We start from the raw sequence: 108,177 nt of genomic DNA on the forward strand, positions 1-108,177 counted from the left end.
GCCAATGGCCGAATCCGACGAGCGGCATGTTCCCTTCGAACCTGTACCATCAGTGCTGGATCGGCAACTGGGAGGGAGAAGACTCCCGCAGCTGCTGGATTCATGAGGATTTGGCGGACTTCAACACCGAATCGAAACCCGTGCAGGATTATCTGATCGACGCGTATAACCGCTTCATCGATATGGGCGTCGACGGCTTCCGGATCGACACGGCCGTCCACATTCCGCGGGTTACCTGGAACCGTCATTTCCTGCCTGCCGCGCAGGAGCACGCGGTGGCCAAGTTCGGCGACAAGGGCAAGAACTTCTTCATGTTCGGCGAGGTCGGCTCGTTCGTGAACGACAAGTGGAACCGGGGCTCGGTCAACCACTCCGCCCAGTTCTTCACGTGGAAGGAGCGGACGACGTACAGCGCCGACGACACGGCGGCGGCACTCGAGCAGTACAACTACGAGAACAACATGGGCACGGGCAACCAGCCGACGTCGACGAACGCTTTCCTAAGCGGCAATGCCTACCATCAGCCGGACCATTCCAAATTCTCGGGCATGAGCGTCATCGACATGCGGATGCACATGAACTTCGGCGACGCGGGCAACGCGTTCTGGAACGGCAAGGACTCGGACGACAGCTACAACGACGCCACGTATAACGTCGTCTACGTCGATAGCCACGATTACGGCCCGAACAAATCGTCTACCCGGTATGCGGGCGGGACGGCGGCGTGGGCGGAGAACATGAGCCTCATGTGGACGTTCCGCGGCATCCCGACGCTGTATTACGGCTCCGAGATCGAATTCCAGGCCGGCAAGCCGATCGACTGCGGCCCGACTTGCCCGCTCGCGACGACGGGGCGCGCTTATTTCGGCGACCACCTCGAAGGCTCTGTCGTGGCCGGCGGCTTCGGTCAAGTGGCTTCGGCTACCGGCACCGTCGCCCAGACGCTCCAGAAGCCGCTCGTGAAGCATCTGCAGCGGCTGAACCAAATTCGCCGCGCGATCCCGGCGCTTCAGAAAGGGCAATATTCAACGGAAAACGTCAGCGGCGGCATCGCTTACAAACGGCGGTACACCGACACCGCCAAAGGCATCGACAGCTTCGCGCTCGTCGCGGTCAGCTCCTCGGCTACGTTCAGCAATATCCCGAACGGCACGTACAAAGATGCCGTCACGGGCGACGTGCGCACCGTCACGAACGGCACGCTGAGCGTGAACGTCAGCGGCCAGGGCAACCTGCGCGTGTACGTACTCGACCTGGCGGGCAATCCGGCGCCGGGCAAGATCGGCGAGGATGGACCATTCTTGAAAGCGTAATCGAACAAAGCGAACAAAGAAACCCGCGCCCGGCGCGGGTTTTTGCCGTACTACGGGTTTACCGCTTAAACGGTGTCCCTGCCGAGCCCCGCAACACTCTTAAGGACCCGGATAAGCAAAGGAGGACGACAGCGCGTTTCAGATGGGGCTTTGTCAAGTTATCGACGACATTGCTATGGGCGGGATGCGAGCTTTTCGGTTGCCCGCAATCGGGACTTCAAGGTGAATTGAAAAGGCGGAACAGGTCGCCGCCTGTTCCGCCTTACCTTTGCCGCGAAAACCAGCTAGTCCCTTACACGATAATGTCGATATCCGGCACCGAAATGACCGGCGGCGTCGTAATCGTCGACGTCGTGTTCGAGAAGTCCGCGACTTCCAAGACGACAGGCGCGCCTACGGGGATGTCGATCGTGTTGATGACGAGCGAAGCGGTCGTCAGCGAAGAGAGGTTCGCTTCCTGCATCATGCCGTTGACGTAGACGTTCAAGTAGCCGTTGACGGGCGGCGCGGGCAAGTCGGTGATCGCATCGCCGTTGTCGTTGACGAAACCGGCGGCCGGTATCGTCGTCACGCCCCCGGCGATCATCGGCGCGGTCACCGTCGCGACGAACCGGAAGACGGCCGGCAGGACGCTGGTCGTCACCGCGCCGCCCGAGGCGACGGGCGCGGTCGCGCTGGCCGCGATGAACAATTTGATGAGCGAAGCTGGCATAACATTCACCCCCTTTCGTTCAGGCCATAATCCGGATCGACTGGACGATGATCGGCACGCCCTTCTGCGGGATATCCTCCGACAAGAAGCGAATCGAGCCCGCGCGGATCCGGTACATGTTGGCCGGCTGCAGCACCGCGTTCACGAACGTCTGGATCAGCGACATGTCGCGCGGGTTCGGAATGCGATTGGTCCGCCCGTAGCCGTCCACGCCGTCTTCGTCGCGATACTCCCGTTTGGCGCCGTCCGCGATGGCGTAGAAGAGGTATACTTTGGTTTGCAAAAGACGGCGCGTCCTGCCGCGGGTTGATTTGCGCTTCGTCTGCCGGGAAGCTCGTTTACGGGGCGATTGCCGGATGCTCACCTGGTCGTCACCTTCTTGGCCGAAAATGGGATTCCTTTACAGAATATGCGTTTGCGCTCGTGCCCGCGTAGCCGTTTGACCGCGGTGCGAATGACCAAAAATGTGATCTAGCCTACACTTTTCTATTGTTGGAGATCCGGTCGGGATGCTATCTTTAACTTAAAGGGCACTCCCACCATCTCGCTCCCAAGAGCGACTATATTCCGGCGATAGAAAGGGATGAGGACGATCGTCTTGCTTCGCTGCCTCTGTATTTGCATCATGATTATGCTTCTAGGAACGAGTCTGCCCCGCGGTCTGCGAGCCGAAGAGAGTATCCCGCAGCCGCCGGAGCTCCAGTCGGAGGCGGCGATTCTGATCGACGCCCGTTCTGGCGCCGTCCTGTTCGGGAAGAACGCGACGGAGCGCCTCTATCCAGCCAGCATTACGAAGATCGTCACCGGCATCATCGCGCTCGAATCGGCTGATCCGGAAGAGATCGTCACGGTCTCCAAGGAAGCGCGTTACGAGGACGGCACCCGCGTCTATTTGGCCGAAGGCGAGCAGGTCACGCTCGGCAATCTCGTTTACGCGCTCATGCTCAATTCCGGCAACGATGCGGCGACCGCGATCGCCGAGCATATTTCCGGTTCGAAGGCGCTGTTCGCCGACAAAATGAATGCGTTTGCGAAGGAGACGGTCGGGGTATTCGACACGCAGTTCACGAATCCGCACGGCTTGCCCGACCCGGCGCACTATACGACAGCCTCGGACATGGCCAAGATCGCCCAATATGCCATGCGCAACGAGCGGTTCCGGGAGATCGTCGCGACGGACAAAATGCCGTGGAACGGCAAGGAATGGCAGTCCCAGCTCGACAACCACAACAAGCTGCTCACGACGTACGAAGGCACGCTCGGCGTCAAGAACGGCTACACGCAGGCGGCGGGCAACACGCTCGTCATCGCGGCGCAGCGCGGCGGCATGGAGCTGATCGGCGTCATCCTTAAGGCGAGCACGAACAAAGCGATTTACGCCGAAATGACGAAGCTGCTGGATTACGGGTTCGCGGCATTCGAGCCGAGGCAGCTTTTCGCGGCGGGCGAAACGTACAAATACGGCACGGGCGCGGAAGGGGAGTCGCCTCGAATGTTCGTCGCCGAGGAGGAGCTGTGGACAGCGGCGCCGAAGCATGAAATCGCCGACATGCAGGTCGACGCGCTAGGTTCGGTCACGATGAGCACCCCTTCGCGCACGTGGACGGCCGGCATGCTGACGCTGCAGACGCCCCCTGCGGAGAGCGCGCAGGCGGTTGAGGCGGGAAGCGAGGCCGCCGGAGCGGCCGAAGACATCGAGGAAGAGAAGGCTGTCGCCGCATCGGGCTGGGAGCTGCCGATTGCCGGCGCCTGGCTGCTCATGAATATCATGCTCGGCGCGATCGCGTATATGAAGCTGCGCAAGCGCGCGATGCGGGGGGCATAGCGCCGCGATATCCGTGTTCGCCTCGGCTAATCGCGTATCGGGAACAAGGCGTCTCAACCGACCGGTTGAGACGCCTTTTTAGGCATGCAAGCGATTATTAGTTTCACGCTACTAAACTTCGTAACAAACGACATCATCTTCGTAACGATGCACATCGCCAAGCCGCACGTCCCTCACTATAATTCGAGGGTAGATGGAATCGGCCGCGTACCGGAGCGAACAGGCAGAGAATATGCCAGGCTGTCTTCTCAAGAGGACAGTCCCTACTTTAATATAGAGACAGACGAAGCCAAGGGGCCGGAGGGGAGCTAAGCTGAAAATCGGACTGACGAACCCGATCACCCAGCTCAACGTCAAGCAGCAGGTGATGCTGCTCTTTGCCGTCATGGTCATTCCGATTCTGCTGCTCAATTTCTATGGGAACGGCAAGGCGGAGCAGATTCTGAAAGGGCATGTGACGAACGCGTATTTGGAGCTGAACAAACAAAATCTCGACTTGATCAACCGGGACATCGATACCGTCAACAAGGTGACGACGACGGTCATCCAGAACCCGATCACCCAATCGCTCGTGCCGCGCGCAAATGAAACCGTTTACCAGCGGGTGCGGAAGTTCGCGGAGATGGACAAATTTCTGGCAAGCTATTCGGTCGGCGTCAAAGGCGGAGAGGCGGTCTACTACTCGCTGTACGTCTATGACCCGAACGACGACTACTCTTTCGCCCCTTACGATCCGCAGATCAAGAAAGCGGGCGTCTACTTCTTCTCGGACGACAGCAAACCGCTCTGGTTCGACGAGGCGGTGCGCAAACGCGGGGCTGGGTATCTCGCCATTATCGACGACCTTGGGACGCTGCCGAACAAGACGACGCTCGCCTATATCCGTTCCGTGACGAACATTTCGCTTGGCACCGGCGTAATCGGCGTGCTCGTCACGACGAATATGGACGAGAAAATATCGGAGTCGCTCCGTTCGGTCAGCCTGCCGGACGGCGGCATCTACTTGACCGATTGGCATAACCGGATTCTCGCGGCGGCGAACCGGCAGACCGGCGATCGGCTATCGCTCCCGGAGATGGGCGACGCGGAGCTCGCGGGGACGGGAAGGACGGATTTCATCGCGTCGGGATTCCTGCACGTCATGAGCTACAACGCCGGCTTGCAGCAGAAACTCGTGTACCAAATTCCGATCGCTTCGCTTCTGCAGAAGCAGAACGAGCTGAAGCACGTCATCCAGTTCATCTCGATCGTCTATACCGCGGTCGCGCTCGTCATGATGATCTACTTCTGGCGCTCGCTCATGACCCCGCTGCAGCGGCTGGCCGTCTTCGTGCGTTCGTACGAACCGGGACGGAAGCTGCCGGACGCCGCGGGCAAGCGCCGCAAGGACGAGGTCGGCGTCGTCGTCTCGTCGGTGTACGACATGGCGGGCAGGCTGAATACGCTGATCGAAGACCGCTACCAGATGCAGATCCGGGAGAAAGAAGCGCAGCTTCAAATTTTGTACCACCAGATCAATCCGCATCTGCTGTACAACACGCTGGAGAGTATCTATTGGAAGAGTTCGCTCGAAGGCAATTCCGAGTCGGCGGAGATGATCAAGGAGCTGTCGCGTCTGATGAAGATCAGCTTGAGCCGCGGCCGTGAGCTCATTACGATCAAAGAGGAGCTCGAGCACGCCGCCGCGTACATCGGGCTGCAAGAGAAGCGCTACCGGTACGGATTTCGCGTGGAATGGGACGTGGGTGCGGACATCGAGCCGTTCTTGATTCCGAAAATCACGCTCCAGCCACTGCTCGAGAACGCGATGATCCACGGCGTACGCAATATGGAGGACGACGGCGTCATCCGCATCCAAGGCGAACGCCGGGGAGACGAGGTCGTGCTGCGCGTGGAGGATAATGGCTACAAGGAGGTCGATTTCGCGTCCATCGACCGGCTGCTGCGCGAGGAACGACCGAACCCGTCGCTCGGGTACGGCATTCGCAACATCCACCAGCGCATCCGGCTTCATTTCGGGAGCGAATACGGTCTCGCCTACGGGCCGAAGGAAGGCGGCGGCACGGTCGTCACGATCGTGATGCCGATCCGGGCCGAGGAGCAGGGGCAGTCGGGTTCAGAATAGGCATGCGGGAAGAACGGAGTGAGAGAGATGCACAATATCCTGATCGTCGATGACGAGCCGCTCATCTGCATGGGCATCAGCAATTTGCTGGTTGGCGCGGGCCTCGGCATCGGCCAAATCTATATGGCGCATAACGCATACGAGGCGCTCGATTATTTGCGGATGGAAGATATCGATCTGCTCATCACGGATATCCAAATGGGCACGATGAGCGGCCTGGAACTCATGCAGCAGGCAAAGCTCATCAAGCCTTGGGTACAGACGATCGTCATCTCGGCGCACGAGACGTTCCAATATGCGCAGACGGCCATGCGCCTTGGGGCGAAGGACTATTTGATCAAACCGCTGAGCGGCGCGCAGGTCATGGATACGGTGAGGGACGTGCTGCTGCAGACCGGCAAGTCGGATCGTCCGGATGCGGTCTACTCCCCCAACGTGCAGGAGGACTTCCGGATGGAATCGCCGCTCGAGGAACGGATGGCGCTGTTGCGCGAGCTCATGGCCGGGGAGCGATTCCCGGAATCGAGAGAGCAGCTGGCGCTGCAGTACGGCATCGAGCTGCGGGGGCCGTATTTCGCCGTGATCACCGCCGAGCTGCGGCTATCGGACGATCTCGGGGAGCGGGACCGGAGTTTGCTGCGGTACGCGGCGCTGAATATCGCGGGCGAGCTGACGGGCCAAGGCTGCGCGGCGCTAGGATTCTATATGGGTCCGGCGAGCATCGGGCTGCTGCTTCAGTGGGATGAAGCGCAGTACGCCGCGCTTGGGCCGAACAAGATCAACGGCATCGACATGACGGGGCGAAGCTTGCATTTTACGATCAAGCGGGTATTGAAATTGGACAGTATCGTCGGCATCAGCCAGATCCTGCGCGGAGAGGCGTTCGTGCCGGAGTTGTATGAACAAGCGCGGAAGGCGGCCCGGTGGCATCAGGAACTGCCCGACCACGAGGTGTTCTATTACGGGGACTTCAAGTGGAGCCAGTCGTCGCAGGAGCCGACCGAAGAGGAGCTGGCGGCGCAGAACAACATGACGGTCGAACTCGCCGTGCAATATATCCACAAGCATTACAGCCAGAAGGGGCTTAGCCTGCACGAGGTTGCGCAAGGGACGTACGTCAGCCCGAACTATTTGAGCTATTTGTTCAAGAAGAGCACCGGCACGAACCTGTGGGAATACGTAACGAAGCTGCGCATGGAGGAAGGGCGGCGGCTTCTGCTGGAGACCAGACTGCGGCGCTACGAAATCGCGGAGCGGGTCGGTTACGATTCGCCGGAGCATTTCGGCAAAATATTCAAGAAATATTATGGCATCAGCCCGAGCGAGCTGAAGAAATAACGTCAGGAGCAAGGAGGGGCAACCGATGCGCAAAATCGCGACCGCGTTAATCGCGCTGTGCATGGCCGTCGGAACCGCAGGCTGCATCGGCGCAAGCGGCGGGGATTCGGGTCAAGCGGCGCCGGAAGGCGGCAGAGCGGCCGCTTCGGATCCCGCCCGCGAACGGATCACCATCAGCATCTACTATCCGACCCCGGATTTGCCTGAGAACCGGGCGCACGAGGACGATAAGATCCGCCGGTTCACGGCGCGGTACCCGTACGTCGACATTATCAAGAGCAACTGGCAGTACAGTCCGAACGAGATCGGCATCAAGATGGCGTCCGGCGAAGCGCCGACGCTGTTCAACACGTTCGCCTCGGAGGGACGTTATCTCGCCGAGCGCGGGTGGGCGGCGGATATCACCGAGCTGTACGAGGCATACCCGCACAAGGAACAAATCAACCCGCTGCTGCAAGATCAATTTCGGATCGCGGGCCGCGTATATGGCCTGGCGGAACGGGGTTACGTGACCGGCGTCATCATCAACAAAAAGCTATTGGAGGATCGGGGCGTGCAGCCGCCTTCTTACGATTGGACGTGGGACGACCTGCTCGCCGTCGCGGGAGCGGCGTCGAACCCATTGAAGGGCATATCGGGCATCGCGCCGATGGGCAAAGGCAACGAAGCGGGCTGGAACTGGACGAATTTCCTGTTCGAAGCGGGCGGCGACATCCTGACCGTCGACGGCGGCAAGGTGCGTGCGGCTTTCCATGGGGAAGCCGGACTGCGCGCCCTAGAGCTGTACCGGAAGCTGGCCTGGGATGCGCGGGCGATCCCGAAGGATTGGGCGGTCGGCTGGAACGACGCGATCAGCATGTTCGTCCAGGGCAAGACGGCGATGATCATCTCCGGCCCGGACAGCCCGATCATCCAGGCGCTCAACCAGTGGGGCATGCCGCCGGAGGACGTGCTGTTCTACCCGATGCCGTCCGAGAAGCCGGGCGGGAAGCATACGGGCATCCTCGGCGGCGACTATCTCGTCATCAATCCGAACGCGACCCCGGAGGAGCAGGAGACGGCGTTCCGTTACGCCACGTTCGACATGTTTACGGAGCAGAGTTTGGAGGCGCTGGATGCCGAGATCGCCAAGCGCGAGCAGGATGGTCAATTTTACATTGCGCCTTTCATTCCGTACTATAAGGATGATTCCGAATACGGGCGGCGGGTAAAATCCATCTATGAGCGCCATGCCAACGTGTATGCGTACGACGACGAAGCGTCGCGGCTGTTCGACGGCAAAGTCGAAGTCCAGTACAACACGCAGCAATATTACGGGGCGGTCACGTCGATGGTGCAGGCGGTATTCGCCGATCCCGAAGCGAATCTGAACCAGCTGCTGCAAGAGACGGCGAAGACGGTGCAGAGCTTATATTTCGACCGGGTGAACGTGCCGGGCAGTCCGTAGCGGTTTGTAGATGAGGGCGCGCGCTTCCGATCTATTCGGCGGCTCGCGCCCTTCCTTGCCATCCGGACGGTATGCCATCCGGGCAAATTGGCGAAGACTGGAACAGAAGGAGTGAAGGTTGGGATGGACGGGCAATTGTGGGTAGGCTTGCTGGAACTGATTCTGATCAATATCGTCTTGAGCGGCGATAACGCCGTCGTCATTGCGCTCGCGTGCCGCAATCTGCCGGCGGAGCAGCAGAAGAAGGCGATTTTCTGGGGCAGCATGGGCGCGGTGCTGCTGCGCGTCGTGCTGACGTTCGTCGCGGTCTGGTTGATGGAGGTGCCGCTCGTGCAGGTGGTCGGCAGCATCCTGCTGCTGTTCATCGCGATCAAGCTGCTGCGCGGCGACGAGGGCGAAGAGAACGTCGCTTCCAGCTCGAACATGAAGGACGCGATCAAGACGATCGTCGTCGCCGACCTCGTCATGAGCCTCGACAACGTGCTGGCCGTCGCCGGCGCGGCGAACGGCAATCTGCTGCTCGTCATTATCGGTCTGGCGATCTCGATTCCGCTGATCGTCTGGGCGAGCCAGCTGCTGATGGGGCTGATGAAGCGGTTCCCGATCATCGTCATCCTCGGCGCGGCGCTGCTCGGCTACACCGCCGGCGAGATGATTCTAAGCGACCGCATCGTCGGCGAGCACCTCGAATCGTGGGTGCCGCATATCCACTACGCGCTGCCGATCGCGCTGGCGGTATTCGTCGTGCTGACCGGCAAGCTCGGCGGACGCAAGGACCGGGAGGATGGGGAGCCGGTGACGGGGGAGCGTTAAATAGGTTGGACAAGCCGCTGCTTGATGCAGCGGTTTTTTTTATTAGGAAGCGATCATTGACACGGAAGCGGGCAGCATGTGACGATAGCGAGGACAAGTAGAGATAAGGAACGGGGCGACCGCAATGGACGACAAGCCGCCAAAAAGAAAGCTTTCGGCGGGAACATGGATCAACCTGCTATTCGGCGGTTTGCTGAATTGGACAGGATGGACGCTTCTGATCGGCGGGTTGATTTTGAATGCGCTGCTTATGCCGAATACGGATATGACCTTCATTCGCGCGGATCGTGAAACGGTAGAGGTCAAAGGGTTTGTGTTAGATGTGAACGTGTCTCACTACATGGGGAACAAGCGGAATAAAAAAGCGGTTTATGCAACGAAATGGTACACCGTCCTAGAAACGGGTAAGCGATTAGAGGGGACATCGTATGTGAAAGAGGAGCAGCTGCGACGCGGGGACGGCGTGCAGATCGTGCTTCCCGTAGGTCATGACGAAGCAGCCAAGATCAGGGGCAGTCTCGCGCGGCCTTTGCCGCCGAGTTGGCTTGGATTATTGCTTATACCGCTTTCGGGAGGAACTCTGGCGTTAGTCCGGCTGGGACATTCGTGCCGCAAGGCATCACTGCTGTCGCGGGGGGCGCTTGCGCACGGATCGTTAGTATCGAAGACGCGCACGAACGTAGAGGTTAATGAATCTCCTGTTTATTCTCTGACTTACAGGTATTCGACAAGGAGCGGAGAGGCATTCGAACTAACCGTACGAACGAGCGATTCGGCTCGGTACGAAGGTGAGCATGCCGTGATAATTGCATACGATCACAGGCGGCCATCAAGGGGAGTATTCTTGCACGCTTTGCCCGGCATGACGAGAATTGAAGCGGATCGGGTACGGACGGAGGTCGATAGTTCGACGATGGCGTTCGCTTGCTTTTTCGGCATGTTGCTGTTCGGTTTGATCGCTTCTTGCTTATATGCGACTTTGATGTTTCAAGCCAGGCCGTTTTGGTGACATGGACGGCTGAGGCGACTCAAGAGTAACGTGGGTTATAATACAGGAATTCGTCCGCCGAATTATCGGCGGTTTTTTTATTTTCCGCGGAGCAATCGCAACTTCCGGCTGTCGCTGACGTCTAATTGGTGTTGGAATAAGGGATATCTGGAATGTTTTTGAAAATCGATTTGAATCGAAGGAGCATGAACATGGCGAAACTTCGCGCGATCCGTTCCGTGATCGATCCGGTCAGTTTGCAGGCATGCCTGCAAGCGGACTATGACTTGGGAATCTGGCAAGAATGCATATTGTGGCTGCGGGGCCTTAATGATACGTACCGCGTCCGGACGGAGCGAGGAGCGTATGTGCTGCGGCTGTATCGACCCGAGGTTGGCGAAGCTGACGTGCGCTATGAGATAGAACTGTTGAATGGTTTGACCGATGAGCTGGCCAATAGCGATACGCGGGTGGCCGCGCCGACCGCAAGACGGGACCGGAGCTTCCATGCGGTGCTCGAGGCGCCGGAGGGCGAAAGGATTGCCGTGCTGTTCCCGTTCTTGGAAGGAGCCGAGAACGCGCTTGCCGACGAAGCCGCGTGCTTTGCTTTCGGCCGTTCGGCGGCAGAACTTCACGCGGCGATGGATCGCGTGGCGCCCGTTATGCCAAGGCGACCGCTTGACGTTGGTTTTCTCGTGGAGTCGTCGCTTGAGCGAATAGTGGGTTATATCGGCGAGCGCCACGCAATCGCGCCATATTTGCGGGCTTATGCCGAGGCGCTTGTCTCGCGGATCGAAACGGCGGTTACGGACGGTTTGGATTTCGGCATCTGTCACGGGGACATGCACGGCAACAACAACGCGTTCGAGTCCGGCGGCTGCTATACGCATTATGATTTCGAGTGGGCAGCGCCCGGTTGGCGGGCGTACGACTTGGCGCAAGTGCGCGCGAGGAAGCGGCAATCGCCGGAGACGAAGGACAAGCTGTGGGCTCAGGTACTCGCCGGCTACCGCTCGGTACGGGCTTTTGATAAGCGTGATGAGGAAGCGGTCGAACTGTTCGTCCTGGCGCGGCGGTTCTGGGTCATGAGCTTGGACGTCATGTTTATCCCGTCCGATATGGGCGCGCTCGATTACGGCGACGAGTGGCTGGAGAGCTTTGTGAAGGAGTTTAAGGAAGCGGGACTGGTGGCGGAGGCGGCGTTGTAGGTTTAGGTCTAACGAGAAAGAAGGATTGAACGGTGAAGAAGTCGGTCGGCATCGCGATCTGGCGGCTCGTTTGGCTGCCTTGCGCGGCGGCATTGGCGCTGTGGGTGCTATTGTTCGCCGTGTATTATGGACATGCAGCCTATCAAAAGGTGCAAGCGGTGCGGCATACGTCCGCCTTCCTGCACGAGCTGAAGCAAGAGGAATTCCGGCAGGCGGTCACGCATTACGGCGAACCCTTGGATGGAGAAGGATTGCGACTTCTCCACGAGCGAGAGGCGTTCAAGTTAGCGGATTACGGCCACGTCAGAGCGGAGTTCGACGACGGTTGCGTCTGCGTGGTCCATGCGGAGCTCACGTTCGAGACCAAGGCGAAGATGGTGGAGACGGATGCGATTATTACGCTGAGAAAGGGAAAGAAGCCCGGACAAGTATGCGCCATCACGCCATCGGGGGTAGAGCGAGGCGAGATTCCTGAACTTGATGCGTGGAATCGGATTGTCTGCGGGCACGATGATCTTTGATGTACGGTTAGGACTAAATATTTACGTCAAAAAGGGAGGACGCGCCCAGGCTTCCTCCCTTTCGTTGCGTCCGCTATTCCACCGGCTTCCGCGACGCGACCAGCAGGAACATCGGCCGGCGGAATTCGTCCTTCCATGCGGCGAGCAGCTCCGGCGTCGGCGGCAGCTCGGACAGCTCCGTGATCGCGAAGCCCGCCGCGAGCAGCGCGTTCAGCTGCGTGGACACGGTCCGATGATATTTGACGACGTCGTTGTCCAGGAACCGCGCCTGACGCGCGCCTTCCTCGTGGTAGTCGTCCAGCGGCCAATGGAGCCGCTCGCCATCTGCCCCGTAATGCCAGTCCTGCGCCGCGCGAGCGGTGAACACCGGATGCTCGACGGAGAAGACGAACGCGCCGCCTGGCGCGAGATAACGATAGGCGCGGCGGCAAATGTCCGCGAAGTCCTCAATATAGTGAAAGGCGAGCGAGCTCAGAACAACGTCGAACTCGCCATCGGCAAAATCGATATCCTCCATCGCGAGCTGCCGGTATTCGATGGCCGGATCAATCGTCATCGCCCGGGCACGCTCCAGCATGTTGGCGGATATATCGACGCCGACGACCGAGCTTGCTCCGTGCTCGCGCGCGTACCGGCAGTGCCAGCCGAAGCCGCATCCGAGGTCCAGTACGCGTTTGCCGGTTAGTTCCGGGAGCATCGCGCGAAATTCGCGCCATTCGCCAGCTGCATCCAGCCCGCCAATCGAACGGGGCATTTGACTGTAGTTGGCGAAAAAGCCATCTTCGTCATATTTGTTTTGTTTCATAGTAAGCTAGCCTCCTTCTGGCGGTCAATCCTAGTCTTTTACTGGTCCAGAGTATCGGATCAATGAACCCGCTCCGCTGCGCGGCAAGCAGCGTCTCGTACATATTCAATCGGTCGACGGGATTATCCGTGTGCAAATAAATTCGGCGCGCGTGCAGACTATGTTCGCAAAAATACTTCACGAAATCGTAGCCGCTCGGCAGTTCGTTCCCGCGCTCATCCTCACCTAAGTCGTGATCCAGCGACAAAATGCCTACGTCGTACGATTGGAAAAAGCGTATAGCTTCTTCCACCGATCGAGCAAGCACGAAGCCGGACGGACAATCTCGCAAGTCGTCCAGATACAAATGAATCGCATTCTTCTCCATCTCCGCCTCACTCCTTCAAGAACCGCTGGCGGTACTGCCGCGGCGACAACCCCTCATACTTCGTGAACCGCGACGTGAAGTACGCCGCTTGGTGAAAGCCGACTTCCTCCGCGATCCGCGCGATCGTAAAATCCGTCCGCAGCAGCAGCAGTTTCGCCTGCTCGATTCGGTAGCGGAGCAAGTATTCGATCGGCGAGCAGCCGAATTCGGCCTGCATGCAGCGGGCGATGTAGATCGGATGGAAGCGAAGCTGCTCGCCGAGCTGCTCGGCTTTGACGTCTTCCTTGTAATGCCGGCGCAGATACATGGCGGCTTGCTGCGCGCAGGCGGCGCGCGGCGAACTCGCTTGCTTGCGGATCGTGGCGGCGAGCTGCTGAAGCACCTGCTGGAACATCGCGTCGATCTGCCAGCGGGTAATGCCGAGATAGGACGTTTCGTTCAGCGCGATGAGCCGGTCCAACAGCTCGTACATATGGCTCGCCTGGGGAAGCGTGGCGAACTGCGGCAGCTGAAGGCGATACGGCATCGGATCGAACGCGTGCAGCATGCGCGGCGCGCCTTCTTCCGGGGACGCAACCGGCGCATCCGTCCCTGCGCCATCCTCGGCGCTCCATTCCCCCGAGGTTTGAAAATGGATCCAATAATGCTCGGTCCGCTCCCGGCAATCCTCGTAGCCGTAGTGGTAAGCGTCCGGACGCAATAGAAGCGCGCTGCCCGGCGTCAAAGCAAACCGTCGTTCGTCCTCGCCTACGAACAAGCAGCCTTTGCGGACGATTAGCAGATCGAACACGCCGATGCCCTGTCGGCTCAAATGACGGTCGCCCGGCGCGAAGTCGGACAGCCCGCCGAGAATATAAAACGGCAGCGGCGGCGCGCGAAAGTTCAATACATTGGTCACGCTATCATTTCCACCACTTTCGCGTTCAGGTTGGAATCGTGAAACTTTCCGTTCGAATCCTGATACATGAACTTCAGTATACCACGTATAATGTGTTCAGAATAGTTCGCTCATGATCGTCATCAAGGGAGAGACACGAAGAGGCTGGAGGTTGGAATGATGAAGGGAATCGATCGGAAATTTACGCTGTGGGCGCTGGCGTGGCCGATTTTCATTGAAGTGTTTTTGCAGACGCTGCTCGGGACGGTGGATACGCTGATGGTCAGCGAAGTATCCGATGACGCCGTGGCGGTCGTCGGTTTCTCGAACCAGTTGTTTAACGCGCTCATGACGTTGTTCATTACGGTCGCCAGCGGAGCGGGCATCCTGATCGCCCAGCGGATCGGCGCGAAACGGGAGGAGGATGCCCGGACGATCGCGATTATGTCGGTCACGGTCAGCGGTGCGATTGGACTTGGAATTAGCGCGATCTTGTACTTGTGGCCGCAAGCGATCGCGCGCGTGCTCCAAATGCCGGATAATCTTATGCCGCTGGCGGATACGTATATCTCCATCGCGGGCGGCGGGATGGTGTTGACCGCGGTCATGGCGGCCTTCAGCACGGCAATTCGCAATACCGGCAATACGAAAGGACCGATGTACGTCATTATCGGCGTCAACATCGTGCACGTCGTCATGAACTACGGGTTCATCTACGGCGAGCTCGGCTTCCCGCAATGGGGTCTGACCGGCGTCGCGGTATCCACGTTGGCCAGCCGCGTCATCGCGTCGGCGGTGCTGCTCGTCATGTTCCTGCACGCCTTCGGCCGCAAAATCACGCTGCCCGAGTTTCTCCGCTTCGATCGGAAGCTGTTCGGAGAGGTGATGCGCATCGGCTGGCCGCTCGGCGTGAATATGTCCTGCTGGGTGTTCACGCAGCTGCTCATCTACACGTTCATCGCGATGCTCGGCGCGGCGGAGCTGGCGGCGCGCACGTATATGAATACGCTCGAATCGTTCTGCTTCATGTTGGGCTATTCGTTCGCGCTCGCGCTGCAAATCCAAGTGGCGCATCTATTCGGCGCATCCCGGACGAGAGACGCTTATCAGGCGACGTTCCGCGCGATGTGGATCGGCCTTGCGGTCGTCACCGTCAACGCGCTCGTCATCTACTTGATGGGCAGCTGGCTGCTGGGCCAATTCACCGACGATGCCGAAATCATCGCGATCGGCGTCACGCTGCTCGGAATGAACCTGCTGCTGCAGCCGGGCAAAATGATCAACATGGCGCTCGGCAACGCGCTGAACGCGGTCGGCGATACCCGCTTCGTCATGTTTATCTCGCTTGGTTCGATGTGGGCGATCGCTGCCGGCTGCTCTTACATTACCGGCATTTCGCTCGGCTGGGGGCTGGTCGGCATCTACGGCTGCATGATCGCGGACGAATATTTGCGCGGATTTCTCTCCTGGCGCCGCTGGCGCAGCCGGATATGGATGACGCGGCAGTCGAACGTTCCCGCGGATGGCGGGACGGCGGCGAGCGGAGCCATTCAGGCGTAGTCGCGGTATTACGAAAATCTCTTGCTCGATACGCGTCGATTCGAGGCGGCATCGTTCCGGCAAGAGGTTTTTTTGGCGTTCAGACGAAAGCTAACGACCCGAGGGAGAGGTCCCCTGCGCAGGAGAGATAGACGTAACCGTGGTACAAGTCCACAGCTTTCTGGGTAATAGTCAGGTACAGGTTGAGCGGAAAGCGATAAGGAGGCGTAACTATGGATACGATCAAAATCGGTATTGTCGGCGGAGGCTTCATCGGTCCAGCTCATGTCGAAGCGGTGCGAAGGCTGGGGTTCGTCGAAGTGAAGGCGATTGCGGGATCATGCGAGGAACGCGCGGAGCAGAAGGCGGCGGAGCTCGGCATTCCGGATTATTACGGCGATTACCGGGAGCTCCTGCGCGATCCCGAGATCGTGGCGGTGCATAACTGCACGCCGAACGATTTGCATTTCGAAATTAACCGGGCGATCATGCTCGCCGGCAAGCATGTTCTCTCGGAGAAACCGCTCGCGCTGAACAGCCGGGAATCGGGCGAGCTGCTGCGTCTGGCACGATCGAGCGGCATTGTGCACGGCGTCAATTTTAACTACAGACAGTTCCCGATCCTGCAGCAACTGTCGGCGATGGTCGAACGAGGCGAATTGGGCGATATTCATCTCATCCAAGGCAGCTATTTGCAGGACTGGCTCTTGTACGACACCGATTACAGCTGGCGGCTCGATCCCAAGATCGGCGGCGCGACGCGGGCGGTGGCGGACATCGGCTCGCACTGGTGCGACACGGTGCAGTATGTGAGCGGCAAACGGATCAGCGAGGTATGCGCCGATTTCTCGACCGTCATCCCGGTTCGCCGCAAGGCGCTGCAGCGAGTGACGACGTTCGAGACCTCCGCCGCGGAGGTCGCCGCCGGTTCCGAGACGGATGCGTACGAGGATTACGAGGTAGAGACGGAAGATACGGCGTCGGTGCTCATCCGCTTCGAAGACGGGAGCAAAGGCAGTTTCACGGTGTCCCAGGTAAGCGCCGGACGCAAAAACAAGCTCAGCTTCGAACTCAGCGGCAGCCGCCAGTCCGCCTTCTGGAACCAGGAGGAGCCGCAGAAATTGTGGATCGGGCACCGGGACAAGCCGAATGAGGTTTTGCTGGCGGACCCGTCATTATTCGCGGAAGAGGCGCGCGGTTCTATTCATCTCCCTGGCGGACATAACGAAGGCTGGCCGGACGCGCTCAAGAACAACATGCTGCAGTTCTACACGTTCATCCGGGAAGGACGCGATCCCGCATCGGACGCCATGCCGTTCGCCACGTTCGAGGACGGTCACCGGTCGATGCGCATCGTCGACGCGATTCTGTCCAGCCACCAAGAAGGCCGATGGGTGAAAGTGTCCGAGCTGTTGTGACGTTTAGAAGGCATTGAAAGTTCCAGCTGCCGACGCAAAGAGAGCCGCCCGAAGTGATTTCGGGCGGCTCTTGTTACGCTTGGATGACTGGATCATCTGGCCGGCCGGCAGCTGACGTCGTAGTACCATTTCGGATAGGCGGTCACAATATAGGCCAGCGCATGCAGCTCTGCAGAGACAGACGGCGAACAATTTCAGTGTGGCTTATTGACATCGACCGACAAAACGACAAAACAACCCCGGAATCTCGTCAGCGGAGATCCCGGAGTTGTTCTAAATCGGCGGTTGCCGGCATTTGAAAATGCATAGCCCTCGAGTTGAGCCGCGCCTTGCGGCTGTTCTGTCAGCGTTGAACGCAAACCAATCAATCATCGCTCGTTTTTTTAATCTTGGGCGGCGGTTACGTTCCGTTCTCCGTCCTTGATTTATAGTTCGCAAAGCATGCCTTGCATATGCATCGCTGTCCGCGAAGTTCGGCCGGAATCCTCTCCAGCAGCTCTTTCGGAAAGTGCTCTGCGAAACACCAGCAGGACGGATGTTGTTTATCAGCTTCGTACCCGCAGTCGCTATCGCGGCCGCATAACGGGCAATTCATGGCTTCTCAGCTCCTTGGGAGCCGGCCGCTATCGCCGCATCATCGCTTTAAGGTTCGTCGAGGGCATCGGGCGTCGTGTCGTTGTCATCATCGCCCGGATAGCCGCGGTTCATGCCATTGTGCAGCTCGCGGTTCTCGTAATCGAACCGGTTCGCCGGACGCTGGTCCACGCGCCAAGGCTTGCTCTTGCCCAGCTGCTCCGACATGACGGAGGAGCCGTACGGTCCTTCCGGGAACTCTTCGAACGTCAAGTCGTTACGCTGGGACTCCACCGTGGATAGATCGGTATACGGCCGGCGGTCTTCGTCAATAAAACGGCTCACGCGCATCACTCCTGTATACGGTAGTGGCATTACCGTTACAGTGTACCCAGCTTAGTCGGTAAAATTCACCGTGCCGACGATCAAATAAAGAAATTGGCTTAGCTCCGCCGCTTCTTCTTCGCTTATTTTGAAGGTGTATTCCAGGTAACCTTCTTCCTCTAAATCGTCAGGGCCGATGATCGCCGTCTTGCCGCTCTGCAGATCGGTCACGAGCTTCTTCCCGTAGAACCGGTTGGTCGACGTAACGGCTAGATCGAAACGCTTAAGGCTTGGCGTAATAAAAGTCGTGAAACGCGTCGACGTTTCTTCCGTCATGTCGGACATAAAATCATAATCGGGCAGCATGGATAAGTCCTCCTTCAGTATTGGCCTTTCGTTTCCTAACCATATGCCAAGTATCATAGCATTCGCCCATGGAAGCGGCAATAAGGAGCGGGACTTAAGGCTGTGTTCCCCTTGTCAGTCTTTGTCAGCTTGTGCTATGATGATCCCAATCAAAGACTGTACGCGGGGAAGCACCTCTCATTGTCCGATAATCGGACACGGGAGGTGCTTTTTTGCGTTGTCCGCAACTTTCCCGCGCGCAGAGCTTGAGGCCGAATATACCTATGGAGGTCGTTTATATGCAGGTTGTATTTATGAACACGTTCGAGAAGTCGTCGGAACTCGCGCAGGGGGAGCAAGCGCAACTCTCGATTTGCGAGCAGCAGGGAAGCTGGTCGGTGCTTTGGTCCGGGGATGCTGCTGCCGGTGAGGGGCAATCGGTATGGTTCGAAGGAAGTTCGTGGGAGGAGATGATCGCCTCCTTCCGGCATGGCGTCGCCGTGAAGATGGGGGAAGGCTACGTGCCGGTCATCGACGGCATGCTCGAAGAGCGCAAGCCGCTTGCCGCCGCGACCAGCGCCTATGCGATGCTGCAGTGCTACGGCGAGACGAATGCCAACGCTTCGTTGTTCGACGCGCTTCGCGATTGGCGCCGGGCCAAGGCGGCAGCCGAGAAGAAGTCGGCCTATATGGTCGCGAATAACCGCATGCTGCTCATGATAAGCGCATACGTGCCGCATCTGCCCGAGGAGCTCGCACAGATCCCGGGATGGGGCGATGCGAAGCTGGCCGCTTACGGCGAGGACATATTGAAGATTACGGCCGCCTTCGAGCAGTCTCATCCGTTCCCGCTCGATTGGGTGACGGAAGCGCTCGATCCGAAGCTGTTCACGTCGTGGATTTACAAGCAGAAGGAGAATAAGTATAAGGCGATGCTCGATCGTCAAACCGAGAAGAAACGTTTGCTCGCCGCCATTGCGGAAGGCAAATCGATCGTGCAAATGCAAACGGTGCTGGAGATGCCCAGACGCGATCTTATGGAGAAGATCGAGCGACTGGAATTGGAGGGGTACGATCTGGAGCCGTTCATCGAGCGCGAGCTCGCGGATATGCCAAGCGTCGAGCAGGAGCAAGTGTGGGAAGCGATGACGATCATCGGCGACCGCTATTTGAAGCCGGTGCTGCACCAGGTTTACGGCGAGGAGCTGCCGTCAGGTCAACCGGTCGACATGCTCTATGACCGGCTTCGCCTCATTCGTCTTCGGTTCCGCAGACACGATAAGGCGGATGCCGTATAAAAGCCAAGATGGGCAGGATGAACTACGCGGCATGCCAAATGAAGGAAACAGCCGGATCCGGGCGTATACGTATAAACAAACCTAAATCCTTTTCCGATATATCCATTATCCCGAACATAGTTCGACAAAATCAGGGTCGTTCCGATTTTCCCGGAAAAGGTATAGTATACTTGACCTAAGTTATCTAGTATAATACGAGATAGCTAGGTAGATGGGGAACTCGAAACGAGTCGAAAAAGGAGCGTTTCCTCGAGATGAAGGCTGAATATATTAATCCATTCTTGGAGTCTGCTAAAATAGTCATCGAACAGGTGGCTCAAGTCCGGCCGGCTACAGGAACATTAGGCGTGAAAGACGTGAAGTTCGTCGAGAACTATATTTGGATCCAAATCGGTCTGAACGGCCAATTGAACGGCGATATCGTCCTTGGCTTGAGCGAAGAAGTTGCCATCAAAATGGTCTCGGCCATGATGGGCGGCTTCGCGATTTCCGAAATGGACGAAATGGGCAAGAGCGCGATTTCCGAGCTGGGCAACATGATCAGCGGCAACGCGAGCACCATGCTGTTCAACCAAGGCGTCCGCGTGGATATCACGCCGCCGAAGGTGCTTCATTCCGCCCAGTCTGCCGGCTTCGAAACGAAGAAAGCACTGACGATCCCGCTGATCATGGATGGCATCGGCGAGTTGGATATTCAAGTTCTTATTGCTTCTTAAATAAATACTGCACCACCACCGGCTCCCGCAAGGGAGCTTTTTTACATTTCGGATAGTATGCGTTTCACGCTTAAACTCGCTGAATGCTGCATTCCCAATCTTCGGATTGGGAATGCAAACCAATCATACTTTCGCATTGCCTCCCGCTCTGTTAAAGTAGAGCAAGAGCGGCCATAATTGGAATGAAAGATGGGAATGCGCGTGAAACAGCTAAGTCAGTTGCGGAATCGAATCGTCGTCATCACCGGCGCTACGAGCGGCATTGGCGCGGTAACGGCCGCGAAGCTCGCCGAAGCGGGCGCCGTGCCGATCATCACCGGACGCAGCGCAAGCAAGCTTGCGGCGATGCGCGGCCGAGTGTCCGGCCGGTGCGGGTTTTACGAGCTCGACGTAACGGATAACGCCGACGTCCAGCGGGTCGTCGACAGGATCGCGACGGATTTCGGACGGATCGACGTGCTGGTCAACAATGCGGGCTTCGGACTGTTCGAGCGGTTTGAAGACGCGCCGCTCGAACATTTTGCCAAGATGATGGATACGAACTATATGGGCACCGTCCGCTGCGCGAAAGCGGTGCTTCCTTATATGAAGAGTCAAGGCAACGGGCATATCGTCAACATCGCGTCGATGGCGGGCAAGCTGAGCACGGCCAAGGCCTCGGGCTATGCGGCGACCAAACATGCGGTACTCGGGCTAACGAATGCGCTGCGAGCCGAACTCGCCCCGGACGGGATCGCGGTATCGGCCGTCAATCCCGGTCCGATCGACACGCCGTTCCTCGAGACGGCCGACCCTGGCGGGGGATACGCCGCGAGCGTCAAGGGGTATTTACTTAAGCCGGCGCAAGTCGCGGATACAATCGTGCGCGTCATCGCGAAGCGGACGCCGGAGGTGGATCTCCCGCTATCCGCGGGTATCGGCATCCGTCTATATGGACTAGCCCCCCGATTCGCCGACAAGACGCTCGGCAAACTACTGAATCGCAAATAGAGCGAAAGTTAAAGGAGCAAGACTGGAAATGAGCGTAATATGGGAAACGATGGGCATAAAGGCCGAATTGGCCGCCAAATTGAGAGACAACGGCATCGATCAGCCGACCCCTGTGCAGTCGGCGGCAATCCCCGAGCTGCTCGCCGGGCAAGACGTAACCGCGAGGTCGCAGACCGGAACAGGCAAGACGCTAGCGTTTATCCTGCCCGCGCTCCAGCGGATCGAAGCGGATAGCGATGCGCTTCAGGCGATGGTACTGGCGCCGACGCAAGAGCTCGCGATGCAAATTTACCGGGTCGCGGAGCTGTACGGCGAAGAGTTGTCCATCCGCGTCCAGCAGCTGATCGGCGGCGCGTCGATGCAGCGGCAGGTCGAGAAGCTGAGACAGAAACCTCATCTCGTCGTCGGAACGCCGGGCCGTATCCATGAGCTCGTGCAGGCGGGCAAGCTGAAGCTGCATCAGATCAAGCTGCTCGTTATCGACGAGGCAGACCAAGTGTTCGATCTCGGTTCGACGAAGGAAGTAGATACGCTGCTGACCCGGATGGACCGGCAGCGCCAGCTTGCCTTCTTCTCCGCCACGCGCCCGCAAACGATGGAAGCGTTCGAGGGGAAGTGGATGCGAGAGCCGAAGACGATCGACGTGACGACCGATCAGAAGCTGCCGCAACAGATGGAACATTATTATCTGGTGTGCGACAAGCGCGACAAGGCGGATACCGCCAGACGGCTCATCCGCATGCTGAATCCTCGTTCGGCGCTTCTATTTATTAACGATACGGACGAAATCGCCAACTACGAAGCCAAATTCAGCTATGAAGGTTTTGCCGTCGAGACGCTCTACGGCGATGCGGACAAACAGCGCCGCGCCGCGACGCTGGGCCGGTTCCGCGATGGCCGCTGCCAAGTGCTCATCGCGACGGACGTCGCCGCGCGCGGGCTCGATATCGCCGGGCTGCCGCTTGTCGTTCAGCTCGATCCGGCTACCGACGCGGAGCATTACGTTCACCGGGCCGGCCGGACCGGCCGGATGGGACGCGAAGGCACGGTCGTCACGATCATTACGCCGCAGCAGCGGTTCATCATGAGCAAATTCGCCAAACAGCTGGGGATCGTGCTGCAAGAAAAGCAGATGTATCGCGGCCGACTGTGGGATGCCGATGAACAGCCAACATCCTACCAAAGCGGTCCGCAGCGCGAGGGAAGAGGACGCGAGGGCGCCTGGCGGTCCGGCGCCGATACGGGCGGAAGCCGCGCGCCAGGCGGCAAGCAGGCCGCGTTCGGGCAGCATCGTCAGAGCGCCGGCTTCGACCGGGAGACGAACGGGACTAGCTCCCCGGATCGCGGCGAACGCCGCTCTGCCGGCGAACGTCCGGGTCAAGCGAATCGCCCGGACGCCGTCCGCTACTCGCGTACGGAAGAGGGCATCGTTCGCCAGAAGAGCGGACCGGCTTCCGACGCGCCCAAATCCACATCCCTGTCTTCGTCCAAACCGGCCCCGAAAGCAGTCCGCGAGCGCGACCGCAAAGATAAAGGCGCGCCGAAATGGCTGAAGGCGAAACGGGACTCGAAATAGACTCGAAATCGAACAAGACAACCGGAATCGAACGTTGGCCTGGGACGGAAGATTTTGCGACAAGCGGATCTACATCTCCGGCCTAAACACGGACCGGTCAACATAGCGAACGTAAGCGAGGATGTCGCATTAGAGGCGTTTCGGGAGGAGAAACGGATACATGCAGCCCTACTATTTGTTTTGCCTTCCTCATGCGGGCGGATCGGCGATGATCTACGCGCGCTGGCTGGAGACCGTGGATCCGGCGATCAAGCTGGTCCCGCTCGAGCTCCCGGGAAGAGGCACGCGGTTCAAGGATCGGCCCTACGCGTCGATCGGCCCGCTCGTGGAGGAGCTGCACCGCAAGGTGAGTACGTATGTCGCGGGCGGCTCCGATTACGCCTTGTTCGGGCATAGCATGGGAGCGCTTTTGACGTATGAGCTTGCGCGCCGTATTGCAGCCGGCGGGGAACGGATGCCGCGCCATTTAATCGTCTCCGGCTTGAAAGCGCCGCAGCTGATTAACCGTGCATGGGAGCCGCTCAGCCACTTGCCCGATGACGAGTTGAAAGCGCGGTTGGCCGAGATGGGCGGAACGCCCCAAGCGGTGATGGATAACGAGGAACTCATGCAGCTGTTTCTGCCCGTTATCCGCGCCGATTTTCGGCTGCTGGACGAATATGCGCATGAACCGAAGGAGAAACTCGCGGTGCCGGTGACCGTGCTCACCGGGAATCAAGACCGGATGACGGAAGCGGAGATGCTGGCTTGGCGGGAACTGACGAGCGGGAGGTTCGGGCTGCATACGTTCCCGGGCGGACATTTCTATCTCGCCGATCAGACTCGCGAAGTATCGGAGCGCATCAACGAGGCGCTGCTGGGCGGCCGCCTGCAGCAGTGGTTGTGGCGTTGATCGGCACGACGTACCAGACCGGTCATACCGGTCGGAAAGTAAGGGGTTCGTGAGGAGGAATGGCGATGAAGCCGCGAATTACGGTCATCACGCTAGGCGTGGACGACTTGGAGCGATCGCTCGCATTCTACCGGGAAGGTCTCGGCTTTGCGACCGAGGGGATCATCGGCCAGGAATTCGAGCACGGCGCGGTCGTCTTTATCGACCTGCTGGACGGGTTGAAGCTTGCGCTATGGGAACGGCGCAATATCGCTCATGACGCGAAGGTGCCATTATCGCCGCCGAGTCCGACGGAGATGACGATCGGGCACAACGTGGGCAGCAAGGCGGACGTCGACGAGATTATGGCGCTTGCCGGACGAGCCGGCGCGGTAATCGCGGTCCCGCCGCACGATACGTTCTGGGGCGGGTATTCGGGCTATTTTCAAGACCCTGACGGTCATCTGTGGGAAGTGGTATGGAACCCGCAGTGGGAGTCGGAGTAAGATAAGGGGACAGACAGCCTTCGGTTGAATGGGGATCGAGGGCTGTTTTTGCGAAGGACCCTCAATTGGTTGTTCGCGATCGTTCGAAAATAATTGGTGCGCAAGTTCGTTCGAAGGGAGAGCGCATATGTCTTACGTGATCTGGGCGATCGCTGTCGCCATCATGGCTTATTCGGGATGGAATGTCTATCGACAACGCAATCGTTCGGGGGTCCCTGGCATGGATTCAATCGAAACGGTTCAAGTCGCGGACATGCTTCAGCGCGTTGGCCTGTCCGAGCTGGAGCTCAGCGAAGAACCGGATATTCCGCATCCGTTCGGGTACAAGTGCCAGTGGTACGCGGTGCGGACGGACCGGCTCACGGAGCTTGTCGACCATTTCGGTCTGACCGGCTGCCGCGCGGCCAACTGGGCGAGCGGACTTGACGGCGCTTATGGCGGCTACTATTTCGTCAGTCCTCCCGTTGCGGGGTGGACGCTCGTCGTGAACGCGTTTATGCCGGATTTCGCCGAAGCGGGAGACCGCCATCCGGTTCAAATGACGCGCGAGCTTAGCGCCCGCTTCGGCGAGGCTTGCTATTTCGGCACGCACCGAGTCGTCGAATACCACGCCTGGGTGAAGGCGGTCAATGGCCAAGTCGTGCGCGCGTATGGTTACGTGGGCGAACAAGGAGAGACGATAGCGGATATCGGGGAGCCTACTTCCGAAGAACGGGAGCTCGGGTTAGCGTTCACCAGCTTGGACGAGGAAGACGCGCATTGGCCGAGCGAGGACGATGTGCTCGAGATGGCGGCGGCGTGGACGATCGATCCGCAAATGGGCGATCAAAGCGACCTGGGGCCGGGCGTGGGTATCATCGGCGATAGGCGCGGCAACGATAACTAAGTCATGGTTCGCGAAATCAGCTCCATGCGATTCGGCGTATATTAAGGAAGAGACAGCACGGATTTTCCCGTCTGTCTCTTTTTTGCTTGTTCATTGGGCCGCCAACTTTCAAAAAAGTTTTCGCCCCGACCCCCTCAAACCGAAAAGGCCCGGACGAATAGTATGGGCGAAAGCAAATCGCGGCACGGACCGCAGCTAAATGGGAGAGTGGCAATTGATGAACAAGGCAATGTTGAAAAAGACGGCAGTGGCATCGATGGCGGTACTGACGCTGGCAGGCGGCGCGACGAGCGCGTTCGCGGACGGCAAAGGCAAAGGCAACGACCATAAGGACAACGATGACCGCAAATCCGGATACAGCCAAAAGAAAGACAAAGACGAGTACAACATTAACGTCAATTTCAAAGACGAAGAAGAATTGAAATGGGCGCTTGAATATATCGTTCGCTTGGCATCGAAAGGCGTCTTCACCGGTTACGAGGACGGCACGTTCAAGCCGAACAAAGTGATCACGCGCATCGAGGCGATCACGGCGGCCGTTCGTTTGATGGGACTGAAGGAGCAGGCGGAATCCGCCGAGGAGATGGCGACCGACCTGAACTTCAAGGACGCGGCCGAACTGAAGAAGAAATATCCGTGGGCGGTCGGCTACGTCGCCGTCGCGCTCGAGAAAGACCTGTTCGCCGAGACCGACACGAGCATCCAAGCCGAGAAGCCGGCAACTCGCCTGTTCGCGGCGACGCTGCTCATCAAGGCGCTTGGTCTCGAAGCCGAGGCGAAAGCGAAGGTCAACACGTCGCTGAACTTCCGCGACGCGAAGAACATTCCGGCCGCATCGGTCGGCTACGTGGCGCTCGCGGTGGAGAAAGGCCTTATCACCGGCTACAACGACAACACGTTCCGTCCGAACCAGCCGGTCACGCGCGCGGAGCTCGCGGCGCTGCTCGATCGCACCGACGAGCAAATGCCGGATGACGACCAGGACGCGCAAGCGATCAGCGGCAAGCTGAAAGCAGCTGCGGCCGACGGCAAAATCACGATTGTGAAATCGGACAACTCCGAGACGACGGTTGCGCTCGCGTCCAACGTGTTCATTTTCCGCAACAACGTGAAAGCTAGCGTCTCCTCGCTCGCGGCGGGCGACGAGATCATCGTGCGCACGTACGGCGGCAGCGCGGTGTTCATCGAAGTGACGAAATCGGCCGAAAGCACGGTCGCGGACGCTTCTTACGCGGGCAAGCTGAAAGCCGACGTTTCGAACAAATCGATTACGCTCGTTAAAGCCGACAACTCGGAGATTGTCATTCCGCTGGCTTCGAACGCGTACATTTTCCGCAATAACGTGAAGGTGGCGGCTTCCGCGCTGGTAGCCGGCGACGAAATCGTCGTGCAAGCGTCCGGCGGCCAGGCCGTGTTCATCGAAGTGACGAAGACGGCGGTACAGCAGCCAGCCGACAAAACGTACAACGGCACGCTGAAGGCGACGGTATCGGGCGACTCCCTGACGCTCGTGAAGGCGGACAAATCCGAAATCGCGATCCCGATCGACGCCAATGCGTACATTTTCCGCAACAACGCGAAGGTCGCGGCATCGGCGCTCGTGGCCGGCGATCAGATCACGGTCAGCGTGGCGAACGGCAAAGCGGTATTCGTCGAAGTGACGAAAACGTTCGAGCAGCAACCGGTCGAAGCGACATATACGGGCAAGCTGAAAGCGGCCGTGTCGAACAATTCGATTACGGTGATCAAAGCGGACAACACGGAAGTGGCAATTCCGCTTTCCTCGAACGCGTACATCTTCCGCAATAACGTGAAGGTGGCGGCATCCGCCCTCGTAGCCGGCGACGAACTCCTCGTTCGCACGTACCAAGGCAAAGCCGTCTTCGTGGAAGTAACGAAGATTTATGCGCCGCAAGTCGTAACGCAAACGGGCAAGCTGAACAGCGTGACGCTTGGCTCGGACGGCAAAATCAAAACGATCTCCATCACGCAGGAAATTTCCGGCGGCACCCAGGCGCTCGTTCTGAACGTGGCTTCCAACGTAGCGATCATCGGCGATTCCGCCAAGCTCGTGGCCGGCGCAACGGTCGAGCTGAAGGTAACGGACAGCGCGGTAACGTCCATCGAAGTAAAGGCCTAATCGACTCATTATCCGAAATGATCAACAAGAACCCCCGTCTACCGGCGGCGCTCCCCAGCGCAGTCGGCGGACGGGGGTTTTTCGTCGCTGAATGCTGCATTCCCAATCTTGGGATTGTGAACGCAAACCAATCAGCTGCTTTCTCGCTGAATGCTGCATTCCCAATCTCCGATTGTGAACGCAAACCAATCAGCTGATTTCTCGCTGAATGCTGCATTCCCAATCTCCGATTGTGAACGCAAACCAATCAGCTGATTCGGAACGAAACAGGTCGCACCGCATTGACGGCGTGACTCGTTTCGCCTTGAAATACAAGCATTCATATGTTTCACGAATATAAATCATCTTGTATTTCTCCGGAACGAAACAGGTCGCACCGCATTGACGGCGTGACTCGTTTCGCCTTGAAATACAAGCATTCATATGTTTCACGAATATAAATCATCTTGTATTTCTCCGGAACGAAACGGGTCACGCCCCATAAGACGGCGCGACTCGTTTCGCCTTGAAATACAAGCATTCATATGTTTCACGAATATAAATCATCTTGTATTTCTCCGGAACGAAACGGGTCACACCCCTTAAGAAGGCGTGACTCGTTTCGCCTTGAAATACAAGCATTCATATGTTTCACGTATATAAATCATCTTGTATTTCTCCGGAACGAAACAGGTCGCGCCGCAATGACGGCGCGACCCGTTTCGCCTTGAGCCGCTAATTTCGGTATAATGTGGACAGTGAGGTGAGCTGGATGAATCCGGTATTGGAAGTCCGCCAGTTGACTGGCGGTTATAGTCCGCGCAAGCCGGTGCTGCACGACCTCTCGTTCCAGGTGAATCCTGGCGAGATGATCGGCCTGATCGGCTTGAACGGCGCGGGCAAAAGCACGGCGATCAAACATATTCTCGGTCTGATGCATCCGCACAAAGGCGACGTGCGCATTCAAGGGCAGACGCTCGCGGACAATCCTGAGCAGTATCGCTCGGCGCTGGCCTATGTGCCGGAGACGCCGCTTCTATTCGACGAGTTGACCGTTGAGGAGCATCTTCGGCTGACGGGCATGGCGTATGACGTGGAGGAGCGGGACTACGAGGCGCTGTCCGCCTCGCTGCTCGGCGAATTCCACATGAAGCCGAAGACGAAGGCGTTCGCGGCCCATCTTTCCAAAGGGATGCGGCAGAAAGTGATGATCATGAACGCGCTGCTTGCGCGGCCGCCGTTGTACATCATCGACGAGCCGTTCCTCGGGCTGGATCCGCTCGGCATCCGCTCCCTGCTGGATAAGCTGGTCGAGGTGAAGCAAGGCGGTGCGGCGATATTCATGAGCTCGCATATTCTGTCGACCGTGGAATCGTACTGCGATCGCTTCATCGTGCTGCATCACGGGCGCATGATCGCGTACGGCACGCTATCGGACGTGTGCGAGGCGGCGGGCATGCGGAGCGGGGAGCGGTCGCTGGAGGAAGCGTTCTACCGCCTGACGATGGCGCCAGGAGGCCCGGATGGAACGAACCTCGATTGAGACGATTTGGTCCAAACGGTCGTCTGCGTTCTGGAAAAGCTCCATGCCGTATATCATCGATATGGCCAGAAGCGGCGTGCCGTTCGTGACGGCGATGGTGCTGCTGACGGCGTTGGCCTCGTATACGTCGCTGCTGCGCGCGATGCCGCCCGATTTTCCGTTCACCCTGGTCGGCATGGCTGCGTTGACCCCGGTCATCGCGTATAGTCCGCTGCGGACGTGGCTCAGAGAGGCGGATATCGTGTTTCTGCTGCCGCGCGAAGGCGAGATGCACCGATACATAAGACGTTCGTTCCGGTACAACGGTATGCCGAGCTTGCTCGCCGCGTTTATCGTCAGCCTAATCTATCTGCCAATCTATTCGCGCGGTCCAGGGGAGACGGCGACGCTCCTGTTGCTTACCGCCGTGCTCGCAATGAAGAGCCTCAGCATCGCCGCCGCGTGGCAGGAACGAAGACTGGTGTGGCGGAACGGCAGAAGGTGGATGCGAATCGCCAGGTGGCTCGTGACGGCCGTGTGCACCGCAGCTTTCGTGCAGACCAACCCGTTGGTCGCGATCGCCATCGCGGCGGCGGGCATCCTGCTGCTGGCGCTGCTGTACAGGAGCTTGCCGAAATACCGCATCCCCTGGCAGACGCTGATCGCCGAGGAGAAGCGAACGCAGCGGCGGTACGCCGTGTTCTTCAGCGCGTTCGCCGACGTGCCGGCGGAGACCGCGCAAGTGGCTCGCCGCGGGTACTTAAGCTGGCTCGGACGTCGCATTCGCTATTCGAGCGAGAATGCCTTTACCTATCTGTATGCACATACGCTAATTCGAACGGAACTCGGCGGCATTGCGATCCGGCTGACGCTGCTCGGCATGCTCTCGGGCTGGCTCGCGGCGGATGCCGGCTTGTGGAACGGTTGGGGAGCGGCGGGCGTGTACGTGCTGTTCATATGGCTCGTCGGCCTGCAGCTGTCGGCGCTCACGCAATCGCACCGCCATTCCGTCTGGCGCCACGTATATCCGCTGCCGGAGTCGCAGCGGGTGTCGGCCGTCGTCCGGGTGGATCGGTTCGCGTTCATGATCGCCGCCGCGCTGCTATTCGTGCCGCATGCGATCGGGCTGCCCGCGCAAGGTCAGACGGCGCAAGCACTGGTAGCGTTGGCTGTAGGATTGGCATTTATTTTGCTCGTGCGGCCGGCAAGAATCAAGCGCAAGATGAAAACCGATTGGGAAGAAGAAGACGAGTAGATTAGAGCATAAGGGGAGGCAAACAACATGGCGGATCCACGCGTAGGCGAGCTGGCGAAGGTGCTGGTAGGCCATTCCATTAAAGTGAAAGCGGGCGAACGCGTCCTCATCATCGGGGAAGCGGAGACGGCGCCGCTCATTCGGGCCGTGTACAAGGAAGTGCTGCGGGCAGGCGGTCATCCGGTCACGCAGGTGACGCTGCCGGAGATCGAACGTATTTTCATCCAGGAAGGTACCGATGCGCAGCTGGACGACATCCAAGTCATGAAATGGCTGTACGAGCAATCGGACGCGGTCATTCGTATTCTGGGCGAGGCGAACAACAAGGAGCTGACGAACGTCGACCCGCTTCGCATCCAGCGTAGGCGGAAGGCGACGGCGGAGCTGTCCCAGTATCTGATGAAGGGCGGCGCCCGATGGGTGCTGACGATGTTCCCGACCCAAGCGCAGGCGATGGACGCAGGCATGTCGCTCGAGGAATACGAGGATTTCGTGTACAGCGCGGTAAACGTGGATTACGAGGCGATGCTGCAATCGATGCTGGCCGCTTCCGAGAAGTTCAACGCGGCCTCCAAAGTGCGCATCGTCGCGAAGGAAACGGACCTGACGGTCGATATCGCAGGGCGCAAGGCGGTCATGTGCGCCGGCTACCGTAACGTGCCCGACGGCGAATTCTATTTCTCGCCGAACCACCTGCTAACCGAAGGTCATATCTATTACGAATGGCCGACGATCTTCAACGGCCAAGAGATCGCGGGCATCCGGCTGCGCTTCGAGCAGGGGCGCGTCGTCGAATGCTCCGCCGAGAAGGGCGAGGCGGCGTTGATCGCCGCGCTGGATACCGACGCCGGCGCGCGATTCCTAGGCGAGCTGGGCATCGGCTGCAACTTCGGGATCGAGCGGCCGACGAAGGAGATTTTGTTCGACGAGAAGATCGGCGGATCGGTCCATCTGGCGCTCGGTCGTGCGTACGAAGCGGGTGGCCCCGGCAACGAATCGCTCATCCACTGGGACATGATTCGGAGCTTGAAGGACGGCGGCGAGATTTATCTCGACGGCGAACTTGTGCAGAAAGACGGTAAGTGGCTGTTCTAAGTTATTAAATAAGCAGGCTCTCACTCGCGGAACGAGGTTTCCGGATGGAGAGCCTTTTTGGCGTACGCGAAATAAGGAGGTGGCTATGCGACTCTATCAAAATTTGACAAATAAAACGAGGGTGGTAAAATCTAGGAGATTAAAATAATAGGAGGTAACGAATGAAAGTTTTGAAATGGTCCTTGCCGGCAGTCTTGTCGCTGTCGCTGCTCGTTACGGGCTGCGCGGGCGGGAATGACTCCGCCTTCTCGATGGACGAGGAGGAAGCCGGGACGTTGAAAGTGATGGCGCATGACGAATCGTGGTTTTTCCAGCAATACGGCAATTTGTTCAACACGAAGTTCCCGAACGTCGAGATTGAAGTGCTAAGCATGCGTTCGCTCTACGGCGAAGGCGTGACGGATTACGAGAAGGCGTTCGCGGATTTCATCGAGAAAGAGCAGCCGGACGTCCTTATGCTCAGCATGGATCAATACGTGAAGTTCGCCGAAGAAAACAAGCTGACCGAGCTGGACGCGATGCTCGAGGAAGAGGATTTCAAGAGCGCCGATCTGCTGCCTTCCGCGGTGGAGCGGATGAAGGAGAAGGGCGGCGGCAAGCTGTATGGACTGTCCCCTTTCTTCTACAGCCAAGCGCTATTCTACAATAAGGACTTATTCGATAAGTACGGCGTTCCGCTTCCGGACAAGAGCTTAAGCTGGCAGGAGGTGTTCGAGCTGGCGAAGCGATTCCCGACGGGTGGCGATCAGAAAGATCGCGTGTACGGGTTCTCGTATGGGTACGGGAATTTGACGAACATGGGCATGATGATCGGCAGTACGGAGGGACTCCGCTACATCGATCCTGCCGCGACGAAAATTTCGATAAACACGGACGGCTGGAAGCGCGTGTACGAGACGACCTTGGCCGCCGTCAAATCCGGCGCGATCTATTCGCCGGAGATGGTGAGCAGCGGGGCGGGGGACGGCAGTTATTCGGATTACATGGAACGGGACAAGTTCCTGTCCGGCAAAGCCGCGATGACGATGAATGGCTCCTATTACATGGACGAGCTCAGCCGCGCCGGCGACTTCAACAAGGACTATAAGCCGTTCGCGTGGGGATTGCTGACGGAACCGATCGATCCGGCCAATCCGGGCACGGGGACGACGCTCGATCTGTCGGAGATCTATGCGGTCAACGCCATGGCGGCGAATCCGAAGGCGGCCTGGCAGCTCGTCAAGTATATTAACGGCGACCAGGCGGCGAAGCTGCTCTCGCGGACGCAGAGCGGCAGCTTGCTGACGCGCACGCAGTATAACAAGAACAAGGTGAAGGGCGATGTGAACTTGGAGCCGTTCTACGCGCTGAAGCCTCGAGAATCCAACGATTATAACACGAACATTCCGGGAGACTTCTATACGCCGTTCTTCGATAACGCGGAGAAGGAGCTGAAGGCGGTGCAGTCGGGCAGCCAAAGCTTGGACGAAGCGCTGCAGGCAATCGAGGCGAAAGGGCAGCAGGAGCTGGATAAGGCGCGCAAAGCCCAGGAAGCCGAGAAGGCGAAGAAAGCGGCCGAGAGCGGCAGCGACGGGGCGGAGTCCTCCGGCGGAGGCGCGGAAAGCGTTCGGGAGGCGGAGACGACGGAGAGCGCATCAGCGGAGTCTGCAGCGGAGCCGGCGTCATAGTAACGCGCGGAATGGAAATGTCATAACTTAATGAAGTAAAGCCGCTGTCCGAGTACCGGATCAGCGGCTTTACTTTATTGCGTATTATTTGCTCGCGACCGTCACGTCTTGTACGGCCTTGTAGATCGTGTCGTACAGCTCTTCGAGGTACGGCTCCTCGATACAGGAGAACGCGACGCGCAGATCGGTTTCGCCCAGGGCGATCGTGCCGATGCCGTATTCGTCCAGCAGCCGCTGGCGGACCGTCTCGGCCGGGACGTCCTTGAGCTTCAAGCACATGAAGTAGCCGGAGTTGAACGGATAGTAGCCCCATACGTCGCCGTAGCGCCCGCTGTCGAGCAGTTCCTTGACGCGGTTGGCGCGGCCTTTCATAATGTTGAACTTCTCGGCTTTCTGCGCTCCGAATTCCGGCGCTTGGAGCGCGTGAAGGACGAATGTTTGGGAAGGATGCGCGCCGCTTGAGATCGTGGCGCGGATAATGCCGAGCGTCTTCTGCTCGAGCGCCGCCAGCAGTGATTCCGAAGGGCTCGCGAACGTGATGAAGCCGACGCGGAAGCCCCAGACGTATTCTTCCTTGGTCGCGCCGTCTACCTTGATCGCCAGCACGCGCTCATGAAGGTCGGCCAGCTTGCCGAACAGCGACTCTTGCAGCGAATCTTCGAAGAAGAGGCCGAAGTACGCATCGTCCGTCACGACGACGACGTTCACGCCGGCTTCCGCGGCATCGCGGATCGCGGCGACGATCTCTTCGCCTTCCTTCGCATTCGGCGTGTAGCCGGTCGGATTGTTCGGGAAGTTCAGCACGACGATCGCTTTGCCTTTGCTCTTCTGCGCGAGCAGCGCTTCGCGGAGACCGGCGCTATTGAAGCGCTCTTCTTCGTTATACAGCGGATATTCGACGATCTCGGCGCCGCGGCGGACGCCGAAGGTCAGCTCGTAGTTCTCCCAGTTCTTGTTCGGAATGACCACGGCGTCGCCGGCGTCCGCGAACAGGTCGGCCACGATGCTCAGGCCGTGCGTGAGCGCGTTCGTGACGACCGGATTGCCGAAGCTTTTGCCCGCGAGCGAAGGATTCTCCTTGATCATCTTCTCGCGCCACGCGGCACGCAGCTCAGGCTTACCCGCAGGAGGCGCGTATTCGTAAATGTCCTTCGGATTGTACGCGGACAACGTATCTTGAATGACCTTCAGGTGCATCGGTTGACCGCCCTCGGTCGCGATGCCGATCGTGGCGTTGAACTTCTTCGCTTTCGATTTCGCTTCCGCGGATTGGCTTAAAATGCCGACTTTCGGAAAATAAATCGCTTTGCCAAGGGACGACAACATCGCGTAAATGTGCGGATTTTCACGTTCGATCGTCGCGTTCAGCTGCTGGGCAAGTGGGTTCATTGCACTCATTCCATCCTTCCACAAATTGGTTCGTAGGTTTGGGTTCCCGTGTTGAAAACCGTTTAGGTGATATTATATCACTATTTTAAGGCGGAAGCGCGTTAAAGAAGGATGAAAATTGATAAATATTTAACATTTCAAAGCATTTTGTTCACGAATGTTCGCTTTGCGAACTATTTCGAGAAAATGCTGCATCGGAAGCATAAGCTTAGCCATTTTTCATGGAATGTTCGCTTTGCGATCATAAACGAAAAATTGCGGGCTTCGTAAGCACATGCTTTGCATTTTCGTATTAAATGTTCGCTTTGCGAACGAATTCGAGAAAATGCTGCATCGGAAGCATAAGCTTAGCCATTATTCACGAAACGTTCGTCGTCCCTATCCTATGATAGCGCCCTTCGGCTTGCGCCTGCAGAAGCGGCGATGCCGATCTCTTGCGAATCGCGGCGGCCCAGTGTAGAATGACATCGACATTACCGGACGGATGGGAGGAATTTTCGCGGTGCTACATCTTCCGCCATCAAGTTATATCTTGAAATCCGCCTTTGCTAAAATCGTATGCGAGCCCGGCTGGAAGTGGCAAAAACGCGAAAAGCCGATGGCCAATTACGACCTGTTCTACGTCTGGAGCGGGGAAGGCGAAGTCATTCTCAACGATGAACCGTTCCAGGTCGGAAAGGGCAGCTGCTTCCTCTTCCGGCCCGGCGACCATACAAGCGCGACGCATAATCCCCAGAAACCGCTCATTCTGACGTATATTCACTTCGACGTGAGCGAACCGGCGGCGCTCGTGCCCGAGCCGTACCGCGTCTTGGCCGAGACGATCGATTTCGAGCATTTGCTCTCCCGTTACGTCCGGCTGTTCCTCGTGAACACGTACGCGGCCGAGGAAGAAGCGAAACTCATCTTGAAGCAGCTGATGATCCTGCTCCTTCGCGACGATATAATGGGCACCGGACCGGTGGAACGCAAAGCGAGCAACCAGCTGACCGAGGCGATCCACGAGATCGCGAACTTCATCCGGCAGCATCCCGGCGCGGCGCATCGGGTGGAGGACTTGGCTCTTCGCGCGCAGTTGTCGCCGCGTTATTTCTCGATTAAATTCAAAGAGATCGTCGGCGTCTCGGTGCAGACGTACATGATCCGCACGCGGATCGAACGCGCGCAGCATCTGCTCATGCATGCGGGGATGAACGTGACCGAGGTGGCGGATGCGCTCGGGTATCGAGATATCTTCTTCTTCAGCCGCCAATTCAAGCAATATACCGGCAAAAGCCCGTCCGAGGTCAGATAAACCTTGGCGGGCTTTTCGTCATTCGCCAAACGGAATTAGTCAAACGGCTGTTGGTGGGCCGGACAGTAGCGGCGCATGAGCTCCAACGTCTCCGCGTCATACTCGCCGCCGCGTTCGAGCAGTCCGCCTTCGACGGCGTGACGCGGCTTCTCCTTCAAGTTTTGGCCGAACTTGAACTTGCCGATAACGTTGATCGGGTCAATCCGAACAACCGCAACGCCCTTCAGGCGCGGCGCGTAGTCCGGGTCGTCGGCATCGATCGTTTTGTAGCCGCCTTCCGGCTGGAGCTTGCGCATGAGCGCTTCGAGCGCGAGCGCCTTCTCGCGCGGGTCGTCGACGATGACGGCCTCGCCGTCGATCCGGACGGATTTGAAGTAGCTCGTCGCCGGACAAGCCATGAGCGGATCGGAGAAATAGGAGGGGATGATCGCATATTCCTTGGCGACGGCGAAGGTCACCTTCGATCCCGCGCGCAGCGCCGTCATTTTCTCGCCGATCCGGCTGCCATGAAAATACAGTTTGCCATCGGCATAGGCGTAGTTAAGCGGCGTGACGATCGGAGCGCCGTCCTCGTCCACCAAACCCAGAAAGCCGAAGCTCATCTCCTCGAGAAACGCCTTCGTGTCTTCCTCTTGTTCGTCGTGCATCTGAAATTCTTGTCTGCGCATGGCCCCGTCATCCTCTCTAGATTCATTTAGTAGCCATCTTAATGCGAATATTGACATTTAAAAAGATCCAATCTAGAGTGATTTTAATGTACCAGTTAGGAATAGGGTCGGTGTGCCATGAATGTTCGAACGGGATATGAACGTTATTACGCGGCTTACGGGCGCAAGACGGAGGCGCTGTACCAGGCGATGCGGGACGCGATCGTCAGCGGCCTCGCGCAGGAAGGAACGCGGCTGCCCTCCAGCCGGGCGGTCGCGGCCGAGTACGGGCTGTCGCGGGGAGCGGTGAATCAGGCGTACGATATGCTGTATGCCGACGGCTACGTTCGGACGGAGGCGGGGAGCGGAACGTTCGTCGCCTACCGTCCGGTTGGCGCACGCGTTACGCGCGCGAAGGATCCGGAAGAGGTCAGATCGGCGGCCATTCGACTATCGGCATGGGGCGAGCGTCTGCAGGCGATCGGCTATGCGGAGCAAGCAGGCAAGGAGCCGCGGCCGCGCATTGATTTCGAGACGAACGTTCACGCGCGCGAGCTATTTCCCGAAGCGGAATGGAAAAAAGCCATGTATGCGGAAGTTAGAGGCGCGGGCGGCAAACAGAATGCGTTGCCGGGCGAAGGCTATTATCCGCTGCGGGAAGCCATTGCCGTCCACTTGAGGCGCGAACGCGGCATTCGAGCCGACGCGTCGCGGATCATGCTGACCAACGGTTCGATGCAGGCGATCGGCTTGCTGTCCATGCTGCTCGTGACTCCTGGCGACGCGGTCGTCATCGAGAATCCGACTTATGCCGGCATCGTCCGCGCGGTTCAAGCGGCGGGCGGCACGCTCCTGCCTGCTCGCGTGGATCGGGAAGGCATCGTGCCGGAGGAGTGGGACGCGCGTCTGCTGTTCGTAACGCCGACGCGCCATTTTCCGACCGGGGCGGTGCTGTCTTCGGAGCGTCGAATGGCGCTGCTGGACTGGGCTTCCCGCCAAGGAGCCGTCGTCATCGAGGACGATTACGATAGCACGTTCCGCTGGAGCGGCCGGCCGAACGAGCCGCTCAAGGCGTTGGACCGCGAGGACCGCGTCGTCTATATCGGCACGTTCTCCCGCACGATGCTCGGCGAGCAACGGATCGGATACGCGCTTCTGCCGGAGCTGCTCGTGGAGCCGTTTCGTCGGGCGAAGATGCTGTTCGAGCCTTCGTCCAGCGCGCCTGAAGCCCAGCGGGCTTTGGCCGCGTTCATCGCCAGCGGCGCTTACGACCGCCATATCCGGAACATCCGGCGGGTGAGCGGGCGGCGATTGCACCGGCTTCGTCGCGAGATGAGCAAGCGGCTTGCCCGCTGGTTCGCGTTCGTGGATACGGACGCCGGGCTGCATTTGTTTGCCTATTGGACCGGATTGCCGGGGGATTACGATCGACTGCGGGAGGCGTGCGGGAAGATAGGCATTCGGTGGGCGGACGGCTCGCGGTTCTGGGTCGAGCACATGCTGGCAGGTGCGCCGGGTCGGACACCCGTTGAGCGGGAGGATGGCGGGCAGGAAGGTCCGGACACACGGTGCGCGCTGTTCGGCTTTGCGCATTTGAGCGAAGATCTGATCGCGGAAGGCGTCGCCGGCATCGAAGCTGCCGCGATTGCGTTATTCGGCGGCAGCGGCCGCGAATAAGAAAGCCGCCTGAACGGCGAGCAACCCGGGACAACCGGGTTATCTGCGTTCAGGCGGCTTTTTGCGTGCAACGTAGGAATAAGGGATGGGGGCTTGCTTAATTGTCGACCAGTACGCCGAGCCGTTCGCCCATCCGTACTTTCAGCCCGACCTTCAAATCCTCGCGCGGGATGAAACTGTCGTCCTCGGCGAGGAGCACGACGGTGGAGCCGAATTCGAAGTAGGCAAGCTCGTCGCCTTTCTCGACCTGGTCGCGGCGCGGTTCGACGTATTTGATGCTGCTGACGTTCATGGCGCCAACCTTGACGACGGCCATCTCGCCCGCGGAGGTGCGAATATACGTAATGAGTCGCTCGTTGCGGCTGAGTACGCGTTTCATGTGGCGAAGGCCGAACTCGTTAACCGGGTAAACCTTGCCCGGTACGTGCTCGCGCTCGACGATGGCGCCGGTCACGGGCGTATGGATGCGATGATAATCCGTCGGGCTCAAGTAGAGCACGAGATAATAGCCATGCTTGTAGTTCTCGGTCCGAGGCGAACGGTTGAGCAGCTCGTCCACCGTGTAATCTTGGCCTTTCACGTTCAGTATGGTGCCGGCTTCGATCGGTCCCGCTCCCGTAATAAGCGCATCTACGGGACTAGCGACCGCTTCGGCCGCGGCGTCGATGATGCGCATGCCGGGCTTCAGCCTACGGGTGAAAAATTCGTTCAGCGAGCTATATTCATGCATTGCCTTCTCGGCTTCTTCCACGCGGATGCCGTACATGGCAGCGAATTTCGGTATAAAGCGCCGGCTGGCAGACGATTGCGCGAATCGTCCGGTTATTTGCGAGATCCATTTGCGGGAGCTAAGCTCGGTCATGGATCGGAGCAGCCATTTGGTCATGCCCGTCATTCACGTCCTTCCTATGTTCAAACGCTGATGCTTGTCGTACTTCGACTAGTTTGACATATCGCGAATGTTTAATCAATACATTCTGGGACTTGATCGCGCCCGGAATGGGTAATCCAATGTTTGGATGTATACGGAATTAATGGTCGATGACGCGTCTTCCATGCGATGTCCAGCCGTTATGGCGACCGGTAGGTTTAGCGCATATAGCCGTCGTGCTCCCCTCGAACGTAACGAAGGTTTGTACCGCAATGCTTTTGCCTATGCTGGCTGGTAGAGGTGATCGGCATGGAATGGCTGGTTGTGATCGGCACCGTGATCGGCGGGGCCTTGGTTTGGTTATTGCGAAAGCTGGGCGGAACGTGGCGGTTGGGCGCTAATCTCGCGGCGCTGCTCGCCTATGTGGCCGTCGTGGCGATCGGCGGCGGCAAGGTGATCGAAATCATCGTGGACGACGAGGTGCTGATGACCACGGTGCACGAAATTTTTCTGAACGAGTTATTTCTGGCGGGGGCGGGTTATTTGGCGTTATTCGGACTTAGCCGGCTGCTGGAGTCGATGGGCAAACGAGCGAGATAGACGCGCGGGCCGGTCGGCGGGTTTGATAGATCTGGAGGGAGAATCGGGATAAAAGCCGAACTCTGCCGGCCTATAGGGAGCCGCCGTTTCCATATGATGGACAGCTTCGTAAGCTAAACTAGCTAGCTATGCGAGAAGGAGCTGATCCCGACATGACACGTCCTCGCATCGCATTTGTCACGCCAGGCGCTTTTCCGCTGCCTTCGCCGAACGGCGGTTCGGTGGAGCGCGTCGTGGAGAAGCTCGTGCCGCGGCTGGTGCCGACGATTGATGCGACCATCTACGGCCGTACCGGCAGGTCGCTGTCCCGGAGCGGGATGCTGAATGGGGCGCGCTGCATCCGTTATCCGGCGGCCGATAAGCGCAAATACACAGCGCATGTGCAAGCGGCCCTTAAGCGTCTGGAGCCGGACATAATCGAGGTGGAGAACCGGCCGATGTACGTGCTGCGACTGAAGCGAAAGCGTCCGAAAAGCCGGATTTGGCTGCATCTGCACTCTTCTACCTTTATTACTGGCAAAGCCATTACCCGTTCCAACCTGGAACGAAGCTTCACCCTTGCCGAGCGGATTATCGTCAACAGCGAGTTTCTTCGCGAAGACGTCATACGCAGGGTGCCAGGTGCAGCCGGCAAAGTCAGCGTCGTCCACCCCGGCGTGGACATCGAACGATTCCCGTCTCAGTATACGCCGGAAGGGGCGGCAAGGCGCCAAGCGCTTCGAGCGGCGAGAGGCTGGGAAGGGCGCAGCGTCGTCATGTTTCTCGGCCGGCTTATTCCCATTAAAGGCGTGCATCACATTCTTCGCATCCTGCCCCGGCTGATCGAGCAGCATCCTTCCGTGCTGCTGGTCATCGTGGGCGGCGCCTTCTACGGTTCGAAGCGCACGACGGCATACACGCGAAAGCTGCAACGAATGGGCGCCAAGTTTCGGAAACACGTCAGTTTCGTCCCTTATGTGCCGCATACGGAGGTGCCCGATTGGTTCATCGCCGCGGACATCGCGGTCGTGCCTTCCGCGAACCGGGAGGCGTTCGGACTCGTCAACGTCGAAGCGATGTCCTCCGGATTGCCCGTCGTCGCCACCCGCGCGGGCGGGATGAAGGAGATCATTGAAGACGGAGTGACCGGCTATCTCGTCTCGCCGGAGAACGTCGAAGATGAATTGGAGCAGCGACTGCTGGAGCTGATGCGAAGCGACGACCTGCGTCTGTTCATGGGATTGAAGAGCCGGGAACGGGTAGAGAACGCGTTTACGTGGGAGCATTCCGCCCAGCGCTGGTTGGCATTGCTGAGGGAGAGCGGATTCGGACACGTGTAGCTGTTATGCGATGTTAGAGAGACTCTCCTTAGCGTAATTATAGGCGGCGCTTGCATTTTGGGTCTTGCTTCCAGTAAGGTCGTACGTTATGATGAGAGGAACATAGGTATATCGTTATAGGACTACGGACAGGAAGCACCTGCTGATAGGCTCGTTTTGAGCGTATTGGCAGGTGTTTTTTTTGTCATTATATGTCGCTATAGGAAAGAAGTGGTGATAGAATGTGATGGAGGATTTTGAAAGAGATTTGTATGGAATGAATGGATTTCGGGATCGGAAGCTATCGACGTTGGCGTATTTCGTAGTTGAAACCTTAGGTAGCGGTGGAAGGGGGATCCGAGTCAAGCAACGATGGCGGGCGGTCGTGCCGTGGATTCTCCTCGCGGCATCCATGGTGTTCATGGCCGGCGCGGAGGCTGCTCCGCGGTCGATCGCGTTGAACGTTGACGGGACGCATGTGCCTGCCAGCGCTGCAGCTGAAGCGCCGTACATCAACACGGATGGGCGTAATCTTGTTTCCTTGCGCCATATTCGCCAAGCGTTGGATGGGGTTCAAGTCAGCTATGACGAGAAGACGAAACGAGCTAAGTTAACTTCGACTACGAAGAAGATAGAAGTGCCGATCGGCCAGAAGCATTTGATGGTGGATGGGAAGAAAATGGTCATGGATACGGTCGCGTCCGCACGCAACGGCGTTACCTATTTGCCCGCTCGAGCGATCGGGGAGGCGTTGGGGTACAAGGTGCAGTGGTATGCGAGGACGGAGACCGTGTACTTTATTTCCGCGAAGGCAAATAACTATGCGCGCTATCGGCTGGTTCAGGCGAAGCCGCTGCCGGTCACGGTCGCATCCGGCGGGTTTAGCGCGACGGTGAGCAAGTTCGAGATTTACCCGATCGACTCGGCAGAAGCCAGGAACATGCAGAAGCACTATGAGCTTTCTTATTTCGGGACGCCCTATTATTTGGCTAACGTACATCTGACGTTGAGCAATGAGTCCGATAAGAGCATTGGGTTCGACTATCAGGACTTTACGCCGAAGTTTGCCTTTCTGATCAATAACGACAAGAGAGTCGCGCTTCCGGCCACTTCGGTCAAAAAGGAATACCTTCAGGCTTTGAATAGCCCTGATCTACTCATGGCATGGCGGCTGGAGGCAGGGAAGAGCCTGACAACCCATGCCGCTTTCGTTCTCACCCAAAAGAACATCGAGTCGATTGATTTTATGGTCGAGGCTAACAGTGGGAAGGCGTCGGCGTTATTAGCCCAACTAGGAAAATAGGCGTCGGTTAACTACATAACGGGGTTCTTCGGTATTAGAACCGCCAATTCGAGAGGATGAACGGTATGAAGAAATCATTGAAGGCAGTCACCGCGGCAGCTCTGCTTGCTGCGACAGTTGGGGCGATGGGGGCAGGTCAAGTTTCTGCTAAGACCACTATCGTGAGCTCCGATATGCCAGTAAAAGTTCTTTATAATGCTAGACAAATTTCAGGGGATGTGGATCTGAAAGTAGTTGATGGTGCTGTATTGGTTCCGATTCGTTTTATTAGTGAGAAGATCGGAGCAAAGATCACGCTAGAAGGGAAGGAAGTCACGATTTCTAACGGAAAGACAGTCGTGCAAGTCACCATCGGGTCGAGGACGGCAGTTGTAGGCGGGAAAAGTAAAGCGTTGAATGCGAAGGTTATTTCCGAGAATGGCCGTACTCTCGTTCCGCTGCAGGCCGTGGCTGGACTTGGAATTGCTGTCGAGTGGGACAGTATGACTAGATATGTGTGGGTAGGGCATAAGAACGTTCCAGAACTAAAAGATGAGGAACCTAAACCAACTGCACTCAAACCGTATCTAAACTATTACAAAAATGACGGATGGATGCTTAATTTAACAGAACCTGCAACAAATACGACCACCATTATCGATCAAACTTCATTTCCATTTAAGATTGGAAATCGTGTTTTTTATAGATTTGATTTGTCATTCAATGATAGAAATGAAACCTACATTAAAGCAACCACAACAGATAAAGGCATTATGGTAACACCTCTATATTTCTTGACAACTGATGGAAGGCTTCTGTTCCGGGACGCATTAGATAAACTTCGTGTTTCTAATGGGGATTTTCGGACACATTTTTACCCTATCATTTCGGAAAGAGATAAGTATCTTCTTAACAACGCTAATTATAAAAAATTTTCACTCAAGCAAGTAAGCTATATTCAATTATTTGCAACATATGATAGCTTTATTTTTTTGAAAAATCCTTGGAGGTAGGATAGCTTTTGATTATGATGCGGAGAAGGTACTCAATTTTTATTATTTGCATCCTGCTGACAGGATTATTTATCGAAGTGATTCCTGGAGTGAATTTTTTCGCTAAGGCTGCCTCCTCAATTGGCAACAATGCCATGGTTACTCCCGTATCGCTAATAGAAGCGCCTTATAACAGGCCTCCAACCTCGAGATACGCCGTCGGTTTTATGTCCTACGAGATTTGGAAAAACTCCGCTGGTGAGTGGGTTAGCAAGAAACCTGGAGACCAAGCTGAAATGAGCTATACCTATAGCTTCAGTTTTCCTGGTAGAACAGTTCGAGATGTAAAAATTAGGGCATTTTCACCAACATCAGATGGTTATGTTTTCACTAAATCTCGTGGAGAAGATTACAGATCTTACGCACAATATGTTGGCAGCTCATCAGAACCTAGTATCGTACAAAATAGTAAAACAAGTGAGGGCACAAGCAGTATATCATTTACAACACGTATTGATGGGGTATTAAACGCCAAGAACCCGGTCGATGCAATTGAAGGTGAACACGATAAGTTTGATCCGGATGTAGAAGCATGGAGGTATCTATATCCGGTTGTCTTCGAATTCACGCTCGACGGCTCTCTAGAAGTCCACCACTTCACAACGGACGGCGTCAATATCGACCACGTGTTCACCGGCCAACCGAACACCCAGACTAAGTCCATGGAGGTGAACAAGCCGTATTCCGCATCACCGGGAACAAACGCGAAGTATACATATACCGGGTATAAGGAGCAAAATGAAACCGCCCCTTCCGGCGGATCTATCAATCCCGGAACGCCAAGCTCATTTACCTACAACGGGTCGTACGACACGAAATACATCAATTTCTACTACGAAACCGGTGCCGCGGTAGACGTCAAGCACCTCACGACAACCGGCGCTAGTCTCGACCCGGTTCCATTCAAGAACCACGTCGATAAGTTAGCAGACGGCCAATCATATACGGCGACGATTCCGAATGCGAGCGGCTACCAATACGTTGGCTACCGCAAGACGACCACCGGTACGGAACCAAGCAAGACGGGCGCTTATACCAGCGGACCGTTCGGTACATTCACCTACCAATCCGGCGATTTTCAACGCATGCACTTGCAGCTTGTTTATGAGGTCGCCAGCGATGCGCAAGTCAGCGTTCGGCATATGGTGAGGGCCGGTCCGACTGGGTCGTACAAATTGGAGAAGGAAGACATCAGACCCATCACTTCGCTTCCCTATTCCGAACAATTTAAAGCCAATCCCGAGTACGGAACAATTAACGGTTCAAGCTTGTCTTACCTCCGTTACGATGACACTGTCGGCGCTGGAGACAAGATTAACATAAGCCTGAGTACGACACAGAAGAAAGCCTACGTCTCCTTTTATTACCAGGCGGCACAAAGTTTCACGGGCGACTTCGACGTCGTGCCGGAATCGATCGCGTATAAGGACTCGTTCAAGCTGCATCCGAAGGAATTTCAGCTGAATGGCTGCGCCTACATATCGCACGCGTTCAAAATCGAACGCAATGGCACGTGGATCGGCCCCGCTGTCGCCGGCCAAACGACGGACTCGACCTACTCGTTCGGCGATTACCCGTGGGTCATCGGAGTCGGCTATCATAGCATCTATATGAAGATCAAAACAAGCTGCGGCGAGAGCAATTGGATCGGACCGAAAGCCTTGGACGTAACCGGCCCGACCCAAAACAGCCCGCCAACCTTCAAGATCGGGTTCACTCGCCCCAATGATACGAAGACCGCGCTGAACGAAGTCATCGCAGGCACCGCGCTGGACCTCGTCTACCTTGAAGATCCAACCATACCGACGCCGAGCGATCCGGACGGCGACCTGATGTACTTCATGGGCTTCGACTTTGCAAAGGGGAATGCATTCATTCAATCCATCCCTTCGAAGAGCATCGAATACGTCAACGGTCAGCACGGCATCGCCATGGACGTCATCGGCTGGCATAACGTATGCGGCCAAATGCGCGACGAGTGGGGCGCGACGGCCACCGCTTGCACCTACATCAACGTCGTGCCGCCGAACCCGGTTCCGGTCATCGGCTGTCCGGCGACGGTCATCGAGAATCATCCGATCCCGGATGCCGCTTTCGACGCAAGCCGCAGCTACAGTCCCCTTGGCATCGCGATCGACCATAAGCGCGACGAATGGATCAATAAGAAGACCGAGGGGTATTACAACGGCACATCATCCAACATCGCCGTCACCGTCGGACTCCATGTGTACGACGCGAACGGCTTGAAGTCGCTCGAACCTGCCTATTGTACGATCATAGTCAAGCCGGACCTGCCGCCTGTGGCCAAGCTGGGCGTACCGCCGGTCGCGATTCGCGGCGAGTCGGCTGAAATTCTGAATCGGTCGACCAGCCCGGACGGGGATCCGATCACGCAGGCAACGTACAAATACAAGTACGATGCGAACAACAACGGTTTCGCCGACGACGCTTGGACCAACACAACTGGTACGCTCGCCAAAACGACCTTCACGCCGACGAAAGTCGGGAAGTATCTCTTCTATGTCAATATCACCGAGGCTTACGGGAAATCCGACGATACGGCGGGAGAGCTCGAATCGACCTTGACGCTCGACGTGGTGAACCAGGCGCCGGAAGTGAGTTTCGCGATGGAAGGCAAGAACCCGAATCCGGACTTGGACGGATACACGGAGCTAGCGCCGGACCAGATCATCAAGCAGCCGCTGTATGTCACGAACACGAACCAGCCGGTCAATAACGCCGCTAATCTGTGGGAAGTGGCGGGGAAAAAGCTTGTCGGTCTGGAAGGACGCAACTTCGGAGCGCAGGACGCGAAGCCTTATCGCATCAGCCGAACGATGTTTGGCGGCAACGGCAGAACGTACGATTCGTTCGAGACGTTAATCATGGCCGATAACGGCTACGGACCTAATCGCCTTTCGCCATGGCGTTCAGCTGTGGGGAATTCGGCGACATTCTCCTATCCTTTGGTCGATCCGGATACGAAGTCATTTTTCCGTTTCTCCGGCGGGGATATCGGCCGCGGCGGCGTGGGCGATCTCTACTCCAACAAAAAATACGTGTATTTCAGTACCTACAGTTCGAGCAGGGAACTGAACGGCGAGTATACCTATACGAACAAAATCTACGCGCTGGACCCCAAGAAGCTGAGTCCCGTACGTACGATTATCGGGGGATGGGGAACGTTTACGCGCGAGTATACCAACGGCAGCCCGTTTGCGTTCATCATCAGCAAGAATAATCCGTCCCACCGCCTCCTGACCTTTAAAGGATCAGACGGCATAGAGCGACAAATCTACATGTATCCCGGGGAATTCAACCAGTGGAAAGTGGTCGAAGGATACATCTATGCGACGCGAAACTGGGATGGACGCTATGATGGCCAGAGCTATTATAAAAGCGAAATCGTCATCTACGACGCGTTCACCGGGAAGCAGATACGCAGCTCTCTGGACATCCCCAATTATGATGCGCAGTTGAAAAAGATGCTGTCCGACCATGGACTGAATACAAGCGATGGGATCGGTTCATTCGTCAAAGGGATCAGATCCAGCATCATGGTGACGCATGGCGCGAGTTACGCGAAGGAATCGCAGATTTTTCAGTACAACTATAAAATCAACGCGGACCTCACCTTTACGTTTCTGCACGCGCAGAAAGCGCCTGCACCAAAGTCGGACTATGCGAAAAACAACTATGTCCCGAACAATTTACTGTACGGCGCGGCGAGCGATAAATTTTTCGATGCGGCGGGCAACTGGTATCAGTATGAATGCTACTACCCCTACGCGGGCGGCTGGCGGGGATATCCGGATTTAAACGTCGCCAAATACAACGCGGAAGGGAAGTTCATGTGGCGCGTCTATTTAACGCCATCCCATCAGTTAAACAGTAATTTACCCGGAACGACGCTGGATGCGACGTATCTAAGCGTCTATTACAACGCCATGGAGACGATAGCGTCCTTAGCTCTCGATCCCATCAGAGGGGAGCTGTACGCCAAGTATTACTATGACTACTATTCCAGCCAAGGCAATGTCATCCCCAATGCCATGACGGAGCTGAAGGTCATCAATGCGGCAACGGGGGCGGTCAAAAAGACGCTAAATGATCAGAGTTCCGCAGATGAGCTTCAACGGTACAATTACACCGGCGGTCCGAATATGCGTCTGGGGCCAAAGTTTTATATGGATTGGACGAACGGAAACACGGCAAACGGCGATAGCGCGACCGTCACCATCGAGGGTAATCGAACCAACCGAACGAATGTGTGCACGAATTACGATATCGGCGTTCAATTGGGCTATCACGATATTGTGGATAGAACAGGCAACAAAATCGGCCAAGCCGGCGCGCCATGCGGTTTTAGCCCGCAAGTGTTCGGGGAGTACGTCCAGGATGGGGTATTCGCATCCTTCAGCGGCGCCCAATGCGACGGGTGCTACAACCCGCAGGATGTCGTCCATCTCAATATTTCGATCGGCCAGCCGTCTACCTCGCCTGCCATGGTCAAATCGTTCACGAACGGTCAATTTTATTCGCCGACATCAACGATCCTGAAAGACTTTGAAGCGCGGTTTGCGTTTAACATTCGCGACATCGACTATGATCAAGAATGGTTCGGCTATTCCTTCCGGATGAGCGGCCCGACGCAGCGTTATGCGGTCGAGAGCGACGGTCGCACATTAGCGTTGGCGGTATACAAATCCGGCAGCCGGACGGTGCTGGACAGCGTATCGTATCCGTTCCAAAGCCAAAAGGATTACATGTTGAAAGTCCGGGCTGCCGGCGAGGAATTGGAAGTGCTCCTGAACAATACGCCGATACTGGCAGCCAAGGACGCGACGTATGACGAGGGGAAATTCGGCTATTTCAGCGATAAATCCTACGTCACCCTTGGCAGCATTTTCTACAAGTCGCTGTATCGCGGCTCGCCATGGTCCCATGCTTATGCCATCTGGGAGGAAGGGGCAGCCAAGGCGGACGTACAGTACAAGGATATCGTCTTCGCCGACCCGGAGAACGACCCGGCCGCGGGCGGTCAATTCGACTGGTCGGTGCGGCATACGGCGCGGTTTATCCATCATCAAGGCGTATCCAAGCTTCACGGCAAGACGTTCGCCGATGCTCAGCTTGCCTTTGACGCGGTCGGCGATTACGCGATCCAGCTACGGGCGAAAGATGATCCGAACCCCGGTTACTTGTTCCCTAGCACCGTCTTCGGGAGTTATCGAAAATCTTCGAATACGTTCGAACAGACGATAACCGTCCATCGGCGTCCGATCGCGGACTTCAGCGTAGCGCAAGGGGAGGAGGGCTTCATCGAGTGGACGGACCGCAGCCGCGATCCGGACCGCTATTGGAGCGCTTCGGACTATTCCTCGGAAAGTACGGGCATCGATTACAAGCTTAATCGCGGCATCGTGGAGAAGCGGTTTTATTACATTTCGCCAGGCGGCGGATATGCGGCCAAGAAGCTCACGACGCCCGCGGAGACGGGGACTTACGAGATCGGCATGGCCGTCAAAGACGAGTACGGGGCATGGAGCGAATACGATGTCGAATTCATCTCCATCGGCAGGCTGCCTGCTCCGGATGACCCGCCGGTCCCCGGATTCGCGGCGAATCCGATCGAGACGCACCGCGGCGCGGCCATTACGATCTCCTCCTCCGCATCGGATAAGGAAGATGGTAGCAGAGAAAACATAGCGCACGCCTATTATGTGTCGAAGCTAGGATCCGAAGAGAACGAGGCGCTGCAAAGCACGTCCCGCACGACATGGTCGAAGGCGTTCTCGACGCTCGGGATTTTCCGAATCCGTCAGGTGGTCGAGGATTCCGCCGGCCAAAGCGCGGAGCTGACTCGCCAGGTGACGATCGTGAATCGTTCGCCGTCCGCGCAGGTGACGAACCCGGCGAGCTCGAATCCGGCGGCGCCGACCGTGGTGAAGGAGCCGCGTCCGCGGTTCGAATGGACCTTCGGCGATCCGGACGCGGATGCGCAGTCGCAATTCCAGCTGCGCATTACGAGGCAGGACGGCAGCTTAGTTGCCGATACGGGCGTTCGCTCGGGCGTCCAGATGGAATTTGCGCCGACGGCGGATTTGCCGGAGAAAATATTGCTCAACGTGAACGTGCGGGTGTTCGACGGTTATGATTGGAGCGGCTGGAGCACGCCGAAATACTTCACGATCATTACGAACGATCCGCCGGAGGGCGACTTCGGCTGGACGCCAAGCCCCGTCTACGAAGGGGATGCGATTCAGTTGACGCATACGTTGGCCGATCCGGATGACGATCTCTTAACGCTGAGCTACCGCGTTACTGCGCCAGGCGGCCAATCGTCGACCTACGCCTTCGAGACGAGCCCGCCGTATACGGCGACCGGGCCCTCCTTCAAGGCCGTTCAGCCGGGGAATTACACGGTCGTGCTCTCCATCTCCGATGGCCAAGCGGCTCCCGTCCTGGTCGCGAAGACGATCGCCGTGCTTCCGCTCGGGCTGACGGGCGCGGTTCGGCACACGCCGGAGTGGGACAACCGTCGGCGGGCGTACAACCTGGAGAAGAGCGGCAGCGAGAACGAGCCGCGGGGAGCGCACGTGTTTTGGGCCGGCGAGAAGTTCGTGCTGCGCGCTCAAACGACGGCGACCGGGACGCTGACGACGGCCGTCCGGGTGGACGTGACGATGAACGGATCGACCGTCCGGTTGACGGCGGATAACCCGGCCAAGACCGCATGGAGCGGCGAGCTATGGGAGAGCGGATTCGAGGACTTGGCAGATGGTCCGCTCGCTTTTGTTTTCCGCGTCCAATACAGCAACGGGACGGTGAAGACGGTCTCCGTACCCGTGACGATCGCGGGCAATGTGAACCAAACGTACGGCGTTCATCGCAAGCAATAGGCAATTGCCACAGGAAGAAAAAGGGTTGACAGTATGAATTGGCACGGGGTATAGTCGTACCATGAAATCCACTAGGGGCGCCCATCCGGGCTGAGATAAGGCGAGCAACGCCTTGGTCCCTTCGAACCTGATCTGGGTTATGCCAGCGTAGGAAAGTGGGAATGTGCGTGCGAATCCGTCATGCCTGTCTGCAGCAGCGTCTATTGGGCGCGTTGCGCAGCGACCGGCATTGACTACTCCTGTTCGCGGCCGGGACGTGACGTCCGGGTTGCCCGCAGGTGAACCGCGTGAACAGACCGCTCCCTTCGCCGGAGCGGTTTTTTTGTTGCGGCAGGATTGTAACGGCTACGCCGAAGGCGGCCATTCGGCTTCGTTCGGAGCGAGTCTTCGTTACGGGCTTCGCTCGCATAGACGGCCATTCATGCCGGATACCGCATCGGTTGAAGCGAGATAATCGAGATATTATGCCGCGTTATCGCGTTACCGATTTCCTGCGTGCAAGCAGATCGGCAGCGGCGAAATTCGCCATCCTTGATTCGGATCTGATTTAACGGTTGGCATATTCGCGCCTGTCCGGCTTTTTCAATCGCTGATCATGCCTCCTAGGGGATTTCTCATCCACCCCTAGGAGGTTTTTTATTATGCCGATATTAACAACCCCGCTGCCAGGCAGCCGGAAAGTATACGTACAAGGAAGCCGCGCCGATCTTCGCGTGCCGATGCGCGAGATTGCGTTGTCGCCAAGTTCCGTGCGCGGTAACGAAGAAGCGAACGAACCGGTTCGCGTGTACGATGCGAGCGGTCCATACACGGATACGGATTACGAGGCGGATATCCGCCGCGGCTTGCCGGCCTCGCGGCGCGCGTGGATCGAGGAACGCGGCGACGTCGAAGCGTACGACGGACGCGAAGTGAAGCCGCTCGACAACGGCTTCCGCTCGGAGGAGACCGCCGTTAAGCGCGGCGCCGAGCTGTTCCCGGGTCTGGCCCGCCAGCCGCTGAAGGCCCGCGAAGGACGCAACGTGACCCAGCTTCATTACGCGCGCCAAGGCATCGTGACGCCGGAGATGGAGTATATCGCGATTCGCGAAGGCATGACGCCGGAGTTCGTCCGCAGCGAGATCGCGGCCGGCCGCGCGATTATTCCGGCCAATATCAACCATCCGGAGAGCGAACCGATGATCATCGGCCGTCAGTTCCACGTGAAGATCAACGCCAACATCGGCAACTCGGCGGTCGCTTCCTCGATCGAGGAGGAAGTCGAGAAGATGACGTGGGCGACCCGTTGGGGCGCGGACACGATCATGGATCTGTCGACGGGCAAAAACATTCACACGACGCGCGAATGGATCATCCGCAACTCGCCCGTGCCGGTGGGCACCGTGCCGATCTACCAGGCGCTCGAGAAGGTGGACGGCAAAGCCGAAGATCTCTCGTGGGAAGTGTTCCGCGACACGCTTATCGAGCAGGCGGAGCAGGGCGTCGATTATTTCACGATTCATGCCGGCGTACTGCTTCGTTACATTCCGCTCACGGCGAAACGGGTGACGGGAATCGTCTCGCGCGGCGGATCGATCATGGCGGCGTGGTGTCTGGCGCATCACAAGGAGAACTTCCTGTACACCCATTTCGAAGAAATTTGCGAAATCATGAAGCGCTATGACGTGTCTTTCTCGCTGGGCGACGGACTCCGTCCGGGCTCGATCGCCGACGCGAACGACGAGGCGCAGTTCGCGGAGCTGACGACGCTCGGCGAGCTGACGAAGATCGCCTGGAAGCACGACGTTCAGGTCATGATCGAAGGACCGGGGCACGTGCCGATGCATCTGATCAAGGAGAACATGGACCTCCAGCTGAAGCTGTGCGACGAGGCGCCGTTCTATACGCTCGGTCCGCTGACGACTGATATCGCGCCGGGGTATGACCACATCACGTCCGCGATCGGCGCGGCGATGATCGGCTGGTTCGGCACAGCGATGCTCTGCTACGTCACGCCGAAGGAGCACCTGGGCTTGCCGAACAAAGAGGACGTGAAGGAAGGCGTCATTACATACAAAATCGCCGCCCATGCGGCCGATCTGGCGAAAGGGCATCCGCGCGCGCAAATTCGGGACAACGCGCTGTCCAAAGCCCGCTTTGAATTCCGCTGGCGCGACCAGTTCCATCTGTCGCTCGATCCCGAGCGCGCGATGTCCTACCATGACGAGACGCTGCCGGCGGAAGCGGCCAAATCGGCGCACTTCTGCTCGATGTGCGGGCCGAAGTTCTGCAGCATGCGCATTACGCAGGATATCCGCGATTATGCCGAGGCGAACGGGATGCACACGGAAGAAGCCGTGGAGGCCGGCATGAAAGAGAAGTCCGACGCCTTCAAGGCGGCGGGCAGCTCGATCTATGCATAAGCCGGAAGAGCAGCCGCGCTGGCCGGACCGGTATTCCCGGCAGACGCGGTTCGCGCCGATCGGCGAAAGCGGGCAGCGGCTTCTTGAACAAGCGGGCGTGCTGATCGTCGGCTGCGGGGCGCTCGGCGCTTCGCTTGCCCAACACATGGCGCGAGCAGGCGTCGGACTCGTGCGGATCGTCGACCGCGACTACGTCGAGCCGAGCAATTTGCAGCGGCAGGTGTTGTTCGACGAGCGGGATGCGCTGGAATCGCTGCCGAAAGCCGTCGCGGCCGCCCGCAAGCTTCGCCGGATTAACGGCGAGATCGAAGTGGACGCGCGGGTGCTGGACGTGACGAAAGCGAACGTCGGCGAGTTGTTGGAGGGCATGGACGCCGTGCTGGACGGGACCGACAACGCGGCCGCGCGGCTGCTGCTGAGCGATCGTTGTTTCCGGCGGGGCATCCCGTTCTTCTACGGCGGGGTGGCCGGCTCCCAAGGAATGAGCGCGTCGCTCGTTCCGGGCGCCACCGCTTGCTTGCGCTGTCTGATCGGGGGCGGCGAGTCCGATTCGGAAGCGGACACCTGCGATACGATCGGCGTCATCGCGCCGGCCGTGGAATGGGTGGCCGCGCTGCAGGCGGCGGAAGCGCTGAAGTGGTTAAGCGGGCGCCGCGACGCGTTGCGGCGCACGTGGCTAACCGGGGATTTGTGGAACTTCCGGGTTAGGGAGTCGGCGCTCCCTTCCCCCTCGCGGGGGTGCGACATTTGCGGCGGCGCGCAAGCTGCGGAAGAGCGCGGAGACGAGGTGCCGACGTCTCGTGTTCTGGTCCGCGAAGCGATGGACGCGTCCGGCTCGCCGAAGATTTCATCGAGTCATGCTGCTGCTACCTTCAACCGAGTCGACGCGCAGGGCGATGGCGAATCCGGTCCTAACGGCGCTCGCCCGCAAACCGCGGTCTTATGCGGCCGGGATACCGTACAGGTAACAATGGGGGAAAGCGACGGGATAGATCTCGTCGAGGCGGAACGTTGGCTGGCTGCGCGCGGGTGCGAGGTGAGGAGTAATCCGTATTTGGTCAAGGCGGCATTGCCCGAAGGCGAGAAGCTGGTCTTGTTCCCGGACGGCCGAATACTGGTGCAGGGCACGCAAGACCCGGCGCGCGCGATATCGCTGTGCGGGGCGTATCTTACCGGCATGAGGGATGCTGCAATCCAGCGCTGATGGAGAGGAGGAGAAGAGCATGAAAAGCAAGACATTCGACTTCAGTCTGTATGTCATCACGGGCGAGAACTATCATCCGGGGCGCAAGCTGGAGCAAGTGATGGAGCAGGCGCTGCGCGGCGGCGCGGATATCGTGCAGCTGCGGGCGAAAGACGCGCCCAAGCGCGAGGTGCTGGCGCAAGCGCGCATGCTCCGCGATTTGACGGCCCGTTATCAGGTACCGCTGATCATCAACGATCATCTGGACATCGCGCAGGCGGTGTCGGCGGACGGCGTCCATTTGGGCCAAGAGGATTTGCCGCTCGCGGAGGCGCGCGCGATACTAGGTCCGGATCGAATCATCGGCATCTCGACCCATAATATTGCGCAGGCGCTGGAAGCGCAGGCGGGCGGAGCCGATTACATCGGCGTCGGTCCGGTCTTTCCGACCGGCACGAAGCCGGGGCGGCAGGCGGTGACGACGTCTTACGTGCGGGAGGCGGCCGAGCGCGTCACGATTCCGTTCGTGGCGATCGGAGGCATCACGCTGGACAATGTCGACGCGGTGCTCGAGGCAGGCGCCAAGCGGGTCTGCGCCGTGTCGGCCATCGTCGGCAGCGCGGAACCCGCCGAGACGTGCCGGGCGTTCAAGCATCGGCTTCGCGCCTTTGCGGCGATGGCAATGCCGGACCCGGCTTCCAAGCGGATCCGCGTCAACGGCCGCGAAGATTGGACGAACGCCGGGAACGTGCAGGAACTGGTCCGACAGTACGGGCTTCAAGGCGCGCGCATCGTGGTGGAGCTGGACGGCGTCATTCTGTCGCGGGAAGCATGGGCGGATACGCAGCTGGCCGAAGGCGCGCAGCTGGAGCTGGTTCATTTCGTGGGAGGAGGTTGAGGCATCATGATCGAAGCAAATGCCAATATTGACCCGCTCGTCATCGGCGGCAAACGACTGCAATCCCGGTTCTTCCTCGGCACGGGGCGGTTCCCGAGTCCGGCCGTGCTGCAGCTCGCGCTCGAAGCGTCCAAGGCGGAAGTCGTCACGTTCGCGGTGCGCAGGGTGAATCTGGACGACGCGCGGGAAGATTCGATCTTGCAGCATATGCAGGAACGCGAGCTGACTTATCTGCCGAACACGTCGGGCGCGAACAACGCGGACGAGGCGGTACGCATCGCGCGGCTGGCCCGGGCGGCGGGACTCGGCACCTGGATCAAGGTGGAGATTAGCGCCAATCCGCGCACGCTGCTGCCGGATCCGCTGGAGACGCTGCGGGCGACGGAGCGGCTGGCGGCGGAAGGGTTCGTCGTGCTGCCGTATACGTCCGACGATCCGGTTCTGTGCAAAAGGCTGGAGGAAGCCGGCGCGGCTGCCGTCATGCCCGGCGGCGCGCCGATCGGATCCGGCCTCGGGATCTTGAATCCGTACAATATCGGGCTTATCGCCCAAGAGTCGCGCGTGCCGATCATTGTGGACGCCGGCATCGGCTCCGCAGGCGACGTCGTCCAGGCGATGGAGCTCGGGGCGGACGGCATTCTGGTCAACACGCCCGTCGCCAAGGCGCTGGATCCGGTCGGCATGGCGCAGGCGATGCGGCTCGCGGTCGAAGCCGGCCGGTTGTCGTATTTGTCCGGACGCATTCCAAGACGCCAATATGCTTCGGCAAGCAGCGAGGCCGAGGGCGTATCGAAGCCGGCGTTATCCTTAGATACCGATAATAACGGCAATTCGGCACGGGACGTGAAGCTGGATGCCGCGATTGCGGCCCAAGGCGAGAACGCCGCGCGCGAAGCCGCCGTCGCGCTGGCGAGCGACATCAGGCAGCATGCGGCCGAAGCAGCCGATGCGGGGAAGGAGCTTGGCGGAATTGGCTGAACGCGTCATCGTATTGGGCGGCGGCATCATCGGCCTCTCCTGCGCGTTCGAAGCGCTGCGGTTGGGGTACGACGTCACGGTCATCGAGCCGGAAGCGTTCGGGGGCCAGGCCTCCGGCGCCGCGGCGGGGATGCTCGCCCCGTTCACGGAAAATCCCGAGCAGCCCGATCCGTTCTTCCGCCTGTGCTTGGAAAGTTTGAAGCTATACCCGTCATGGCTAGCCGACATCGAGGCGGCGTCGGGCTGCCGCGCCGACCTGCTGCAGACGGGCAGCTTGACGGTCGCGCTGCATGAAGCGGACCTGCTGCCGCTCCAGACGAGGCTGGCGTGGCAGCGGCCGTTCGGCTCCGGCGCGGAGCTGGTCGAAGGCGAACGGCTGCGGCGCATGGAGCCGCAGCTTGCGGCAAACGCGCTCGCAGCCGTGTATACGCCCCGGGAGAGTCACGTGTACGCGCCAGCGCTTGTCGCTGCGTTAGAGAAAGCTTGCCGCAAGCTCGGCGCGCGCTTGGTCGATCATGCAGGCGGCATTCAAGCGCCCGACCTGTTCAGCACGAAGGGCATCCGCATCGAGACCTCCGCTTGCGGCAGCCATGACGGCGACCGGCTAGTCGTCTGTTCGGGCGCCTGGGCAGGGCATTATGCGGCCTCCTTCGGCTTCCCGATCCCGGTTCATCCGATACGCGGCCAAATTTGTTCGTTCGACGTATCCTTCGGTGAAGTGCGCCATATGGTGTTCTCCTCGCAGGCCTATTGGGTGGGTAAGCGCAACGGAACGCTGGTCTGCGGCGCGTCGGAAGACGTGGCGGGCTTCGATCGGACGGTCACGGAACGCGGCATTGATCGTCTCGTTCGCTGGGGTCCCCGGGTGCTGCCGTTCTTGGACGGCCGGGAACCGATCGACCGCTGGGCCGGACTGCGTCCGGCGACGCGCGACGGCTGGCCGCTCATCGGTCCGATTCCGGGGCGCGAAGACGTCATTCTGGCCGCCGGGCATTACCGCAACGGCATTCTGCTGAGTCCCGCGACCGGCGCGCTCGTCGGCCGCATGCTCGCCGGCAAGGCGCAGTCGGATGAAGCGCGGTGCTTCGCACCGGACCGGTTCGCCGCTTTGCATAGTAGGAGGGGAAGATAATGCGGGATTTCGATTATCTGGCGGCTTCAGCCTTTACCCAAGGCATACGAGCGAATATCGCGTATCCCGCCGAGTCTTCGGTCTGGCCGCCCCGGGTGCTGACCATCGCGGGCTCGGACAGCGGAGGCGGGGCCGGCATCCAGGCGGACTTGAAGACGTGCCAGGAGCTGGGCGTCTTCGGCATGAGCGCGATTACGGCCGTTACGTCGCAGAACAGCCGCGGCGTTCATGCCGTCTATCCGATGCCGGAGGAAGCCATCCTGTCCCAGATGGACGCGGTGCTCGGGGATATTGGCGCGCATGCGGCCAAGACCGGCATGCTGTATTCGAAGGACATCGTCAAGGCGGTCGCCTCGAAGCTGGACGACTACGGGGTTCGCAAGCTGGTCGTCGATCCGGTTCTCGTGGCCAAGGACGGCTCGCCGCTGTTCCGGCGCGACGCGGTGAATGCCCTTCGCGAGGACTTGCTGCCGCGCGCGCTGGTCGTGACGCCGAATTTGCCGGAAGCGTGCGAGCTGCTCGGCGTGGAAGAAGGCACGATCCGATCCGTCTCCGACATGATGGAAGCGGCCAACATGCTGCTGCGATTCGGTTCGAAATACGTTTTGCTCAAAGGCGGTCATCTGGAAGATGAGGCGTTCCGGGGACTGGCGATCGACGTGCTGGCCGGGGGCGACGGCACGGCGGGAATGCAGCCGCTAACGCTCAGCGGCCCTCGCATCGCGACCCGGCATACGCACGGGACCGGCTGTTCGACGGCCGCGGCGATCGCCGCTTACTTGGCGCGCGGCTTCGAGATGGAGCATGCCGCGCGGGAGGCCAAATGTTTCGTCGCCGCGGCGATCGCTCGCGCCGTTCCGCTAGGCGGCGGAATCGGTTCCCTCTGGCATGCCGCGCACCGGGAGCCGGCTCACGGCCTGCAATAATCAATAAATAAACCTCCGGTCCGAGCTCTGCGGACGGAGGTTTATTGGCGTTCAAGCAGGCTGGCGTTAATCGAGCCTGGTCGAATCTCAGCCGTTAGCCGGCCGTGACGGCTCGACAGATGCGTCGCGCTAGCCCGGCAAATCTTGTCCGAGATGGATCGGACCGGTCCGCACGACCCGGACGACCATCCGCGCGAATTGTTCCGGCGTCTGCTTCATCCCGGTCTCCAGCCAATGCTGCAGGAATCCGAGATTGGCGGCCGACACGTAGGCGATCAGAAAATCGGACGGGATGTTCAGCCGCGCCTCTTCCAGCTGCCAGAGCGGCAGCAACTTGTCGTAGAAGTGCTCCTTCAGCAGCCGGACGACTTGATCGCCGAAGAAGGAATCGCCACCGGGCCCGAGCAGCAGGCGAAACAAATCCGCGTGATCCGCGATGAACGCGAACACGTCGACGAGGTTTTGGTCGGTTTCGTCCGCAGCCGCTTTTTGGATAAGCCCGTCCACCTCAAGCGTCATTAATCGTTCCCGCAAGCCTTGCATGAACGCCATTTTGCTCTGGTCGAGCATGTCCGGCACGTCTTTGTAATGCAAGTAGAAGGTGCCTCGATTGATTTCCGCCCGCTGGGTCAAATCGCTCACCGTTATCCCTTCCAGGCCGCGTTCTTCGATTAATTCCAGCAGCGCCTTGTGCAGCAGCTGTCTCGTGCGTTCTTTTCTGCGATCGATTCGATCCGGCATACCGTGCAATCCACCTTCCTGCCCCTTAGCAAGGAGCGTATCATCAAGGACATCGCGGGCATTATGCAATCTGAACGATGTTAACCTTTTTCAGGACGAGAATATTATGCGATCGTCCGGTCCGTCCGTGGTTCCGCTCGCCAGCGCAGCATCCAATAGCGCACCAGAACGGCCAACAGCAAGAAACCGAACAAGGAATACGCGTGTCGCCAACGGTGAATCTCGAACATTCCGAAGCGAATGAACAGCGGCTCAATAACATAGGAGAAGCACGCGGAGAGCGCAACCGTAGCGAATAGGTAAGTCCGCCAGGTAGACGTAAACTGGTACGCGCACGCGAAGGAGAGCGGGATGACGCTCATATCCGCGGGAAGAAAAGGCGGCACGGTGGGCAGCAGCTTGTCGGGATACCCCCACAGAAGGAGATAGCTGCCCCATACATCGCCGAACATGGCGATGACGCTCCACGCGAACACGCATACGAGCAGTTCAAGCGTGCGAGAGGGGGCGCGAAGCCATTTCCACCAGATGATCCACGGCAAGATCGTCGCCGCCAGCAGAATCCACCACGGGAGCGAAAGCAAATCATCGTGGTACCAGTGGGCGAGCGTCACTTCTTTATACCTATCCCGGATTTGATTGACGGCCTCGTTAGTCGGATGCATCCTCCATCATCTCCTTCTTGTTAACGTGGTCAGATTATGGAAAGGTTATGCGCAGGTCTTTTCATTTAATTGACAGTGATAATCATTATCACTTAAAATAATGCTGTTCCAGAGGATTTCTTGCGTTGATGCGCCGGACCCTTTCGGCGAGCAAGACCGATGCGACTATTCCCATCCTTTCGGCTTGCGGGTTAAGTCCGAGAGGATAAACGATATATAGGCGAGAGCGCCATACCATACGCCGTTTGGCGAGGAGTGTAGATTTCATGCTGCCCAATTTCAATCGAAGCTGGCAACCGCAATCGAGGCCGCTTCATTTTTCATCCGTTAAGGTACAAGGAGATCGATCGCTTGTCGCGGCATCGCCGGGCAAAGGCGTATACCATCGCGAAGAACACGGCGAATGGCAGCGAATGTCGGACGGACTCCCGTCGGAATCGATGGTTCACCGGCTGCAAACGACGGAAAACCGGCTTTACGCGTGCACGAGCAAGGGACTGTACCTGCTTCAGGACAACCGCTGGGTGAACGGCGATTTGGAGAAGGCTTGTTACCAATATAAAGAGGAATGGGGCTACGCGTTCGCCGCGACGGACGACGGCCTGCTGTACCGCAATGGCGGCGAGTGGAAGCAGTCCGCGTACAAACGGACGGTCGTGTACGATTTCCTGTTCACGCCGGAGTATCTCTATATCGGCCTCGAAGGCGGCGTCGGGATGTACGACCGGATGACGGATCAATGGGCTGGCTTCTCGCTCGGCGTGGGCGTGACCAGCATCGCGGCCGACCGGACGCGGCTGATCGGCGCGACGGACAGCGGCGAACTCGCGATCAGCACGGGGCGCGGCGGCTTCGAACGGATTCGCTTCGGCGATATGTTCGTGTTCAGCGTCGTCTCCCGGCTCCCGCATGTATACGTGTGCACGGATAAAGGGCTGTTCCGGGTGGGGAGGCTGGGGAGTCGTCTGACGCTCTTCTCGCTGAAGCCCGGTCTGCCGGTGACGGACGTGGATTGGCTCGGTTCCGACCTTTACATGGCTACCCTTTCGAAAGGGATCCAAACGATGCGCGCGTAATGTTTTTGCCGCCGGATGCGAAACTCCAGTGACCTGCCTATAGGTGAATGCATATGATGCTATGACATTCGAGGTGGGAGAAGGAGAGGGCTATGGCGAAAAGCAGGAAAGGGAAACGCGCTAACGGACAAAAACCGTTATTTTACGTCGATAATCCGAATGCTTCCGAATTGAAATGGCTGGACGATGTGAAGCGAAAATCGTCGGCGCCGCCAGGAGGCGGGGCATTCGAACCGCGCAAAGGCGAAGGCGAGAAGAAACTGCAAGTCAATGCGGCGGCGGCACCTGCCGAGCCGATCGTATCGTTAGACGAGGCCGACGATTGGCAGGAACTCTCGGCTGATCTGAACGAGGATTCGGTCGCCGACTGGCAGGAAGAAGAAACAATCGCCGCCCAGCCGGAGGCTGCGGACGCGCTGGAAGCGCAAGCCGAGGTAACGCCGGAGCAACCGGTCGCGGCCGTCGAGCCGGAGATGACCCGCGAGGAAAGGCTGGCGGTCTACGAGGAGCTTCGGGAACCCGAGCGGCCGGCCGCCTTCGTCTATACCGACGATATCGCGGACGAGGCGATCACGTCGGAGAAGCTCGCGCCGGGCGCCATCGATTCGTCGCGTCTTGGCCGCGGCGCGGTAGCCTCCCGCAACTTGGCGGACTTCGCCGTCGAGAGCATTAACCTGGCGGACGGCGCGGTGACGGCTTCGAAGCTGGCGCCGAATTCGATTACCGGCGACCATCTGATCCCGGGCTCCGTCAACGGCACGATTCTCTCGGAACGCTCGATCGCGGGCGACAAGCTTCGCGATGGCAGCATCACGTCCGAGAAACTGGCGGACCGGACGATCAGCGCGGACAAAATCGCCGAAGGCTCGATCGAGACGAAGCATCTGAAGGCGTTCATCGTCTCCAGCGATTTGCTTGAAGATCAAGCGGTAACGGGCAGCAAGATCAAGAGCGGGGCCATTCGTCCCGAGCATCTCGCGGCGGATGCCGTGAATGCCTCGAAGCTGGCGGACGGCGCCGTGACGCGTTCCAAGCTGCGCGACGCCACGGTTACCGGCGAGAAGCTGGCCGCGGGAGCCGTCGATTCGGTGCACCTGAAGCCAGGTCTCCTGCTTGCCGAACATGTGGCCACCGGCATTCTGCTGGGAAAGCATTTGGCTCCGGGCGAAATCGCAGGGGAGCATCTGGCCGAAGGCGCGGTCGGACCGCGGGAGCTCCGCCGAGGAGCGGTCGGGCAGGACGCGATCGCGCCGGGCGCGATCGGCGAGACGCAGCTCAAAAAAGGCGCGGTCGGCGCGGAGGCGCTGGCAGACGGGACCGTTAACGCCGAGCATCTGAACGACGGCGCGGTCACGACGCCCAAAATCGCCGATTTGTCCGTCTCCACGATCAAGCTGGGCGAGCATGCCGTCACGGCGTCGAAAATCGCGGATCAAAGCATCACGACGGCGAAGCTGGCGGATAACGCGGTCCAAAGCAAGCATCTCGGCAAAAGAAGCGTGGGCCCCGATCATATCGACGGCGGCGCGGTGACCGACCGCCATCTTGCGGTGCGGTCGGTCAATGCCGCTCACTTGACCGAGGATTCCGTCGGCACCCGCCATTTGCTCGACAAAGCGGTCAAATCGGAGAAACTGGCTGCCGGCGCGGTTCACCAAGCGCATCTCGCGCCAGGTTCCGTCGGGACCGATCAGCTCGGCGAAGGCGCCGTCACGGAGAGTCGTCTGGCGAACGGCAGCGTAACCGGGGATAAGTTGGCCGGCGGCGCGGTGACCGTCCGGCATCTCGGGAACGAATCGGTCGGATCCGAGAAGATCGCGCCGGAAGCGATCAAAGCGTATCATCTGGCCGCCGGCTCGGTCACGGAGGAAGCGATCTCCGTCGAGTCCGTCGCGCCGTGGCATCTGCAGCCCGGTCTGGTTGCAGCCGAACATCTGAGCGACGGTTCCGTCCAGACGAACGCGCTGCAGGATGGAGCGGTGAAAGCCGCCAAGCTTGCGCCGCAATCGGTGCAAGAGCGTCATCTTACGGCAGGCATCGTCTACGGTCACCATCTAGCCGACCATGCCGTGAACTCGCTCAAGCTGTCGCCGGAGAGCGTATCGACCGATAAGCTGACGGACGCCGCGGTGACCGGCGGCAAATTGGCCGACGGCAGCGTCTCGGGCGCCAAGCTGGCTCCGCAATCGGTTGAAGGCAGCCACTTGACGGACGGCGCGGTCGGCGCGCATCATCTGGCAGCCGGCGCGGTCGGCGCGCATCATCTGGCTCCCGACTCGGTTCAAGCCGGCCATATCGCATCGGGCGCGATCCGGTCGAACGATATCGCGGACGGTTCGATTACCGGCGCGAAACTCGCTTCGGAGACGGTCGGCGCCGAGCAGCTGGGGATCGAATCGGTCGGCAGCCGGCAGCTCGCCCAAGGCGCCGTACTGGGCGTTCACCTGGCTTCGGGCAGCGTCATGGAGCACCATCTCGGCGATGGGTCGGTGACGGAATCCAAATTGGCGTCCGGCAGCGTCGGCGCCGAACAGGTGCAGGAAGGGGCGATCGGCAGCGAGGCGCTGCAAGCCGGCGCGGTAGGCGCCGCGCATCTGCAGCCGGAATCCGTCGGCGCCCAGCATGTCGCCAAAGGAAGCATCGGGTTGGAGCATCTGACGGCCGATAGCGTCGGCTCGGAGCAGCTGAAGGATGGATCCGTCGGCACGATCCACTTGACCGAAGGAGCGGTGACCGGCGAGAAGCTGTCGGTGCAATCGGTCGGCGGCGACCACCTCCGGATCGAGTCGATTAGCGGCAAACACGTCAAGGCGGAGACGCTGCAGGGGTACCATATCCGCAAAGGCTCCATTACGCAGGCTCATCTGGCCGGCGACTTGTTCTTGCCGGGCAAACTGCCGGATGGCAGCATTCACGGCAGCAAGCTTAAACCGGGATCCGTCGGGCAGACTCAGCTGTCGGCCGGCGCGGTGACCGGCAGCGCGATCGGGCACGGGGCGATTCAATCCGTTCATTTGGCCAAAGGGGCGGTTCGCGGCGAAGCGTTGAACGCCGGCTCCGTGGAAGCGAGGCACTTGGCAGACGGCGCGGTAACCGGCGAGAAGCTGTCGGCCAGCGCCGTGACGAGCTCGGTCATCGCGGACGGCGCGGTCACGGCCGATAAGTTATCGGCTGACGCTGTCGGGGAGGCGCAGCTGCAAAATGCTTCCGTCACGACGGGCAAGTTAGCAAGCGGATCGATTGCCGGCTTGCATCTCCAGGCGGGAAGCGTCGGCGGCGAGGCCATCGCGGATGCGTCCGTTACGGCCGATAAGCTGGCCGCGGACGCGGTCGGCACGGAGGCGCTCGCGGCAGGCAGCATCACAAGCGACAAGCTGGCATCGGGCGCGGTAAGCGCGAACGCGCTGGCAGCGAGCAGCGTGACGTCGGAGAAGCTGGCGCCAAGCAGCGTGGATTCGGTTCATTTGGCTCCAGGCGCGGTGGGCAAGGAAGCAATCGAAGCCGGCAGCGTGACGGCCGATAAACTGGCGCCCGGCGTGCTGGATTTCGAGCTTGAACCGGGCAGCGTAGAAGCGGTTCATCTCGCAGCCGGGGCGGTCGGCGAGGCCGCGATCGCGCAAGGCAGCATCACGGCCGACAAATTAGCGCCGGGCGTGCTGAAGAAAGATCTTGACCCAGGCAGCGTGGCCGCGGTTCACTTGGCTCCCGGATCGGTCGGATCGGCCGCCATTGCGCCGGGCAGCGTCACGGGCAACAAGCTGGCGCCGGGCGCGGTCGGATCGGCCGCCATCGCGCCGAACAGCATCGCCGCCGATAAGCTGGCCCCGGGCGCGGTTGGTTCGGCTGCGATCGCGGCAGGCAGCATCACCGCCGATAAGCTGGCAGCAGGCGTACTGGATCACGAAATCGCGCCGTCGAGCATCGCCGCGGTTCACTTGAAGCCGAGCTCGGTCGGATCGGCCGCCATTGCGCCGGGCAGCATCACCGCCGATAAGCTGGCAGCAGGCGCGGTAGGCGCGCATGCCATCGCGGCGGGCAGCGTGACGGCCGATAAGCTGTCCCCGGGCGCACTGGATCACGAGCTTGAGCCGTCGAGCGTGACTTCGATCCATTTGGCGCCGGGCGCGGTCGGCTCGGAAGCTATCGCGCTGGGCAGCATTACGGCCGATAAACTGTCCGAGAACGCGGTCAGAACGAACGCCATCGCGCCAGGCAGCATCACCGCCGATAAGCTGGCGCCGGGCGTATTGGACAATGAGCTTGAACCGTCGAGCGTCGCTTCGATTCACCTGGCAGCTGGCGCGGTAGACACGGAAGCCATTGCGCTGGGCAGCATTACGGCCGATAAGCTGGCCGAGAACGCGATCAGAACGAACGCCATCGCGCCAGGCAGCATCACCGCGGATAAGCTGGCGGAGAGCGCGGTCGGCACGGATGCCATCGCGCCGGGCAGCATTACCGCCGATAGGCTGGCGCCGGGCGTGCTGGATCAGGAACTCGCGCCATCGAGCGTATCCGCGGCTCATCTAGCATCGGGGGCAGTGGGCGCCGACGCGATTCAAGCGGGCAGCATCACGGCTGATAAGCTGGCAGCAGACGCGGTCGGCTCGCATGCCATCGCGGCAGGCAGCGTGACATCCGATAAGTTGGTGCCAGGCAGCATTGTCTCCCTTCATCTGACGAAGGGCGCTGTAAAGGCGGATGCGATTGCGGGAGGCAGCATCACGGGCGATAAGCTGGCGAATGGAGCAGTAGGCGCGGATGCGATCGCATCGGGCAGCATCACCGCCGACAAGCTGGCTTCTGGCGCGGTCGGTGCCGAAGCCATCGCCTCGGGCAGCATCACGGGCGATAAGCTGGCGACCGGAGCAGTAGGTTCGGATGCCATCGCGTCGGGCAGCATCACGGGCGATAAGCTGGCGCCGGGCGTGCTGGATCGCGAGCTTACTTCGGGAAGCGTCGGTTCGGCGGCAATCGCGCCAAACAGCGTCACGGGCAGTAAGCTAGCGCAAGGGGCCGTAGGTACGGACGCGCTTGCCTCGGGCAGCATCACGGCCGACAAATTGGCTTCCGGCGCCGTCGGCTCAGGCGCGATCGCCTCGAACAGCATTACGTCCGATAAGATTGCGGCAAGAAGCGTAACCGGGGTTCATCTGGCCGTAGGCTCGGTAGACACGGACACGATTGCTTCAGGCAGCATCACGGCCGATAAACTGGCGCCGGGCGCTATTGACGCGGACGCCATCCTGGCGGGCAGCATTACGGCCGATCGACTGGCGCCTGGCGTGCTGAATCACGAGCTCGCCCCAGGCAGCGTGGCTTCGGTTCATCTAGCGCCGGGCTCGGTTGGAGCAGCCGCCATCGCGAAAGGAAGCGTGACGAACGATAAGCTGGCTTCCGGCGCGGTCACGACGGATTCGATCGCGGGGGGTAGCGTCACGGCGGATAAATTGGCACCGGGCTCGGTCGGACCGAACGCCATTGCGGCGGGCGGCATCACCGCCGATAAGCTGGCGCCGGGCATTATCGGCGATCAGGCGATTGCCGACCGGGCGATTGTCGCGTCGAAAGTGGCGCCTGGCGCCGTTCACGCCGAGCATCTCGCCTCCGAGCTTCAGCTGGCGATTCGGAACCCGCAGCTAGGGGATGGCACCGTCGGGACGGAGAAATTGAAATTCGCGCCGGTGCGTACGACGAACGCGCGGATTTCCGCGAATCAGCAGTTCGGGTTCGCGGGCTACGATTTCGCCGGCCAAGGCGAGCATGTCGAAGCGACGATCGTGTTCGACGAACCGTATGCGCATAACGGTTATGTGCTCGTCGCGACTTCGGATCATCCTTCCTGCTACGTGGTCATCAAGGAAAAGCATGCGGACCGCGCGGTGCTGTCGATCATTCGGACGCGGATCAGCCCTGAGCCGAAAGGCCAGGTTAACTGGATCGTCATCGGCTAATAGCCTATTTGGAACCCCCGTTTCTTTCGCGATATGCGTAAGAAACGGGGGTTCTTCGGCGTTCGCGGCATGAACGGGTGAACGCCTTGACGTACACCTGCCGTTGCGGCGGCGATATTCGTACATACAATAACTTGTGAATAGTCTGTCTGCATAGGAGCCAGGCAGACATCTATTTAGGCAAGGTGAGGTGATCGTCATGAGAAAAAAGACGGCGGACGCATCCCGCGCTAGGCGGACGAGACGTTCGGTCCGCAAGCAGCCGCGTCCGCGAACGCATCGGAAGCCTCTTGCCCGAAATCGCAAACGGCCTGCGCGCCCGCCGCGCGGAGCGGAAGTTCCGGATGCCGTTCAACCGGCGGGGATGGCGGAGCCGATCCATCGCGTATCCGATTCCCCGCCTGCCGTCTCCGTCGTCATCCCGGTCATGAATGAGCGCCGTCATATCGCTGGGGTGATTCGCGAAGCGTTCCGCGTGCACCCGGACACGGAAGTCATCGTCGTCGCGAACGGCTCGACGGACGGCTCCGCGGAGATCGCGCGGCGGATGGGGGCCAAAGTATTGAACTATCCGCAGCCGCTTGGCCACGACGTCGGGCGCGCCATCGGCGCCGAGCTTGCCCGGGGCGAAGCCTGCCTCTTCCTGGATGGCGATATGATCATCCCTTCGGCGCAGCTCAAGCCGTTCGTGCAGGCTGTCCTGCAGGGCGGCGTCGACGTGGCGCTCAACGACTACTCCGGACCGACGGACAAAATGCAGGTACACAGCGTCGTGCTGGCCAAACACGCGCTCAACACGATGTTGAACCGGCCCGATTTGGCGGGTACCTCGCTCACGGCTATCCCCCACGCGCTCAGCCGAAAGGCGCTGGAGACGATCGGGACGCAGGCGCTGTCCGTGCCGCCGCTCGCGCATGCGAAAGCCGTCCGCCTCGGAATGAGGGTCGTCCCGGTTCACCGCGTGAACGTCGGGAAGATGAACCTCCCAAGACGAGAACGCGAGCGGGTCGCGCCGCTGGAGCGGCTGATTATGGGCGATCATCTGGAGGCGCTCGAATGGCTGGCCTCGCATAGCGGCGCTAGAGCGGGTTTTGCAGACAGCCGTTCGGCCAGAAGCGACCGAGGAGGTGACGTATGAGGCGAACTCAACAAGCCCGATCAAGGCGTGCCATCCGGCGGCCTGTCGCGTCCCGCGGCAAACCGCGGTCTGCCAAGCGGCTCTCCGGCAAGCGGCGACCGCGCGGTCGGCAACGGGGAGGCCGGCGCAGCGCCATCGCCAGACCCGGAACATCCCGTCCGCAGGTCAAGCAGGCCGCGCGCGGCCATCGCGTGTCCGCCATCGTGGTAGGCAGCCGATCGCCCGTATCGGTCGCGCGCATTCGTCAGTTGTCTCGCCTGACCGTGCTGGAGACGATCGTCGTGCTAGATGGCAAGGATCCTTCGCTCGCCGCGATGATCCGCGCGCAGACGGACGCGATCGTGGTCTTCCTCCCCGAGACGCTCGGCCCTGACGAAGACAGGAGCTTGGGCGCATTGCAAGCGCGAGGGGACATTCTCTTGTTTGTCTCAGGCCATGACTCCGTTGACCTTGCGGTGGCCGGACGGCTTATTGCGGCAGTTGGGCAGGGGGCCGATCTCGCGTTGACGGATCGAAGCGCTAGCCTGGGCACGTTTCGACAATGGGGAGAGGCCGATCGCGTGCGGGCCTTTATGAACAGCGCGCTAGGCTGCGCCTGGCTTGGCCCGAACACGCTGGATCAACTGCCGCACGCTTGGTCGCGCGTCGGGATGGAACGCGTCGGGGCCGACCGGCTGGCCGTTCCGGCGCTCGCGCAAGCTGCGGCGATCACGGAGGGTCTTCGCGTGAAGGCCGTCCCGATCCATGCGGCCGCCATCCGGCGCGGCAAGGAATGGCACGATCCCCATCAGGAAGGCGCGCTGCGGCTTGGCGACCATGCGGAAGCGCTCGTGAGCGTCATTCAGCGGCAGGGCAGCCGTCTTCAATGGCCGGATCAGGCGAGAAGGCGCAGCGAGACCGGAGGCGATCGACAGTGAAGATGACGAGCATTATCATTCCGACGAGCAATGGTCTCGCGATGCTGCAGCAGGCGATCGGCGCGATTCGAACGTATACGAATCCGCACGATACCCCTTATGAAATCATCGTCGTCGACAACGGTTCCACGGACGGAACGCCGGACTGGTGCGCGCGCGAGGGCGTGAAGCTTATTGCGCTGCCTTCCAACGAGGGCTTCCCCGCAGCCTGCAATCGGGGGTTGAGACTGGCCAAAGGCGACTATTTGCTGCTGCTCAACAACGACGTGACGGTTTCCGAAGGCTGGCTGAGCGGGTTGCTCGACGTTCTGGACGGCATGGAAGGGGCCGGGATGGTCGGGCCGGTCAGCAATTACGTCAGCGGCCGGCAGCTGGCTGCGTATCCGTTCTCGACCATGGACGAATTCCATCAGACGGCGTCCTACGTCCGCGCGCTTCAGCTCGAGGCGGAGCCGATCGCCCGTCTGGTCGGCTTCTGCCTGTTGTTCACGCGCGAGCTGTACGAGGCGCTCGGCGGCTTGGACGAACGGTTCTCCCCCGGGCATTACGAGGATGACGACTATTGCCTTCGTGCCCGGATGCTCGGTTTTGGCTTGTATATGTGCCGGAGCGTGTTCGTGCATCACCAAGGAAGCGCCAGCTTCAAGCGCGGCGAAGCGGCGGCGCTGGCGCAGCTGATCGAACGGAACCGGCGGCTGTTCATCGAGAAATGGCAGGTCGATCCGGCGCAATTCATGTAAGGCCCAGTTTCGTACTCGTACGATAAGGAGGGGATCGCTTGAAAGCTGTTATCTTGGCCGGCGGCACGGGCAGCCGTTTGATGCCGCTCACCAAGCTGCTGAACAAGCATTTGCTGCCGGTGGGCAGACTTCCCATGATCAGTTACGGCATCGACAAAATGAAGGAAGCCGGCGTCACCGATATTCTAATCGTCACGAGCAGACAGGCCGCCGGGGCATTCATCCATTATTTGGGAAGCGGTGCGGAAAGCGGCGTTTCGCTGACCTATCGCATTCAGGAGGAGGCCGGTGGCATCGCGCAGGCGTTGGAATTGGCGCGTCCTTACGTGGGCGACGACGAGAAATTCATCGTGCTGCTCGGCGACAATTTGTTCGAAGAGGCGCTTACCTCTCATGTGGATGCGTTCCGACGCCAGCCGGAAGGCGCGATGGTGCTGCTCAAGCAAGTGCCGGATCCGGAACGTTACGGCGTGCCGAAGTTTGATGAAGCCGGCGAGATCGTCCGCATCGAGGAGAAGCCGACGCAGCCGGACAACAATTGGTGCGTCACGGGCATCTACGGGTTTGACAGGCATGCGTTCGAATTTATCGCCGGTATCGAGCCTTCCCAGCGCGGCGAGCTGGAAATCACGGACGTGAATAACGCGTACGCCGCGCGCGGCCTGCTTCGCCACGGCAAACTGCAGGGCTGGTGGACGGACGCGGGCACATTCGAATCGCTGCGGGAGGCGTCGATGCGGTTGTCGGGGGACGCGCCATGATCCGCCCGGCGCCGATCGCGATGGCCGTCCAAGCAAACGTTCCCCCGGCCGCCCCGGAGCCGGCGAAGCGTCGGGCAGCGCCTGGCCCGCCTGCCGGTCGCCGAAAAAAGAAAAGCGGCGCCGTCCCCGCGGCCAAGGATAGAAAGACGCGCAGAGGGGCCGCGCGCCGCCGCCCGGCCAGACGAGGCGCGGCGAAGCCCGCGCGCGGTCGCCGGCGGAGGCTTCCCGCGGAACACGAGACGCATGCGCCGCTCGAAGATACCGCCGCTCATCCTGCTGCCGGGGCAGGCGAGGGACGGGATGCCTATGAGGCGGGCTACGAACGCGGCTTGTATGAAGGCGGCGAGCTGCTGCTCGAACAGATGATCCCGCCCGGCGCGCTGCTGGCGGAGGTTAGCTTGCGCGAGGTGCTCGCGGCCGGACTTGCCGCCAAGGCGCCGCAGGTATATCCGTTGGCAGAGCCGGGACTCGTGTACGAGGAACTGACGCACGCGATCGAGTCGAAGCAGCCGTACGCCCTTGTTCGGCTTGGCGACGGCGAGCTGCTGACGTTGGCGCAGGATACCGTGTACGACGCGGAAGCGATACGGAGGGAAGGCCGCTTCCTCCCCTATGCCGGGGTGACGCCGCCCGATCTGGCGGCGCGCGATCTCGTCGCGATGGCCGTCCGGCAGGCGAACCGGGTCGGCGTCCCGGTGTCGAGGCGGAAACATTTTCAGCTGCTGCTGCATCCGGTGCTCCGTCACCATGGCATCGATCCGGCGGGTCTGCGCCTCACCTCGTCGACGATCAATTACGCGCTTCAGCAAAGCGGGCTGCTGCCTCATTTGCTTACCGGTCGACGACTGCTGCTGATTGGGGATAAAGCGCCGGCGCTGGCGGAGGCGCTCGTCGCGCGCGGTTTCGCGGTGGTTGGAATTATCAGCCCCGTCAACGGCTTCACGGCTATCGACCGCGTGATTCACGAAGCAAGCTTGATCGATTACGACTTGGCGCTTGTCTCGGCCGGCGTCCCCGCCGTCGTCATTTGCTGGCGGCTGGCGATGGAATTCGGGCGGGTGGCGATGGACTTCGGTCACTTGGCCGACGCGCTCGGGAAGGGGCAGCTCTCGGTCTAGCCGGTATCCGATAGCGGCCCGAAAGTGTCGCGGGGAAGAACGAACGCGTGAAGGCGGGGATTTTGCGCGCGATAGCGACCTCCAGGTCGTTATTGCGTGCGGAGGCAAGGAGTTTGCGAGTTTAAGTTACCTAGGGCTCGAAGAAGTTACAAAGAAAACGAAGTCTATGCTTCCGAAGCGAGTTTTCTTGTCGCGGAGGAGCATCTCAGAGTAGTAACAAGAAAACGAAGTTTATGCTTCCGAAGCGAGTTTTCTTGTCGCGGAGGAGCATCTCAGAGTAGTAACAAGAAAACGAAGTTTATGCTTCCGAAGCGAGTTTTCTTGTCGCGGAGGAGCATCTCAGAGTAGTAACAAGAAAACGAAGTTTATGCTTCCGAAGCGAGTTTTCTTGTCGCGGAGGAGCATCTCAGAGTAGTAACAAGAAAACGAAGTTTATGCTTCCGAAGCGAGTTTTCTTGTCGCGGAGAAGCATCTCAAAGTAGTAACAAGAAAACTTTAAGGAGCTGACGTTATGCCTCCCAAAAAAAGGCGGGCTCGCGCCGCGATCCGCCGCCCCAAGGCGAGGCCGGTTGCCCGGAGAAAACGGGATTGGTATCGCTCGGGCTACGATAGCGGATTCGAGACGGGAACCCGGCTCGGGTGCGAAAGTTTCGGCTCGTTATTCGAAGGCACGAGCATTATTATCCCGACGTACAATCAGCTCGCATACTTAAAGTCTTGCATCGAAAGCATCGTCGACCGTACCGATTTGCCCTACGAAATTATTGTCGTCGACAACGGTTCCACCGACGGCACGGCCGCGTTTCTCCAATCGTTGAGCGGGCAAATCCGCTATCGCATTCTCGATTCGAACCGCGGCTTCGCTGGCGCCACGAATACGGGGCTGATGATGGCCAAAGGACAGACGCTGCTGCTGCTCAACAACGATACGATCGTGACGGACCATTGGCTGGACAATTTGCTGACGTGCCTGAACAGCGACCCGCGCATCGGCATGGTCGGACCGGTGACCAATTATATTAGCGGCAGCCAGCAGATCGAGGTGCCGTACGCGAACGTGGAGGAAATGCCCGAGTTCGCCAGGGAATTTAACCGCGTCGACAGCGCCAAATGGCATCTGACCGACCGGCTAACCGGCTTCTGCCTGCTGTTCCGCCGCGAGCTGCTCGAGCGGACCGGTTATTTGGACGAAGGGTACGCGATCGGCAACTTCGAGGACGACGACTACAACGTGCGCGTCCGTCTGCAAGGGCGCATGCTCGTCATCGCGCGGGATACGTTCATCCATCATTTCGGCAGCGTCAGCATCAAGGCGCTCGGCAGCGAGCTGGAGGCCGTCAACCGGAACAATTCCAGCTTCTTCTCGGAGAAGTGGGGCAATCCGCACGAGCTGATCGAACAAGCGAACGCGCTGCTGCGCCGCGACGCGCAGGCGAGAGCGGCGGCCGCGCCTCCGGGCGAACCGGATTCGCCGGACCCGTCGTCCCCGCCGCTGCCGAGCGAGTCCGCGTTTTTCCCGCAAGGGGTGGCCGTTCGCGGCGTGCGCGAGCAGATCTACTGGGTGGAGAGCGGGCAGAGACGTCCGGTCGTCGGAGCGCTGTCTTTTCCGTGCGCGCGCCTCTCGCAGGTCGACCTGCTCCGCTGGCCGATCGGGGAGCCGATCGGCGCCCAAGAGGCGGAGCTCCGTTGGCGCGGGCTTCATGCGGGAGACGGTATAGGGCCGATGAACGGCTCGGCTATTAGTCCGGATGGCCAATTATACATGGTCGAGCAAGGCGTCAAACGAAGGCTGGCGACCCGAGCGGCGGCGGAGTTTTGGGGGCTGCAGTATCGCGTTCATCTAACGCCCACCGCGGAGGAATGGGGAGCGCTGCCGGAAGGATTGCCGATTATCGCGCCGGCGCGGGTCTCGGCGAATCTGTGAGCGAGGTGCCGCTGTTTGCGCCGGCCTCGCTTTTGCCCGTGCGCGGCCGCGGAACTCGCTTCCGTGTACCGTTCGCGGTGGCCGACCCCAGTATCACTGGCCAAGAAGGCGCATATGCTGAGTAATAAAGAGGGAGGGCGGCGGCATGGATCACATCGTAACGGAAATGATCGAGCATATTTCGCGCTCGCACGAGCATATGGCGCGCGTTCTCGAGGCCAAACGCCACGTCGCGGTTCGGATGGCGCAAATGGTGCATGCGCTGCCGGATTCGCATCCGGATTTCGGCGGCATGGAAGGCTTGATGGAGAGTTCGCAGGCGGTGACGCAGAGCGTCGTCTCTTATTTGAATAGCATCGCCGAATTGCAGGAGACGATCGCGACGACGGTCGGTTCGATTATGAAGGAAATCGAACAGCCGGAGCGGGATGATGAGTAAGGGAACGGACAGGGGGAGGGAAACCTCATGAGCAGAGAAGGCGCCTATGCGAGAATGCTGGATGCATCCGCCAAACTGCAGTCGAACGTCGCGTTAATTTTGGAGGCCAAAGCCGTGGAAGCCGAGAAGGTGCGCGCTTGGCTCTGCAACCACGTCTCTCCGGACGCGTACGGCGAGCAGCAGGAGCATTTGAAGGATACGCTTGGCGTTCACGAGCAGTTGATCGAAGTCATCGACGGCTTGACGAAGCTGAACCAGGGAATGTCGAATGTGTTGAAGGCGGCCCTTCGGCAGGATGAACGAGGCGGCGGAGGCGGTTATTTCGGCGGATTCGGAGATCGCGACGAATGAGTCTCCTCACGCGGGAATGGGAAGCCAAGATCGAGCTGATCCGCTCGATTGCCCAGAGCCAGCGGGCGATCGCCCGTATCTTGGATAGCGTGGCGGACGTTGCCGGACACTCGCCGGAAATGGCGCGGAAAGTCTACGACAACGTCGAATCGATGACCGCCTTTCAGCAAACGTTGGCGGAGAAGGTGGCGGGGATGCGCGTCGGCAAGCCGCGGGAAGGCCGGCCGGGCAAGCCGCTGCTGCTTCATGGAACGGTCGGATGGCACCAAGGAGAACCGCGGCCGGGCGGCGATAGCGCCGGCCGCCGCGGTTCGTCTCAGAGGGGAGGGGAATGCGGATGAGCACGCCTTTACGGAAGAAAAAATCCCGGGTGCGCGGCGCGGCGTCCGGCCGAACGAAACGGAGAAGAACGGCCGCCGCGGCAAAAGGGGGTAGACGGAGACGTTCGACCGCCTTGCGCGGGAAGAAAACGTCCGCGCTCCGGCGGCGCGTGCCGCGCGCGCGGAAAACCGCCGCTTCGGTGTACAACGAGAGTTACAACCATTCGTATAACGAAGGCTACAACGTCGGATTTGCCCAAGGCTTCGAGCATGGACATCAGATCGCGTATGAGCAGCAGCCATAAGGGAACGGCGGCCGGAAGAGGGCCGCTGTTTTTTTTGGCGGGTCGTATCGCAATCGAGCGCCGCAGCGCGCCATGTACACGCGATAGCGACACCAGCGTCGCAAACGAACACCGCAGCGCCATGCCTCGCGCCATACGCCCGCTAACGTAATGCCCGCCTCCCTTCGCCCGCTTTCTCTTACTCCCTCGCGCCGAATGCTGTCAGGTTAAGAGAACTCCGCCCTTTTGACCCGACTTTTATTGCTTCCTCCCCCTTCCCTCTCCTCCAATGCTGTCAGGTTAAGAAGGGCTGCGCCCCGTTGACCCCGCTTTTGTTGCTCCCTCCTCCCACCTCCTCCGCCGAGGAGGCTCCAAAGGGCTTTGCCCTCTGGACTCCCTATTTCGTGCTGACATGTTTGTTCGCGGTCCGCGATTGGGCTTGAGCGGGGCACGCTTTTGTCCTGACGGACAAAGCTTCAGTAGGTTTTGAAGTCCGTCTCTTACGCCTGTCAACTATAGGCCTAGTTGGCTTCATCGGACGTTTTCCCTTAACCTGACAGCATTACCCTCGCGCCCCCTGTAACCGCTTGCTCGATTATATCAACCCCCCCCCTCTAGCAACCTTACGCCCTCCGAATTGACCGCCATTCCCGCGCCGAATATGCGCCGCAGCTGGTTATCCGCCAATTTTGCCGCCTCGCCGGACAAGTGACCATGAGCCTTCCCTACCATCCGCATATATTGTAGACAGAAAGACTACCAACGTTGAGGTGTGCGCCCATGGAATCGTTACGGAAGCAGAACGCGAACGCGGCGAAACAAGGCTACGACGACGGACTCGCGCACGGGATGCGGGACGGGGCGTGCGAGGCGATCGCGCGAAGCGTCGCGCAGCCGCCGCCGGCAAGACGGGGCGTCCGGGTGCTCTATATCCCGCAAGGCTTCGAGGCGCTGGACGAAGGCATTACTACGGCGCTTCGCCCGCTCGTGGGCGAACTGTTCATCGCGCACGCCAGCCGGATCGCCGAGCAGGCCGCGCTCATCCGTCCGGACTGGGTGTTCGTGCTAAACGGGCTCCACGTGTTCCCGGACGATCACCTGGAGCAGATCGACGCGGTACGCGCGCTCGGCATCAAGACGGCGATCTGGTTCGCGGACGATCCTTATGTCACCGAAGACACGATACGGATCGCGCCGCGGTACGACGCCGTCTTAACCCATGAATTGAGCACCATTCCCGTCTACCGGTCCTATGGATGCGCGAACGTGCACTACATGCCGCTGGCCGTGAATATCGGACGCTTCAAGCCGCAGCCGGTCGAAGCCCAATATCGCAGCGACGTATGCTTCATCGGGCAGGCGTTCTGGAACAGGGTAGAGATGTTCGACGCGATCGCGCGGGAGCTGGCGAGCAAACGCGTATTCATTGCCGGGGGCATGTGGGAACGCCTGCCGAACTACAAGCTGCTGCAGCCGATGATCCGTCACGGCTGGCTGCCCGTCGAAGAGTCGGTCAAATATTACAACGGCGCCAAAATCGTCATCAACATGCATCGCGCCACGGCGTCGGGCGTCGACAATCGCAATTCGCTGAATCTCCCCGGACTGTCGATCAACCCGAGAACCTACGAGATCGCCGCCTGCGGCACGCTGCAGCTGACGGATGTCCGGCAGGACTTAAGCGACCACTATCGGCCGGGCTGGGAAGTGGAGACGTACGCGAACGTGCAGGAGCTCGCCGCCAAGCTCAACCACTATCTGATCCACGAAGAAGAGCGGCGGACGATCGCGCTTCGCGGTCTCCGGCGCACGCTGCAGCAGCACAGCTTCGAGACGAGGCTCGAGCAAGTCGCGATGACGCTGGGTTGGGAATGAACAACCCCCGATTACGAAAGGAGTTGAAAGCCGTGGCAGCTTCGCCGCGCGCGCAAAGCAAGCACCGCAAGCCATCGTTCCGCAAGCAGGCGGCTATCGGCCGGCGGGACGGCTTGAACAACGGATTCCAGCACGGATTTTGGTATGGACAGTGCGAGTCCGTGCTCCAGCGCATCCCGCAGCAAACCGCCGTATGGCCGATTCACGCGATGTTCGTCGCCACCAGCAAAGGATTTCCGTATTCCCCGATCGACGCCGCTTTGGCGGAGACGCTCGCCGGGATGACCCGCCAGCTGACGGTTACGAACGACTCCCAGCCCGTGGCCGCGATCGCCGCGCAAGCGCGGCCCGATATTGTTATCGTGCTCGACGGACTTAATATGCCGCTGGATCAAATCGACGCGATCCGCGCGCTTGGCATCCGTACGGCGATCTGGTTCACCGACGATCCTTACTACACGGACATGACGTCCCGCATCGCGCTGCATTTCGACGACGTCTTCACGCTGGAGCTGAGCTGCGTCGAGTTCTACCGGAATCTTGGCTGCCCGAACGTCCATTATTTGCCGCTTGGCTTCCATCCGGCGGAATTCAGGCCCCGCAATCCGCCGGCCGAGAAACGTCATGAGGTCAGTTTCGTCGGCTCGGCTTACTGGAAGCGGGCGGAGTTCTTCGATCAAATCGCGGATTACCTGGCGTCCAAAGATTCGTTCATTTCCGGTATCTGGTGGGAGAGGCTGACGAATTACAACAAGCTGAAGGACAAAATCGCGCTCGGCGCCTGGATGGGGCCCCTCGAGACGTCGGCGGTGTACAACGGCGCCAAAATCGCCATCAACATGCACCGCGCGCACGACGATCAGACGTTCAACAACAACAGCGCGGGCATTCCGGCGGTCTCGCCGAATCCGCGTACCTTCGAGATTGCCGCATGCGCCACGCTGCAGCTGACGGACGAGAGATCCGACCTGGTGAGCTTCTTCACCCCGGGTTTGGAGATCGTCACGTACGCCTCGCCCCAGGAGATGATCGAGAAAATCGACTACTACCTCGCCCATGAACACGAGCGCCGCGAAATCGCGATCCGGGGCATGCGAAGGGCGATGAGCGATCATACGTACGCCCGCCGGCTCGATTTGATGTTCCAGATGCTGTTCGCGCCGGTCGTCCAGCCTTAATGGCAGCGTCGCGGCGGCTAACGGGTCGGCTGCCGTTACAGCGAGAAGCCCGCGCGCCTGTGCGGCCGCCCGCGAATGCCGGCGCGCGTATCCGGCAAGCACAAACGTCCAAGGCGGGCGCGGATCGATTTGTGCGAATGGGAAGGGGTGAAATGTCGTGCCGATAGAAATATCTCCCCCATATATTGTAGTACCGTATGCCGCGGGACAGCTCCTTCCAAACCGGGTTTGTCCGTATTCATGCCGCAGCATGGCAGCTGACGCGAAGGAGGTGTATGCATACCTGTGCGATGCACGGGTATCGCAGGCCCATTCATGCCAATGAAACCGAAAATGCTAGTGTTCTCTCACATCTGCAGTCCCCAGTACGTGACGGGGGCCGAGAAGCTGCTCGTGTTCATGCTGCGCGAGCTGAAGCCGTATTTCTCCTGCACTCTCGTCGTGCCCGCGGAAGGCGTCATCGCGCAGCAGGCCAGGGAGCTCGGCATCACGGTCATCCACCATGACGTGCCGATCGTCGTACCGCTCTATCTGGCGCTCCCCCACTTAATGGGAGAGATCGAGACTTACCAGCGGAGCGAAGCTTGGCCGGCGCTGATCGAGCTCATCCGGCGCGAGCAGCCCGACGTGGCGCTCGTGAACACGACGGTGCACCCACTACCGGCGATCGCGGCCAAAATGCTCGGCATCCCGGTTATCTGGTCGGTCATGGAGGCGATCCGATTCACGCCGCACACGCCGAATTCCGCGGCCTTGATCGAGCATTGCGCCGATCTGGTGGTAGGGATATCCGATGCGACCTTGGCGCCGCTGCGCACGCCGGGCTTGCTGCCGAAGTCGATCATCATCCCGCCTTCCTGGGAGCCGGAGGTTCTTCATCCGGAGAGCTGGCCCGAGTTCCGGGCTCAGCGCCGCGCGGCTCTGGGAGTGGCCGATCATCAGAAGCTGGTCGGCTATATCTCCTCCTCGATCTTCGAGGCGAAAGGTCTGGACCACTTCATGCACATGGCGGTCGAGGTGGCGGAGCGGTTCCCGGACGCGATCTTCCTGATCGTGGGCAATCCAACCGATCCGGCCTACTTCGAGCAATGCCTAGATGTAGCCAGAGCGAAGGACCTGATGAGCCGGTTCCGGTGGATCCGGTTCGAGGAGAACGTGGAGACGATCTATCCGGCGATGGATGTGACGGTCATTCCGAGCACGACGGCCGAAGGCTTCGGCATGACGGCCCTCGAGGCGATGGTGTTCGGCCGGCCGGTCGTGCTCTACGGATCCGGCGGACTGGCGGAGATCGCGGGAGCGACCGGCAATGGCGTCTACATGGCGAATACCGGCGACACGGGCGGATTGTTCACCCGCGTATGCGGTCTGCTGGGCGATCCGGCCCGACTGGCGGCAGCCGGCGCGCATAATGCGTCCGCGTCCCGAATCGCGTTCGGCATCGAGGTCTACCGCAGGCGAATCGTGCAGCTCGTGGGCTTGCTTGCCGGCAGGGGCGTGCTGCCCCCGGCGCCGGTGAAGGGCAGCCGCGACGTCGTCTACCGGTTCGAGAACGGCGTGCTGCGGCCGTACAGGACGGTGGAAGCGTTGAGGGCGGACGGTTTCGCGTTCGAACAAGTTCGCGAGGTATCCGATCTGCTGATCGATTTGCTGCCCAAAGGCGCGCCGATCGGCGCGCCGCCTGCCCGGAAGCGGCGGAAGCTCTCGCGTGCGCTTGGAAGGCGGCGCGCGGCGTTGCGTGCCCGGAGAAGGCGCGGCCGTAGAAGGCCGGCACGAAGAAGCCGGGTTTTGCGCAGACGCGCCAGAAGGATCGGCGCGGTTCGCGTTCGGCAGCGTCGCGGAAGGCGCGCCCGCAAGCCGAGGCGTTGATACCGCGCCTACGTTTTGAAGGAGGGAAATGACGCATATGCGCGTAGTGACGATTCTGGGAACGCGGCCGGAAATCATCCGGCTCAGCCGCATCATACCGAAGCTCGATGCGCTGGCGGAGGAGCACGTGCTCGTGCACACGGGCCAAAATTTCTCCCGCACGCTGAGCGACATTTTTTTCAGCGAACTTAGCTTGCGGGAGCCGGATTACATGCTCGGTCAAGGCATGCAGACGCTCGGGGGTCAGCTGTCGGTCATGTTCGGCGAGATCGAGCGCATCCTGGCGAAACACAAGCCGCACGTCGTGCTGCTGCTCGGCGATACGAACAGCGCGCTCTGCGCCATCGTCGCGGAGCGGATGGGCATCCCGGTCGTGCATATGGAGTCGGGCAACCGCTGCTACGATCTTGCCGTGCCGGAAGAGAAGAACCGCCGGATCATCGACGCCGTCTCGACGATCAATATGCCGTATACCGGCTACAGCAAAGGCAATCTGCTTCGCGAAGGCTTCCCGAGCAACCGCATCGTGCAGACCGGCAATCCGATTAATGAAGTCATCGCCCACTACATGCCGCAGATCGAGGCGAGCACGGTACTGGCCGACCTAGGCCTTGCGCCCGGCGGTTACATGGTCGTAACCGCGCACCGCGCGGAGAACGTGGATGATCCGGAGCGGCTCTCCGGCATCCTGGAAGGGCTCAATCGCGTCGCCGCCCGGTTCGATACGCGGCTGGTCTGCAGCATTCATCCGCGGACCAAATCGCGGATCGAGAGCGGAAGCGTGCAGGCGGCGATGGACCCGCGCGTGTCCTTCCACGAGCCGCTCGGCTTCTTCGATTTCGTCACGCTGGAGCGCTTCGCCAAGTGCGCCATTACCGACAGCGGCACCGTGCAGGAGGAATGCTGCATCTTCGGCGTCCCGACGGTGACGATTCGCACGACGACGGAGCGCCCGGAGACGGTCGACTGCGGCAGCAACGTCGTGTGCGGATTGGACGCGAAGCGGATCGAAGAGGCGGTTGCCGTCATGACGGCCCTGCCGGCCGCTTGGGAATGCCCGGAAGGTTATTTGGCGAAAGACGTCTCGGATAAGGTTGTCAAATTTGTGCTTGGAGGGAAATGGAATGTTTACTAATCAGCGCATTCTTGTCACTGGCGGCACCGGATCCTGGGGCTACGAGCTGATTCGCCAGCTGCTGCCTCAACAGCCGAAGGAAATCATCGTCTTCTCCCGCAACGAGTCGAGCCAGGTGGCGATGAGCCGCGCGTTCGAGCATCCGGCGCTCAGTTTCTGCATCGGCGACATTCGCGATAAGGAAGCGCTCGTGAAGGCGTGCGAGGAGGTCGACTACGTCTTCCATCTGGCGGCGCTGAAACATGTGCCGGTGTGCGAAGACCAGCCGTACGAAGCGCTCAAGACGAACGTGATCGGCACGCAGAACGTCATCGAAGCGGCCATCGCGAACAAAGTGAAACGCGTCATCTACATCTCGACCGACAAAGCGGCGAATCCGTCCAACTTCTACGGCATGACCAAAGCGATCGGGGAGAAGCTCATCGTCTACGCGAACCTGCTTCGCTCCGATACGAAATTCGTCTGCGTCCGCGGGGGCAACGTGCTCGGGACGAACGGCAGCGTCGTGCATCTGTTCATGAATCAAATCAAGACCAAAGGCCAAGTCCGCATCACCGACATGAAAATGACGCGCTTCTTCTTGACGCTGCACGACGCGATCGAACTGCTCTTCAAGGCGAGCGAATCGAGCCAGGGCGGCGAAATCTTCGTCATGACGATGCCGACGTGCCGGATCGTCGATCTGGCGGAGGTGCTCATGGAATCGCTCGGCATCCAGGCGGAAATGGTCGAGACGGGCGTTCGTCCGGGCGAGAAGCTGCACGAAATTTTGTTGACGGAATTCGAAAGCACGAGCACGGTCGTGTACGACGACGAATACTTGGTCATTTTGCCGCCGCTCGACATCCCGGGCCTGCGCGAGCATTACAAGCCGTATCCGGCCGTCGAGTTCGACAGCTTCAGCTCCAGCCAAATGCTGATGAGCAAAGAGGAGATCAAGGCGATGCTTGTGCGCGGGGGGTTCCTTGCATGAAATTGCTGATCGTCGGGGGGACCGGCATGGCCGGCCACATGTTCCGCGCCTATTTCGGGAGCAAACCCGGATATGAGGTGCAGTACACGACGAGGGATGCCGATGACCCAGCGGGTCTTCGGCTGGAGGTGACGGACAGCGAAGCGGTTGCTTCGCTGGTCTCGTCCGTCCGTCCCGACGTCATTCTGAACGCGGTGGGCGTGTTGAATCAGGACGCGGAGAACCGTCCGCTGCTCGCTTACCAGGTGAATGGTCTGCTGCCGCACTGGCTGCGCCATCAGGCGGAGCAGATCGGCGCGAGATTGATTCATATTAGCTCGGACTGCGTGTTCAGCGGGGAGCGAGGGCGGTACACGGAGGCCGACGAACCGGAAGGCACGACCGTCTACGCGCGCAGCAAGGCGCTCGGCGAAGTGAAGGATCAGCGGCATCTGACGATCCGCACGTCGATTATCGGACCGGAGATCCGCCAGAACGGCATCGGCCTGCTGCAATGGTTTCTGAAGCAGGAGGGGACCGTGAGCGGCTACGCGCGGGTGATGTGGAACGGAGTGACGACGCTGGAGCTCGCGAAGGCGGTGGAATACGCGATCGCAAGACCGCGTATCGGCGGCCTGGTCCAATTGACGGCCGCGGAGACGGTCAGCAAGCTGGAGCTGCTGCGCATATTCCGAGAGGTATTCGGACGCGATGACGTGACGATCGTGCCGGACAGCCGGATATTCCTCGACCGTTCGCTTGTCTCGACGCGGGACGATTGGCAGTATGAAGCGCCGGGCTATGCGGTCATGCTGCGCGAGCTGGCCGAGTGGATGGCCGCGCGATGAACCGCCCTCGCCTGTTGATTACGGGCGCAGGCGGTTTCTGCGGCGAGCATGCCTGCGCGCATTTCGCCGCGGCGGGCTGGCGCGTGACCGGGGCCGTGCGTCGTCTGCCGCGGCCGGGCGAGATGCCGGAAGGGGCGGAGGGCGTCGAATGGCGCGCCTCCGACCTTACCGTGCCTTCCGAAGTGAAGACGCTGGTCGCGGATGCGCGGCCGGACGCCGTCATCCATTTGGCGGGAGTGAACGCGGTCGGTCCGTCGTGGGACGATCCGGCGTCCGCGCTTGAAGCGAATCTGATGGGGACGGTCTACGTGCTCGAGGCGATCCGGGCGAGCGGGAGGCCGGTCCGCGCCGTCGTGGCCGGGTCGATGCTGCGCTACCGGCTGCCGTCAGGGACGCAGGCGCCGACGCCGCCGCATCCGTACGGATTGAGCAAGTCGCTGCAAGTGCTCGCCGCTCAGAGCTGGGCGGCGATGTACGGGCTGGACGTCATCGTGGCCGAACCGGGGAACTTAATCGGTCCCGGCCGTTCGCGCGGCATCGTGGCGCTGCTTGCCCGTTACGCGGCCGAGACGGAGCTGGCTGCCGAACGGGGGCAGGAGCCGCCGCCGGCCTTTCGCCTCTCCTCCGGCACCGAACGCCGCGATATGCTCGACGTCCGGGACGCGATCCGCGCCTATGAGCTGCTGCTAGCCGGCGGCGAACCCGGCCGCGTCTATCCGCTGGCGTCTGGCCGCATGATTACGCTCGGGGAGCTTGCGGATAGCTTCGCGCGGCTTGCGCGGGTGCCGCTCGCCTTCGAGGTCGGCAGCTCGGCCGCGCCTTCGCCGCTGCCGGCGGATACGTCGGCGCTGGCCGCGCTCGGCTGGGCGCCGTCGATCCCGCTGGCGCAGTCGGCCGGGGATACGCTGGAACAGATGCGCCGTCTGGTCCGCAGCGAACCGGACGGCGCGGCGAACGTCTAATACGAGGAGGAGCCGTCAAACGATGGGAGTAGCCGGACCAACTGTAACGGTCGTCATACCGTTCTATAACGATTCTTATGTTACCGAGGCTGTGGACAGCGCATTGGCGCAGACGTATGACGACATCGAAATCATCGTCGTGGACGACGGTTCGACGCGGCATGCCGATCTGCTGGAGCGCTACGGCAGCCGGATCCACTATTTGGGCAAGGCGAACGGAGGAACGGCGAGCGCGCTCAATTACGGCTTCCGGCTTGCCAGCGGCCAGTACGTCGCGTGGCTTAGCTCGGACGACCGCTTCTATCCGGAGAAGATCGCCCGCCAGGTACAGGCGATGGAGCGGTCCGGCAGCTGGATCAGCCATACGGGCTTCGACTTGATCGACGAGGGCGGCCGCATCGCGGAGAAGGGGATCGCGCCCCCTCCCGCTGGGCCCGAATTCTATCGCGCCTTCCACGCGGCCAATCCGGTCAACGGCTGCACCGTTATGATGCGCAAGCTGCTGTACAACCAGATCGGAGAGTTCGACGAACGACTGAGATACACCCACGATTTGGATTATTGGTACCGCGTCATGCTGGCGGGCTTCCCGTTCTTGCTGCTGCCGGAGCCGCTCACGGCGTACCGCTGGCACGCGGGCATGGGGACCGTCCTGCATAAGGAGGCGATCTCGCGCGAAATCCGCCAGACGCAGACGACATACGCGAGCCGGTGGAGCGCGTTCACGAGCCATTTGATCGGACGATAGCGATAGACGGCGGTTCCGCCTAGCCAGAGCGGACGGCAACCGCGACCATGCAAGGGATATGACCGGCGGCGCACGCGGCGCGGGAAGACGGCTTCGGCGCCTCCCGCCGCCTACTGCGCTTCTTGGCGTTTTATCCAATCCCGACGGCCGGCGTCCACTACGAGCCCGAGCTCCCATGCACGCCCCTTTTACGAGAAACATGCAAGGTGAAACGGCTGTCGCCGTCTTTTAGCGGCGCGGCGCGTTACATTCCGGATATGCGAATTGGCTTGCGCTCACAATCCAAGGATTGGGAATGCAGCATTCAAGGCTGATTGGTTTGCGTTCACAATCCAAGGATTGGGAACGCAGCATTCAGCCAAAGAGAAATACAAGATGTATGAATAAACGTGAGACTTATAAATTCTTGTATTGCAAAAAACAGGTATTGAAGATGAGGTTTTCCTAGGACTGACCGTGCTATAATCGTAAAATAGGTTTGCGCCGGCAAACTTTCGCCGGGTCTCGTTCGTCAGTAAGTTGGCCGGAACGCAAAAGATAGAAGAAAGGCGGATAGGAATCGTATGTACGACATTATTAGCGCGATTGTGTTGGGACTATTGGAGGGATTGACCGAATTTTTGCCTGTTTCCTCCACGGGCCACCTGATCTTGGCGGGGCATTTGCTCGGCTTTGAGGGGAAAGCGGCGGATACGTTCAAGATCGTTATTCAGCTGGGCGCCGTCCTTGCCGTGTTCGTCCTCTATTTCAAACGCTACATGGACATGCTGCGGGACTTATTGAAATTCGACTTCTCGGACAAAAATAAGCTGAATGCCGTTCACCTGGTGCTGGCCATGATTCCGGCATTGGTCGTGTACTTGATCTTCAAGGACGTCATCAAAGACCAGCTTTTCGGACCGGGCCCCGTGCTCATCGGCCTCGTCGTCGGCGGCGTGCTTATGATCGTGGCCGCGCGCGCGAAGCGCAGGGTTACCGCGGAAGAGAGCGATAATATTACATACCGGCAAGCGTTCGGCATCGGCATGTTCCAATGTTTGGCCCTATGGCCGGGCTTCTCGCGATCGGGCTCCACGATCTCGGGCGGCTTGCTGCTCGGCACGAGCCAGAAGGCGGCGGCCGACTTCACCTTTATGATCTCCGTACCGGTCATGCTTGGCGCGACGGTGCTCGACATGTACGACAGCCGCGAATATTTGACGGCGGACGATATGACGCTGTTCGTCATCGGCTTCATCGCCGCCTTCGTAGTCGCGATGATCGCGGTCGTCACGTTCCTCAATTTGATCAAGCGGCTGAAGCTGGAGTGGTTCGCCCTCTATCGCTTCGTCCTGGCGATCGTGTTCTATTTGTTCCTGATGTAGGGGAATCGTTGAATTTCGTCACGCAAAAGAGGCTTGCCGGCCATGAAGCCGGCAGGCCTCTTTTTCATTGAATAGGAGCTTTGGGAATCATGGTATGGATAAAAACGTAAAGCGTGTCCGCGAAAGCGGACGAAAGCGAAGGTCAGCTCGGAGCCGTATCAAGCGCATCCCCACTGCAGGGTACCACCCCAAGGCAAAGCGTAACGAACGAAGCTCGAACAAAAGCCAGTCCGAAGGACTAGCGGGCTCCCCTCAAACCGAACACATCAACGCCGGCCGCGTAGAAGGTGCGTCCCTTTCGGGAGTCCATAGGGCGGAAGCCCTTGGTTCCCCTCGGCGGAGGGGGACAATGCTGTCAGGTTAAGGAAAAACGCCTGGTGAATCCACCGGTGACCAACGGTTAACAGGCTTCAACATTCTAAGAAGGACTTACCTCCCACTGAAGCTTTGTCCGCCAGGACAAAAGCGTGCCCAACACAAGCCAATCCGCCGACCGCGAACCATCGTGGCAGCACGAAGGCGGGAGTCCAGAGGGCAAAGCCCTTTGGAGCCTCCTCGGCGGAGGAGGTGGGAGGAGGGATCCACAAAAGTCGGTTCAAAAGGGCGGAGCCCTTCTTAACCTAACAGTATTGCGGAGGGGGAAGGGGGAGGGAAAGGTCCGCGACGGTTTGCGTAACCTTTACATTCGTCTGGTTGAATTAATATTAATTGTGTTGTATATTTATACAAACAAACTCGACGAGGAGGCATTCCTTTGATTTATAAAATCGCGGATTCCCATGATGCGCCGGTCATTCACGAGGTGATGATCCAGGCTTTCCTTTACGATAAAGCAGAACCAACGACACTAGCCGTTCCGATCGAGACCGCAGACCAGATCGCCCTCGCGCTGGAAGGCGGCGAGAAAGCGATCATCGCGTTCGACGAAGAAGACGGCTCGCCCGTCGCGACGGTCCGATTCGCGCTGAAGGAAACCGACGGCGTCGATTTCCATCAGCTGTCCGTCCTCCCCGGCAAGCAAGGGCAAGGCATCGGCAAAGCGTTGCTTCGGTTCATGGAGGCATATGCCGCCAGCTGCAACCGCAACACCGTCACGTGCAAAGTCCGCATGAACGCGCCTCGGCAGATCCGATTGTACGATTCGATCGGATACAGCGTCCTCGGCGAAGAACTCGAGCAGAAGCCGGACGGCACGAGCGTACCCGTCGTCGCGCTGCGGAAAGTGCTTCAACTCCAACCTGCCTAACGAACAACCGCCGCGCACGTCCGGTGGTTTTTTCTTTTTTTGCCTCGTAGACGGCTTCCGGAAACTTATGGAATAATAGAGTGAAAATCGATCGGGAGGCATGGATATGGATCTTGGCGTGAGCAGCAAAACGGCAATTGTAACGGGCGGCAGCAAAGGCATCGGGCTGGCGACCGCTATTCGGCTGGCATCGGAAGGGGCGAACGTGGCGATCGTGGCGCGCGGCCAGGAGGCGTTGGACCGCGCGGCGGCCCGCATCGCCGAAGCCACGGGGCGCGAAGCGCTTCGGATCTCGGCGGACGTCGCGTCGGAGGAAGCGGTGCGCGAGGCGGTCGCGCGGACGATCGAGACGTTCGGCGGCATCGATATTCTGGTGAACAACGCCGGAACATCGGCCGCGGCGCCCTTCGAGTCGGTGGAGACGGCAGCATGGGATGCGGACCTCGGCTTGAAGCTTTACGGCGCCGTTCATTTCGCTAAGGCAGTCATTCCGCATATGCGTAAGCGCGGCGGAGGCTCGATCGTCAACGTCGCCGCGGTAGGCGGCAAGACGCCGTCGGCCTCCTCGCTGCCGACCTCGGTCAGCCGCGCGGCCGGACTCGCGTTGACGAAGGCGATGAGCAAGGACCTGGCCAAAGATGGCATCCGGGTCAACGCGGTGTGCATCGGGCTCATCCGCAGCGATCAGATCGAGCGCATGTGGCAGGCGAAGGCGCCGGAGCAGACATGGGAGCAGTTCGCCTCCGATCCGAAGCACGGCATTCCGCTCGGCCGTATCGGTAACGCGGAGGAAGCGGCGAACGTTATCGCTTTTCTCGTATCGGGCGCGGCCTCGTACGTAACGGGCACCTCGGTGAATATCGACGGCGGGGCGGCCGCGGTGTTGTAGAGGGTGCAAGCAAGCGAGTCCCCCCTCAAAACCTCGCAACCATCAGGACAACCTCTGATGGTTTTTTTGCGTGTAAGGATTTTAACAATTAAAGGGTTATCATAGTTTGATATTTATGGTAAATTAGTAATCATATACACATGAGATGATGAGGCAGGTGAGGATTCGATGAAAGTAAGAAGCTTGCTCGTCGGCATGACCGCGCTGAGTCTATGTACCGCCGGTCTCGTATACGCGGATCCCATCGCGAAGAGCATACGGGTTGTCGTGAACGGAACCGAAGCGCCGAGCGGCGGCGCGAAGGCGCTGGATGGGCTGTATTTGTCGGTCGACCTGATTCGGGATCAGCTGCGCGGCATCGTCGGCCTGGATAGCAAGAAACAGACGGTGTCGATCTACACGCCCAATGTACATATGATGACGAAGGACAGCGATTCTATTTTCGGCGAGGTGAACAAGGGCGCCAAGATCTCCTTCAACGTGCTCGCCCAGATCGATTCGCTCAAGACGGACCTCGCCGCGTTCAAGGTGACATTGACCGCCCCGGACGGCGGCGAGACGCTGATCGAGGAACGCAAGGCGGGCCAGAAGGCGTTCCCCGAGAAGGGCAAAGAAGATTTCTGGATTAATACCCCGGTGATCAGCTACAAATTCGCGGATAGCGGCAATTACAAGGTTCGCTTCCATATGCAGCCCGTCGGCGATACGGCTATGCACGTCGTGTCCGAGAAGGTCATCGTCTCCAAATAACCGCAAACGACGGCACAGCGCGCGTCATTCATGCCGGAGAAATACAAAAAACAAGCCCAGCCCCCTAGTCGGGAAGCTGGGCTATTAACGTATCCATCAGCGGCGCGAAGGCGCGGTTGACGGAGCCGGCTTCGTCCATAATCCGGTCGAAATGTCTTACCGTGCCCATATTCGTATGACGGCGGTACGCGGTGAGCGGTTCGTTTAAATAGTGGAAATCGATGCGGCAGAGCACCATCCGGATCCACAATTCGTAGTCGTGCGTATAGGGGAGCCCCGGATTGAAATAGCCGATCTCCTCCACGATCTTCTTCGTCATCATGACGGTGCAGCCGTTCACCGGACAGCCTTGGCGCAGCGCCTGGATGAAGGCTTTGGCCGTCGGGTACTTCAAGCCTGCCCGATGCGCGGTTACCGCGTTGTGCTCGTTGATGACGTCGTAATCGGTATGGCTGATCTGCGCGCCGACGCTCTCCATGAAGATGACTTGATTGTTCACTTTGTCCGGGTAGAACCGATCGTCGGAGCTGAGCCAGGCGACGTATTTGCCGCTGGCGGACTGGATGCCGTAATTCAGCGCGCTCGCGGTGCCGGCGTTGGCTTTGCCGAGGTAGACGATGCGGTGCATATACGGCGCGATCAAATGCTGGTTGCTGGTCGAGCCGTCGTCCACCACGATCACTTCGATATTCCCGTACGATTGCCCGAGGGCGCTCTCGATCGCCTGGCCGATGAAGGGGTCGTTGTAAAAGGGGATGATGATCGACACTTTAGGCGTCATTCCGTTCACCTCTTATTCCTTGTAATGGTCTTGCCGTTCGGCGCGTTGGAAAGTCGTTTGTCGGCGTCGTCATCGGCGAATGCCCAGCGCGGTCAGGACATTCACCATGTCCATGGCATAGCGGGCGAGAGAGAACCCGGCCCGAATGTGCCGCTCGGCCGCCTCGCGGATCGATTCCGCCGATGCCCGGTTGTCCATGAGCTCGAGCGCGGAGCGGACCGCGCCTTCCATATCGCCGCGCGCGAAAAACTTGCCGGTGACGTGGGGGGTAATAAACGCGCGCACGCCGTCCGAATCGGTCGCGAGCACCGGGCAGCGGCAGCCCATCGCCTCGGCGACGGCATAGCCGAATCCTTCCGTATTCGAGGTGGATATGAGCAGGCCGTGCGAATCGCCGGTCGCGGACAAATACAGCGGCATCTGATCGTGCGGCACGTTCGAGCGGATCGTGAGCCGGCCGCCAAGCCCGATCTCATGGACGAGCGCCTGGAATCGCTCCCGTTCGCCCGCCTGGGCGAGGTTCTCGTCGACGAACATCCACACCTGCAGATCCGGCTTGCGCTTGGCAAGCTCGCCGGCGATATACAGGAAGAGCGGCCAGTTCTTGTTCGGCTCCAGTCTGCCGATCCAGCTGACGACCGGTTTGCCTTCCGGATTAAGCCACGGCGCGGGCCGATGAGCGAATCGATCCGTGTCGACCATGTTCTGCATGTAGAACCTAGGAAGATCCGGGAATAGGGTATTGAACAATTCCATCAAGTGCGCGGTGGGCGGGCTGATGATCGCCTGCGTATAGCCGCGGAGCCACGGACCGGCATCAATCAGCGTTTGCGTTGCTTCATGAAGATCGCCAAGCCCTTGCGCCTCGTACAAAATCGGTCCCTCGTATCCTAGGCCCCGCAAGCGAGGCGGCATTAGATGGTCGCACGAGGCGATGATCGCGTCGTAGTCGTGAGCCTCGAGAATCGACCGGATGTCGCCGTCGTCGTTCGTAATGAAGTGAATCGTATCCGTCAAATTCTGCCGGCCGGCCCCGTCCCGCAGATAGAGCAGATGCGACTCGATGCCAGCCAGCCGAAGCGCCCGGCTTCGCAGCCGGTTCAGCGTTTCGAGCCCGCCGCTCGGGATGAAGAACGTGAACAGCAATCTCATAGGAGGCGTCTCCTTTTGGCGTGAAATGGCTATCTCTACCTCTTATTTTATGCGCGGGAATCTAGCGCCCGATTGGATATATGACCCTTTAGCCGCTCCATTCATCGCAGGAGAATGCGGAATAGCCCACCCGAAGCGCGGTCGCAGCTTCGGATGGGCTATTTCGATAGCATGAATGAGCCAAGGAAGTCTCGGCGGGGAAGAAGACGCTACAGCGTCCAGCGCAGCAGCAGCGCCGCCTCCGTCAGACCGCCGCCGAATCCGTACAGCAGCACGAGGTCGCCGTTCTTGAGCCGGCCGTCCTTCATGGCCATATCCAGCGCGAGCGGGATGGAGGCGGCGGACGTGTTGCCGCGCGTCTCGAGGCTGGCAAGCGTCCGTTCGACCGGAATGCCCGTGCGCTCGCAGACCGATTCGATGATGCGCATGTTAGCGCTGTGCGGCACGAACCAATCGAGATCGGACGGCGTGTAGCCGTAACGCTCAAGCAGCGCCGATACGCCCTTCGGCACGTTCGTAACCGCCCACTTATACACTTCCCGGCCATTCTGGACGATTTTGCCGTTCGTCGCGATCGGCTTGCCGTCGATGGAAGCGGACAGGCTGGAGCGATACAGATTGGCGTTGCGATCGCCGGAGGTGGAGACATACGAGCCGAGCAGCGCTCCTTCATCGCTCCGCTCGAGCAGCGCCGCCCCAGCGCCGTCGCCGAACAGGATGCAGGTGGAGCGGTCTTCGTAATCGGTCGCCTTGGAGAGCGTCTCCGCGCCGATGACGAGGATTTTGCGGTGGACGCCGGTCAGCAGCAGGCCGTTGGCCAGCTGCAGGGCGCTGACGAATCCGGCGCAGGCCGCCTGGATGTCCGCCGTGCCGCAGGCCGCAATGCCGAACTCGGCTTGCACGCGCGCGGACATGCTCGGGAAGAACGTATCCGGGGTGGTGGTGGCGACAAGAATGAAATCGACGTCCGACAGCTCGGTACCGTAACGCGCTTGCATATCCCGCACGGCCGCAAAGCACAAATCGCTGCAAAATTGATCATCGGCCGCGATACGGCGTTCGCGGATGCCGGTGCGCTGTACGATCCATTCGTCATTGGTATCAACCATGGCCTCCAAATCCGCATTGGTCAAGATGCGCTCGGGGACGTAGCTTCCGAATGCGGTCATGCGCGCGTTGGAGAAGAAGGAAGGGGTCTGCACGGCGATCAGCTCCTTTAGTTTTAGTATCTACTATTAGTACCTGGTTCTAATACCTTCACTTTACCTAAATTCGTTTGCGCTGTCAACGTTGAACCGGGCGATCGGTTTGGATTGGATCCGGCTTATAGGATTTGATGCCCGATCGAGCGATTGCGGTCAGGAAATCGGAATATTGAGAGTGGTTTTAGCTTTTGACGATTGCTCAAAGTTCCCTGTTTTTATACAAAGGAGGGGGAGTGCGATTGAGAATTGGCAGGGGAGTTGAACCAATCAATGAAAGCTTTAATTATTTCGGATATTCACAGCAACGTCTATGCGCTGGAAGCGATCCGCAAAGCAGAGCCGGATTATGACTTCATTTATTGCGCGGGAGATCTGGTCGACTACGGTCCCTTGCCTCGGGAAGCCATCGAATGGGTACGCAAGCACGAGGCGATTTGCGTTCGCGGCAACCACGACGACATTATTATCGACCTGTACCGCAACGGTAATGGCGGTCGCAACGTGGCGGAGGACGAGCTCAAGTGGGCGCATTGCAATGCAAGGCTGCTCGGCGAAGCGGAAATTTCCTTTCTCGAGCGCATGCCGGTCTGCCGTGCCTTCGAGATGGATGGCCGCAGCTACATCATGCAGCATCTGTACGACGACTATTTGACGATCGACAGCTTGCCCAAGTACGACGCCTTCTGGGCGGAACGGAGCGGCGGCGCATCCGGGACCGCGGGCGAACGCCGCATCATTTTCGGACATACGCACCGCAGATGCGCGCATTATTTGAGCGACGCCGCGCTATGGCTGAATCCGGGAAGCGTGTCTTACCGCCGTCGCGACGATCCGTCGAAAGAAGCGCATTACATCACGATTACGGATGGCGCGATCTCGATGAAAAGCCTTGCTTACGACCGCGCGCCCCTGCTCGAAGCGGCGCGCGCATTGCGGTTGAAGGAAGCGGATTTGAAGACGGCGCACTTCTTTTTCGGATAGGTGGGCGGGCTGCAAGGCAAGTATTAACGCGCTTTTGCGCCTTTAGTTTACATTTTTATGATGGCTTTATTTTTTTACACTATGGCCCGGGAACCGGATCTTTCATACTAGAGATGTTGAAGTTGCGGATATGAACCTGCAGAAAGCTGCGGGAGCATATCCGCCTATTCTATAGGGAGCAGGTGGGAAGATGACTTCCATTTATCGGGTATCGAATAGCGACGAGCTGGCGGCAGCCATTGGCGGAGCGGAGCCGGGTTCCTCCATCCTGTTGGCGGACGGCGTTTACGAGCGGAATGAAGACTATATCGTGGAGGGCAAAGCGGGATCGGACACCGCCATATTAACCATCCGCGCGGAAAATAAAGGGAAAGCGACGATCGCCGGCGAATCCAGTATACGCATCTTGAACTCCGCTTACGTCGAAGTATGGGGGCTGCGGTTCCAGGTCGAACGGCGCGAATCCATCGTGCTGGACGGTTCGCGGCATGCGAGGATTGCGCGGAACCTATTCGAGCCCAGACAGGTTGGAGAAGCGTACAGCCTGTTGTCCGTGATGGGGAGCGGCAGCGGCTGGAACCGGATCGAACGCAACGCGTTCGGCCCGAAGGCCGACCCCGGACCGCTCGTCATCTTCGATGGCGACGGGAAACAAATCTCGCAGCATGATGTCATCGAATACAATTACTTTCACCATATCGGCCCGCGCGTCGTTAACGGTCTGGAAGCGATCCGGCTTGGCTTGTCCGGCATCTCGCTCTCGAACGGGTATTGTACGATTCAACACAACCTATTCGAGAATTGCGACGGAGAGCCCGAGATTATCTCGGTCAAAAGCGGTTACAATACCATCCGCTACAACACCTTCCTGAACTCCGCCGGCCAAGTGACCGCTCGCCACGGTCATGGCAATCGATTTCACCATAATGCATTTATCGGCGATGGCGTGAAGGAAGAGATGGGCGGGTTTCGCATTTATGGCAACGATCATCACATTGCCGATAATTATATGGAAAACTTGACGTTGGATGCGCTGCTCATCGACGGCGGCAACTACGATGGCGGGCCGGACGGCTATCCCGAGGCGCCGACGCCGGAGGAACTGAGGAAGCATTGGCGCGTCTATCGCGCGCACGTCGTGAACAACACGATTGTCAATTGCCGCCACGGCATTACGCTCGGCAAGCGGGTTCCGTATGCCCCGAAACAAAGTGTAATCGCTTACAATCGGGTATGCGGGAATGGGCAGCCGACCATCTATGAATACCGGCCGTCTTCGGCGGTATGTATCAACAATCACGATACGGATGTCGCGGATATTCGACGTCCGGTTATTCTGACAAGAACGGACGTCGGTCCCGACTCCGACTAATGCGAACTTGGAGGAGAGCCTATGGCCCAAACTCGAAACCGATGGACCAACTATCTAAAGCCGCTCCGGCACAAAAATCGCAGCGTATTCCTGACTTGGATGCTTTCTTACGTCTCGGTGCTGCTCGTGCCCATTCTGATCAGCGGCGTTATCTACGGCGCGACCCTAAACGTTGTAAAGGCCGAAATGAACCGTGCCAACCAATCCATTCTTCAGCAAATGGAGCAAGCCATAGATAGCCAGTTCAAAGGGATCGAGAGCTTGAGCCTCGAGGTGAGCCTCAACCGGCGAATCGCCGCATTCATGAAAGCCGATGCCGCGCTGTCCGATTCGGACCACTACGAAATCTACCAAATCGCCAATGATTTGCGCGTGTATGAGATGGCGAACGATTTTCTGGAAGGCATTTACGTGTACTACATCAATAGCGATACGGTCATCTCCAGCAACAACCGCATGGACAGCGAAGGGTTATATGACCATATCCGTCTCGAAGAGCATATGCCGCTCCGGTCGTTCCGAGAATATTTGGACCAATGGTACATTAAAGGCTACCGCTCGGTCGTGGTGTCGGAACAGAACGAGTGGCGGCCTACGGTCATGTATGCCCAGAACGTGACGTCCTCGATCATGAATCAGCGCGGCGCCGTCTTGCTGTTCATGATCGACCGCGACAAGCTGCTCGCGCAAGCGTCGGTGCCGGAGGAAGGCACCATCCACATACTGAATGAAGACAACCGATTCATAGCGTCTACGGACGAGTCGCTGGCGGAACCTGCCGTACAATACGGCGATATGCCGGAACAATCGGGGCAATTGGAGATCGACGCCGGCGGCCGCCGGCTTGTCGCATCCTACGCGACCTCTTCCATTACCGGATGGAAATATGTCATGACGCTGCCGGCGGACGTCTATCACCGGAAGATGAACGTGGTCGAGCAGTTGACGATCGCCAGCATCCTGCTATGCCTCCTTGTTGGCGGGGGCGTGACGTATTGGCTGCTCAAACGGAACTATCTGCCGATCCATGCGCTAATCCAGAGCTTGTCGTTCAAAGCCGGCGTTACCTTCGATCGCGGATCCAATGAATACTCCTTCCTCGAGCAGGCGCTGAGCAGCACCTTCCATGAGAAGGAGGAACTACATAACAAGTTGAATCAGCATAACAATACGCTCCGATCTTACTTCTTGCAGCGGCTGCTGAAGGGGCAGCTCGACAGCCATATTCCGCTGCGTGAATCGTTCTCGGCCTATGACCTGCGCTTCCCGCAGGACGGCTTTTCGGTTATCCTGCTGCGCATTGAGCACTTCGGCAAGTTCCATCGGACGGATGAAGATCAGGTGCCTAACAAGCGGCTGCTGCAATTTCTGATCGCCAACGTGGCCTTGGAGGTCGCGCGAAAGTCCGCCCACGCCTACGCGGTCGAGCTGGACCGGGAATTGCTCGGCTGCATCGTCAACCATCGGCTGGCATCGCCGGCGGAGCAGCGGGCGGAGCTTGCGCGCATCGCGGAAGAAACGATGTCGTTCATATCCGATTATGCGCATGTCCAGTTGACCGCCGCCATCAGCGCGCAGCAGGTAGGCGAATATGGCATCTTCCAGGCGTTCCAGGAAGCGGTCGAGGCGATGGAATACCGGATCGTGGCGGGCAGCGGAGGCATGATTCATTATGGGGACCTAAGCGGCGGAGAAGGCAAAGGGGCCGCTCCGGGCGGCTATTTCTACCCGCTCCAGGCGGAGCAGCAATTGATTATAATGGTGCGCGAAGGCCAGCTCGACAAGGCGAAAGCGTTCGTCGGGGAAATTATCCAGAAGAACGTGACTTCGGAGCCGTTTTCTCTTCATACGGCCAAATGCCTCATGTTCGACCTGATGGCCACGCTGCAAAAAGCGATCGGCGAAATCCGCATCGTGGGCAAGCCGGATGTGCCGGACGGCGTGCGCGCCATCGAACGGCTGGTGCAATGCCAGACGGTAGGGGAGATGCGCGGCCAGCTGTACGACATGGTGGAGCTTCTGTGCGGCTATGTGAACGATAACCGCCTGTACAGCAGCAATCCGTTGATCGATAAGGTCATGAAATACGTGAACGATTATTACCAAGACGAGAACCTGAACATTTCGACGATCGGGGAAGCATTCTCCATGGCGCCCTCGTATATTTCCAAGCTGTTCAAGGAATTCGCCGGCGAATCGCTGCTCGACTACATTAACAAGACGCGGCTGGAAAAGGCCAAATTGCTGCTTAGCGGCGAGAAATATACGGTCGGCGAAATCTCGCTGATGGTCGGTTATCACGACGTGAATACCTTCCACCGCATCTTCAAAAAATTCGAAGGAATCACGCCCGGGCGCTACAGGGAAGTCAAGTAGCTCTCGGGCTTTTCTTTGCAAGAAATAGCGGTAAACTTGCGGTTTTGCTGCTCTTATTTTTGAGGAATTGCGGTCTATTTTAGGTTTTGACAATGGTTGACGGCGGCAAATCGGCGTTACGATGGAAGCGTATTCACACCAACATATTCGAGGCGAATAGAACGGAGGGGCACAATGGCAAACAATCGCGACGGCAAGATGCGCATACGGCTGAAGCTCGCAATGGGGATCGCAATGCTACTGTCCTTGTTGTTAACCGCATGCTCCGGCAATAACGGGGACGCCGGCAGCAAGGACAAGACGGAGCCGACGCCAAGCGCCGTCGGCAATGCGGGCGGCACGGGCGAAAGCAAAGGCGGCGAGGGAGGGGATCAGCCGGCGTATCCGATGAATACCCAAGATACGTTCTCGTACTGGGCGCCCATTAACGGCAACCTGATTACCTTTGCGACGAATCTGGCGGAGGCGCCGATCGGCAAGGCTATCGCGGATGCGACCGGCGTGAAAGTGACCTACATCCACCCGACCGACGGTCAAGCGGAAGAGCAGTTCAATTTGCTGCTCGCTTCCAGCAAGCTGCCGGACGTGCTGGAGTATGACTGGAGCATCTATCCGGGCGGACCGGAGAAGGCGATCGCGGACGGCGTTATCGTGCCGCTGAACGATTTGATCGACCAATACGCGCCTAACCTGAAGAAGATGCTCGAAGCCGATCCGGAGCTGGATAAGATGGTGAAAACCGACAGCGGCCAATATTACGCTTTCCCGATGGTGCGCAACTCGGAAGGCGTCGTCTTCCGCGGACCGATGCTGCGCAAAGACTGGCTGGATGAGCTGGGGCTGCAGGCGCCTGTGACGGTAGACGATTGGCACTCGGTTCTGACGGCGTTCAAAGAGAAGAAAGGCGCGGTAGCCCCGCTGACGGCGCAATACGCCGGCAAAATGAACCTGCAGGACGCGTTCTTCGGCGCGTATAAAACGTCGCACGGCTTCTATCTGGACGACGAAGGCAAGGTGAAATACGGCCCGCTCGATCCGCAATACAAGGATGTCATGACGTTGTTCCGCCAGTGGTATTCCGAAGGGCTGATCGATAAAGACTTCCCGATCGTCGAGCGCAACACGCTGGATAAGCGGATGCTAAACGGCGAGTCCGGCGCGACGGTTTCCTTGCTTGGCGGCGGCATGGGCAAATGGCTGGAGTCGGGCAAAGCCCAAAATCCGGCGTTTGATCTCGTGGCGGCTCCTTATCCGGTATTGAAAGCAGGCGACAAACCGTTCACCGGACAGCGCGATTTCAAATATAACCCGAAAGCGAGCGCGGCCGTGACGACATCGGCCAAAGACTTGGAAACGATCGTCAAATGGCTGGACTTCGCGTTCAGCGAGCAAGGAACCCTGCTGTACAACTTCGGCGTCGAAGGCGAAAGCTACACCCTGGTTAACGGCGTTCCGAAATTTACCGATATGATCGTGAAGAACGACAAGTACACGTCGCAGCAGATGTTGGCCCAATATACGGTTCCGAACGGTCCATATCCGATGCATGAGCTCAAATCGACCAACACCTTCCCGCAGCAGGACGAGGCGGTCCGGATTTGGTCGGAGACCGATGCGGCGAAACATATCATGCCCGCGTTCATTACGCCTACCGTAGACGAGAGCAAGAAGGTCGCGCAGACGATGACGGCGATCAACACGTATTTGGAAGAAATGTTCATCAAATTCATTATGGGCAACGAGCCGCTTGACAAGTTCGACGGCTTCGTCAAGCAGCTGGAAGAAATGGGCATTCGCGATGTCATCGCGATCTACCAGGGCGCCTTGGATCGCTACAACGACAGATAACGCTTCACATCGTCCGTCGGCAGGCCGCAAGCCGCCGCGGGAGCAGGGGAATGGCGCGGGCCATCCCCTGCCGATTGATGCCGCATGCGGATAGGAGGAATAGGTGATGGCTCGATTGAAGCCGGGACGCAGCAAAGTCGCGCATGCCGGGCGTCTGCCGCATCATATCGCGACAGACATCGTGAAGAACAAGTATTTGTATATCATGCTTACGCCGGTTTTGGCCTATTTCGTTATTTTTCATTATTTTCCGATGTACGGCGCGATTATCGCGTTCAAGGATTTTAACCCCCGGCTTGGAATCGGGGGCAGCGACTGGGCGGGACTGGCGCATTTCAAAGACTTTTTCGGCGGCATGTACTTTTGGCGGGTGTTAAAAAACACGTTGATGATTAGCTTGTACGATCTGCTATTCGGTTTTCCCGCTCCGCTTATTCTGGCCTTGCTGCTAAACGAGGTGAAGCATGCGCTGTTCAAGCGCTCGGTGCAGACGATCACGTATTTGCCGCATTTTATTTCGCTCGTCATTATATGCGGCGTGATCAAGGATTTCACGAGCAGCGACGGCGTCATCAACGATATCATCGCTTTTTTCGGCGGCGAGCGCGTGACGATGCTGCTGGAGCCGTCTTATTTCCGGACGATCTTCGTTTCGTCGAATATTTGGCAGCATGTAGGCTGGGGGACCATCATTTATTTGGCCGCGCTGTCCGCGATCGATCCCGAGCAATACGAAGCTTGCAAGATCGACGGGGGCGGACGCTGGAAGCAGATGTTTCACGTGACGCTGCCCGGGCTGATGCCCGTCTTCATGATCTTGCTCATCCTGGACATCGGCCGAATTATGAGCGTCGGCTTCGAGAAAGTCATTCTGCTGTACAACCCGACCACGTATGTGACGGCGGATGTCATTTCCTCGTACGTGTACCGGATCGGGCTGCAAGATTTTCAATACAGTTTCAGCTCCGCCGTCGGATTGTTCAACTCCGTCATCAACTTCGCGCTCGTCGTCGGCTCCAACTGGATCAGCCGGAAGTTGAACAATACGGGCTTGTGGTAGAGGAGGGTTCGCATGCGAGTAAGCTTGGGTGAACGCATATTCCGAGTGTGCAACACGCTGTTTTTGTCCGCGCTCATGTTGGCAACGATGTACCCGATCCTCTACGTGGCATTTGCTTCATTCAGCGAACCGGCGCAGATGATGGCGCATAAAGGCATCCTGTGGAAGCCGCTCGGCTTCTCGCTTGATACCTACGAAGCGGTATTCAGCAACCCGATGATTCTGCTCGGCTACCGCAACACGTTATTCATCGTCGTTGTGGGCGTGGCGCTCAATTTGCTGCTCACTTCGTTCGCCGCCTACGCCTTGTCTAGAAAAACGCTGCGTTACCGCAAGCAGCTGACGTTGTTTATCGTGTTCACGATGTTTTTCGGCGGGGGCTTGATTCCGTTCTACTTGCTGGTCAAAGGCTTAGGCATCGCGGACACGCTGTGGGCGCTGATTCTGCCTACCGCCATTAGCGCGTTTAACCTCATTATTATGCGGACGTCGTTCGAGGCGGTGCCGGACGCGCTGGAAGAATCGGCCAAGATCGACGGCGCCAACGACTTTGGCATTCTGTTCCGCATCTTCCTGCCGCTCTGCAAACCGGTGCTTGCCGTGGTGGGCTTGTATTACGGGGTAAGCCACTGGAACTCGTGGTTTAATGCCATGATCTTCCTGCAGGATCGGTCGCTGTATCCGCTGCAGCTGATTCTGCGCGAAATCTTGATTATCGGCGAGGCGAACGCCATGGCGGAGGGCGCATCCCAGGATGAGATCATCATATTGGGCGAGACGTTGAAATACGCCACCATTATGGTCGCGACGCTTCCGGTTTTCTTCGTATACCCGTTCTTGCAAAAGTATTTCGTGAAAGGCGCCTTGATCGGCGCGATCAAAGGTTAGGAGAAAGGTGGAATTCAAAAGATGAGCCAGGCACACGCGAAGCTGCACCCGACCGAGCTGTCGGCTTGGTGGTTTAAAGCGAAGTTGAAAGTCGATCGCATGATCGAAGCGGGCTGGACCGAAGCGCCGCATGTTTCGGCAGCGGGCAAATATGACCAGATCAAAGTGGACCAGTGGATTTCGGGCTTCTGGCCGGGGATGTTGTGGATTATGTACGATATGACCGGCGAGCAGCGTTATCGGGAGGCAGCGGAACCTTGGGACGAACGCATGGAGCAATGTTACCTGCGGGAGAACCATTTCCACCACGATGTCGGCTTTCAGTTCCTGCCGACGTCGGTGATCCGCTACAAGCTGACCGGCGACCCGGACGCCCGGCGGCGCGGGCTATTCGCCGCCAACTATCTGGCGGGCCGGTACAACCCGGCCGGACAGTTTATTCGAGCCTGGCCCCGCAATCAGACGGGGTGGTCGATCATCGATTCGATGATGAATTTGCCGCTTCTGTTCTGGGCGAGCGAAGAGAGCGACGATCCGCGCTTCAAGCATATTGCGGTCGCTCATGCGGATATGGTGCTTCGCTCGTTCATCCGCGACGACGGCTCGGTGCATCATATCGTCATTTTCGATCCGGAGACGGGCGCGGTGGAGCGTTATGACGGCGGGCAGGGTTTCGCGCCGCAATCGTCCTGGTCGCGGGGCCAAGCGTGGGCGCTCTACGGGATGAGCTGCGCTTACCGCTATACGGGCGAAGCGCGTTACTTGAACGCCGCGAAGCGGGTGGCGCATTATTTCATCAGCGCATTGGCGGAAGATGACGTGCCGCATTGGGATTTTCGCGCGGCGGCCGACTTGACGGACGAACCGCGCGACACCTCGGCGGCCAGCTGCGCGGCATCCGGTCTGATCGATATCGCGTCGCAGGTGGCGCCCGAGGAAGCCGCTTTATATCAGCGCGCGGCCACGCGCATCCTGCGCTCGCTGTCGAACAACTACAGCACGCTTGACCAGCCGGCGTATGAAGGCATCCTGCTCGGCGCGACCGGACATAAGCCGGTTAATTCCAACATCAACGTCTCGCTGATTTACGGCGACTATTACTATATCGAAGCGTTGGCGAAGAGCCAAGGCTGGAGCCGGCGCGTTTTTTGAGTGAGGGGAGGTGCGGACGGGTCGAAGGGAATGATTCAACAACCATCAATTCATAACGGAAAGGATGAGGAATGAATCATGAAAACCAAAAGCATGACGTGCTTGATCGTGTTCTGTATGCTGTTCGCGTTACTACCGGGAGCGGCGGGGGCAGCCGATGCGAAGTTCGCCATTGCCGGCTCCGGCGTGACGGCGAGCGGACATGACGGCAACGTGCCGGCCAACACGGTGGACGGCAATTTCGGCACGCGCTGGTCGGCGAGCGGCGACGGGCAATGGATTCAGTACGATTTGGGCGTCAACCGCAACGTGTCCGCTATCAAAATTGCTTTTCTGAATGGATCCAGCCGCACGTCTACGTTTGATATTCTGACGTCTACGGACGGTTCCGCCTTCACGACCGTCAGCAGCGGCGTTACGAGCAACCTTGCGGAAGGCCTCCAAACCTTCGATTTCCCGGACGTCGATCCTGCCCGCTATGTGCGAATCGTCGGGCACGGCAATTCCTCCAACCTGTGGAACAGCTATACGGAAGTCGAGCTGTACGGCACCGCGAGCAGCCCTCCGACTGGCGCAAGCAAGCTGGCGATTACCGTGCCGCAGCTGATGGCCAGCGGAGATGACGGCAATATCGTCGCGCATACGATCGACGGCGATCCCGGCACGCGTTGGTCGGCGATTGGCGACGGCGAATGGGTCCAATACGGCCTTGGATCGAGCAAACGGGCGGAATACGTGAAGATCGCCTTCACCAACGGGGCGGAACGCGCGTTCACCTTCGATATCCAGACCTCCTACGATGGCTATAATTTCAGCACGGTTCTTGCGGGAGCGGTCAGCGGTTTGAGCAATGGTTTGCAGACGTTTGATTTTGCCGACGTTGCCCCTGTCCGGTACGTTCGTATCGTCGGTCACGGCAACTCGGCGAACGCCTGGAACAGCTTTGCCGAGGTCGAAATTTACGGGAGCGCTTCAAGCGGCGTCGGCAGCGAAGGAACGGTCGTCGAAGTGAGCACGTCCGCGCAGTTGGCTGCCGAGCTGGCAACCGCTTCGGCGGGCCGAACGATCGTGCTGGCCAACGGCACGTATTCGAACGCGAGCCCGTTCGCCGTGCTGAACAAAAACGGCACCGCGAGCGCGCCGATCGTCATTAAAGCGAAAAACCGCGGCCAGGCCATTATCTCGGGCGCTTCGGGTTTCCGCATTGAGAATGCCTCGCATGTGGCGCTGGACGGATTAAGGTTTACGAACACGACCAATGGCGCCGTGGTGTTGGAAGGCTCGCATCATGTGCGGGTAACTCGCAATACGTTCGCGCTGCCAAGCTCGGGCGGCGACCTGATGTGGCTGCAGGTGCGGGGGGCGAACAGCCATCATAACCGCATCGACCGCAACGACTTCGGGCCGAAGAGCGACACCAGCCCGCTGATCGCTTACGAAGGAGAGAACGGCACGGGGCAAATTTCGCAATACGATATCATCGAATACAACTATTTCCATGATGTCGGCCCATGGGTAGACAACGGAAAAGAGACAATCCGACTCGGCTTGTCCGGTCTCACGCTCTCGCACGGCTATAATACGGTCCAGTACAACGTATTCGAGAATTGCGACGGCGAACCGGAGATCGTATCGGTCAAGAGCAGTAGCAACACGCTGCGCTTCAATACGTTCCGCACGTCGAAGGGCAGCTTGACGCTGCGGCACGGCCATAACAACAGCGTATACGGCAACTTCTTCCTCGGGGACGGCGCGGAGACGGATCAGGAAGGCATCCGGATGTTCGGCAATGATCACAAGATTTACAACAATTACTTCGAGAATTTGACCGGCGAAGCCATCTATTTGCCGAACGGCGACTTCGACGGCGGTACCGCCGGTTCCCCTCCGAACCCGACGGTCGAAGAATTGCGCAAGCAATGGAAAGTGTACCGGGCGCTCATCGTCAATAACACGATCGTAAACAGCACGACCGGCATCGTCATCGGCTCGGGCAAGGCGTATGCGCCGCAGGATTCCGTCGTGGCGAACAATATCGTGCGCAACGGCGCCGGCACGCTTTATTACGAGGCGGCGACGACGAACACGCTGTTCCAGGGCAACATCGGATATGGCAGCACCATCAGCAACGTATCGCGCAGCTCGGCGCAGATCCGAAACATCGATCCGCTGCTGACGACGGCGGGCGGTATCCAGAAGCTATCCGTGACCAGCCCTGCGATTAACGCCGCGGTGGGAACCTACGCGTTCGTACAGGCGGATATCGACGGCCAAATGCGGGCGACGACGGATGTCGGGGCGGATGAATATTCCGGCGCGCCTCTCCTGAATCGGCCGCTAACGGCCGGCGATGTGGGGCTAAACACGCCTTAGATGCGATAGAGACGGGAGCCATGCCGGCGGTCGTTCCGCCGGCATGGCTATTTCGAACCATAGCTGTGTAGAGCAACTGGCATAAGAGAGGTGAAGGGATATGCATACTAGCGACTTGCTGCCGGCTCCGCGCTACGGCGGCTTCCGCATGGATGGGTATTGGATATGGTGCGGTTCCGTCGTGCAAGGAGAGGACGGCAGATTCCATATGTTTGCCTCGCGCTGGCCGAAGACGCTGCCGATGCACCCCGGCTGGATGACGGCTTCGGAGATCGTCAGAGCGGACTCGGATACGCCCGAGGGACCGTACCGGTTCCGCGAGGTGGCGCTGCCGGCGAGGGGAGCGGAATACTGGGACGGACGCTGCACGCACAACCCCCATATCGTGAAACACGGCAACAAATATTTGCTGTACTATACGGGCTCGACCCACCCGCTAGGCGATCCGGAGCCGCCCGGGAGTTTCGGGTTAACCGATCCGCAATGCATCGTGGCGCGGTCGAACAAACGGGTTGGCCTGGCGATCGCGGACAGCGTATTCGGTCCGTGGCGCAGAGCGGATGAACCGCTATTGCCGACGCGTCCCGGCCGATTCGACAGCTTCTTGACCTCCAATCCGGCGCCGTGCGTCCGGGAGGACGGTTCCGTGCTGCTGATCTACAAGGCGCGCCGCTACGAAGGCAACCTGCACGGCGGCATGACGATCGGCGTCGCGCATGCCGACCATTACTCGGGGCCGTATCGGGTGCTGAGCGACGAGCCGGTGTTTCCTCCCGAGAAATTTCATATCGAAGACCCGTTCATTTGGCACACGGCCGAAGGATACCATTTGATCGCCAAAGACATGGAAGGACATTTATGCGGAGAGAAATACGGCGGCATCCGCGCCATGTCGCCGGATGGGCTGACATGGCGCTTGCACGCGCAGCCGCAAGGCTATTCCCGGACGGTGCGTTGGGATGACGGCACGGTGCAGACGCTGGGCAATCTGGAGCGCCCGTTCCTGTTATTCCAGAACGGCAAGCCGACTCATTTGTTCGCGGCCGTCTCGGACGGGCGCGACGGTTTTATGGACGCTTGTGACACATGGAACATGGTGATTCCTTTAAAGCCATGATACGCGAGGTGACTTATAGATGAGCAACTACGCGGCTTCACACGAGCGTTATGCGACGATGACGTATAATCGCTGCGGAAGAATCGGACTGAAGCTGCCGGCGATTTCGTTGGGGCTGTGGCATAATTTTGGCGGCGGGGACGCGATGGAGAATGGCAGGCTCATGCTGCGCCGCGCTTTCGACCTTGGCATCACCCATTTTGACCTGGCGAACAATTACGGGCCGCCGCCCGGCTCCGCCGAGGAGTCGTTCGGACAATTGTGGCGCCGGGATTTTGCCGCTTCAATCCGTCCGGCGGTTGGCGGGAGGCGGGCGCCGTGCTTCAGGCGATGGCGATTATCGAGCTAGAGGGAGGCATTCCGGTCCATTATTCATCGACGATCGCAACCAGAGGGCCGATGACCCCATGGTGCGGCGATTGGCATATTGAAGGAACGAAGGGAGTCCTCTTACTCCGTAATGGCAGCATTGCCGTACATTCGGAAGATGGGCACACGGAATATGGCGATATGCCGCAGCGCGACGCCTTGGACGAATTTCTCGCCTCTCGCGCGGAGAGCAGGGAATCGGAGACGAGCGCGAGCGACTACTTGCGGACGCAGGCGCTTGTCCATTATACGAATAGGGCTGCCGCGAGCGGAACGAGGACGACGATCAAGCTTCCGGTCAAGAAGGAACCGCGACAAGCCGAACGCGATTGATCCCGACGCGGTTTGCATCGGCGGTTAAATGTAACAGCATAGCCCCTCCGGCTTCGGCGAACGCTATAATCGGGCAAAAAGCATGCTCGATCATACGAATGGAGGATGGTTCATGCAGCGCAAATGGTTATTGCTTGCCGCCGGCGCCATGTTCAGCACGGTCATCGTCGGCTGTTCCGACAATCATGGCGAGCTGGGCAACCGGAATATCCGCCAGCAAAGCGTCCGCGAGGACGGCAATGGCAACATGCACGTCCGATTTTTCGCGAACGATCAGCTGAACGAGCAGAACCGGATGAACGGCCGCCGTTTGAACAGCAACAACATCATCGGGTCCCACCGCAATTATCGACTGGAACTGGATACGAACATCGCGGAGCGCCTCTCCTCGCTCTCCGGAGTAGGAACGGCCTACGTCATGCTGACGAACTCGAACGCCTACGTCGCGATCGACGGCAAGGAATCGCGGGGGATGAGCGCCAAATCGATCGGGCAATCGTCCATGCGTCCGCTGTCCCGCACCGACATGGCTTATTTGCCGCCTTCGGCGCATGCGCGTACGGAAGACCGCACGCGTGCTTATGCCCACCCGTTCGGCGATACGATGGGCAATTCCAATTTCTCCGGCATGACCCAGAGCACGAGAGCGAGCCGGTTCGACGGCCGGAAAAGCTACGACAGCACGAAATTCAGCCGCCAGTCGGTCAATCGCATGGGGGTGCGCGCGAAGACCTCGGGAACGATGAATACCGTCGGACCGCGCACCTATGCGCATACGTTCCGCGACGCGATGGGGCTCTCGAATTACGCGGAAATGCTGCAGAGCACCGGCGAACTGAACCGGATCGGCGACCGCATGCAGTATGACGCCATGAATAACAAGAATGTGGCGAACGATCGCGCCGTCGGCATGCGTTCCGCTGCTACGGGCACGCCATCGAACGGGGCGGGGGTCGTCCGTAACGATCGCGAATCCACGATGGAAGCCCAGATGGAGCGGGGACGCCGCATGAATAGCCGGGCTATGGATATTATGCGCGATCGATCGCGGTTTACCCATCCTGCCCAACGCGGCAACACCACCAGCGGCGCGACGACCGTCCGGCCTTATGGCGGGGAATTGGGCCGCGGCATGTCGATCGGGTATCAGAACAGCATCGATTACGATATGTACGGCGGCGGAGGCCGGGGCTCCATGCGTCCGATGGCGATGACGGGCGCCGGCGCGGTCCGCATCGACGGCCAGCTGCAAGCCCGGATCGAACGGGAAGTGAAACGAATGGCGCCGTCCGTGAACCATGTGTACGTGTCGTCCAATCCGGACTTCGTCCATCGGATGGCTGCTTATGCCGAAGACGTGCGTCTCGGCCATCCGATCCAAGGCTATATCACCGAGTTCAACGCCATGGCGGAACGGGTATTCCCGGCGCGGGCGATTAGAAACCGATAATCGAGTTCAAGCATATAAGTAAAGAAGAACCGGCTCCGCTCAAGCGGATCGCCGGTTCTTCTTTTTGCCGTTATAGATCGCTTCGACGTGACGCGCGCCCATTTTTATGCACAATCGCACCACTCTATTCGCCTTTTCATACAATATTTTGACTGTATCCCTTGCCCTTGTTAGACCACAAAATCCCGAGCAAGGAGGGGTGACACATTTGAGGGTAGCGGAACATTCCAATAAAGTCTTTAATTATGGGGATTTTGGTGAGTAGCAATATGTTATTGGTGGCATTTTGGTGGCGCTGTGTTATTATTGGGCTACAGTGTTTTCTGGAGGTGTAAATACGATGCTACTCAGTGAGCATATGAAGGAAACGGCCGACATCATCAGTGGCTTCACAACCGGCACAATGTTTGTTCTTGGTGGCATCGTTGGACTGCAGCTAAAAAACGGGGAGCAATTATTTCTGAATGATTCGGATTTGATCGAGGTAAGAAATGATACTCAGTACATCAGGGTCTCTGTTCAACAAATCATTGAGACCAGAACAGATGAAGGATGGCCTTTGTTTGGTGGGGTATACACAAGAGTGAAAAAGGGGCGCGTTTAAGCATATGCCAGTACATGAAGATAAAACGTTGAAGAAAAATCGTTGGTGGTATGAGGTCGAGTTAGGTAAGGATATGAACGGGAAGCGGATCAGAAAGAAACAGCGGGGATTTAAGACGAAGAAAGAGGCCGAGCGAGCAATGGTTGAGGTTATGAGCCAATTCAATAATACTGGCGCAGTAACCGAGAACAGTAAAATGCTCTTTGGGGAATACCTATGGGACTGGTACGAAAAGAAAAAGAAAAGCATATCCCCACAAACGCAAAAGCTTTATGAGGTAATAATTCGTGTGCACGTTGCCCCAAAATTGGGGGACATCCCACTCAATAAACTCACGGCATTCCATATTGAATCCTTCACGCAACACCTAATCGACGACAAGGGTTTGAAACCTGAATCCATAAGACGTATTATTTCGGTAATTAATACATCTCTCAATGCAGCTGAACGCCTTGATCTCGTTACAAAAAATGTTGCTCGAGCGGTAGAGAAGCCAAAGATTCCGCATAGGGAGTTGAAGGTCTGGGAGCCTGAATATGTAGCGGAGTTTCTCGAGAAGATAAAAGGGATGACTCGTTATTACGCGGCGATTTATCTTGCAATTATGACGGGGATGCGTCAAGGCGAGATTCTTGGCCTACGATGGTCAGATATCGATTTTGAAACTGGTGTCCTTCGGATTCAACAAACTCTTACACATAACGGGAAAAAGCTCGTAGCTGGTGCGAAGACCACAGGCAGTGTTCGTTCTATAACACTTTCCCCGGAAACCTTAAAAGTTCTCAAGGAACACAGACAAATGATAGTCCAGGAAAGGGTCGCGTTGGGTAGTGAGTATAAAAACCACGATCTCGTTAATCCGACCAGTCTTGGAACGCCCGTGAGCGGTCGGGGAATACTAAAGGTCTGGAACAGGCTGATGAGGGAAACCAAAGCTCCTCGGGTCACATTCCACGATTTGAGGCATACGCACGCAAGCCTGCTCCTGAAGCAAGGGGTCCACATCAAAATTGTTTCAGAGAGACTTGGACATTCCTCTGTGGCAATAACGTTGGACCGATACTCGCATTTAATGCCTAATATGCAGGGGGAAGCTGCAAAAGGGCTGGATAACCTACTGTTCGGCACGAGAAAGTAAAGGAATTAAACCGAAAATATACGGGATATTGAATGAGCATTAGGGAATATCCATGGTACATTTGTATTGTGAGAAATCGAGAAGAGGACACCGCTGAAGCGTGAACGCTTCGGATCGCAGCCGGCCAATATGGTCGGCTTTTCTGTCTGCGGTGAAAGCTCCCT

The 108,177-nt window shown here is 59.1% G+C and carries 88 protein-coding genes, 2 pseudogenes and 1 riboswitch (1 of these 91 cut by a window edge); of the genes and pseudogenes, 74 read left to right on the forward strand and 16 right to left on the reverse strand.

The features are described from left to right. Nucleotides 1–1,313, forward strand: partial view of a carbohydrate binding domain-containing protein gene (locus tag BCM02_RS29850; RefSeq protein WP_425466212.1) — the final stretch only. The gene continues 1,960 nt to the left of window position 1, outside the view; the window shows 1,313 of its 3,273 coding nt (coding positions 1,961–3,273); its start codon lies beyond the left edge, outside the window; its stop codon occupies nt 1,311–1,313. Between the two features lie 292 nt (nt 1,314–1,605). On the opposite strand, the gene BCM02_RS29855 is transcribed toward BCM02_RS29850, so the two are convergent. Beyond that, a complete protein-coding gene (locus BCM02_RS29855) occupies nt 1,606–2,025 on the reverse strand; it encodes a DUF4183 domain-containing protein (RefSeq protein WP_148932785.1) in 420 nt (139 codons plus the stop codon). Between the two features lie 19 nt (nt 2,026–2,044). Next, nucleotides 2,045–2,308, reverse strand: coding sequence for a DUF4183 domain-containing protein (locus BCM02_RS29860; RefSeq protein ID WP_187434482.1), 264 nt, complete (start codon nt 2,306–2,308; stop codon nt 2,045–2,047). A 300-nt stretch (nt 2,309–2,608) separates the two neighbouring features. Here BCM02_RS29860 and BCM02_RS29865 point away from each other — a divergent pair, with 300 nt between their 5' ends. From BCM02_RS29865 to BCM02_RS29900, 8 genes are all read left to right on the forward strand, one after another. Beyond that, nucleotides 2,609–3,850: a D-alanyl-D-alanine carboxypeptidase family protein gene (locus tag BCM02_RS29865; RefSeq protein WP_148932787.1), complete on the forward strand. Its 1,242-nt coding sequence runs from the start codon at nt 2,609–2,611 to the stop codon at nt 3,848–3,850. 367 nt (nt 3,851–4,217) lie between these two features. Further along, complete coding sequence (locus tag BCM02_RS29870; protein WP_148932788.1) at nt 4,218–5,975, forward strand: sensor histidine kinase; 1,758 nt, start codon at nt 4,218–4,220, stop codon at nt 5,973–5,975. Nucleotides 5,976–6,002: 27 nt separating this feature from the next. Further along, nucleotides 6,003–7,313 carry a response regulator gene (locus tag BCM02_RS29875; RefSeq protein WP_148932873.1) on the forward strand — a complete coding sequence of 437 codons (1,311 nt, stop codon included), beginning with the start codon at nt 6,003–6,005 and terminating at the stop codon, nt 7,311–7,313. A gap of 25 nt (nt 7,314–7,338) precedes the next feature. Next, complete coding sequence (locus BCM02_RS29880; protein WP_148932789.1) at nt 7,339–8,760, forward strand: ABC transporter substrate-binding protein; 1,422 nt, start codon at nt 7,339–7,341, stop codon at nt 8,758–8,760. Nucleotides 8,761–8,883: 123 nt separating this feature from the next. Beyond that, a complete protein-coding gene (locus BCM02_RS29885) occupies nt 8,884–9,573 on the forward strand; it encodes a TerC family protein (protein ID WP_148932790.1) in 690 nt (229 codons plus the stop codon). Nucleotides 9,574–9,697: 124 nt separating this feature from the next. Beyond that, nucleotides 9,698–10,582 carry a DUF3592 domain-containing protein gene (locus tag BCM02_RS29890; protein WP_148932791.1) on the forward strand — a complete coding sequence of 295 codons (885 nt, stop codon included), beginning with the start codon at nt 9,698–9,700 and terminating at the stop codon, nt 10,580–10,582. A gap of 191 nt (nt 10,583–10,773) precedes the next feature. Beyond that, a complete protein-coding gene (locus BCM02_RS29895; RefSeq protein ID WP_148932792.1) occupies nt 10,774–11,769 on the forward strand; it encodes a phosphotransferase in 996 nt (331 codons plus the stop codon). A gap of 32 nt (nt 11,770–11,801) precedes the next feature. Continuing rightward, entirely contained in the window at nt 11,802–12,290 is a 489-nt protein-coding gene (locus BCM02_RS29900; RefSeq protein WP_148932793.1) for a hypothetical protein, read from the forward strand. A 73-nt stretch (nt 12,291–12,363) separates the two neighbouring features. On the opposite strand, the gene BCM02_RS29905 is transcribed toward BCM02_RS29900, so the two are convergent. Genes BCM02_RS29905 through BCM02_RS29915 form a run of 3 tightly spaced genes read right to left on the reverse strand, consistent with a single transcriptional unit; the run spans nt 12,364 to nt 14,360 of the window. Continuing rightward, the gene (locus BCM02_RS29905; protein WP_148932794.1) at nt 12,364–13,095 is read right to left on the reverse strand and encodes a class I SAM-dependent methyltransferase; all 732 of its coding nucleotides are present in this window, start codon (nt 13,093–13,095) and stop codon (nt 12,364–12,366) included. Continuing rightward, a complete protein-coding gene (locus BCM02_RS29910; protein WP_246183611.1) occupies nt 13,076–13,462 on the reverse strand; it encodes a cyclic-phosphate processing receiver domain-containing protein in 387 nt (128 codons plus the stop codon). The genes BCM02_RS29905 and BCM02_RS29910 overlap by 20 nt, the downstream gene beginning before the upstream one ends. Nucleotides 13,463–13,469: 7 nt before the next feature. Continuing rightward, complete coding sequence (locus tag BCM02_RS29915) at nt 13,470–14,360, reverse strand: helix-turn-helix transcriptional regulator (protein ID WP_148932795.1); 891 nt, start codon at nt 14,358–14,360, stop codon at nt 13,470–13,472. Nucleotides 14,361–14,519: 159 nt separating this feature from the next. Between BCM02_RS29915 and BCM02_RS29920 the strand changes: the two genes are divergently transcribed. Both BCM02_RS29920 and BCM02_RS29925 read left to right on the forward strand, forming a co-directional pair. After that, nucleotides 14,520–15,899: an MATE family efflux transporter gene (locus tag BCM02_RS29920; protein WP_187434489.1), complete on the forward strand. Its 1,380-nt coding sequence runs from the start codon at nt 14,520–14,522 to the stop codon at nt 15,897–15,899. 212 nt (nt 15,900–16,111) lie between these two features. Beyond that, the gene (locus BCM02_RS29925) at nt 16,112–17,296 is read left to right on the forward strand and encodes a Gfo/Idh/MocA family protein (RefSeq protein ID WP_148932797.1); all 1,185 of its coding nucleotides are present in this window, start codon (nt 16,112–16,114) and stop codon (nt 17,294–17,296) included. Nucleotides 17,297–17,696: 400 nt separating this feature from the next. On the opposite strand, the gene BCM02_RS29930 is transcribed toward BCM02_RS29925, so the two are convergent. Genes BCM02_RS29930 through BCM02_RS29940 form a run of 3 tightly spaced genes read right to left on the reverse strand, consistent with a single transcriptional unit; the run spans nt 17,697 to nt 18,559 of the window. Beyond that, nucleotides 17,697–17,891 (reverse strand): cysteine-rich CWC family protein, encoded by a 195-nt coding sequence (locus BCM02_RS29930; protein ID WP_148932798.1) that lies wholly within the window; start codon nt 17,889–17,891, stop codon nt 17,697–17,699. 47 nt (nt 17,892–17,938) lie between these two features. After that, nucleotides 17,939–18,220 (reverse strand): hypothetical protein, encoded by a 282-nt coding sequence (locus BCM02_RS29935; protein ID WP_148932799.1) that lies wholly within the window; start codon nt 18,218–18,220, stop codon nt 17,939–17,941. 45 nt (nt 18,221–18,265) lie between these two features. Then, entirely contained in the window at nt 18,266–18,559 is a 294-nt protein-coding gene (locus BCM02_RS29940; protein WP_187434483.1) for a DUF3055 domain-containing protein, read from the reverse strand. Nucleotides 18,560–18,837: 278 nt separating this feature from the next. On the opposite strand from BCM02_RS29940, the gene BCM02_RS29945 reads away from it, so the two are divergent. From BCM02_RS29945 to BCM02_RS30000, 12 genes are all read left to right on the forward strand, one after another. Further along, nucleotides 18,838–19,836: an HRDC domain-containing protein gene (locus BCM02_RS29945; RefSeq protein WP_148932800.1), complete on the forward strand. Its 999-nt coding sequence runs from the start codon at nt 18,838–18,840 to the stop codon at nt 19,834–19,836. A 254-nt stretch (nt 19,837–20,090) separates the two neighbouring features. After that, nucleotides 20,091–20,552 carry a chemotaxis protein CheX gene (locus BCM02_RS29950; RefSeq protein WP_148932801.1) on the forward strand — a complete coding sequence of 154 codons (462 nt, stop codon included), beginning with the start codon at nt 20,091–20,093 and terminating at the stop codon, nt 20,550–20,552. A 201-nt stretch (nt 20,553–20,753) separates the two neighbouring features. After that, nucleotides 20,754–21,542, forward strand: a complete 789-nt coding sequence (locus BCM02_RS29955; RefSeq protein ID WP_246183613.1) for an SDR family NAD(P)-dependent oxidoreductase — start codon at nt 20,754–20,756, stop codon at nt 21,540–21,542. Nucleotides 21,543–21,570: 28 nt separating this feature from the next. Then, nucleotides 21,571–23,118 carry a DEAD/DEAH box helicase gene (locus tag BCM02_RS29960; protein WP_148932803.1) on the forward strand — a complete coding sequence of 516 codons (1,548 nt, stop codon included), beginning with the start codon at nt 21,571–21,573 and terminating at the stop codon, nt 23,116–23,118. Between the two features lie 160 nt (nt 23,119–23,278). After that, the gene (locus BCM02_RS29965) at nt 23,279–24,010 is read left to right on the forward strand and encodes a thioesterase II family protein (RefSeq protein ID WP_148932804.1); all 732 of its coding nucleotides are present in this window, start codon (nt 23,279–23,281) and stop codon (nt 24,008–24,010) included. Nucleotides 24,011–24,075: 65 nt separating this feature from the next. Continuing rightward, nucleotides 24,076–24,495, forward strand: a complete 420-nt coding sequence (locus tag BCM02_RS29970; RefSeq protein WP_148932805.1) for a VOC family protein — start codon at nt 24,076–24,078, stop codon at nt 24,493–24,495. A 220-nt stretch (nt 24,496–24,715) separates the two neighbouring features. After that, the gene (locus BCM02_RS29975) at nt 24,716–25,381 is read left to right on the forward strand and encodes a hypothetical protein (RefSeq protein WP_187434484.1); all 666 of its coding nucleotides are present in this window, start codon (nt 24,716–24,718) and stop codon (nt 25,379–25,381) included. Between the two features lie 217 nt (nt 25,382–25,598). Beyond that, a complete protein-coding gene (locus BCM02_RS29980; protein WP_148932806.1) occupies nt 25,599–27,521 on the forward strand; it encodes an S-layer homology domain-containing protein in 1,923 nt (640 codons plus the stop codon). Nucleotides 27,522–28,272: 751 nt separating this feature from the next. Then, complete coding sequence (locus tag BCM02_RS29985; RefSeq protein WP_148932807.1) at nt 28,273–29,043, forward strand: ABC transporter ATP-binding protein; 771 nt, start codon at nt 28,273–28,275, stop codon at nt 29,041–29,043. Next, the gene (locus BCM02_RS29990; protein ID WP_148932808.1) at nt 29,024–30,277 is read left to right on the forward strand and encodes an ABC transporter permease; all 1,254 of its coding nucleotides are present in this window, start codon (nt 29,024–29,026) and stop codon (nt 30,275–30,277) included. Before BCM02_RS29985 ends, BCM02_RS29990 begins: the two co-directional genes overlap by 20 nt. 27 nt (nt 30,278–30,304) lie before the next feature. Further along, nucleotides 30,305–31,372: an aminopeptidase gene (locus BCM02_RS29995; protein ID WP_148932809.1), complete on the forward strand. Its 1,068-nt coding sequence runs from the start codon at nt 30,305–30,307 to the stop codon at nt 31,370–31,372. Nucleotides 31,373–31,533: 161 nt separating this feature from the next. Next, nucleotides 31,534–33,039, forward strand: a complete 1,506-nt coding sequence (locus tag BCM02_RS30000) for an ABC transporter substrate-binding protein (RefSeq protein ID WP_148932810.1) — start codon at nt 31,534–31,536, stop codon at nt 33,037–33,039. A gap of 84 nt (nt 33,040–33,123) precedes the next feature. Here the strand turns inward: BCM02_RS30000 and BCM02_RS30005 are convergent, their stop codons facing one another. Further along, nucleotides 33,124–34,428: an aminotransferase class I/II-fold pyridoxal phosphate-dependent enzyme gene (locus BCM02_RS30005; protein WP_148932811.1), complete on the reverse strand. Its 1,305-nt coding sequence runs from the start codon at nt 34,426–34,428 to the stop codon at nt 33,124–33,126. Between the two features lie 502 nt (nt 34,429–34,930). Between BCM02_RS30005 and BCM02_RS30010 the strand changes: the two genes are divergently transcribed. Further along, a complete protein-coding gene (locus BCM02_RS30010; RefSeq protein WP_148932812.1) occupies nt 34,931–35,722 on the forward strand; it encodes an AraC family transcriptional regulator in 792 nt (263 codons plus the stop codon). Between the two features lie 35 nt (nt 35,723–35,757). On the opposite strand, the gene BCM02_RS30015 is transcribed toward BCM02_RS30010, so the two are convergent. Then, on the reverse strand, nt 35,758–36,390 hold the full coding sequence (locus BCM02_RS30015; RefSeq protein WP_148932813.1) for a pyridoxamine 5'-phosphate oxidase family protein: 633 nt from the start codon (nt 36,388–36,390) through the stop codon (nt 35,758–35,760). A 117-nt stretch (nt 36,391–36,507) separates the two neighbouring features. Here BCM02_RS30015 and pdxR point away from each other — a divergent pair, with 117 nt between their 5' ends. Beyond that, nucleotides 36,508–38,046, forward strand: a complete 1,539-nt coding sequence (gene pdxR, locus BCM02_RS30020) for a MocR-like pyridoxine biosynthesis transcription factor PdxR (RefSeq protein ID WP_148932814.1) — start codon at nt 36,508–36,510, stop codon at nt 38,044–38,046. Nucleotides 38,047–38,143: 97 nt separating this feature from the next. On the opposite strand, the gene asd is transcribed toward pdxR, so the two are convergent. Beyond that, nucleotides 38,144–38,932, reverse strand: coding sequence for an archaetidylserine decarboxylase (asd, locus tag BCM02_RS30025; protein ID WP_148932875.1), 789 nt, complete (start codon nt 38,930–38,932; stop codon nt 38,144–38,146). A gap of 294 nt (nt 38,933–39,226) precedes the next feature. Here asd and BCM02_RS30030 point away from each other — a divergent pair, with 294 nt between their 5' ends. The 11 genes and pseudogenes from BCM02_RS30030 to thiD all read left to right on the forward strand — a co-directional run bounded on the left by BCM02_RS30030 (nt 39,227) and on the right by thiD (nt 57,570). Beyond that, entirely contained in the window at nt 39,227–39,517 is a 291-nt protein-coding gene (locus BCM02_RS30030) for a hypothetical protein (RefSeq protein ID WP_148932815.1), read from the forward strand. A gap of 152 nt (nt 39,518–39,669) precedes the next feature. Next, nucleotides 39,670–40,836 carry a glycosyltransferase family 4 protein gene (locus tag BCM02_RS30035; RefSeq protein WP_148932816.1) on the forward strand — a complete coding sequence of 389 codons (1,167 nt, stop codon included), beginning with the start codon at nt 39,670–39,672 and terminating at the stop codon, nt 40,834–40,836. Between the two features lie 256 nt (nt 40,837–41,092). Next, nucleotides 41,093–42,118, forward strand: coding sequence for a copper amine oxidase N-terminal domain-containing protein (locus BCM02_RS30040; protein WP_187434485.1), 1,026 nt, complete (start codon nt 41,093–41,095; stop codon nt 42,116–42,118). Between the two features lie 65 nt (nt 42,119–42,183). After that, nucleotides 42,184–43,110: a copper amine oxidase N-terminal domain-containing protein gene (locus BCM02_RS30045; RefSeq protein ID WP_187434486.1), complete on the forward strand. Its 927-nt coding sequence runs from the start codon at nt 42,184–42,186 to the stop codon at nt 43,108–43,110. 701 nt (nt 43,111–43,811) lie between these two features. Then, on the forward strand, nt 43,812–50,051 hold the full coding sequence (locus BCM02_RS30050; RefSeq protein WP_148932819.1) for a glycoside hydrolase family 78 protein: 6,240 nt from the start codon (nt 43,812–43,814) through the stop codon (nt 50,049–50,051). A 63-nt stretch (nt 50,052–50,114) separates the two neighbouring features. Beyond that, nucleotides 50,115–50,222, forward strand: a riboswitch (TPP riboswitch). A 470-nt stretch (nt 50,223–50,692) separates the two neighbouring features. Continuing rightward, nucleotides 50,693–52,453: a phosphomethylpyrimidine synthase ThiC gene (gene thiC / locus BCM02_RS30055; RefSeq protein ID WP_148932820.1), complete on the forward strand. Its 1,761-nt coding sequence runs from the start codon at nt 50,693–50,695 to the stop codon at nt 52,451–52,453. After that, nucleotides 52,446–53,657 carry a ThiF family adenylyltransferase gene (locus BCM02_RS30060; RefSeq protein ID WP_148932821.1) on the forward strand — a complete coding sequence of 404 codons (1,212 nt, stop codon included), beginning with the start codon at nt 52,446–52,448 and terminating at the stop codon, nt 53,655–53,657. The genes thiC and BCM02_RS30060 overlap by 8 nt, the downstream gene beginning before the upstream one ends. Nucleotides 53,658–53,676: 19 nt before the next feature. Beyond that, on the forward strand, nt 53,677–54,534 hold the full coding sequence (gene thiE / locus BCM02_RS30065) for a thiamine phosphate synthase (protein ID WP_148932822.1): 858 nt from the start codon (nt 53,677–53,679) through the stop codon (nt 54,532–54,534). 6 nt (nt 54,535–54,540) lie between these two features. After that, nucleotides 54,541–55,320 (forward strand): annotated as a pseudogene (locus BCM02_RS30070) (thiazole synthase); the annotation flags it as partial. A gap of 184 nt (nt 55,321–55,504) precedes the next feature. Next, the gene (thiO, locus tag BCM02_RS30075; RefSeq protein ID WP_148932824.1) at nt 55,505–56,644 is read left to right on the forward strand and encodes a glycine oxidase ThiO; all 1,140 of its coding nucleotides are present in this window, start codon (nt 55,505–55,507) and stop codon (nt 56,642–56,644) included. After that, nucleotides 56,644–57,570 (forward strand): bifunctional hydroxymethylpyrimidine kinase/phosphomethylpyrimidine kinase, encoded by a 927-nt coding sequence (thiD, locus tag BCM02_RS30080; RefSeq protein ID WP_148932825.1) that lies wholly within the window; start codon nt 56,644–56,646, stop codon nt 57,568–57,570. Before thiO ends, thiD begins: the two co-directional genes overlap by 1 nt. A 129-nt stretch (nt 57,571–57,699) precedes the next feature. Here the strand turns inward: thiD and BCM02_RS30085 are convergent, their stop codons facing one another. Further along, nucleotides 57,700–58,311: a TetR/AcrR family transcriptional regulator gene (locus BCM02_RS30085; RefSeq protein ID WP_148932826.1), complete on the reverse strand. Its 612-nt coding sequence runs from the start codon at nt 58,309–58,311 to the stop codon at nt 57,700–57,702. A 104-nt stretch (nt 58,312–58,415) separates the two neighbouring features. Further along, the gene (locus BCM02_RS30090) at nt 58,416–58,976 is read right to left on the reverse strand and encodes a CBO0543 family protein (RefSeq protein WP_148932827.1); all 561 of its coding nucleotides are present in this window, start codon (nt 58,974–58,976) and stop codon (nt 58,416–58,418) included. Between the two features lie 266 nt (nt 58,977–59,242). Here BCM02_RS30090 and BCM02_RS30095 point away from each other — a divergent pair, with 266 nt between their 5' ends. The 24 genes from BCM02_RS30095 to BCM02_RS30210 all read left to right on the forward strand — a co-directional run bounded on the left by BCM02_RS30095 (nt 59,243) and on the right by BCM02_RS30210 (nt 87,814). After that, the gene (locus BCM02_RS30095) at nt 59,243–60,052 is read left to right on the forward strand and encodes a hypothetical protein (protein ID WP_148932828.1); all 810 of its coding nucleotides are present in this window, start codon (nt 59,243–59,245) and stop codon (nt 60,050–60,052) included. Between the two features lie 92 nt (nt 60,053–60,144). Beyond that, nucleotides 60,145–66,006: a WIAG-tail domain gene (locus tag BCM02_RS30100; RefSeq protein ID WP_148932829.1), complete on the forward strand. Its 5,862-nt coding sequence runs from the start codon at nt 60,145–60,147 to the stop codon at nt 66,004–66,006. A gap of 199 nt (nt 66,007–66,205) precedes the next feature. Next, on the forward strand, nt 66,206–67,144 hold the full coding sequence (locus tag BCM02_RS30105; protein ID WP_425466213.1) for a glycosyltransferase family 2 protein: 939 nt from the start codon (nt 66,206–66,208) through the stop codon (nt 67,142–67,144). Beyond that, a complete protein-coding gene (locus BCM02_RS30110; protein WP_148932830.1) occupies nt 67,141–68,061 on the forward strand; it encodes a glycosyltransferase family A protein in 921 nt (306 codons plus the stop codon). Before BCM02_RS30105 ends, BCM02_RS30110 begins: the two co-directional genes overlap by 4 nt. A 2-nt stretch (nt 68,062–68,063) precedes the next feature. Next, entirely contained in the window at nt 68,064–68,801 is a 738-nt protein-coding gene (locus tag BCM02_RS30115) for a glycosyltransferase family 2 protein (RefSeq protein ID WP_425466214.1), read from the forward strand. A gap of 38 nt (nt 68,802–68,839) precedes the next feature. Next, complete coding sequence (locus BCM02_RS30120; RefSeq protein WP_148932832.1) at nt 68,840–69,562, forward strand: sugar phosphate nucleotidyltransferase; 723 nt, start codon at nt 68,840–68,842, stop codon at nt 69,560–69,562. Beyond that, entirely contained in the window at nt 69,559–70,680 is a 1,122-nt protein-coding gene (locus BCM02_RS30125) for a GT-D fold domain-containing protein (RefSeq protein ID WP_246183614.1), read from the forward strand. Before BCM02_RS30120 ends, BCM02_RS30125 begins: the two co-directional genes overlap by 4 nt. 511 nt (nt 70,681–71,191) lie before the next feature. Then, the gene (locus BCM02_RS30130; RefSeq protein ID WP_148932833.1) at nt 71,192–72,604 is read left to right on the forward strand and encodes a glycosyltransferase family 2 protein; all 1,413 of its coding nucleotides are present in this window, start codon (nt 71,192–71,194) and stop codon (nt 72,602–72,604) included. Nucleotides 72,605–72,749: 145 nt separating this feature from the next. Beyond that, nucleotides 72,750–73,043, forward strand: coding sequence for a nucleoside-diphosphate sugar epimerase (locus tag BCM02_RS30135; RefSeq protein ID WP_148932834.1), 294 nt, complete (start codon nt 72,750–72,752; stop codon nt 73,041–73,043). Nucleotides 73,044–73,070: 27 nt separating this feature from the next. Then, nucleotides 73,071–73,394 (forward strand): alpha-helical endospore appendage domain-containing protein, encoded by a 324-nt coding sequence (locus BCM02_RS30140; RefSeq protein WP_148932835.1) that lies wholly within the window; start codon nt 73,071–73,073, stop codon nt 73,392–73,394. Next, nucleotides 73,391–73,735 (forward strand): hypothetical protein, encoded by a 345-nt coding sequence (locus BCM02_RS30145; RefSeq protein WP_148932836.1) that lies wholly within the window; start codon nt 73,391–73,393, stop codon nt 73,733–73,735. The genes BCM02_RS30140 and BCM02_RS30145 overlap by 4 nt, the downstream gene beginning before the upstream one ends. After that, a complete protein-coding gene (locus tag BCM02_RS30150; protein ID WP_148932837.1) occupies nt 73,732–74,019 on the forward strand; it encodes a hypothetical protein in 288 nt (95 codons plus the stop codon). The genes BCM02_RS30145 and BCM02_RS30150 overlap by 4 nt, the downstream gene beginning before the upstream one ends. A 759-nt stretch (nt 74,020–74,778) precedes the next feature. Continuing rightward, complete coding sequence (locus tag BCM02_RS30155; protein ID WP_148932838.1) at nt 74,779–75,873, forward strand: CgeB family protein; 1,095 nt, start codon at nt 74,779–74,781, stop codon at nt 75,871–75,873. A gap of 32 nt (nt 75,874–75,905) precedes the next feature. Next, on the forward strand, nt 75,906–77,051 hold the full coding sequence (locus tag BCM02_RS30160; RefSeq protein ID WP_246183615.1) for a CgeB family protein: 1,146 nt from the start codon (nt 75,906–75,908) through the stop codon (nt 77,049–77,051). A 315-nt stretch (nt 77,052–77,366) separates the two neighbouring features. Further along, on the forward strand, nt 77,367–78,920 hold the full coding sequence (locus BCM02_RS30165; protein WP_148932840.1) for a glycosyltransferase: 1,554 nt from the start codon (nt 77,367–77,369) through the stop codon (nt 78,918–78,920). 37 nt (nt 78,921–78,957) lie between these two features. Beyond that, nucleotides 78,958–80,055, forward strand: a complete 1,098-nt coding sequence (wecB, locus tag BCM02_RS30170; RefSeq protein ID WP_148932841.1) for a non-hydrolyzing UDP-N-acetylglucosamine 2-epimerase — start codon at nt 78,958–78,960, stop codon at nt 80,053–80,055. After that, complete coding sequence (locus BCM02_RS30175) at nt 80,045–81,028, forward strand: polysaccharide biosynthesis protein (RefSeq protein ID WP_148932842.1); 984 nt, start codon at nt 80,045–80,047, stop codon at nt 81,026–81,028. Before wecB ends, BCM02_RS30175 begins: the two co-directional genes overlap by 11 nt. Then, entirely contained in the window at nt 81,025–81,855 is an 831-nt protein-coding gene (locus BCM02_RS30180) for a dTDP-4-dehydrorhamnose reductase family protein (RefSeq protein ID WP_148932843.1), read from the forward strand. The genes BCM02_RS30175 and BCM02_RS30180 overlap by 4 nt, the downstream gene beginning before the upstream one ends. Beyond that, nucleotides 81,852–82,817, forward strand: coding sequence for an NAD-dependent epimerase/dehydratase family protein (locus tag BCM02_RS30185; RefSeq protein ID WP_148932844.1), 966 nt, complete (start codon nt 81,852–81,854; stop codon nt 82,815–82,817). Before BCM02_RS30180 ends, BCM02_RS30185 begins: the two co-directional genes overlap by 4 nt. A gap of 22 nt (nt 82,818–82,839) precedes the next feature. Continuing rightward, nucleotides 82,840–83,565 (forward strand): glycosyltransferase, encoded by a 726-nt coding sequence (locus BCM02_RS30190; protein WP_148932845.1) that lies wholly within the window; start codon nt 82,840–82,842, stop codon nt 83,563–83,565. A gap of 563 nt (nt 83,566–84,128) precedes the next feature. Next, nucleotides 84,129–84,929 (forward strand): undecaprenyl-diphosphate phosphatase, encoded by an 801-nt coding sequence (locus tag BCM02_RS30195; protein ID WP_148932846.1) that lies wholly within the window; start codon nt 84,129–84,131, stop codon nt 84,927–84,929. Between the two features lie 754 nt (nt 84,930–85,683). Continuing rightward, a complete protein-coding gene (locus tag BCM02_RS30200; RefSeq protein WP_148932847.1) occupies nt 85,684–86,175 on the forward strand; it encodes a GNAT family N-acetyltransferase in 492 nt (163 codons plus the stop codon). A gap of 106 nt (nt 86,176–86,281) precedes the next feature. Continuing rightward, entirely contained in the window at nt 86,282–87,064 is a 783-nt protein-coding gene (locus BCM02_RS30205; protein WP_148932848.1) for an SDR family NAD(P)-dependent oxidoreductase, read from the forward strand. 168 nt (nt 87,065–87,232) lie between these two features. Then, on the forward strand, nt 87,233–87,814 hold the full coding sequence (locus tag BCM02_RS30210) for a hypothetical protein (RefSeq protein WP_148932849.1): 582 nt from the start codon (nt 87,233–87,235) through the stop codon (nt 87,812–87,814). A gap of 64 nt (nt 87,815–87,878) precedes the next feature. Here the strand turns inward: BCM02_RS30210 and BCM02_RS30215 are convergent, their stop codons facing one another. The 3 genes from BCM02_RS30215 to BCM02_RS30225 all read right to left on the reverse strand — a co-directional run bounded on the left by BCM02_RS30215 (nt 87,879) and on the right by BCM02_RS30225 (nt 90,916). Next, nucleotides 87,879–88,595: a glycosyltransferase gene (locus tag BCM02_RS30215; RefSeq protein ID WP_148932850.1), complete on the reverse strand. Its 717-nt coding sequence runs from the start codon at nt 88,593–88,595 to the stop codon at nt 87,879–87,881. 69 nt (nt 88,596–88,664) lie between these two features. Continuing rightward, nucleotides 88,665–89,747, reverse strand: coding sequence for a glycosyltransferase family 4 protein (locus BCM02_RS30220; RefSeq protein ID WP_148932851.1), 1,083 nt, complete (start codon nt 89,745–89,747; stop codon nt 88,665–88,667). A gap of 209 nt (nt 89,748–89,956) precedes the next feature. Beyond that, on the reverse strand, nt 89,957–90,916 hold the full coding sequence (locus BCM02_RS30225) for a ketoacyl-ACP synthase III (RefSeq protein WP_148932878.1): 960 nt from the start codon (nt 90,914–90,916) through the stop codon (nt 89,957–89,959). Between the two features lie 306 nt (nt 90,917–91,222). On the opposite strand from BCM02_RS30225, the gene BCM02_RS30230 reads away from it, so the two are divergent. The 14 genes and pseudogenes from BCM02_RS30230 (at nt 91,223) to BCM02_RS30295 (ending at nt 108,013) form a co-directional block, all read left to right on the forward strand. Next, nucleotides 91,223–91,933, forward strand: a complete 711-nt coding sequence (locus tag BCM02_RS30230; protein ID WP_148932852.1) for a metallophosphoesterase family protein — start codon at nt 91,223–91,225, stop codon at nt 91,931–91,933. Nucleotides 91,934–92,123: 190 nt separating this feature from the next. After that, complete coding sequence (locus BCM02_RS30235; protein WP_148932853.1) at nt 92,124–93,305, forward strand: polysaccharide lyase 6 family protein; 1,182 nt, start codon at nt 92,124–92,126, stop codon at nt 93,303–93,305. A 21-nt stretch (nt 93,306–93,326) separates the two neighbouring features. Next, nucleotides 93,327–95,681: an AraC family transcriptional regulator gene (locus BCM02_RS30240; RefSeq protein ID WP_148932854.1), complete on the forward strand. Its 2,355-nt coding sequence runs from the start codon at nt 93,327–93,329 to the stop codon at nt 95,679–95,681. A gap of 174 nt (nt 95,682–95,855) precedes the next feature. After that, the gene (locus tag BCM02_RS30245) at nt 95,856–97,529 is read left to right on the forward strand and encodes a type 2 periplasmic-binding domain-containing protein (protein ID WP_246183616.1); all 1,674 of its coding nucleotides are present in this window, start codon (nt 95,856–95,858) and stop codon (nt 97,527–97,529) included. A gap of 106 nt (nt 97,530–97,635) precedes the next feature. Beyond that, on the forward strand, nt 97,636–98,589 hold the full coding sequence (locus tag BCM02_RS30250) for an ABC transporter permease (RefSeq protein WP_148932855.1): 954 nt from the start codon (nt 97,636–97,638) through the stop codon (nt 98,587–98,589). A 12-nt stretch (nt 98,590–98,601) separates the two neighbouring features. Further along, on the forward strand, nt 98,602–99,477 hold the full coding sequence (locus BCM02_RS30255; RefSeq protein WP_148932856.1) for a carbohydrate ABC transporter permease: 876 nt from the start codon (nt 98,602–98,604) through the stop codon (nt 99,475–99,477). A gap of 21 nt (nt 99,478–99,498) precedes the next feature. Beyond that, a complete protein-coding gene (locus BCM02_RS30260; protein ID WP_148932857.1) occupies nt 99,499–100,629 on the forward strand; it encodes a glycoside hydrolase family 88 protein in 1,131 nt (376 codons plus the stop codon). Between the two features lie 78 nt (nt 100,630–100,707). After that, nucleotides 100,708–103,002 (forward strand): chondroitinase-B domain-containing protein, encoded by a 2,295-nt coding sequence (locus BCM02_RS30265; RefSeq protein WP_148932858.1) that lies wholly within the window; start codon nt 100,708–100,710, stop codon nt 103,000–103,002. A 100-nt stretch (nt 103,003–103,102) separates the two neighbouring features. Further along, nucleotides 103,103–104,119 carry a glycoside hydrolase family protein gene (locus BCM02_RS30270; protein ID WP_148932859.1) on the forward strand — a complete coding sequence of 339 codons (1,017 nt, stop codon included), beginning with the start codon at nt 103,103–103,105 and terminating at the stop codon, nt 104,117–104,119. A 19-nt stretch (nt 104,120–104,138) separates the two neighbouring features. After that, a pseudogene (locus BCM02_RS30275) lies at nt 104,139–104,399 on the forward strand (aldo/keto reductase); the annotation flags it as partial. Between the two features lie 38 nt (nt 104,400–104,437). After that, nucleotides 104,438–104,821 carry a hypothetical protein gene (locus BCM02_RS30280; protein ID WP_148932860.1) on the forward strand — a complete coding sequence of 128 codons (384 nt, stop codon included), beginning with the start codon at nt 104,438–104,440 and terminating at the stop codon, nt 104,819–104,821. A gap of 112 nt (nt 104,822–104,933) precedes the next feature. Further along, nucleotides 104,934–106,271 (forward strand): YhcN/YlaJ family sporulation lipoprotein, encoded by a 1,338-nt coding sequence (locus BCM02_RS30285; protein ID WP_187434487.1) that lies wholly within the window; start codon nt 104,934–104,936, stop codon nt 106,269–106,271. Nucleotides 106,272–106,611: 340 nt separating this feature from the next. Then, nucleotides 106,612–106,875, forward strand: a complete 264-nt coding sequence (locus tag BCM02_RS30290) for a hypothetical protein (protein ID WP_148932862.1) — start codon at nt 106,612–106,614, stop codon at nt 106,873–106,875. 4 nt (nt 106,876–106,879) lie between these two features. Continuing rightward, the gene (locus BCM02_RS30295; RefSeq protein WP_148932863.1) at nt 106,880–108,013 is read left to right on the forward strand and encodes a site-specific integrase; all 1,134 of its coding nucleotides are present in this window, start codon (nt 106,880–106,882) and stop codon (nt 108,011–108,013) included. Nucleotides 108,014–108,177: the final 164 nt, after the last annotated feature.

The sequence above is a fragment of the Paenibacillus methanolicus genome (assembly GCF_008124765.1).
GTDB lineage: Bacteria > Bacillota > Bacilli > Paenibacillales > Paenibacillaceae > Paenibacillus_Z > Paenibacillus_Z methanolicus.

Bases quoted from the DNA above. Each gene is read 5' to 3' on its own strand.
- BCM02_RS29855 (WP_148932785.1), bottom strand. From the start codon at position 2,025: ATGCCAGCTTCGCTCATCAAATTGTTCATCGCGGCCAGCGCGACCGCG.
- BCM02_RS29865 (WP_148932787.1), top strand. From the start codon at position 2,609: ATGAGGACGATCGTCTTGCTTCGCTGCCTCTGTATTTGCATCATGATT.
- BCM02_RS29870 (WP_148932788.1), top strand. From the start codon at position 4,218: ATGCTGCTCTTTGCCGTCATGGTCATTCCGATTCTGCTGCTCAATTTC.
- BCM02_RS29875 (WP_148932873.1), top strand. From the start codon at position 6,003: ATGCACAATATCCTGATCGTCGATGACGAGCCGCTCATCTGCATGGGC.
- BCM02_RS29880 (WP_148932789.1), top strand. From the start codon at position 7,339: ATGCGCAAAATCGCGACCGCGTTAATCGCGCTGTGCATGGCCGTCGGA.
- BCM02_RS29885 (WP_148932790.1), top strand. From the start codon at position 8,884: ATGGACGGGCAATTGTGGGTAGGCTTGCTGGAACTGATTCTGATCAAT.
- BCM02_RS29890 (WP_148932791.1), top strand. From the start codon at position 9,698: ATGGACGACAAGCCGCCAAAAAGAAAGCTTTCGGCGGGAACATGGATC.
- BCM02_RS29895 (WP_148932792.1), top strand. From the start codon at position 10,774: ATGGCGAAACTTCGCGCGATCCGTTCCGTGATCGATCCGGTCAGTTTG.
- BCM02_RS29905 (WP_148932794.1), bottom strand. From the start codon at position 13,095: ATGAAACAAAACAAATATGACGAAGATGGCTTTTTCGCCAACTACAGT.
- BCM02_RS29910 (WP_246183611.1), bottom strand. From the start codon at position 13,462: ATGGAGAAGAATGCGATTCATTTGTATCTGGACGACTTGCGAGATTGT.
- BCM02_RS29920 (WP_187434489.1), top strand. From the start codon at position 14,520: ATGAAGGGAATCGATCGGAAATTTACGCTGTGGGCGCTGGCGTGGCCG.
- BCM02_RS29925 (WP_148932797.1), top strand. From the start codon at position 16,112: ATGGATACGATCAAAATCGGTATTGTCGGCGGAGGCTTCATCGGTCCA.
- BCM02_RS29930 (WP_148932798.1), bottom strand. From the start codon at position 17,891: ATGAATTGCCCGTTATGCGGCCGCGATAGCGACTGCGGGTACGAAGCT.
- BCM02_RS29935 (WP_148932799.1), bottom strand. From the start codon at position 18,220: ATGCGCGTGAGCCGTTTTATTGACGAAGACCGCCGGCCGTATACCGAT.
- BCM02_RS29940 (WP_187434483.1), bottom strand. From the start codon at position 18,559: ATGCTGCCCGATTATGATTTTATGTCCGACATGACGGAAGAAACGTCG.
- BCM02_RS29945 (WP_148932800.1), top strand. From the start codon at position 18,838: ATGCAGGTTGTATTTATGAACACGTTCGAGAAGTCGTCGGAACTCGCG.
- BCM02_RS29950 (WP_148932801.1), top strand. From the start codon at position 20,091: ATGAAGGCTGAATATATTAATCCATTCTTGGAGTCTGCTAAAATAGTC.
- BCM02_RS29960 (WP_148932803.1), top strand. From the start codon at position 21,571: ATGAGCGTAATATGGGAAACGATGGGCATAAAGGCCGAATTGGCCGCC.
- BCM02_RS29965 (WP_148932804.1), top strand. From the start codon at position 23,279: ATGCAGCCCTACTATTTGTTTTGCCTTCCTCATGCGGGCGGATCGGCG.
- BCM02_RS29970 (WP_148932805.1), top strand. From the start codon at position 24,076: ATGAAGCCGCGAATTACGGTCATCACGCTAGGCGTGGACGACTTGGAG.
- BCM02_RS29975 (WP_187434484.1), top strand. From the start codon at position 24,716: ATGGATTCAATCGAAACGGTTCAAGTCGCGGACATGCTTCAGCGCGTT.
- BCM02_RS29980 (WP_148932806.1), top strand. From the start codon at position 25,599: ATGAACAAGGCAATGTTGAAAAAGACGGCAGTGGCATCGATGGCGGTA.
- BCM02_RS29985 (WP_148932807.1), top strand. From the start codon at position 28,273: ATGAATCCGGTATTGGAAGTCCGCCAGTTGACTGGCGGTTATAGTCCG.
- BCM02_RS29990 (WP_148932808.1), top strand. From the start codon at position 29,024: ATGGAACGAACCTCGATTGAGACGATTTGGTCCAAACGGTCGTCTGCG.
- BCM02_RS29995 (WP_148932809.1), top strand. From the start codon at position 30,305: ATGGCGGATCCACGCGTAGGCGAGCTGGCGAAGGTGCTGGTAGGCCAT.
- BCM02_RS30000 (WP_148932810.1), top strand. From the start codon at position 31,534: ATGAAAGTTTTGAAATGGTCCTTGCCGGCAGTCTTGTCGCTGTCGCTG.
- BCM02_RS30005 (WP_148932811.1), bottom strand. From the start codon at position 34,428: ATGAACCCACTTGCCCAGCAGCTGAACGCGACGATCGAACGTGAAAAT.
- BCM02_RS30015 (WP_148932813.1), bottom strand. From the start codon at position 36,390: ATGCGCAGACAAGAATTTCAGATGCACGACGAACAAGAGGAAGACACG.
- pdxR (WP_148932814.1), top strand. From the start codon at position 36,508: ATGAATGTTCGAACGGGATATGAACGTTATTACGCGGCTTACGGGCGC.
- asd (WP_148932875.1), bottom strand. From the start codon at position 38,932: ATGACCAAATGGCTGCTCCGATCCATGACCGAGCTTAGCTCCCGCAAA.
- BCM02_RS30030 (WP_148932815.1), top strand. From the start codon at position 39,227: ATGGAATGGCTGGTTGTGATCGGCACCGTGATCGGCGGGGCCTTGGTT.
- BCM02_RS30035 (WP_148932816.1), top strand. From the start codon at position 39,670: ATGACACGTCCTCGCATCGCATTTGTCACGCCAGGCGCTTTTCCGCTG.
- BCM02_RS30040 (WP_187434485.1), top strand. From the start codon at position 41,093: ATGAATGGATTTCGGGATCGGAAGCTATCGACGTTGGCGTATTTCGTA.
- BCM02_RS30045 (WP_187434486.1), top strand. From the start codon at position 42,184: ATGAAGAAATCATTGAAGGCAGTCACCGCGGCAGCTCTGCTTGCTGCG.
- BCM02_RS30050 (WP_148932819.1), top strand. From the start codon at position 43,812: ATGGAGGTGAACAAGCCGTATTCCGCATCACCGGGAACAAACGCGAAG.
- thiC (WP_148932820.1), top strand. From the start codon at position 50,693: ATGCCGATATTAACAACCCCGCTGCCAGGCAGCCGGAAAGTATACGTA.
- BCM02_RS30060 (WP_148932821.1), top strand. From the start codon at position 52,446: ATGCATAAGCCGGAAGAGCAGCCGCGCTGGCCGGACCGGTATTCCCGG.
- thiE (WP_148932822.1), top strand. From the start codon at position 53,677: ATGAAAAGCAAGACATTCGACTTCAGTCTGTATGTCATCACGGGCGAG.
- thiD (WP_148932825.1), top strand. From the start codon at position 56,644: ATGCGGGATTTCGATTATCTGGCGGCTTCAGCCTTTACCCAAGGCATA.
- BCM02_RS30085 (WP_148932826.1), bottom strand. From the start codon at position 58,311: ATGCCGGATCGAATCGATCGCAGAAAAGAACGCACGAGACAGCTGCTG.
- BCM02_RS30090 (WP_148932827.1), bottom strand. From the start codon at position 58,976: ATGCATCCGACTAACGAGGCCGTCAATCAAATCCGGGATAGGTATAAA.
- BCM02_RS30095 (WP_148932828.1), top strand. From the start codon at position 59,243: ATGCTGCCCAATTTCAATCGAAGCTGGCAACCGCAATCGAGGCCGCTT.
- BCM02_RS30100 (WP_148932829.1), top strand. From the start codon at position 60,145: ATGGCGAAAAGCAGGAAAGGGAAACGCGCTAACGGACAAAAACCGTTA.
- BCM02_RS30105 (WP_425466213.1), top strand. From the start codon at position 66,206: ATGAGAAAAAAGACGGCGGACGCATCCCGCGCTAGGCGGACGAGACGT.
- BCM02_RS30110 (WP_148932830.1), top strand. From the start codon at position 67,141: ATGAGGCGAACTCAACAAGCCCGATCAAGGCGTGCCATCCGGCGGCCT.
- BCM02_RS30115 (WP_425466214.1), top strand. From the start codon at position 68,064: ATGACGAGCATTATCATTCCGACGAGCAATGGTCTCGCGATGCTGCAG.
- BCM02_RS30125 (WP_246183614.1), top strand. From the start codon at position 69,559: ATGATCCGCCCGGCGCCGATCGCGATGGCCGTCCAAGCAAACGTTCCC.
- BCM02_RS30130 (WP_148932833.1), top strand. From the start codon at position 71,192: ATGCCTCCCAAAAAAAGGCGGGCTCGCGCCGCGATCCGCCGCCCCAAG.
- BCM02_RS30135 (WP_148932834.1), top strand. From the start codon at position 72,750: ATGGATCACATCGTAACGGAAATGATCGAGCATATTTCGCGCTCGCAC.
- BCM02_RS30140 (WP_148932835.1), top strand. From the start codon at position 73,071: ATGAGCAGAGAAGGCGCCTATGCGAGAATGCTGGATGCATCCGCCAAA.
- BCM02_RS30145 (WP_148932836.1), top strand. From the start codon at position 73,391: ATGAGTCTCCTCACGCGGGAATGGGAAGCCAAGATCGAGCTGATCCGC.
- BCM02_RS30150 (WP_148932837.1), top strand. From the start codon at position 73,732: ATGAGCACGCCTTTACGGAAGAAAAAATCCCGGGTGCGCGGCGCGGCG.
- BCM02_RS30155 (WP_148932838.1), top strand. From the start codon at position 74,779: ATGGAATCGTTACGGAAGCAGAACGCGAACGCGGCGAAACAAGGCTAC.
- BCM02_RS30165 (WP_148932840.1), top strand. From the start codon at position 77,367: ATGCCAATGAAACCGAAAATGCTAGTGTTCTCTCACATCTGCAGTCCC.
- wecB (WP_148932841.1), top strand. From the start codon at position 78,958: ATGCGCGTAGTGACGATTCTGGGAACGCGGCCGGAAATCATCCGGCTC.
- BCM02_RS30175 (WP_148932842.1), top strand. From the start codon at position 80,045: ATGTTTACTAATCAGCGCATTCTTGTCACTGGCGGCACCGGATCCTGG.
- BCM02_RS30180 (WP_148932843.1), top strand. From the start codon at position 81,025: ATGAAATTGCTGATCGTCGGGGGGACCGGCATGGCCGGCCACATGTTC.
- BCM02_RS30185 (WP_148932844.1), top strand. From the start codon at position 81,852: ATGAACCGCCCTCGCCTGTTGATTACGGGCGCAGGCGGTTTCTGCGGC.
- BCM02_RS30190 (WP_148932845.1), top strand. From the start codon at position 82,840: ATGGGAGTAGCCGGACCAACTGTAACGGTCGTCATACCGTTCTATAAC.
- BCM02_RS30195 (WP_148932846.1), top strand. From the start codon at position 84,129: ATGTACGACATTATTAGCGCGATTGTGTTGGGACTATTGGAGGGATTG.
- BCM02_RS30205 (WP_148932848.1), top strand. From the start codon at position 86,282: ATGGATCTTGGCGTGAGCAGCAAAACGGCAATTGTAACGGGCGGCAGC.
- BCM02_RS30210 (WP_148932849.1), top strand. From the start codon at position 87,233: ATGAAAGTAAGAAGCTTGCTCGTCGGCATGACCGCGCTGAGTCTATGT.
- BCM02_RS30215 (WP_148932850.1), bottom strand. From the start codon at position 88,595: ATGACGCCTAAAGTGTCGATCATCATCCCCTTTTACAACGACCCCTTC.
- BCM02_RS30220 (WP_148932851.1), bottom strand. From the start codon at position 89,747: ATGAGATTGCTGTTCACGTTCTTCATCCCGAGCGGCGGGCTCGAAACG.
- BCM02_RS30225 (WP_148932878.1), bottom strand. From the start codon at position 90,916: ATGACCGCATTCGGAAGCTACGTCCCCGAGCGCATCTTGACCAATGCG.
- BCM02_RS30230 (WP_148932852.1), top strand. From the start codon at position 91,223: ATGAAAGCTTTAATTATTTCGGATATTCACAGCAACGTCTATGCGCTG.
- BCM02_RS30235 (WP_148932853.1), top strand. From the start codon at position 92,124: ATGACTTCCATTTATCGGGTATCGAATAGCGACGAGCTGGCGGCAGCC.
- BCM02_RS30240 (WP_148932854.1), top strand. From the start codon at position 93,327: ATGGCCCAAACTCGAAACCGATGGACCAACTATCTAAAGCCGCTCCGG.
- BCM02_RS30245 (WP_246183616.1), top strand. From the start codon at position 95,856: ATGGCAAACAATCGCGACGGCAAGATGCGCATACGGCTGAAGCTCGCA.
- BCM02_RS30250 (WP_148932855.1), top strand. From the start codon at position 97,636: ATGGCTCGATTGAAGCCGGGACGCAGCAAAGTCGCGCATGCCGGGCGT.
- BCM02_RS30255 (WP_148932856.1), top strand. From the start codon at position 98,602: ATGCGAGTAAGCTTGGGTGAACGCATATTCCGAGTGTGCAACACGCTG.
- BCM02_RS30260 (WP_148932857.1), top strand. From the start codon at position 99,499: ATGAGCCAGGCACACGCGAAGCTGCACCCGACCGAGCTGTCGGCTTGG.
- BCM02_RS30265 (WP_148932858.1), top strand. From the start codon at position 100,708: ATGAAAACCAAAAGCATGACGTGCTTGATCGTGTTCTGTATGCTGTTC.
- BCM02_RS30270 (WP_148932859.1), top strand. From the start codon at position 103,103: ATGCATACTAGCGACTTGCTGCCGGCTCCGCGCTACGGCGGCTTCCGC.
- BCM02_RS30285 (WP_187434487.1), top strand. From the start codon at position 104,934: ATGCAGCGCAAATGGTTATTGCTTGCCGCCGGCGCCATGTTCAGCACG.
- BCM02_RS30290 (WP_148932862.1), top strand. From the start codon at position 106,612: ATGCTACTCAGTGAGCATATGAAGGAAACGGCCGACATCATCAGTGGC.
- BCM02_RS30295 (WP_148932863.1), top strand. From the start codon at position 106,880: ATGCCAGTACATGAAGATAAAACGTTGAAGAAAAATCGTTGGTGGTAT.